Annotated in this window: 96 protein-coding genes (2 of these 96 running past the window's edge); 47 read left to right on the forward strand and 49 right to left on the reverse strand. The window is 70.1% G+C overall.

Annotated features, from left to right (window positions below; all coding sequences use genetic code 11):
- The 4 genes in view from JYK02_RS14820 to JYK02_RS14835 are tightly spaced (at most 17 nt apart) and all read left to right on the forward strand, a layout consistent with a single transcriptional unit that may run on beyond the window.
- Window positions 1-2,005, forward strand: the 3' portion of a protein-coding gene (locus JYK02_RS14820) for a DUF1611 domain-containing protein (RefSeq protein ID WP_207051570.1). 986 nt of this gene lie to the left of the window's left edge; the window shows 2,005 of its 2,991 coding nt (coding positions 987-2,991); the start codon falls outside the window, past its left edge; the stop codon is at window positions 2,003-2,005.
- The gene (locus JYK02_RS14825) at window positions 2,005-3,807 is read left to right on the forward strand and encodes an ABC transporter ATP-binding protein (RefSeq protein ID WP_242588961.1); all 1,803 of its coding nucleotides are present in this window, start codon (window positions 2,005-2,007) and stop codon (window positions 3,805-3,807) included. Before JYK02_RS14820 ends, JYK02_RS14825 begins: the two co-directional genes overlap by 1 nt.
- 17 nt (window positions 3,808-3,824) lie before the next feature.
- The gene (locus tag JYK02_RS14830; RefSeq protein WP_207051572.1) at window positions 3,825-4,115 is read left to right on the forward strand and encodes a hypothetical protein; all 291 of its coding nucleotides are present in this window, start codon (window positions 3,825-3,827) and stop codon (window positions 4,113-4,115) included.
- Complete coding sequence (locus JYK02_RS14835; RefSeq protein ID WP_207051573.1) at window positions 4,112-4,810, forward strand: S8 family serine peptidase; 699 nt, start codon at window positions 4,112-4,114, stop codon at window positions 4,808-4,810. The genes JYK02_RS14830 and JYK02_RS14835 overlap by 4 nt, the downstream gene beginning before the upstream one ends.
- 6 nt (window positions 4,811-4,816) lie before the next feature.
- Here JYK02_RS14835 and JYK02_RS14840 read toward each other — a convergent pair whose 3' ends face one another.
- Window positions 4,817-7,426 carry a carboxypeptidase regulatory-like domain-containing protein gene (locus JYK02_RS14840; protein ID WP_207051574.1) on the reverse strand — a complete coding sequence of 870 codons (2,610 nt, stop codon included), beginning with the start codon at window positions 7,424-7,426 and terminating at the stop codon, window positions 4,817-4,819.
- A 412-nt stretch (window positions 7,427-7,838) separates the two neighbouring features.
- On the opposite strand from JYK02_RS14840, the gene JYK02_RS14845 reads away from it, so the two are divergent.
- The 3 genes from JYK02_RS14845 to JYK02_RS14855 all read left to right on the forward strand — a co-directional run bounded on the left by JYK02_RS14845 (window position 7,839) and on the right by JYK02_RS14855 (window position 13,626).
- Window positions 7,839-10,664, forward strand: coding sequence for a YecA family protein (locus tag JYK02_RS14845; RefSeq protein WP_207051575.1), 2,826 nt, complete (start codon window positions 7,839-7,841; stop codon window positions 10,662-10,664).
- Between the two features lie 314 nt (window positions 10,665-10,978).
- Window positions 10,979-13,135, forward strand: coding sequence for a xanthine dehydrogenase family protein molybdopterin-binding subunit (locus tag JYK02_RS14850; RefSeq protein ID WP_207051576.1), 2,157 nt, complete (start codon window positions 10,979-10,981; stop codon window positions 13,133-13,135).
- Between the two features lie 2 nt (window positions 13,136-13,137).
- Complete coding sequence (locus JYK02_RS14855) at window positions 13,138-13,626, forward strand: (2Fe-2S)-binding protein (RefSeq protein ID WP_207051577.1); 489 nt, start codon at window positions 13,138-13,140, stop codon at window positions 13,624-13,626.
- A gap of 5 nt (window positions 13,627-13,631) precedes the next feature.
- On the opposite strand, the gene JYK02_RS14860 is transcribed toward JYK02_RS14855, so the two are convergent.
- Window positions 13,632-14,747, reverse strand: coding sequence for an aldo/keto reductase (locus JYK02_RS14860; protein ID WP_207051578.1), 1,116 nt, complete (start codon window positions 14,745-14,747; stop codon window positions 13,632-13,634).
- A 97-nt stretch (window positions 14,748-14,844) separates the two neighbouring features.
- Between JYK02_RS14860 and JYK02_RS14865 the strand changes: the two genes are divergently transcribed.
- Together JYK02_RS14865 and JYK02_RS14870 are read left to right on the forward strand one after the other, a co-directional pair.
- Complete coding sequence (locus tag JYK02_RS14865) at window positions 14,845-15,750, forward strand: LysR family transcriptional regulator (protein WP_207051579.1); 906 nt, start codon at window positions 14,845-14,847, stop codon at window positions 15,748-15,750.
- A 56-nt stretch (window positions 15,751-15,806) separates the two neighbouring features.
- Window positions 15,807-17,054 carry a hypothetical protein gene (locus JYK02_RS14870; protein WP_207051580.1) on the forward strand — a complete coding sequence of 416 codons (1,248 nt, stop codon included), beginning with the start codon at window positions 15,807-15,809 and terminating at the stop codon, window positions 17,052-17,054.
- 10 nt (window positions 17,055-17,064) lie between these two features.
- Here JYK02_RS14870 and JYK02_RS14875 read toward each other — a convergent pair whose 3' ends face one another.
- Genes JYK02_RS14875 through JYK02_RS14885 form a run of 3 tightly spaced genes read right to left on the reverse strand, consistent with a single transcriptional unit; the run spans window position 17,065 to window position 22,385 of the window.
- Window positions 17,065-19,296 (reverse strand): YfhO family protein, encoded by a 2,232-nt coding sequence (locus JYK02_RS14875; protein WP_207051581.1) that lies wholly within the window; start codon window positions 19,294-19,296, stop codon window positions 17,065-17,067.
- A gap of 33 nt (window positions 19,297-19,329) precedes the next feature.
- Window positions 19,330-21,603, reverse strand: a complete 2,274-nt coding sequence (locus tag JYK02_RS14880) for a hypothetical protein (protein ID WP_207051582.1) — start codon at window positions 21,601-21,603, stop codon at window positions 19,330-19,332.
- On the reverse strand, window positions 21,600-22,385 hold the full coding sequence (locus JYK02_RS14885; protein WP_207051583.1) for a DUF3142 domain-containing protein: 786 nt from the start codon (window positions 22,383-22,385) through the stop codon (window positions 21,600-21,602). The genes JYK02_RS14880 and JYK02_RS14885 overlap by 4 nt, the downstream gene beginning before the upstream one ends.
- Before the next feature lie 152 nt (window positions 22,386-22,537).
- On the opposite strand from JYK02_RS14885, the gene JYK02_RS14890 reads away from it, so the two are divergent.
- The 4 genes from JYK02_RS14890 (at window position 22,538) to queD (ending at window position 24,379) form a co-directional block, all read left to right on the forward strand.
- Window positions 22,538-23,125 carry a hypothetical protein gene (locus tag JYK02_RS14890; RefSeq protein WP_207051584.1) on the forward strand — a complete coding sequence of 196 codons (588 nt, stop codon included), beginning with the start codon at window positions 22,538-22,540 and terminating at the stop codon, window positions 23,123-23,125.
- 75 nt (window positions 23,126-23,200) lie between these two features.
- Window positions 23,201-23,518: an ArsR/SmtB family transcription factor gene (locus JYK02_RS14895; RefSeq protein ID WP_207051585.1), complete on the forward strand. Its 318-nt coding sequence runs from the start codon at window positions 23,201-23,203 to the stop codon at window positions 23,516-23,518.
- Window positions 23,515-23,919: an SRPBCC family protein gene (locus JYK02_RS14900; protein ID WP_207051586.1), complete on the forward strand. Its 405-nt coding sequence runs from the start codon at window positions 23,515-23,517 to the stop codon at window positions 23,917-23,919. The genes JYK02_RS14895 and JYK02_RS14900 overlap by 4 nt, the downstream gene beginning before the upstream one ends.
- A 61-nt stretch (window positions 23,920-23,980) precedes the next feature.
- Complete coding sequence (queD, locus tag JYK02_RS14905; protein ID WP_207051587.1) at window positions 23,981-24,379, forward strand: 6-carboxytetrahydropterin synthase QueD; 399 nt, start codon at window positions 23,981-23,983, stop codon at window positions 24,377-24,379.
- Between the two features lie 10 nt (window positions 24,380-24,389).
- Here queD and JYK02_RS14910 read toward each other — a convergent pair whose 3' ends face one another.
- The 3 genes from JYK02_RS14910 to JYK02_RS14920 are packed head-to-tail and all read right to left on the reverse strand — an operon-like array spanning window position 24,390 to window position 27,246.
- Window positions 24,390-25,097 (reverse strand): SDR family NAD(P)-dependent oxidoreductase, encoded by a 708-nt coding sequence (locus JYK02_RS14910; protein ID WP_207051588.1) that lies wholly within the window; start codon window positions 25,095-25,097, stop codon window positions 24,390-24,392.
- On the reverse strand, window positions 25,090-25,590 hold the full coding sequence (locus JYK02_RS14915; protein WP_207051589.1) for a 6-pyruvoyl trahydropterin synthase family protein: 501 nt from the start codon (window positions 25,588-25,590) through the stop codon (window positions 25,090-25,092). The genes JYK02_RS14910 and JYK02_RS14915 overlap by 8 nt, the downstream gene beginning before the upstream one ends.
- Window positions 25,591-25,629: 39 nt before the next feature.
- Window positions 25,630-27,246 carry an NADP-dependent glyceraldehyde-3-phosphate dehydrogenase gene (locus tag JYK02_RS14920; RefSeq protein ID WP_207051590.1) on the reverse strand — a complete coding sequence of 539 codons (1,617 nt, stop codon included), beginning with the start codon at window positions 27,244-27,246 and terminating at the stop codon, window positions 25,630-25,632.
- Between the two features lie 143 nt (window positions 27,247-27,389).
- Between JYK02_RS14920 and JYK02_RS14925 the strand changes: the two genes are divergently transcribed.
- The 6 genes from JYK02_RS14925 (at window position 27,390) to JYK02_RS14950 (ending at window position 34,047) form a co-directional block, all read left to right on the forward strand.
- A complete protein-coding gene (locus tag JYK02_RS14925; protein WP_242588753.1) occupies window positions 27,390-29,597 on the forward strand; it encodes a YfbK domain-containing protein in 2,208 nt (735 codons plus the stop codon).
- 11 nt (window positions 29,598-29,608) lie between these two features.
- Complete coding sequence (locus tag JYK02_RS14930; protein ID WP_207051591.1) at window positions 29,609-31,453, forward strand: sensor histidine kinase; 1,845 nt, start codon at window positions 29,609-29,611, stop codon at window positions 31,451-31,453.
- Window positions 31,450-32,151 carry a response regulator transcription factor gene (locus JYK02_RS14935; protein ID WP_207051592.1) on the forward strand — a complete coding sequence of 234 codons (702 nt, stop codon included), beginning with the start codon at window positions 31,450-31,452 and terminating at the stop codon, window positions 32,149-32,151. The genes JYK02_RS14930 and JYK02_RS14935 overlap by 4 nt, the downstream gene beginning before the upstream one ends.
- A complete protein-coding gene (locus tag JYK02_RS14940; RefSeq protein ID WP_207051593.1) occupies window positions 32,148-32,513 on the forward strand; it encodes a carboxypeptidase-like regulatory domain-containing protein in 366 nt (121 codons plus the stop codon). The genes JYK02_RS14935 and JYK02_RS14940 overlap by 4 nt, the downstream gene beginning before the upstream one ends.
- Window positions 32,514-32,531: 18 nt before the next feature.
- Window positions 32,532-32,666, forward strand: coding sequence for a hypothetical protein (locus JYK02_RS40400; RefSeq protein WP_277991391.1), 135 nt, complete (start codon window positions 32,532-32,534; stop codon window positions 32,664-32,666).
- A gap of 169 nt (window positions 32,667-32,835) precedes the next feature.
- Window positions 32,836-34,047: an RICIN domain-containing protein gene (locus JYK02_RS14950; RefSeq protein WP_207051594.1), complete on the forward strand. Its 1,212-nt coding sequence runs from the start codon at window positions 32,836-32,838 to the stop codon at window positions 34,045-34,047.
- A 13-nt stretch (window positions 34,048-34,060) separates the two neighbouring features.
- Here JYK02_RS14950 and JYK02_RS14955 read toward each other — a convergent pair whose 3' ends face one another.
- From JYK02_RS14955 to JYK02_RS14975, 5 genes are all read right to left on the reverse strand, one after another.
- Entirely contained in the window at window positions 34,061-35,143 is a 1,083-nt protein-coding gene (locus JYK02_RS14955; protein ID WP_207051595.1) for a hypothetical protein, read from the reverse strand.
- A 44-nt stretch (window positions 35,144-35,187) separates the two neighbouring features.
- Complete coding sequence (locus tag JYK02_RS14960; protein ID WP_207051596.1) at window positions 35,188-35,598, reverse strand: hypothetical protein; 411 nt, start codon at window positions 35,596-35,598, stop codon at window positions 35,188-35,190.
- A 3-nt stretch (window positions 35,599-35,601) separates the two neighbouring features.
- Window positions 35,602-37,215: a hypothetical protein gene (locus tag JYK02_RS14965; RefSeq protein ID WP_207051597.1), complete on the reverse strand. Its 1,614-nt coding sequence runs from the start codon at window positions 37,213-37,215 to the stop codon at window positions 35,602-35,604.
- A 99-nt stretch (window positions 37,216-37,314) separates the two neighbouring features.
- A complete protein-coding gene (locus JYK02_RS14970; RefSeq protein ID WP_207051598.1) occupies window positions 37,315-37,701 on the reverse strand; it encodes a VOC family protein in 387 nt (128 codons plus the stop codon).
- A gap of 57 nt (window positions 37,702-37,758) precedes the next feature.
- Window positions 37,759-39,219, reverse strand: coding sequence for an alpha/beta fold hydrolase (locus tag JYK02_RS14975; protein ID WP_207051599.1), 1,461 nt, complete (start codon window positions 39,217-39,219; stop codon window positions 37,759-37,761).
- A 148-nt stretch (window positions 39,220-39,367) separates the two neighbouring features.
- On the opposite strand from JYK02_RS14975, the gene JYK02_RS14980 reads away from it, so the two are divergent.
- Together JYK02_RS14980 and JYK02_RS14985 are read left to right on the forward strand one after the other, a co-directional pair.
- Window positions 39,368-39,757, forward strand: coding sequence for an SAF domain-containing protein (locus JYK02_RS14980; protein ID WP_207051600.1), 390 nt, complete (start codon window positions 39,368-39,370; stop codon window positions 39,755-39,757).
- Window positions 39,754-40,092, forward strand: a complete 339-nt coding sequence (locus JYK02_RS14985) for an SAF domain-containing protein (protein WP_207051601.1) — start codon at window positions 39,754-39,756, stop codon at window positions 40,090-40,092. The genes JYK02_RS14980 and JYK02_RS14985 overlap by 4 nt, the downstream gene beginning before the upstream one ends.
- A 15-nt stretch (window positions 40,093-40,107) precedes the next feature.
- Here the strand turns inward: JYK02_RS14985 and JYK02_RS14990 are convergent, their stop codons facing one another.
- Window positions 40,108-40,662: a DNA-3-methyladenine glycosylase I gene (locus tag JYK02_RS14990; RefSeq protein ID WP_207051602.1), complete on the reverse strand. Its 555-nt coding sequence runs from the start codon at window positions 40,660-40,662 to the stop codon at window positions 40,108-40,110.
- Window positions 40,663-40,835: 173 nt separating this feature from the next.
- Here JYK02_RS14990 and JYK02_RS14995 point away from each other — a divergent pair, with 173 nt between their 5' ends.
- Window positions 40,836-42,491 carry an FAD-binding dehydrogenase gene (locus JYK02_RS14995; protein WP_207051603.1) on the forward strand — a complete coding sequence of 552 codons (1,656 nt, stop codon included), beginning with the start codon at window positions 40,836-40,838 and terminating at the stop codon, window positions 42,489-42,491.
- A 3-nt stretch (window positions 42,492-42,494) separates the two neighbouring features.
- Here the strand turns inward: JYK02_RS14995 and JYK02_RS15000 are convergent, their stop codons facing one another.
- Entirely contained in the window at window positions 42,495-42,947 is a 453-nt protein-coding gene (locus JYK02_RS15000) for a GFA family protein (protein WP_207051604.1), read from the reverse strand.
- Window positions 42,948-43,093: 146 nt separating this feature from the next.
- Here JYK02_RS15000 and JYK02_RS15005 point away from each other — a divergent pair, with 146 nt between their 5' ends.
- Window positions 43,094-45,049, forward strand: a complete 1,956-nt coding sequence (locus tag JYK02_RS15005) for a S9 family peptidase (RefSeq protein ID WP_207051605.1) — start codon at window positions 43,094-43,096, stop codon at window positions 45,047-45,049.
- A 30-nt stretch (window positions 45,050-45,079) separates the two neighbouring features.
- Here JYK02_RS15005 and JYK02_RS15010 read toward each other — a convergent pair whose 3' ends face one another.
- Window positions 45,080-45,580: a MarR family winged helix-turn-helix transcriptional regulator gene (locus tag JYK02_RS15010; protein WP_207051606.1), complete on the reverse strand. Its 501-nt coding sequence runs from the start codon at window positions 45,578-45,580 to the stop codon at window positions 45,080-45,082.
- 55 nt (window positions 45,581-45,635) lie between these two features.
- Window positions 45,636-46,607, reverse strand: a complete 972-nt coding sequence (locus tag JYK02_RS15015; protein WP_207051607.1) for a quinone oxidoreductase family protein — start codon at window positions 46,605-46,607, stop codon at window positions 45,636-45,638.
- 83 nt (window positions 46,608-46,690) lie between these two features.
- Between JYK02_RS15015 and JYK02_RS15020 the strand changes: the two genes are divergently transcribed.
- From JYK02_RS15020 to JYK02_RS15030, 3 genes are all read left to right on the forward strand, one after another.
- Window positions 46,691-46,849, forward strand: a complete 159-nt coding sequence (locus tag JYK02_RS15020) for a hypothetical protein (RefSeq protein ID WP_207051608.1) — start codon at window positions 46,691-46,693, stop codon at window positions 46,847-46,849.
- 205 nt (window positions 46,850-47,054) lie between these two features.
- Complete coding sequence (locus JYK02_RS15025; protein WP_207051609.1) at window positions 47,055-47,597, forward strand: HNH endonuclease; 543 nt, start codon at window positions 47,055-47,057, stop codon at window positions 47,595-47,597.
- Between the two features lie 90 nt (window positions 47,598-47,687).
- Window positions 47,688-50,510 (forward strand): AAA family ATPase, encoded by a 2,823-nt coding sequence (locus JYK02_RS15030; protein ID WP_207051610.1) that lies wholly within the window; start codon window positions 47,688-47,690, stop codon window positions 50,508-50,510.
- Between the two features lie 4 nt (window positions 50,511-50,514).
- Here JYK02_RS15030 and JYK02_RS15035 read toward each other — a convergent pair whose 3' ends face one another.
- From JYK02_RS15035 to JYK02_RS15045, 3 genes are all read right to left on the reverse strand, one after another.
- Window positions 50,515-51,315, reverse strand: a complete 801-nt coding sequence (locus JYK02_RS15035) for a hypothetical protein (protein WP_207051611.1) — start codon at window positions 51,313-51,315, stop codon at window positions 50,515-50,517.
- A gap of 558 nt (window positions 51,316-51,873) precedes the next feature.
- The gene (locus JYK02_RS15040) at window positions 51,874-53,466 is read right to left on the reverse strand and encodes a M56 and MltD domain-containing protein (protein ID WP_207051612.1); all 1,593 of its coding nucleotides are present in this window, start codon (window positions 53,464-53,466) and stop codon (window positions 51,874-51,876) included.
- The gene (locus tag JYK02_RS15045) at window positions 53,463-53,861 is read right to left on the reverse strand and encodes a BlaI/MecI/CopY family transcriptional regulator (protein WP_120524487.1); all 399 of its coding nucleotides are present in this window, start codon (window positions 53,859-53,861) and stop codon (window positions 53,463-53,465) included. The genes JYK02_RS15040 and JYK02_RS15045 overlap by 4 nt, the downstream gene beginning before the upstream one ends.
- 153 nt (window positions 53,862-54,014) lie before the next feature.
- Between JYK02_RS15045 and JYK02_RS15050 the strand changes: the two genes are divergently transcribed.
- The 4 genes from JYK02_RS15050 to rimO are packed head-to-tail and all read left to right on the forward strand — an operon-like array spanning window position 54,015 to window position 58,743.
- Window positions 54,015-55,655 carry a ribonuclease J gene (locus JYK02_RS15050; protein ID WP_207051613.1) on the forward strand — a complete coding sequence of 547 codons (1,641 nt, stop codon included), beginning with the start codon at window positions 54,015-54,017 and terminating at the stop codon, window positions 55,653-55,655.
- Between the two features lie 28 nt (window positions 55,656-55,683).
- Window positions 55,684-56,181 carry a YajQ family cyclic di-GMP-binding protein gene (locus tag JYK02_RS15055; protein WP_120524455.1) on the forward strand — a complete coding sequence of 166 codons (498 nt, stop codon included), beginning with the start codon at window positions 55,684-55,686 and terminating at the stop codon, window positions 56,179-56,181.
- A 12-nt stretch (window positions 56,182-56,193) separates the two neighbouring features.
- Window positions 56,194-57,309 (forward strand): hypothetical protein, encoded by a 1,116-nt coding sequence (locus JYK02_RS15060; RefSeq protein ID WP_207051614.1) that lies wholly within the window; start codon window positions 56,194-56,196, stop codon window positions 57,307-57,309.
- A gap of 33 nt (window positions 57,310-57,342) precedes the next feature.
- Window positions 57,343-58,743 (forward strand): 30S ribosomal protein S12 methylthiotransferase RimO, encoded by a 1,401-nt coding sequence (rimO, locus tag JYK02_RS15065; RefSeq protein WP_242588964.1) that lies wholly within the window; start codon window positions 57,343-57,345, stop codon window positions 58,741-58,743.
- A 227-nt stretch (window positions 58,744-58,970) separates the two neighbouring features.
- Here rimO and JYK02_RS15070 read toward each other — a convergent pair whose 3' ends face one another.
- From JYK02_RS15070 to rplU, 6 genes are all read right to left on the reverse strand, one after another.
- Window positions 58,971-60,389 (reverse strand): hypothetical protein, encoded by a 1,419-nt coding sequence (locus tag JYK02_RS15070; RefSeq protein ID WP_207051620.1) that lies wholly within the window; start codon window positions 60,387-60,389, stop codon window positions 58,971-58,973.
- Window positions 60,390-60,404: 15 nt separating this feature from the next.
- The gene (locus tag JYK02_RS15075) at window positions 60,405-61,208 is read right to left on the reverse strand and encodes a LolA family protein (protein ID WP_207051621.1); all 804 of its coding nucleotides are present in this window, start codon (window positions 61,206-61,208) and stop codon (window positions 60,405-60,407) included.
- A gap of 82 nt (window positions 61,209-61,290) precedes the next feature.
- A complete protein-coding gene (locus JYK02_RS15080; RefSeq protein ID WP_207051622.1) occupies window positions 61,291-61,974 on the reverse strand; it encodes a TrmH family RNA methyltransferase in 684 nt (227 codons plus the stop codon).
- A gap of 4 nt (window positions 61,975-61,978) precedes the next feature.
- Window positions 61,979-63,298 carry a GTPase ObgE gene (gene obgE, locus JYK02_RS15085; protein WP_207051623.1) on the reverse strand — a complete coding sequence of 440 codons (1,320 nt, stop codon included), beginning with the start codon at window positions 63,296-63,298 and terminating at the stop codon, window positions 61,979-61,981.
- Window positions 63,299-63,426: 128 nt separating this feature from the next.
- A complete protein-coding gene (rpmA, locus tag JYK02_RS15090) occupies window positions 63,427-63,702 on the reverse strand; it encodes a 50S ribosomal protein L27 (protein WP_014394223.1) in 276 nt (91 codons plus the stop codon).
- Window positions 63,703-63,749: 47 nt separating this feature from the next.
- A complete protein-coding gene (rplU, locus tag JYK02_RS15095; RefSeq protein ID WP_014394222.1) occupies window positions 63,750-64,058 on the reverse strand; it encodes a 50S ribosomal protein L21 in 309 nt (102 codons plus the stop codon).
- Between the two features lie 273 nt (window positions 64,059-64,331).
- Between rplU and JYK02_RS15100 the strand changes: the two genes are divergently transcribed.
- The gene (locus JYK02_RS15100; protein WP_207051624.1) at window positions 64,332-64,706 is read left to right on the forward strand and encodes a hypothetical protein; all 375 of its coding nucleotides are present in this window, start codon (window positions 64,332-64,334) and stop codon (window positions 64,704-64,706) included.
- A gap of 26 nt (window positions 64,707-64,732) precedes the next feature.
- Here the strand turns inward: JYK02_RS15100 and JYK02_RS15105 are convergent, their stop codons facing one another.
- On the reverse strand, window positions 64,733-66,772 hold the full coding sequence (locus tag JYK02_RS15105) for a serine/threonine-protein kinase (RefSeq protein ID WP_207051630.1): 2,040 nt from the start codon (window positions 66,770-66,772) through the stop codon (window positions 64,733-64,735).
- A gap of 176 nt (window positions 66,773-66,948) precedes the next feature.
- Between JYK02_RS15105 and JYK02_RS15110 the strand changes: the two genes are divergently transcribed.
- Entirely contained in the window at window positions 66,949-67,911 is a 963-nt protein-coding gene (locus JYK02_RS15110; protein WP_207051632.1) for an isopenicillin N synthase family dioxygenase, read from the forward strand.
- Here JYK02_RS15110 and JYK02_RS15115 read toward each other — a convergent pair.
- The gene (locus JYK02_RS15115) at window positions 67,904-68,830 is read right to left on the reverse strand and encodes a hypothetical protein (protein WP_207051634.1); all 927 of its coding nucleotides are present in this window, start codon (window positions 68,828-68,830) and stop codon (window positions 67,904-67,906) included. The two genes, JYK02_RS15110 and JYK02_RS15115, sit on opposite strands and share 8 nt — an antisense overlap.
- 111 nt (window positions 68,831-68,941) lie before the next feature.
- Here JYK02_RS15115 and JYK02_RS15120 point away from each other — a divergent pair, with 111 nt between their 5' ends.
- Entirely contained in the window at window positions 68,942-69,979 is a 1,038-nt protein-coding gene (locus tag JYK02_RS15120) for a nitrilase-related carbon-nitrogen hydrolase (protein ID WP_207051636.1), read from the forward strand.
- Here JYK02_RS15120 and gatB read toward each other — a convergent pair.
- The 4 genes from gatB to JYK02_RS15140 are packed head-to-tail and all read right to left on the reverse strand — an operon-like array spanning window position 69,976 to window position 73,586.
- A complete protein-coding gene (gatB, locus tag JYK02_RS15125; protein WP_207051638.1) occupies window positions 69,976-71,421 on the reverse strand; it encodes an Asp-tRNA(Asn)/Glu-tRNA(Gln) amidotransferase subunit GatB in 1,446 nt (481 codons plus the stop codon). The two genes, JYK02_RS15120 and gatB, sit on opposite strands and share 4 nt — an antisense overlap.
- A 27-nt stretch (window positions 71,422-71,448) precedes the next feature.
- Window positions 71,449-72,912 carry an Asp-tRNA(Asn)/Glu-tRNA(Gln) amidotransferase subunit GatA gene (gatA, locus tag JYK02_RS15130; protein WP_207051640.1) on the reverse strand — a complete coding sequence of 488 codons (1,464 nt, stop codon included), beginning with the start codon at window positions 72,910-72,912 and terminating at the stop codon, window positions 71,449-71,451.
- 6 nt (window positions 72,913-72,918) lie between these two features.
- Window positions 72,919-73,206, reverse strand: coding sequence for an Asp-tRNA(Asn)/Glu-tRNA(Gln) amidotransferase subunit GatC (gene gatC, locus JYK02_RS15135; RefSeq protein WP_207051642.1), 288 nt, complete (start codon window positions 73,204-73,206; stop codon window positions 72,919-72,921).
- Window positions 73,207-73,232: 26 nt separating this feature from the next.
- Window positions 73,233-73,586, reverse strand: a complete 354-nt coding sequence (locus JYK02_RS15140; protein ID WP_207051645.1) for a zf-TFIIB domain-containing protein — start codon at window positions 73,584-73,586, stop codon at window positions 73,233-73,235.
- 201 nt (window positions 73,587-73,787) lie between these two features.
- Between JYK02_RS15140 and JYK02_RS15145 the strand changes: the two genes are divergently transcribed.
- From JYK02_RS15145 to JYK02_RS15155, 3 genes are all read left to right on the forward strand, one after another.
- Complete coding sequence (locus JYK02_RS15145) at window positions 73,788-76,874, forward strand: DNA translocase FtsK 4TM domain-containing protein (RefSeq protein WP_207051654.1); 3,087 nt, start codon at window positions 73,788-73,790, stop codon at window positions 76,872-76,874.
- Between the two features lie 63 nt (window positions 76,875-76,937).
- Window positions 76,938-77,222, forward strand: a complete 285-nt coding sequence (locus tag JYK02_RS15150) for an antibiotic biosynthesis monooxygenase family protein (RefSeq protein ID WP_207051656.1) — start codon at window positions 76,938-76,940, stop codon at window positions 77,220-77,222.
- A 42-nt stretch (window positions 77,223-77,264) separates the two neighbouring features.
- Window positions 77,265-78,494, forward strand: coding sequence for a THUMP domain-containing class I SAM-dependent RNA methyltransferase (locus JYK02_RS15155; RefSeq protein WP_207051658.1), 1,230 nt, complete (start codon window positions 77,265-77,267; stop codon window positions 78,492-78,494).
- Here the strand turns inward: JYK02_RS15155 and plsY are convergent.
- Window positions 78,420-78,998: a glycerol-3-phosphate 1-O-acyltransferase PlsY gene (gene plsY, locus JYK02_RS15160; protein ID WP_207051660.1), complete on the reverse strand. Its 579-nt coding sequence runs from the start codon at window positions 78,996-78,998 to the stop codon at window positions 78,420-78,422. The genes JYK02_RS15155 and plsY overlap by 75 nt on opposite strands.
- 23 nt (window positions 78,999-79,021) lie before the next feature.
- Window positions 79,022-79,453, reverse strand: a complete 432-nt coding sequence (locus JYK02_RS15165; protein WP_207051662.1) for a DUF2752 domain-containing protein — start codon at window positions 79,451-79,453, stop codon at window positions 79,022-79,024.
- Window positions 79,454-79,542: 89 nt separating this feature from the next.
- Between JYK02_RS15165 and JYK02_RS15170 the strand changes: the two genes are divergently transcribed.
- Together JYK02_RS15170 and JYK02_RS15175 are read left to right on the forward strand one after the other, a co-directional pair.
- Window positions 79,543-80,103 (forward strand): DUF4920 domain-containing protein, encoded by a 561-nt coding sequence (locus tag JYK02_RS15170; protein ID WP_207051663.1) that lies wholly within the window; start codon window positions 79,543-79,545, stop codon window positions 80,101-80,103.
- Between the two features lie 26 nt (window positions 80,104-80,129).
- A complete protein-coding gene (locus JYK02_RS15175; protein ID WP_242588755.1) occupies window positions 80,130-80,666 on the forward strand; it encodes a hypothetical protein in 537 nt (178 codons plus the stop codon).
- Between the two features lie 13 nt (window positions 80,667-80,679).
- Here the strand turns inward: JYK02_RS15175 and JYK02_RS15180 are convergent, their stop codons facing one another.
- From JYK02_RS15180 to JYK02_RS15195, 4 genes are all read right to left on the reverse strand, one after another.
- Window positions 80,680-81,618 (reverse strand): hypothetical protein, encoded by a 939-nt coding sequence (locus JYK02_RS15180; RefSeq protein WP_207051667.1) that lies wholly within the window; start codon window positions 81,616-81,618, stop codon window positions 80,680-80,682.
- 98 nt (window positions 81,619-81,716) lie between these two features.
- On the reverse strand, window positions 81,717-83,264 hold the full coding sequence (locus JYK02_RS15185) for a radical SAM protein (RefSeq protein WP_207051677.1): 1,548 nt from the start codon (window positions 83,262-83,264) through the stop codon (window positions 81,717-81,719).
- A 115-nt stretch (window positions 83,265-83,379) separates the two neighbouring features.
- Window positions 83,380-84,120, reverse strand: coding sequence for a hypothetical protein (locus JYK02_RS15190; RefSeq protein ID WP_207051679.1), 741 nt, complete (start codon window positions 84,118-84,120; stop codon window positions 83,380-83,382).
- Between the two features lie 30 nt (window positions 84,121-84,150).
- Window positions 84,151-87,333 carry a TonB-dependent receptor gene (locus JYK02_RS15195; protein ID WP_207051685.1) on the reverse strand — a complete coding sequence of 1,061 codons (3,183 nt, stop codon included), beginning with the start codon at window positions 87,331-87,333 and terminating at the stop codon, window positions 84,151-84,153.
- A gap of 230 nt (window positions 87,334-87,563) precedes the next feature.
- Between JYK02_RS15195 and JYK02_RS15200 the strand changes: the two genes are divergently transcribed.
- The 5 genes from JYK02_RS15200 to JYK02_RS15220 all read left to right on the forward strand — a co-directional run bounded on the left by JYK02_RS15200 (window position 87,564) and on the right by JYK02_RS15220 (window position 91,926).
- Window positions 87,564-88,307 (forward strand): energy transducer TonB, encoded by a 744-nt coding sequence (locus JYK02_RS15200; RefSeq protein WP_207051686.1) that lies wholly within the window; start codon window positions 87,564-87,566, stop codon window positions 88,305-88,307.
- 76 nt (window positions 88,308-88,383) lie between these two features.
- Window positions 88,384-89,058, forward strand: a complete 675-nt coding sequence (locus JYK02_RS15205; protein WP_207051687.1) for a MotA/TolQ/ExbB proton channel family protein — start codon at window positions 88,384-88,386, stop codon at window positions 89,056-89,058.
- A gap of 102 nt (window positions 89,059-89,160) precedes the next feature.
- Window positions 89,161-89,571 carry an ExbD/TolR family protein gene (locus JYK02_RS15210; protein ID WP_120523783.1) on the forward strand — a complete coding sequence of 137 codons (411 nt, stop codon included), beginning with the start codon at window positions 89,161-89,163 and terminating at the stop codon, window positions 89,569-89,571.
- The gene (locus JYK02_RS15215; RefSeq protein WP_207051688.1) at window positions 89,571-90,086 is read left to right on the forward strand and encodes an ExbD/TolR family protein; all 516 of its coding nucleotides are present in this window, start codon (window positions 89,571-89,573) and stop codon (window positions 90,084-90,086) included. Before JYK02_RS15210 ends, JYK02_RS15215 begins: the two co-directional genes overlap by 1 nt.
- A gap of 205 nt (window positions 90,087-90,291) precedes the next feature.
- Window positions 90,292-91,926: a YifB family Mg chelatase-like AAA ATPase gene (locus JYK02_RS15220; RefSeq protein ID WP_207055136.1), complete on the forward strand. Its 1,635-nt coding sequence runs from the start codon at window positions 90,292-90,294 to the stop codon at window positions 91,924-91,926.
- On the opposite strand, the gene JYK02_RS15225 is transcribed toward JYK02_RS15220, so the two are convergent.
- A complete protein-coding gene (locus JYK02_RS15225; RefSeq protein ID WP_207051689.1) occupies window positions 91,849-93,228 on the reverse strand; it encodes an FAD-dependent oxidoreductase in 1,380 nt (459 codons plus the stop codon). The genes JYK02_RS15220 and JYK02_RS15225 overlap by 78 nt on opposite strands.
- Window positions 93,229-93,509: 281 nt before the next feature.
- Between JYK02_RS15225 and recA the strand changes: the two genes are divergently transcribed.
- Window positions 93,510-94,535: a recombinase RecA gene (gene recA / locus JYK02_RS15230; protein WP_207051690.1), complete on the forward strand. Its 1,026-nt coding sequence runs from the start codon at window positions 93,510-93,512 to the stop codon at window positions 94,533-94,535.
- Here recA and JYK02_RS15235 read toward each other — a convergent pair.
- The 4 genes from JYK02_RS15235 to pssA form a co-directional block, all read right to left on the reverse strand.
- Complete coding sequence (locus tag JYK02_RS15235; RefSeq protein ID WP_207051698.1) at window positions 94,532-95,041, reverse strand: DUF1285 domain-containing protein; 510 nt, start codon at window positions 95,039-95,041, stop codon at window positions 94,532-94,534. The two genes, recA and JYK02_RS15235, sit on opposite strands and share 4 nt — an antisense overlap.
- Window positions 95,042-95,098: 57 nt before the next feature.
- Entirely contained in the window at window positions 95,099-96,595 is a 1,497-nt protein-coding gene (locus JYK02_RS15240) for a hypothetical protein (RefSeq protein WP_207051700.1), read from the reverse strand.
- Complete coding sequence (locus JYK02_RS15245) at window positions 96,592-97,860, reverse strand: CinA family nicotinamide mononucleotide deamidase-related protein (RefSeq protein ID WP_207051703.1); 1,269 nt, start codon at window positions 97,858-97,860, stop codon at window positions 96,592-96,594. Before JYK02_RS15245 ends, JYK02_RS15240 begins: the two co-directional genes overlap by 4 nt.
- Before the next feature lie 69 nt (window positions 97,861-97,929).
- Complete coding sequence (gene pssA / locus JYK02_RS15250; protein WP_207051704.1) at window positions 97,930-98,787, reverse strand: CDP-diacylglycerol--serine O-phosphatidyltransferase; 858 nt, start codon at window positions 98,785-98,787, stop codon at window positions 97,930-97,932.
- 116 nt (window positions 98,788-98,903) lie between these two features.
- Here pssA and JYK02_RS15255 point away from each other — a divergent pair, with 116 nt between their 5' ends.
- The gene (locus tag JYK02_RS15255; protein ID WP_207055137.1) at window positions 98,904-100,022 is read left to right on the forward strand and encodes an alpha/beta fold hydrolase; all 1,119 of its coding nucleotides are present in this window, start codon (window positions 98,904-98,906) and stop codon (window positions 100,020-100,022) included.
- Here JYK02_RS15255 and JYK02_RS15260 read toward each other — a convergent pair.
- A complete protein-coding gene (locus JYK02_RS15260; RefSeq protein WP_207051706.1) occupies window positions 100,013-101,482 on the reverse strand; it encodes a hypothetical protein in 1,470 nt (489 codons plus the stop codon). The two genes, JYK02_RS15255 and JYK02_RS15260, sit on opposite strands and share 10 nt — an antisense overlap.
- A 322-nt stretch (window positions 101,483-101,804) precedes the next feature.
- Here JYK02_RS15260 and JYK02_RS15265 point away from each other — a divergent pair, with 322 nt between their 5' ends.
- The gene (locus JYK02_RS15265) at window positions 101,805-102,074 is read left to right on the forward strand and encodes an HU family DNA-binding protein (RefSeq protein WP_014394187.1); all 270 of its coding nucleotides are present in this window, start codon (window positions 101,805-101,807) and stop codon (window positions 102,072-102,074) included.
- Window positions 102,075-102,101: 27 nt separating this feature from the next.
- Here the strand turns inward: JYK02_RS15265 and JYK02_RS15270 are convergent, their stop codons facing one another.
- Together JYK02_RS15270 and ltaE are read right to left on the reverse strand one after the other, a co-directional pair.
- Window positions 102,102-103,118, reverse strand: coding sequence for a peptidoglycan DD-metalloendopeptidase family protein (locus JYK02_RS15270; RefSeq protein WP_207051708.1), 1,017 nt, complete (start codon window positions 103,116-103,118; stop codon window positions 102,102-102,104).
- Window positions 103,119-103,369: 251 nt separating this feature from the next.
- Window positions 103,370-104,395, reverse strand: coding sequence for a low-specificity L-threonine aldolase (gene ltaE, locus JYK02_RS15275; protein ID WP_207051710.1), 1,026 nt, complete (start codon window positions 104,393-104,395; stop codon window positions 103,370-103,372).
- A gap of 36 nt (window positions 104,396-104,431) precedes the next feature.
- Here ltaE and nth point away from each other — a divergent pair, with 36 nt between their 5' ends.
- A complete protein-coding gene (nth, locus tag JYK02_RS15280; RefSeq protein WP_207051712.1) occupies window positions 104,432-105,163 on the forward strand; it encodes an endonuclease III in 732 nt (243 codons plus the stop codon).
- On the opposite strand, the gene def is transcribed toward nth, so the two are convergent.
- The 3 genes in view from def to priA are tightly spaced (at most 53 nt apart) and all read right to left on the reverse strand, a layout consistent with a single transcriptional unit that may run on beyond the window.
- A complete protein-coding gene (def, locus tag JYK02_RS15285) occupies window positions 105,139-105,666 on the reverse strand; it encodes a peptide deformylase (RefSeq protein WP_207051714.1) in 528 nt (175 codons plus the stop codon). The two genes, nth and def, sit on opposite strands and share 25 nt — an antisense overlap.
- 53 nt (window positions 105,667-105,719) lie before the next feature.
- The gene (locus tag JYK02_RS15290) at window positions 105,720-111,914 is read right to left on the reverse strand and encodes a response regulator receiver protein (protein WP_207051716.1); all 6,195 of its coding nucleotides are present in this window, start codon (window positions 111,912-111,914) and stop codon (window positions 105,720-105,722) included.
- Window positions 111,915-111,930: 16 nt separating this feature from the next.
- On the reverse strand, window positions 111,931-112,909 hold the final stretch of the coding sequence (gene priA / locus JYK02_RS15295; protein ID WP_431603481.1) for a replication restart helicase PriA. The gene runs 1,280 nt beyond the window's last position; 979 of the gene's 2,259 nt are visible here — the last part of the coding sequence; its start codon lies off the right edge, out of view; its stop codon occupies window positions 111,931-111,933.

Here is a 112,909-nt window from a genome sequence, read left to right on the forward strand (position 1 = left end):
CGCCCGCGCGCAGGTGCCCCGGCACGTGCGCGAGTTCTGGAGCTTGCTCGACTCACGCCGCTCGCTCGCGCAGGACGGGCAGAACTTCGTGCTCGCGTTCGACACGGAGCTGTTCGGCCACTGGTGGCACGAGGGCATCGAGTGGCTCGACGGTGTCATGCAGCCCGCCGCGCCGCTGGAGGTCCCCGCCGCGGCGCCGGTGCCGCCGCCCGAGCCGCCGTCGCTGCCCCGGCTCTACTATTCGACGTGGGGGCGCGACTTCTACAGCGAGCACTGGCTGACGCCGGGCAACGCGTGGATGTACGCGCTCATCAAGCTGGTGGAAGCGCAGCTCCCGGAGCCGGTGGACGCGGAGACGCGGGAGACGTGGCGCCGCTTCGAGGTCTTCAGCGGCAGCGACCTGCTCTTCATGATGCCGGACCCGTCACAGCGGGAGCGGGCGCGCGCGCTGTTCCTCGCGCGCTACGCGGACGTCGTGTCGCGGCTGAAGGACTTCTCCCCGGAGCTGCTGACGTCCTTCCCGGTGGACCCCTTCAAGTGCGTGCTCATCCACGTGAGCAAGGCGGGCGGGCAGGAACAGCCGCCGTTCCTCCTGCGCCGCCTGTCACTGGAGGGCGTGAGCACGGAGGCGCGCCGGGAGCTCACCCTGGACGCGGAGGTGCTGGAGGTCGCGGGCCTGCGCGTCGCGTTCCAGTACTTCCTGCTGCACCCGCAGGGCCGCTACGCGCTGCGCGTGGAGGGCTCCGCGCGCGAGCACGTGTTCCAGATGCCGGACTACGGCGTGCCGCTGCTCATCGCGCCGGACACGCACACGTATCCCAAGTACGACCCGGAGGTGCTCTACCGGAAGCTGGGGGAGATCTGGGAGGGCGACCAGCGGCTGCCGCTCAAGCAGAACCCCACGCTGCGCAGCCGCCACATGTACACGCGCGCGCAGGTGATGGAGGTGCTCGCGGGGAAGCGCACCGCCGTCTTCAAGTACAACAAGGAAGGCTACGCGCTCCTGCGCTTCCGCGACCGGGGCCCGGCCCCGGCGTCCGTCGTCTTCGACGACGCGGTGACGCTCAGCGACGCGGGCGCGTACATCCAGGCCGGTGAGCTGTCCGTGCCCGTGGTGAACGACCCGGCGGCCATCGCGCGCCACGACTTCGACGCGGTGGTCTTCACCTGCTCGCTCAACTTCGAGACGGAGGTCCCGCACGTCCGGGCGCTCCTGGAAGTGGCCACGCGCAGGCGGCTGCCGGTGGTGTCGCTGTACGACGACATCCTCTATTACGACCTGTTCGACGGGCTGGAGCCGGACCCGGAGCTCTTCTGGCGCGTGGCCGTGCCGGAGCAGGACGCGCTGGCGAAGCCGGGCCCGGCGGAGTACGGCCCGCGCAACCTGCTGGGCGTCTTCGGCACGGACACGGTGCAGGGCAAGTTCACCACGCAGGTGTACCTGCGCGAGGCGCTGGCGAAGCACGTGCGCGTGCGCCACCACGCCACGGAGCCCACGGGCATCCTGCTGGGCTCGGACACGGGCTACTCGCGCGTGCTGCGCGTGGAGGGTCCGCAGCGGCAGGCGTTCGAGCGGCGGCTCATGGCGGACCTGGCGCGCGACTGCGACGTGGTCATCACCGGCGGACAGAACGGCCTGCTCTACACACCCGCGGGCCAGGACCGCCGCAACAACGCCTCCACGCTCATCTACGAAACGTTCCTGCCGCGCCTGGTGGTGCTCACCGTGTCGGTGGACACGAAGCCGGAAGACGTCGTCGCGACGCGCGAGTACCTGGAGCTGCTCGCCCGCGAGCACGGCGTGCCCTGCACGGTGGTGGGCCTGGCGATGATGGGTGGGCGCAAGCTGCTGGGCAGCCGGTGGACGGAGACGTGGTTCCTGGGCGTCCGGGATGAGGTCCTGGAGGAGGCGCGGCGGCGGATGGAGCAGCACACCGGCCTGCGCGTGCACGCCATTCCCGAGGAAGTGGACGCGCTGGCGCGGAGCGTCCTCACGCACCTGTGATGGAAGCCGGCGGCGCGATGGGGGCGGAAGGCCCTCCCAGCCTGAAGCAGTCGGTGCGCTACCTGGGCGCGCTGCTGCGGCTGCTCAAGCCCGCGTGGGGCGCGCTCGTGCGCAGCGCGCTCCTGGGCCCGGTCATCACGGGGCTGTGCCTCATCCCGCCCTTCCTCACGCGGCTGCTGTTCGACCACGTGTCGGCCCCGCAGGACCTGGACCTGCTGCACGTGCTGGTGCTGAGCATCCTGGCCGCGTCGGTGGCCGCGGCGCTCGCGGAGACGCTGCTGGGCTACTACTCCGCGTACCTGACGGTGAAGCTGGAGAGTTCCGCCGCGCTCTACCTCTTCAACCACCTGCAGCACCTGCCGGACCGCTTCTTCTCGCGGCGGCAGGTGGGTGAGCTCACCAGCCGCTTCGATGACGCGAAGGCGGGCATGTCCCTGGTGCTGGGGCTGCTCCGGCTGGTGTTCTCGCAGCTCACGTTCCTGCTCGTCATCCCGTTCACGCTGGCGTCGCTCCACTGGGAGCTGGCGCTGGCGGCGCTGGCCACGCTGCCCTTCGTGGTGGCGGTGCCGCTGGTCATGGGACGCGCCATGGGCAGCGCGTGGCAGGAGGTGATGGGCGTGCACGGCGCGCTCAGCGCGCTCCAGGTGGAGACGCTGCGGCAGAGCCGGACGACGAAGGTGCTGGCGCTGGAGCCCTTCGTCTATCAGCGCGCGTCCGGGCTCATGCGCTCCGTGCTGCGGGCGCACCTGCGGGCCCATGGAGTGGAGGGGCTGCTGCGGCTCTTCGAGCGCTCGGTGGAAGCCGCGCAGACGGCGCTGTTCACCTGGCTGGGCTGGCGGCTCATCCTCCAGGGCAAGCTGACGCTGGGCGGCTTCGTGGCCTTCGTGGCGTATGCCGCGTACCTGCGCGGGCCGGTCATCGAGGCCATCAGCTTCGTCACCAGCCTCCAGCAGCGCGGCGTCCACCTGCGCCGCTTCTTCGAGTACCTGCACGAGACGCCCGAGCAGGACCCGGCCCGCTCGCTGACGGCCCCGGCCCCGGTGGGACAGCGGCTGTCCGGTGGGGTGGAGCTGGAGGCCGTGTCCTTCGGCTACCTGCCGGGACAGGACGTGCTGCGCGAGGTGAGCGTGAGCGTCCCGCCCGGCGCGGTGGTGACCATCGTGGGCTCCAGCGGCTCCGGCAAGACGACGCTCGCGCGGCTGCTGACGCGGCTGGAGGAGCCGGGCCAGGGGCGCGTGCTGTACGACGGGCAGGACGCGCGCACGCTGGAGCTGTCCGACGTGCGCCGGCAGCTCGCGGTGGTGTGGCAGGACGTGGAGCTGTACCACGGCACCGTGCGCGACAACCTCACCCTGGGCCTGTCCGACGTGAGCGAGGAGGACCTGCGGCAGGCGGTGCGGCTGTGCGCGCTGGAGCCCGTCCTGTCCGCGCTGCCCCAGGGCTTCGACACGCCGGTGGCGGAGGCGGGCGCCAGCCTCTCCGGCGGACAGCGGCAGCGACTGGCATTGGCCCGCGCGGTGCTCCGCGACGCGCCCGTGCTGCTGCTGGACGAGGCCACCTCGCAGCTCGACGTGGAGACGGAGTCCGCCGTCGTGCGGGCACTGCTCGCGCGGGCCAGGGAGCGCGGTCAGACGGTGCTGTTCATCACGCACCGGCTGGCCAACGCGCCCCTGGCCGACGAGGTGTGGATGCTCGCGGGCGGACGGCTGGTGGGCCGGGGTCCGCATACGGAGCTGCTCGCGCGCTGCGCGCCGTACCAGCGGCTGTTCCGCGCGGGCATGGGCGAGGCGGACGCCGCCTAGCGCGGACGCAAGGAACCATGGCGAACGAGCCTCCACGCCCCACCCTGCCGCCGCTGCCCTCCCACCTGCCCCTGCTGGAGGATCCCGACCACGCGGGCCTCTTCGTCGTGCGGCGCATCGGCACCCTCACGTTCCTGTTGGTCGGGGTGCTCTGCGCGGGGATGGCGCTCGCGGGCTCGCTCGTGCGGCTCACCGTGAGCGTTCCGGAGTCCGTCCCGCCGCGCACGGAGTCCGTGTCCCTGGGCACCTACGTGCTGCGGCAGCTCCAGCACTGGAAGCCTTCGGGGACGGGAGGCAGTGCCCGGTGAAGAAGGTGGGAATCATCGACAGCGGCGTGGAGGTGGCCTTCCTGCGCGAGCACTCGCTGCGGCTCGCGGGGGCGGCCACGTTCACGCTCGATCTGGACGCGCAGGTGCTGGAGGCGCGCGCCTACGAACGCGAGGAGCTGGAGGCGTGGCGGGCCGGTGCGAGCACGCTGGACCTGGAGGACACGCACGGGCACGGCACGGCGGTGCTGAGCATCCTCTACGACCAGGTCCGTCCCTGGCCGGACGTGGAGCTCTACGTGGCGCGCGTGCTCGACCGGAACGTGCGCGGGCACTCGCTGTGCCTCGTGGAGGCGATGGGGTGGATGCTCGATGAAGTCGGCGTGGACGTGCTCAACCTGAGCCTGGGCACGCCCCACCGCGCGCTGGAGGCGCCCATGCGTGAGGTCGTCGACCGCGCGGCGGCTCGGGGCGCGCTCATCGCGAGCGCCGCGGGCGGGATGCCCACACTGCCCTCGCTGCTGGAGTCGGTGGTGTCCGTGGGCGACCCCGCCCTCATGGAGCGCGTGGGCGCGGACGTGAAGGTGGACCACGTCGTGAAGGAGCGGGAGGTGAAGCTCTACATGGGCGGCCAGTGGAGACAGGTGCCCATGACGACCAGCTTCGCCTGTCCGGTGGCGGTGGCCGAGGTGCTGCGCGACGGCCCTCCTCCCCGCTGGCGGCGCCAGCAGGGCTGAAGCAGCTCACGGCGGGGGCGGCGTCACTTCCGGGGAGACGTCGCCCAGGTCCAGCACCTCGCCGTCCTTCACCTTCAGCGGCTTGCGCAGGCGCCCCTGGGAAGGGCCGCCCTGGATGACGAGGACGCGCTCGCCCGCGCGAACGCCCTTGAGCGTGAAGCGGCCCTCCGCGTCCGGGGCGTGCTCCGGAGAGGGAGGCTCGCCCTCGATGAAGATGAACGCGTCCGGGAGGGGCGCCTTCGTGGCCGCGCTCACCACGCGGCCCTTCACGGTGGCGGGCTCCGTCAGGGGGATGTCCACCTCGAGCACCGCGCCCGTGCCAGGAGAGGCCAGGGCCTCGCCCACGGAGCCGTCCACCGTGCGCGCCGTCAGCTTCACGGGCTCGGGCGGGACGTCGCGCAGCTCGAAGCGGTCGCCGGAGAACTCGAAGGGGCCTCCACGCTGGGGGAGGTAGCCCTTCTGGAGCTGGAGCGACACGGAGAAGCCCCGGACGGGCTCGCCCTTGCGCAACACGCGTCCGCGAAGGAACGCCGAGGGCCGCAGCCGCACCACGACCTCCTGGCCGGCGGTGGCGAGCATGGGCTCGCTGGAGCGTCCTCCGTTGCGTGCCCCCAGCAGCACACGGCGGGGGCCAGGCGCTCCCGCGCGCGAGAGCGGGATGGCGAAGCGGCCCTCTTCATCCGTGGGTGTCATCGACAGGGGGATGCCTTGCCCCTCCGCCAGCGAGAGGGTGATGACGGCGCGGGGCGACGGCGAGCCATCTGGCTCCAGGACGACGCCCCGGTATTCGCTGACGTCGCCCTTCTCCTCCCAGGTGAACTCGACCTGGGCCGTCCGCCCTGCCTCCACGCGCACCGGCTCGCGCTGGCTCTGGGTGAAGCGGCCGCGCTCGGTGAGCATGAGCGTGTAGCTGCCTGCGGGCAGCCTCATCTGGAAGGAGCCCTCCGCGCCCACGCTGACGTTCCCCAGGGTCATCGCCGAGGCGACGGACGGATCCTCCGCCAGGGCCGTCACCTCCAGCGGAACGTCCCCGAGGGCGCCCCGGGCCGCGCGCACCCGGCCCTCGACGTTCCCCGTGCCCTCCAGCGTGAAGTCCGCCCGGGCCGTGCGGTTCGGCTCCACGGTGACGGTCTGGCGGGCGCCCGACGTCGCCCCCTCATGGCGCGCGGAGAGGGACAGGAGGCCCGAGGGGAGCCCCTCAATCCGGTAGCGGCCATCCGAGTCCGTGCGGGCCTCGGTGGAGCGCAACTCCATTCCCCGGCTCAAGCCACTGACGCCGGAGATCTGGACCGCGGCCACGGGCACTCCGTTCCGGTCGCGAACCTGCCCCTCCACCGCGCCGGTGCCCGAGAGCTTGAGCTCCACGGGGAAGCGTTCGCCCTGGGTGACCGTCAGGCCCCGGCGGAGGGTGGGTGAGTAGCCGGGGGCCGTGACCTTCGCGTCGTAGCCGCCGGGGGCCAGCCCGCGCACGAGGAAGCGCCCCTCCGCGTCCGACATCGCGACGCCGGGGTCTTCGTCCCCGCCGGAGAGGCTGACCTCGACGCGCGCGCCCTCCACGGGCCCACCGGAAGCCTCCTCCACGACGCGGCCCTCCAGCACCGCGCCCGGTCCCAGTTGGATGCGCACGTCGCGCACGGTGCCGCCCGCGACGCAGAGCACCGGCAGGTCGAGCGCCCCGGACTCCTCGCCGCGCCGCGCGGACAGGGGATGGGGGCCGGGATCCACCTCCACGGAGAAGCCCCCCTGCGCGCCCGTCGTCACCACCTGGGAGGGGCTGCCGCCCACCCGCACCTCGGCGCCCGCGGCTGGCAGGCCCTTCGAGTCCACGACGAAGCCCTCGATGACGCTCGCCCGCCGGAGCGCCAGCGTCAGGGGGCCGTCAGTGGGGATGCGCAGGCGGCTCATGACCACGCGCGCGTAGCCGGGGGCATGGGCCTCCAGCAGGTAGGCACCGGGGGAGAGCCCATCGACGCGGAAGTTCCCGCGCTCATCGCTCGTCGCATAGACGCGCTCGTCGTCAGGGGCCTCCGCGCGCTGCCAGACCTCCAGGTCGCGGGCATGTGCCGTGAGGATGATCTCCACGAGTGGAAGCGGTTCATTCGTTCCGCGAACCACCGTGCGGCCCGTGAGGGATTGCGCGGGCTCCAGGGAGATCCGCAGCGCCGTGCGCGACTCCCCTAGCGGGCGGGCCACGTCGTGCAGCAGCGGGGTCCGGCCCGGGGCACGGACCGCCACGAGGTAGTGCCCGGGCCCGGAAGCAATCCGGACATGGCCTTGAGGATCCGTCATCCCCGAGCCCGTCAGCGTCCAAGCGGAGGACTGCATTCCCTTCGCGTAGAGCCGAACGGTGGTTTCGAGCGAAGGCTTCCCATTCGCGAGGACCTCCACGTCCAGGACACCATCCGCCTCGCGAGGGGACTGGGACGCAGGGAGCGTGCCGTCCTCCGTGGGAAGAGGACGCTCAGCCGTGGATGCAGGGCGAGCAGAGCGCTCGTGAGCGAGCGAGGCATCCGCGTTGCCCTCTGGAGCATCGGGTCCACTGGAGCGCAGGGCCCAGAACAGCACGAGGCCGCAAGCGACCAGGACCGCCACTCCACCGATGAGCCACCTGCGCATGCCCGCCAGTATCACCCGAAGCCGCGTGCACGTCCCGCACAGCGAGGTCCCCTGTGACCCTAACCAAAGCATACGAACGTCAAACTGGCGAAGCCCATCGAAGTGACCTCGCGCAGACGAACGAACTGAGCCGGAAGTAGCTTCATGCCGAGCGTCCCAAGACAATGCACGCCGACTTCAAAAGCCTCATGGCTTTAACACCCCACAATGGCGGTAGTAGCCACACCTCACTCAGCCACATTCACCACATGCTATCGTATACTTACATCCGAAAAGACTCTACTTACCCCAAACGAAGCACCATCCACATGGCAATAGCGCAAGAACTATAAATCTCCACACACTGACACATTGACTACCATAAACCACCCGCCCCACTAGGCGCCGATTTTTTACAAAGAGGAGGGACAACATGAATGAAGGCCGTCCAGCAGTGGTAGACACAGCTCAGTTAATTCGGATCGAAGCGGTCCACCGCGGCTTCCTTTTCCAGCATTTATACGCCGTCAAGGCTCTACTGCGCACACCAGGCACAGATGTAATATCTGTGATTATCGAAAGCGACGAAGATGTCGAAATTGTTCGGCCGCATAGCCGAACTTACGTACAAGTGAAGTACCGCGCAGGACCGCTCGGCAACACTGACATTGCGGGAGCGCTCAGGCGCTTCGACACGTATAGACGCCTGCATCAATCCGGAGAGCGGTCGGGGAATGCTGTCTTCGTTATTGCAACGAATTCCCATCTTACGCCGTCTCTCGCAGCCCACACGGCTCACCCAAGCTGGCCAAGCGATACTTTCATTGACTATCCTGGAGGTACAGCATCTACAGATCCTGTAATTTCGACTTCGCCCACTAGCTTAGCGGACGCGTTCCAGTTGTGTTGTGAGCTTGCAGCCCGCCTACCATACGCGCTGCTGTCGCCTGAAACGCTCGTCTGGAAGCTCGCGGGAACGGTGATGGCGGCAGCGAGTGGAGCGGCGCCGCGCACTGATCATGCATTCCACCCAACTGAACTGACAGGGCTCTTCGAGCAGCTCGTCGTTCAGCTGCAAGACTTTCCCGCGCCACCAACCGTATACCGCACGCAAGCGGATGAGCCACCTTTACTTACAGATGCGCCACTTCGGCTAATTATCGGTTATTCGGGTGCCGGCAAAACGGCGTGGGTATCACAGGCTGCGTTGCATGCGCCAAGCGACCTCGCCTATTACGACGTTCGAGAAATGCCTGGCCCAAGTTTGGCATCTGGCTTAGCGCGAGATCTAGCAGCGCGCTTCTATGGTGGTTCCGGTGGCAGACTCGGCGAAGTGCTATTACCGGGCGCCTCTGGTTTGGAAGTTCTGAAGGGGCTCGCGCGTCGCTTCGTCTCTGAGGGTCGAAAACTGACAATTGTGCTCGACAATGCACATGTCCCCCGACCGTCCGATGTTGAAGCCGCCGTGCGCGCCGCGCCTGGGTTGAATTTTGCCCTACTAGGGCAGCCTGGAGCGCACATACTCGAACTAACCCAGCGACTCGGGGTTAAGCCAGAGACCCTCCAAGGCTGGTCACCCGACACCGTAGCGGCTGAAGCGGCCGATATGGGTTGCCAAGCCAGTCTGACTGATTGCCAAGCGCTGATTGCCCTCACCGGTGGGCTGCCGCTTTACGTGCAGAATGCCTTAGCCATTGCTCGCGCGGAGCATCGCGGCAGCGTGAATGCCTTATCCACTCAACTATCCACCCTGACTCATTCTACCCAGACCGTTCAGGAACTAATTCTGTCCCGCACTGTCGACACATTGCCTGGACCTACTCGGCACGCATTAGGGGTGCTCAGTCTGAGTGACGTCCCTCTATCCAACGATGAGATTGTCGCTATTGTAACCAAGTCACTGGGCATTGATGTGCGAGCGGTCGCGGGAACGTTGCGTGAATTGCGCACGGTGGCCGCACTTGAGGTATTTGGAGGCGACCACCTCAAAATTCATGACGCTTTCCGTCTATTAGGGCGAGCGCAACTAGCGGCTTTGGGTGCCGACAACGAAGCTTTGGCATACCGCAACCTCCGAAACACTCTACTAAGTTCGCTGAAAGGGGATTGGAGCTACCCCAAGCTAAAGCTTCTGTTGCGAGTCTTGGCGGAAACTGAGGACGTCAAAACGCTTGTCCAATTTGGAACCGACGAACTCTTTCACGAGATGGGCTTATGGCCAGAGATAGACGTTCATCTGCGTGCGGCAGCGGCATCTGACACCGTTGCTCCAGAGTCGCGATTCTGGGCCTTGGACGGAATCGTCTTTAATGCCATGCGAGAAGGCGGCAATGCTAGATCACACATTGATCACATGAAGCGACTGGTCGCCGATCATGCACTCGGGCAGGAAGAACGACTTGCGGTTAATCTAAAGGAAATGAACCTGCTTGCCCTGGAAGGTCGAGCAGACGCGGCGATGCGTGTAAGGGCGGAGGTCCAAAGCGAACTCAATGCGACCCCAACTTCCCAGCGTATTTTCCGCTACAACGCTGCGGTCGCGCTCTATCATACCGGGAAGCACCGCAAGGCCGCGTCTGAAGCCCTCGCAATTGCGCAGGAGTACTACGGCCTACTCGGACTTACCCCGCAAGTCGTGATGGGACGTAATGCGTCTGATCTTCGCCCGTTACTAAAGCAGAGTGACGATGTTCTCGATCATTGTAAGCATCTCGCCGACTGCCTAGACCTGTATGCCAAAGCGATGAACGCTACCGGCGAAGATGTTGCGTTCGCACGCATTCACGCGATGAAGTTCTACGACCTTGCGCAGGCGCCAGAGTCGCTGATCCGCCTTGGACAGGACCTCGTGGACGAATTCATTGGCCGCTACGATTACGTCGGAGCGCGACAGGTCTTCGACGCTATTCTCCTGCCCACTCTGCAACAACTCAAGCTTGCGTCTTATGTCATTCCTGTAAGGTCTCAGTATGCCGTCACTCTCGCATATGGAGGAGACTTCGACGGGGCCGCTGCAGAAATGGCACGACTTGCACCTTACGAATCAGGACTCTCGCCTAGCGGCCGCTTCGAACTGCAACGGCAAAGGCAGCTCATTGCGAAGCTGAGACATAGCCCCCCTCCGCCTCAGGTGCAGTTTTCCCCAGGGCTCCCTCTGCCAAGCGCCGCGCCGCGCCGCAACGAAGAACTGCGAAAGCTCGGTCGCAACGAACTTTGCTTTTGCGGTTCAGGCAAGAAATACAAGAAATGCCATGGATAAAAGCTGACCATTCACGACAGTTTCTTGGGCCTTTTGAATACCCTGACCTTGGATGTTCATGCAGAATTCCAGCATCCTGCGCAGGTTCACCGCAGTACCGGCACACCAGTAAGCCCTGACATCCCCCGCTTCACATGGAAGCACTCCAAGCAGCGCGCTGAACATGTGCAGTGTCGTGCTCAAACGGAAACAGGACTGGGCTTCGGGTCCGTTCAGGGTCCTGTCCAGGATGCTTCCTTGCTCCAGGTGACAGGTGCCTCACAGGGCTTGCCGGGTCGTTGGGCCCTCCCCTGGCCGCGTGAGAGACTTTCTCCATGGCTGACACGCTGCCCACGGATTCAGCTCCTCCCGGCGGTCTGGACCGCCGCCGGTTCCTGACGTGGCTGGTGGCTTCACCCACGTTGATGATCGCGGCGCGGTGCGGGCTCGACCTTCCCTCGGCCCAGGCCTCGGAGGCTCCTGCGCTGGCGGAGACTCCCCTCAACCTCTACGTCGCCGTCCGGACCGATGGGCGCGTCGTCGCCACCCTGCCCCGCACGGAGATGGGCCAGGGCATCACCACCGCCGTGGCCATGCTCGTCGCGGAAGAGCTCGACACGGGCCTGGAGGCCGTGGACGTGTCCACCGCCGACGCGGATCCCCGCTGGCTCATCCAGCTGACCGGGCTGTCCTCCACGATGCGCTACCTGGCCGGCCCACTCCGCGCCGCCGCCGCGGAAGCCCGGGCCCGGCTGGTCACCGCCGCCGCGCACCGCTGGCGAGTCCTCGCCCTCAGCCTCACCACCTCGCAAGGCGAGGTCCGTGCGCCCGACGGCCGCCGGCTCGGCTACGGCGAGCTGGCCGAGGACGCCGCGCGCGTGCTGCTGCCGGAAGTCTCCCCGCTGCCGAAATCTCCGAGCGAGTACACCGTCGTCGGTCAGCCCACGGGACGTGTCGACGCACGCGCCATCGTCACCGGCGAGGCACGGTACACCCTGGACCTCGACATCCCGGGCGCGGTGCCGACGGTCGTGGCGCGGCCTCCCACGCTGCGCGGCACGGTCCAGTCCCTCAATGCCTCCACCGCCCGCGCGATGCCCGGCGTCGTGGGCGTGGTGCGGATCCCGTCAGGCGTGGCGGTGGCGGCCGGGACGTTCGCGCAGGCCTTCGCGGCGCGCGACGCGTTGCAGATCACCTGGGCACCGGGACCGGCCAGCCACCTCTCCGACGCCAACATCCGGACCCGGCTGCGTGACGCCATCGGGCCCCGGCCGCTGCCCCCGCTGCTCACGACGCGAGTCGTGGAGGGCCGCTTCGACTTCCCCTACCTCGCGCACGCGCCCATGGAGACGCAGAGCTGCGTGGCCCGCGTGACGGCGGACACCGCTGAAATCTGGTCCGGCGTCCAGGATCCGAAGTTCGCGCGGAGCCAGGTGGCCGCGGCGCTCGGCTGGGCGCTCACCCCGCAGCGGGTCACCGTGCATCCCATCCGCGCTGGCGGCGGCTTCGGCCGACGCTTCTTCACCGAGTCCGCCGTCGAGGCCGCGCTCATCTCGCGAGCGCTCGGGCAGCCGGTGAAGCTGATGTGGAGCCGCAACGACGACATGCGCCATGGCCACTACCGGCCCGCCAGCCACCACCGCATCCTCGCCTCGCTGGGCCCCGGCGGATCCATCCTCGGCTGGCATCACCGCGCGGCCATCCCCACCGTGGAGTTCCCCCACGGCTTCGGAGACCTGCTCACGTCGCTGCTCGGACAGGCGCTGCCGGACGTCACCAGCGCGGTGTTCTTCGCGCTCACCCAGCACGTCCCCTACCAGTTCGGCTGGGTCGCCCAGAAGCTGGCCGAAGTGCCGCTCCCCATCCCCACCGCCTCCTTCCGCTCCGTCTTCACCAGCCAGGTCGGCGTGGCCAACGAGGTCTTCGTCGACCAGCTGGCCCGTGAGCTCCAGCGCGACCCCGTGGAGCTGCGCCGCTCCCGCCTCACGTCCCGCAGGCTCAAGGCCGTGCTGGACCGGGTGGTGCTCGAAGGGGCCTGGGGCCGCGCGCTGCCACCGGGCGTCGCCCAGGGCGTGGCCGTGCTGGAGGAGTGGGACAGCGCCATCGCCCACCTCATCGAGGTGGACGTCACGTCCGGGACGCCGCGCGTGCTGCGCGTGGTCATCGCCGCGGACGTGGGCCTGCCCATCAACCCGAAGGGCATCGAGGCCCAGCTCCAGGGCGCCGCGCTGGACGCGATGTCCACCACGCTGAGCGCCGGGCTCCACATCGACGCGGGCGCCGTGCGCGAGGGCAGCTTCGCGGACTACCGGTGGCTGCGGATGAAGCACGCGCCCGCCTCCATCCAGGTGCACCTCGTGCGCTCCGACGACCGCGTGGGCGGCGTGGGAGAGCTGGGCTACCCCAGCGCGGCGGCGGCCCTGACCAACGCCATCGCCCGGGCGACGGGCACCATGCCCACCCGCTTCCCCATCCTCGACGAGGGACCCTGACCATGCCGGCCCATCACTTCCTGCTCAACGGTCAGCCGGTGTCGGTGGAGTCGCCCGCGGACCTGCCCCTCCTGTGGGTGCTCCGCGACGTGCTGGGCGTCACGGGTCCCAAGTACGGCTGCGGCGTCGGAGTCTGCGGCGCGTGCACCAGCCACCTGGACGGCGAGGCCTTCCGTCCCTGCCTCCACCCCGTGGGCGAGGTCGCGGGCCGCGAGGTGAAGACCATCGAGGGCCTGGCGGACGCGACGGGCCTGCACCCCGTGCAGCAGGCGTGGATCGCCGAGGACGTGGCCCAGTGCGGCTTCTGCCAGCCAGGGCAGATCATGGCCGCCGTCGCGCTGCTGCGGAAGAACCCCCAGCCGACGGACGCGGACATCGACGCGGCCATGAGCGACAACGTCTGCCGCTGCGGCACCTACGTCCGCATCCGCTCCGCCATCCACCGCGCCGCGCTGCTCTTGCGAAGCGGCGCGGTGCCCCGGGAGGGCTGAGCCGGCTACCTCGGCGCGGGCCGGAACCACGTGGGCTCGGCGCGGACCGTCGTGCCGCCGGTGAACATGCCTCCGGTGAAGAAGGCGTCCTCGAAGAAGTGGTACGGGTGGACCCGCTCCGGGCGGCTGACGGCCTCCAGCTTCGCGGCGAGCGCATCGGGAATCCGCACGTCGAGCGCGTGCAGGTTCGCCTCCAGCTGCTCCAGCCGCGTCGCGCCGATGATGGTGGACGCCACGCCCGGCCGGCGCGTCACCCACGCGAGCGCCACCTGCGCCGGGGGCCGGTCCAGCTCCTTCGCCACCTCGCGCAGCGTGTCCACGATGGCCCAGTTGCGCTCGGTGAAGAGCTTCTCGAAGCCCGGGTTGCCGCCGCCCTGGATGGAGGGCAGCCGCCCCTCGCCCTTCGCCTGCGTGCCCTCCCGCGTGTACTTGCCGGACAGCAGCCCCGACGCCAGCGGGCTCCACGGCGTGATGGACGCGCCCAGGGCCAGCGCCGCCGGGATGTGCTCGCGCTCGATGTTCCGCTCCACCAGCGAGTACTCCAGCTGCAACGCGGCGACGCGCTCCCAGCCCTCCGCCTCCGCCAGCGACTGCGCGCGGGTGAAGTACCAGGCCGGCACGTCCGACAGGCCGATGTAGCGGACCTTGCCCTCGCGCACGAGCGCGTCGAGCGTGCGCATCACCTCGTCCACCGGCGTCACGCCGTCCCACGCGTGCAGCCAGTACAGGTCCACGTAGTCCGTCTTCAGCCGCCGCAGCGACCCCTCCAGCGCGCGGCGGATGTTCTTGCGGCCGTTGCCGCCCGCGTTCGGGTCGCCGGGCGACGTGTTGATGGTGAACTTCGTCGCGATGACCGCGCGGTCGCGGCCGCCGGCCTGCGCGAACCAGTCTCCGATGATGGCCTCGCTGGAGCCGCCGGTGTACCCGTCCGCCGTGTCCAGGAAGTTGCCGCCGGCCTCCAGGTAGCGCGCGAGGATGCGGTGCGCGGTGTCCCGGGGGCTGCCCCAGCCCCACTCGGTGCCGAAGGTCATGGTGCCCAGGCACAGCGGGCTCACGCGCAGGCCACTGCGGCCCAGCAGGTGGTACTGCGCCAGCGAATCGATGCGAGCGGTCGTCGTCATGGAAGGCTCCCTGCGAGTTGGATGCCCTCAAGGTGCCCTCCGGACGCTGCCGGATGAAGACGCGGAAGTTGCACGGACTGTTTAGACTTTCTTCGAAATGGCCCTGACACCCCTCAACGCCCTGACCGTGTTCGTCACCGTCGCCCGCCGGCGCAGCTTCAGCCAGGCCGCGAAGGAGCTGGGCGTGTCCTCGTCCGCGGTGAGCCAGGCGGTGCGCCAGTTGGAGACGAAGCTGGGACAGGCGCTGCTCGCCCGCACCACGCGCAGCGTGTCCGTCACCGACGCCGGACAGCGGCTGCTGGACGAAGCCGCTCCGGGGCTCCAGTCCGCGCTGGCGGCGCTCGAGCACCTGGCCGCCGGGGACACCCAGCACATGACGGGTTCCCTCAACCTGTCCGTGCCCGCGTTCTCCGTGGCGCCCGTGGTGGAGCCGGTGCTGCCGCGCTTCCTCGCGGCCCACCCGCACGTGCGCGTGAACGTGTCCGTGCAGGACCGGTTCGTGGACATCGTGAAGGAGGGCTACGACGCGGGCGTCCGGCTGACGGAGTCCGTGCAGCGCGACATGGTCCAGGTGCGCCTCACGCCCGCCTTCCGCTTCCTCGTCGTGGGCGCCCCCGCGTACTTCGAGCGGCACGGGACACCGCGGCATCCCCGCGACCTGGTGAACCACGCGTGCCTGGGCTACCGCGCGCCTTCCACGGGGCTGCCCTACCACTGGGAGTTCGAACAGGGGACGAAGGAGCTCACCGTACCGGTGAAGGGGCCGCTCACGTCGGACAACTCGGCGCTGCTCCTGACCATGGCCAGCGCGGGCCTGGGGCTCGCCTACCTCTCGGAGCTCCAGTCCGCGCCCGCCTTGCGCTCCGGTGCACTGCGGCCCGTGCTGGAGGAGTGGGCACCGCTCGTCCCCGGCCTCTTCCTGTACTACCCCCACCGGGCGCGGGCCTCCCGCCCGCTGCGGGCCTTCATCGAGCTGGCGAGGGAGCTGCTCCCCCGCCGCTGAAACCCGGGCGGGAATGCCTCGCAGGCACTCTTCCCGTAGACTGGTGGGGGGCCTCCATGCCGAAGCGCGAATTCGACGAGGGTTACGACGTCTCGACGCTCGGCGGCGTCTCCATCCTGTTCATCCCCTTCGACGCCGCGAAGAAGTTCTACAAGGCCAACACCACCAAGGGCGTGAAGGGGCTGAGCGCGTCGTTCAACGACAGCGGGCAGCGGGTGGACGGGGCGAACCTGGCGAACCCGCTCGTGCCTGGCATGGCCGCCAGCGCCTTCCTGCAGGGGCCGGACATCGCCTCGAAGCTCGCGGACATCGTGCGGCAGGAGTGCGACCTCATCCGCAACCTGTACAACCCGGACGCCGACCATGACGACAACTACCAGTCCTGGCTGGAGAGCAACGGCCCCCAGGCGGCGGACACGTCCCAGTGGAGCGACCGGCGCAAGAACCGCATCGAGCGGAACCTGCGCGGCTACAAGCACTACCCCAGCCTGCTCTTCCTGTCGGAGAACCCCACGGGCTCCCCCTTCCCGGACCGCATCGACATCGCCGGGCTTGGAATGTCCTACGTGCGCAGGCACCTCATCGACGACTCGACGGTCAAGGGCATCAAGCACGTCAACGAGATCGCCCTCTACCTGCGCGAGGACCTCCACCAGCAGGTGGAGAACCCGAAGAACGACGGCTTCTACCTGGAGGCCACCACCCTCACGCGCAAGACGGCGTCCATCCAGGCGAAGCTGAAGTCCAAGGACGAGTACATCCTCAAGGTGACGCTGGGGAACCGGTATGGCCATTCGGTGACGGTGGCCGGCGTGCACCTGCGCGCGTCGCTGACCGGCTCCAACCCGCAGGAGCGGCAGGTGGAACGCAACGCGCTGCAGACCTTCTGCGTGTCCGAGGGCATCCAGGTGATGGTCGGCGACTTCAACATGGACCTGCAGGAGACGACCCAGGGCAGCCGGGGCGTCTTCTTCGACGGCCGTCCGGAGAGCCGGCCCACGTACCTGCTGCCCCACAAGAGCCCCGAGGCCATCCCGCTCTTCCAGCAGCAGTACTCGAACTCCGCCGGCAACGCCCACTACATGGGCTACTACCAGGCGGACGCGGAGCACCTGGAGCTGTCCGGGCCCGGCATGTACGGACTGATGGGCGCCAGCGGCTCGCGGCACCTGCATTCCGAGGGCAAGTACTACTCGGACCACCCGTCCATCTACCTGCAGGTGAAGTCCACGCGCCTGACGGGCGAGGCGCGCGACAAGATCCTCGCGAGGAAGATCCTCCGCGTCATCCGGCCCATGAAGTGAAACCGAAGCGTCAGGGCGCCCGCGGACGCCGGAGCACCACGGCCGCGAGCCCCAGTGCGCTGAGCACGGACAGGGCCAGCCCCACGCGGAAGCTCAGCGGGCGGTAGTCGAAGCGGACCATGTGGAGTCCTCGCGGAACGCGCACGGCGCGCAGCGCCAGGTCCGCCCGGTGGATGGGCGCGTCCTGCCCGTCCACGGTCGCGGTCCAGCCCGGGTAGTGGCTGTCGGACACGACGAGGTAGCTCTCGTCGCAGGCCTCCACCTTCAGCTCCAGGTGCTGGGCGCCCTGCCGCACCCACTCGACGGAGCCCGTGCACGCGGGCCGCTCCAGCGGCGCTCCCGAGGCCAGGAAGGCCGTGTGCCGGAAGGGCTGGGAGTCATCCTCCACCGCCGCGAGCGCCTGGGCATCCGTCACCACGCGGGCGCGCTGCACCAGGAAGGCGCGCGGCATCGCGGTGCGCGAGCGGGACAGCGTGGTGCCGTCGTCCGCCGTGTGGAGCAGCTCCAGGTCGTCGTAGGGCGGCGGTCCGTTGCGCAGGTAGTGGGTGACGCCCGCCAGGTCGAAGACGGTGCGCCGGCCCGCGTCGTGGAAGACCTCCGAGTACACGGGCTCGGGCGCACCCGAGCCCTCCAGCGCGGGCAGGCGCGCCTCGACGAAGCGGTTGGGGATGAGCTGTTCGAGGCTGCGCTCGATGGTGTTTCCCGCGCCCTCGCGCGAGGGGTCCTCGGGGGCCTGGATGTCCACGCTGATGCGCCCCGGGTAGGGCTGGGGCAGGAAGACGCGCAGGGAGAAGGGCCGCAGCAGCGACTCCAGCGGCGCGTATCCCGGCCGGCCCAGCAGCGCGTGGGAGGCCGCCACCTCCAGCACCGCGAGCACCGCGACGCCCTGCCGCACCTGGCGGGCGCGGGCGAAACCGCCGCGAGGCCAGAGCACCACGAGCGTGGCCAATCCCAGCCACAGGGGCACCCACGGGGCACCCGCCTCGGCGGAGGCGCGCATGGACAGCGCGCGGGCCACGGGCCCCAGGGCGGCCATGGCGCCCACCATGCCCACGAGGGCCACGGCCGCGCGAAGGCGCGAAGGACGCAGGCGGCGCGCGAGCCGGCCCAGGGCATCCACCCCGAACGCGGAAAGCACGGACACGCAGAACGCGGCCCCCACGAAGTACTTCACCGGGTAGCGGAAGAGGGAGAACGGGGGCACGTGCAGCAGCACCCAGGACGCGGGCGCGAAGTGGCGCCCCAGGCTCAGCGCCACGAGCACCAGCGCGCCCACCGCGAAGGGCCGGACGCGCCGGGGCCCGCGCAGGGCGCCCAGCAATGCGAGCGCGCAGGGGAGCGTCCCCAGGAAGACGCTGAGGATGAACCACTGGTCCTCGCCCCAGTAGCGGTCCCGGGGCCAGTCCGCGAGCGGCCACAGCGCGGACAGCACCTGCGGCCACGACATGGACCAGACGAGCGGCCAGCGCCAGGAGCCCTGCATGCGGAGGGAGTTTCGCGCGAACTCGGCGGCGGGCAGCAGCGCCACCGCGGCGAGCATCGCCGCCAGCGCGAAGCCCCCCGTCACGCGAGCCACCGAACGCACGCGAGCCACGGAAGCGCACCGGGGCGCGCCCCCCGCGACCAGCACCGCGACCATCCCCTGCCACAGCGTGGTCTCCGGCGAGCCGGCGAAGAGGGACAGCGCGCCGTACACGGCCAGCCGTGCCATGGGCCCCAAAGCACCGCGCCCCGGACGGTGGTGCACGTCGAGCGCGGCGCCCACGAGGAAGCCGCTCCACGCGGCGGCGTCGACGACGTTCTGCTGGGTGCCCAGCCGCGTCATCAGCACCGACAGCCCGAACGTGACGCCCGCGACGGCGGCCGCGGCCCAGGAGGCCCGCAGCCTCCGGCACAGCCGGAACACGCCCGCCGCCGCGAGCACGACGTGCCCCACCTGCATCACCGTCATGGACACGATGGGGCCCGTGAGCAGCACGGCGGCCCAGCGAGGCGGGTAGTACACCTGCGAATAGAGCGTCGCCGCGAACGGCTGCCCCAGGCGCAGGTAGGGGTTCCACAGCGGCACTTCGCCCGCGTGCAGCGACTCCAGCAGGAAGGCCGAGTCCGGGAAGAACATGCGGAACAGGTCGCGTCCCGCGAACAGATTTCCCTCCAGCACCGGCGCGTAGACGAACGCGAGCAGCACCAGCAGCCCCACGAGGAGAAGTCCTGCCGGTCCTCGCGTCCGTGGCGCCGTCATGCTGGCGTCATCGTAGGACGGATGTCCTTTGCATCAGTAGACGTATGGCGTCTTGCGCGCCCACTCCGTCTTGCCGTAGCGCTTGTGGAGCCAGGAGAAGGCCTTCTTCGCCTCCGGGGTGTTCTGGCCGCAGCCCCGCTTGCTGGAGCGGACCGCGCGGAACAGCGCGATGGGCGAGCGCGGATCCTCCGGGTGCGCCTTCGCCCAGTCCAGCGCCACACGGGAGAAGAAGGCCACGGAGTTGCCCGCGGCGTTGAGGGCCTTCCACTCCGCCGCGGCGTCCGCGCGCTCCTCCGGGCTCGAGAACGGCAGCGGCCCCGGGGTCCCCGGCGGATCCTGGAGGTACTCCATTCCCGGCACGCACCACCCGTTGCGGAACCAGCTCAGGTCCTCGGTCAAATCGAGCTGCGGCGAGGTGTCCGCCAGCCGGTCCCTGCCGGGCTGAAGCCGCGCGGAGACGACCGGCAGTCCCATGATCAGCAGCCGCGCGTCGAAGAGGCGCTCCTCCAGCGTGGGCCGCCCCACGATGGCCAGCAGCTCCGCGCGCGCCTTGGGCTCGGATTCCGCGAGCGCGACGGCCTGGGCCTTCAGGGTCGCGTCGTCCCCCACCACGGCGGCGCGAGCGAACACCGCCCACGACACCTGACGGCGCAGCGCGGGGCTCAGGCCGGGGAGCGCGGTCCACTCGCGCAGCCGGCGCGTGGGGACATGGGACTCCAGGTAGAGCGCCCGCCAGGGGCTGAGCCCCATGAGCGCGGTCTCCGGAGCCTGGGAGTTCCAGTCCTGATGGGGCCCCTGCTCCTCGTCCGCCACGAGCTGGGCCGCGTTGCGCAGCGCTTCGTCCCAGTCTTTCGCCAGGTGCAGCCGCTCCTCGCGCAGGAGGTTGTCCGTGGAGGCCTGGTCGCGCACCAGGGCCAGGGGGATGGTGTCCAGCAGTGCCCGGGCCTCCGCCAGCTGGCCCCGCTCCCGCAGCAACTGCACGGAGCGCCAAGCGAGCGTCATGCCCGCGGGAGACTCCACCGGCACCTTCGCCGCGTCCGCGAGCAGCGCGGGCACCTGCGGCGCATCCTTGGGGGCCGCCAGCATCGCGAGCACGAGCCAGGGTTGGTGCGCGGTCTTCTTCCAGCGGGCCACGGCGGTCTCGAAGGCCTTCGCCGGCCCCGGCCCCATCGGCGTGCCGTCATCCCCGTTGGGGGGAATGGACATGAGCTGGAGCCACTCGGAGAGCTCCGCCGCGCGAGGCTTCAGCCCCGGGCAGGTGACGGGGTTGCCCTCCGCGTCCCGCTCCATCCGGAGGCCGCCCAGCTCCGCCTGCAGCGCGGAGCCCGTCCCCTTCTCCAGCACCCGCGAGAACAGCTCACACCGCCACGTCTCCGGCGACAGGTGCTCGCGCACGATGGAGAGCAGGCGCCGCGTGGGACCGTGGACCTCCCGCAGCTTCGGATCCGCGAGCACCTTCTGGATGGCCGCTTCCGCCTGCGTCAAGCGCGCCGGCGTGTCGTCCTTCTCCGTGCGTACGGTCGCTTCGTCCCCTCGCGGAGAGAACAGCGCCTGCCGCACGCGGGTGCGCACCACGAGGTACGCCGCGAGGACGCGGTGCGGTGACGCCGCGTTGTCCGCGATGGCCTGGAAGGCCTGCGCCGCGTCATCGAACCTTCCGCAGTACAGGTGCATGGCCGCGGCCTGGTAGTCGCGCTCGGCCTGACGGCGGGCCTGCTCGCGGGGCGTCAGCGCCTCCACGAAGCCGGGCTCCGGTTCGGACAGGAAACAGCCGTCGCCGAAGACGCCGTCCTGGTGGCCCACCCACTCCCGCAGCAACGCCGGGCGCTGCTTCCACTCGCGCGCCAGCGTGCGCGCCGTGGCCGCGGCGTGCAGGAAGGCATCGCCGTGGATGCGGGAGTACCGGGCGTAACCGTCCTCCCCCATGAACATCAGCTCGCGCGGCTCGAGGGAGGGCATCACCTCCTTGCGCACGGCGATCCATTGCTGACTGGCCCACTCCGCGTCGGCGCCGTACCCGTAGCGGGACTCCGCCTCGCGCCAGCCCGACACCAGGTGCTTCTGCTCGTCCGCCGTGGTGGGAATGCCCATCATCGTGCGCCAGGCGAACGCGAGGTAGGGCAGGTCATACGTGCGGCGGATCACCCCCAGGCGTCCGGCGGCGAAGCTGTCGAAGGGCCGGTCGGGATTGTCGCTGACCTGGTAGCGGGGGTCGGGTTCGAACTCCGGCCCGCAGGCATCGGCGATGACGGGAGGCAGCAGGACCGCGAGGCCCACGAGCCCCAGGACTGTTCTTGCGTTCTTCATGACTGGGTCTCCGCCACGGCGGAGGCGAACGCGTCGGGCGTCCACGGCCGGGGGTTGAAGAGATAGAGGGTCGAGACGCCGGGAGGCACGGGCTGCCACTCGTCCATCGCCAGCCCCATGCTGCCGGAGCACGGGCGGGGCAGCCCGCGTGCGAACCGCGCACGCCAGACCGGGGCATCGCGCCCCATGCGGAAGAGCTGCGGCACCACTTCGTCCACGGGCGCCCGCGCAATCCAACCGCCGGGAACGCACCACGACGCGAGCCCCGTGATGGACAGCGACATCCCCGGAGGCAGGCGCGCGCGCAGCCGCTGGAGCAGGCCGACGTACGCCTCGGTCTCCGACCCGCGCGCATCGAAGTCCAGTTGCAGCGCCGTCACGGCATGGCGGCGCGCGAGCACGTCCAGGCGTTGCGCCAGGTCCTCCAGGCGCTCGGAGTCGAAGCGCGCGAGCGAGCTGCCCGGAAGCATCTGCAACCGCACCGTGGCCTTCAACGCGATGCCGGGGGGAACCCGCAGCGGCTGCCGGCGGTGCACCACGTGGACGTCTTCATCCGTGAGGTCGAGCGTCGCGAGCAGGAAGGCGACGTCCACCGCGCGGCCCTCCAGGAAGCGCAGGTCCTCCGGCCGCTCCCAGGCCCAGAGGACCAGGCGGGGCGGCGGCCCGGGCACCACCGGCGCGGAGACGGACAGCGGCAGGCACAGCGCCGTGAGGACGAGGGTGGCCCGCAGGCCGCGCCGTGGGCCGGGTGCCGCATGCGGGAGGGAGGCGTCGGGGAGCATCGCGGCCAGGGAGCCACGGCCGGGCACCCTGCCCGGCCGGCGTGGCGACATTTAGCAACCCCCGCGCCAGCCGCCCATGTCCCCCCTGGCATCTCCAGGACTACCCGGGAAGCCATGGACAGTACGTCCACGGCCATGGTGAGTTTCGCGCCATGTCCTTCTTCGAAGTGCTCTCACCGATTCCACGGAAGATGGACATGGGAGGCGACCTCCCCCTGCGCTTCGAAACCCGTCCGCTTGTCGGACAGGTGGTGTGGCCGCTGCTCGGGTTCGTGCTGCTCGTCGTGCTTCCCGCCGCCTACGCGCTGGACCAGGGCCTGTCCCTGGCCCTGCTGCGCGAGCAGTGGATGCTGCCGCTGGTGGGCGTCCTGGGCCTGTTCGTGACCGGGACGCGCATCGTGCGGTGCCTGACGACGCGGCTGGAGGTGGTGGTGACGGCCTCGGAGGTGTCGCTGCGCGGCGCCGGAGCCCTGAGCGCCTTCACCTGGAACGAGCCCCTGGCCCATTACGTCAGCCTCGACTGCGAGCGGCGCCACCACCCGGACTGGATTGGCGCACAGGACGAGTACGGCATCGCGCTGACGCACCACAGGGACCCCGAGCGCAACGTCGTCGTGCACTGGAGCCGCGACGCCCGGCGCTTCGAGGACCGGCTCGCGCGCTATGCCCAGCTGCTCCGGCTCCCCGTCCGCCAGGAGCAGCGCGCCCCCGTCGCGCAGCCGCGCCTCGCCCGCCAGTAGCCAGCGCCGCCAACGCGTCGGAAATATCCGACGCCTCTTGACGCGTCGGATATTTCCGACGTATCAATCCCAGCCATGCCCGAAGCGGATGTCTTTTCGGCGCTGGCCAATCCGGTGCGCCGCGAAATCCTGATGCAGCTGCGCAAGGGGCCGCGCGCGGTGAACGACCTGGCCAGCGGCTTCAACCTGGGGCGCCCCGCCGTCTCCGAACATCTCCAGGTCCTGCGCAAGGCCCAGCTCGTCCGCGAGGAGCCGCGCGGACGGGAGCGCTACTACCACCTGGATCCACGTCCGCTGTCGGAGGTGGACGACTGGCTCAAGGCCTTCACGCACTACTGGAAGCAGCGGCTTGCCGCGCTCGAGGACGTGCTCGACGAGGAGTCACGCAAATGAATCCCCCCGCCGTCATCCAGTTGGACCACGTGTATGCCCATCCGCCCGCCGCCGTGTGGAAGGCGCTGACGGACCCGGCGCTCCACGCGAAGTGGTGGGCCGCGGGCGACGTGCGCCCCGTCGTGGGCCACCGCTTCACGCTCGACATGGGCCCCTGGGGCCAGCAGCCGTGTGAAGTCCTCGCGGTGGAGCCGGAGCGGCTGCTCAAATACAGCTTCGCGACGGGCACGCTCGACACGACCCTCACCTGGCGCCTGGCGCCGGAGGGCACCGGGACGCGCCTCACCCTCACGCACGAAGGCTTCAACCTGGACTCGCCCATGGGCCGCCGCGCCTTCGAGGGCATGAAGCCGGGCTGGCCGGGGGTGCTCGCACGCCTGGGAACCACACTCGGCGTCTGACTGCCCGCCCCCTGAGACGACCCGTGGACGCAGGGGGGGAACGCGGATACAAGGCCGCCGAATGGAGGCCGTTCCCGTGAAGAACCCCACCCTCGTCACCGAAATCTCGAAGGAGTTCACCTTCGAGGCCGCGCACCGCCTGCCCAACGTTCCCGAGGGGCACAAGTGCTCGCGGGTTCACGGCCACAGCTACCGCATCGAAATCACCCTGCGCGGCCCGGTGCATCCGCACTTCGGCTGGATCGTCGACTTCGCGGAGCTGAACGCCGCCTGGCAGCCGCTGCACGCCCAGCTGGACCACCGGCTGCTCAACGACGTCCCCGGCCTGGAGAACCCCACGAGCGAGCTGCTGGCCGCGTGGCTCTTCGAGCGCGTGAACGTGCCGGGCACCACCGTCGCGCGCATCCGCGTCGCGGAGACCTGCACGTCCTCGTGCACCGTCTACGCCGCGGAGGGCTGAAGCAGCGCCTTCAGCGCTCCACCTGTCCCAGGTTGGCGTGGATGACCGCGCCATTGAGGACGGGGGTGGTGGCGCAGGTGTAGAGCACGCCGGCAATCTCCTCCGGCGTGATGAGCCGCCCGAACGTCGTCATCCCCGCCACGCTCGCGCGCACGGCGGGGTCCGTGCCCAGGTGCTCCCGGAGCATCTCCGTGTCGGTGAAGCCCGGGCAGACGGCGGCGGTGTGGACCTGGGTTCCCGCCAGGTCCTGGCAGGTGGCCCGCATCATCCCGATGAGCGCGTGCTTCGTCGTCACGTAGGACGCCACGCCCTTCACGGCCTTCTCCCCCAGCGTGGACGCCACGTAGAGCAGCGACGAGCCGTCCGTGAGCAGCGGCCGCGCCAGCCGGTTGAGCACCAGCGGCGCCACGATGTTGACCTCCAGCACGCGGCGCAGGTGGTCCGCGTCCATGCTCAGCGCGTCGTCGTGCTCGTAGAGGGCGGCGTTGTGCACGACGCACAGGCGCCCCGGTCCCCGGGCCGCGCCGTCGCGCAGCGCCGCTTCGACGGCGGGCTCCCAGCCCGGCACGGCCAGGTCCACGCGCACGTTGACGACGTCCGGCACGGGGCACGGGCCGCGCGCGACGTTGATGACGCGCCAGCCCTCCTTGCGGAAGCGCTCCGCCGCCGCCTGCCCGATGCCCCGGCTGGCGCCGGTGATGAGGACCTGGTCAGGCATCCCGCTTCCACTCCCAGCAGGCCCACTGTCCCGGGCCCGAGGCGCACTTCACCACCAGCCCGGTGATGTGGTCGCGGGCCATGGCGCTGCCGTCCCCCACCAGCTCCTCGCCGAAGACGCGCGCCAGCTCCTCCAGCGACACGTTGGCCACCGGCAGCACCGTCACGTCGCGCGCCAGGAAGCGCAGCTCCTCGCCGTTGAAGTGCGCGACGTGGTTGCCCTGGTCGTCCCGCTCCAGCCGCAGGTGCTTGGAGTGGGCGGGCAGGAAGAACGTCTCGTTCCACGCCTTGCAGCGGGCGATGATGGCCTGCTTGAGCGGACCGTAGTCCGACAGCAGGCCGTCCTCGGCCACCTCCCCCGTCAGCGCGACGTAGACGGAGAAGTTGTGCCCATGCAGGTTCTCGCGGTGCGTGGCGGAGAAGATGGTGAAGTGCCCCGCGGAGAACTTCATCTCTTCCTTGTGCAATTCGAGGGTCGTCGTGCGCGGCGCCATGGGATGGCCCCAGGCTTAGCACCCCGGGCCAAGCGCGGACTAGAAGAGGAAGTCCGTGGTGAGGAAATCCGACTCTCTGCGGGTCAGGATGGATTGGACGAGCGACGTGTTGTCCGGGGTCGTCTTCGTGGCCACCAGCGTGCGGATGGAGAACACCCGCAGCGCGTCCGCCACCGACAGCGTCCCTTCCGCGGAGTCCTTGCGGCCGTTGAAGGGGAACGTGTCCGGGCCGCGCTGGCACTGGCAGTTGAGGTTGATGCGGCCCACCTGGTTGGAGAACGCGTCGATGAACCGCCCGATGCGCGCCGAGTCCTTCCCGAACAGGCTGAGCTGCTGGCCGAAGTGCGACTCCACCACCAGCCGCACGGCCTCCGCGTCGTCGTCGAAGACCATCACCGGCACCACCGGGCCGAACTGCTCTTCCGTGGCCAGCCGCATGTCCTTCGTCACCGGGTACACCACGGTGGGTGAGTAGAACGACCGCGACGCCTGCCCGCCCGTCTGGTTCACCACGCGGGCGCCCTTGGACACGGCGTCGTCCACCAGCCCCTGGAGGTACGTCCCCTTGCCCGGCTCCGGCAGCGGCGTGACGGCGACGCCCGGGTCCCACGGCATGCCGGGCTTGAGCCTGTCCACGGCGGCGGTGAACTTCGCGAGGAACGCGTCCACGACGTTGCGGTGCACCACCAGCAGCTTGAGCGCCGTGCAGCGCTGGCCGTTGAAGGACAGCGTGCCGGTGATGCACTCCTTCACGGCGTTATCCAGGTCCGCGTCCTCCAGGATGATGGCCGGGTTCTTCGCGTCCAGGCCCAGCACGGACTTGAGGCGGTGCGGGCGCGGGTGCATGCGCTTCAATTCGCTGGCGCCCTTGTTGGTGCCGATGAAGGCGAACAGGTCCACCTGCCCGCTCTCCATCAGCGCGCCCACCGTCTCCCGGCCGCGGCCGTAGATGATGTTGATGACACCGGGCGGGAAGCAGTCGCGGAAGGCCTCCAGCAGCGGGCGCACCAGCAGCACGCCGAACTTGGCGGGCTTGAACACCACGGTGTTGCCCATGAGCAGCGCGGGGAAGAGCGTGCTGAAGGTCTCGTTGAGGGGGTAGTTGTACGGCCCCATGCACAGGGCCACGCCCATGGGCGCGCGGCGGATCTGCGCCATGATGCCCTGGTCCTGCACGAAGCGGGACGACGTGCGGTCCAGCTCCTTCAGCGCGCGGATGGTCTCCACGATGAGGTCCACCGTGCGGTCGAACTCCTTCTCCGAGTCCGGCTGCGTCTTGCCAATCTCCCACATGAGCAGGTTCACCACGGCGGTGCGCTGGGCGCGCATGGCGGTGAGGAAGCGCTCCACGTGCTCGATGCGCTCGGCGACCTTGAGCGAGGGCCAGACGCCCCGGCCGGAGTCGTACGCCTTCACCGCCGCCGCCAGCGCGTCCAGGGACTCGCGCGAGGTGAGCAGCGGCGTCGCGCCAATGACCTTCTGCTTCAGCCCTTCGGGGGTCCGGACGAACACGGGGCTGGCCACGGGGTTGAGCTCACCCGTCCAGGTGCGCAGCTCACCGCCCACCAGGTACTCGCGCTGCTCCAGGTACGCGGGGAGGCGCACTCCCGGGGGAATCTGCTCTTCGGAGGGAAAGAGGGTGTCGAGTGCCGTCATGGACGGCCTTTCTAATGGGACACCCCGCCCCCGGCACGATTTCCCGTCATGATGAAACCATGATGAGCAGACGAGCCCCCCGTGCGGTTCGATGCGGGGCGCATCTGGATGATGGCTCCACCCTGATGCGCGAGAGGTGGTCCATGCTGAAGTCCCTCCTGAGAAGTGCCCTGCCCCTGCTCCTGCTGACGTCCGCCGGGCCCGTGCTGGCCCAGCCGGCCGTGGGCAGCGTCGGCAAGGGCGTCATCATCGGCACGGTGATTGACGTCGTCAGCCGGAAGCCCGTGCCGGACGTGGTCGTCACCGCCACCAGCCCCCGCATGCAGGGCGAACAGACGGTGGTCGCGGACGCCCAGGGGAACTACCGCATCCCCCAGCTTCCCGCGGGCACGTACACCGTGCGGTTCGAGAGGGAGGGGTTCAAGGTCTACGCCCGCGCGGACATCCAGTTGCTCGCCAATCGCACCATCCGCCTGAACGTGGAGATGCTGCCCGACCCCGACTCAAGGACCGTGGAGATCATCGGCGGCCCGCCAGCGATCAGCGTGGGCTCCACGAACCAAGGCGTCAACGTGGACCCGGAGTTCATCAAGCGCATCGCGGTGGCGCGCCCGGTGGGCCAGGGTGGAGCGACGCGTTCCACGGAGCAGGCCAACCCGCCCGGTGTGTCCATCAGCGGCACGACCTCGCCTGAGAACGGCTACGTGGTGGACGGCCTGAGCACGAACGATCCGGCCTTCGGCATCAACGGCAACCCGAACAGCACGAACGACCGCGAGCGCGCCCCGTCCTGGGCCCTGCCGTACATGCACGTCGTCGTCCCGGACGGCACGCCACAGACGGTGTACCGCGCTCCCCAGGCCTCGGCGGTCCCCACGCCGCAGCCCGCGCCGGAGCGCACCGTGGCCCCGAAGGGCCAGCGCTTCTTCGACATGTACTTCAAGGGCTACGGCGTGAACCCCACCGTGGACACCGAGGAGGAGCGCTTCTCCACCTTCTCCGTGGACACGGACACGGCGTCGTACTCGCTGACGCGCGCCTACCTGGAGCGCGGCGCGCTGCCGGACGAGCAGGCCGTGCGCGTGGAGGAGTTCGTCAACACCTTCGACTACGGCTACGCCAACGCCCCGGACGCCCCCTTCAGCGTGAACGTGGAGGGCTTCCCCTCCCCCGCGCGCAAGGGCTACCAGGTGGTGCACATCGGCGTGAAGGCGCGCGACGTGAGCGCCGCCCAGCGCAAGCCCGGCCACCTCGTCTTCGTCATCGACGTGTCCGGCTCCATGGACATGGAGAACCGGCTGGGGCTGGTGAAGCGCTCGCTGCGCCTGCTGGTGGACGCGCTGGATGAGCGGGACTGGGTGTCCATCGTCGTCTACGGCAGCGAGGCCCGTCAGGTGCTCGCGCCCACCAACGCCACGCAGAGGGCCAGCATCCTGGGCGCCATCGACAGCCTCCACACGGACGGTTCCACCAACGCGCAGGCCGGCATGGAGCTGGGCTACGCGCTGGCCGCGAGCCACCTGGTGAAGGGCGGCATCAACCGCGTCATCCTCTGCTCGGACGGCGTCGCGAACAACGGCATCACCGAGGCGGATGGCATCTGGGCGCGCGTGAAGGAGCAGGCGGCGGCGGGCATCACGCTGTCCACCGTGGGCTTCGGCATGGGCAACTACAACGACGTGCTGATGGAGCGGCTGGCCCAGGTGGGCGAGGGCAACTACTCCTATGTGGACAAGCTGGAGGAGGCCCGCCGCATCTTCGTGCAGAACCTCACCGGCACGCTCCAGGTGGTGGCCAAGGACGTGAAGCTCCAGGTGGAGTTCGACCGCAAGACGGTGTCCCGCTACCGCCTCATCGGCTACGAGAACCGCCTGCTCACCCAGCAGCAGTTCAACGACGACCGCGTGGACGCGGGCGAGGTGGGCGCGGGCCACGCCGTCACCGCCCTCTACGAGGTGAAGCTGCGCGACCCGGCCCAGACGAACTTCGGCACGCTGCGCATCCGCTACAAGGCGCCGGAGGGTGGCAGCTCGAAGCTCATCGAAAAGGCGATGCCCGTGACGCTGCTGCGTCCGGCCTATGAGAAGGCCGCGTCTCCCACCCGCCTGTCCTACGTGGCCGCCGCCTTCGCGGAGAAGCTGCGCGGCTCCTACTGGGCGCGCCCGCTCACCTACGACGCGCTCGTGTCGCTGTGGGAGGAGCTGGGCACGCCGATGAAGACGCGGCAGGACGTGGTGGAGCTGGGTGAGCTCATCCGGCTGGCGAAGAAGCTGGACCGCCGCGAGGACCGCTTCGAGACCATCGCGCCGGTGCGCACCATGGACGCCGACCGCGTCCCCACCCTCAAGTAAGGCCCCTCCGGATGCCGCGCAGGTTGCTGCCCACCCTCGTCGCCCTCGTGCTCGGCCTCGCCGGGCTCGCGGTCGGCCTGGGCTATCTCCACCGCATCTTCGCCGCGGAACGCGAGGATGCGCGGGCCTCGCTCCGCTCCCGGCGCGAGGCCCTGGAGCAGTACGCCCGCGCGTCGCTGGGACAGGCCCTGCGCGAAGGCCTGGAGGCGGCGCGCGGCACGCTGGCGGCGGCGAAGGAGGATCCGTTGGTGGCCACGCCGGGGCTGTACCTGCGGGAACAGGGGGAGCAGGTGCTGCCCCGGCTGGCGCGGTTCGACACGGCCGGGGATGCCATCGCGAAGGACCGCTACGCGCGGCTGCGCGCGGGCACGGAGGTCGCGGACGAGGACGAAGGTCCGTGGAAGGAGCGGCTGGAGCGCATGGCGCTGGTGGAGCAGGCGCTGAAGGCGAAGGACCGGCGGGCCACGCTGCTGTCGCTGATGGCGCTGCTCGAACACCGCGCCCGCTTCGTGCTCGCGTCCACGCGGGATGTGCCCTCGCTGCTGGTGGTGCTGGAGGACGTGGCGGCGCGGGGCGACGTGGTGCCGGACCTGATGCGGGGCCTGGTGCGCGACGGGCTCCTGGATGGCCAGGGCGGTGGACGGCTGGAGGGCCTGCAACGGCTGCTGCTCCTCAAGCGCTCGCGCTTCACGCCGGAGGACTTCGGCTTCCTGCGCGCGAAGGTGGTGGCGCTCTCCCAGCGCGTGGGCGTGCCGGTGGCGGACTTCGAGGCGCGGGCGAACGAGCTGGCCGCGACGCCGCTGTCGCTTCCGGAGGCCGTGCTGGAGCCGGTGCTCACGCGCTCCGGCTGGTACCTGGAGCCGCTCCAGGGAGGCGACGTGCGCGGGCTGGCGGTGGACCTGCCCGGGCTCCTGACGGGGCTCACCCGCGAGATGCGCGAGCGCGGCCTGCTGGAGGCGGACGGACGCGTGGCGCTGCCAGGGGACGCGCCGGTGCTGACGCTCGCGTCGCTGCCGGTGGCGGTGGTGTCGTCCGCGTGGGCGCGAGGCGAGGACGCGCTGGAGAGCCGCTACCGGCTCAAGACGTGGATGCTGGCCCTGTGCGCGGCGCTGGCGCTCGTCATCGCGGCGCTGTCCTTCGTGGCGCAGCACCGCAAGTACCGCTTCCTGGAGCTCAAGAGCGACTTCGTGGCCACGGTGTCGCACGAGCTGCGCACGCCGCTGGCCTCCATCCGGCTGCTCGCGGAGACGCTGGAGTGGCGGGTGGCGGAGGGCGCGGACGCGAAGGACTACCCCGCGCGCATCATCCGCGAGGCGGACGGGCTGGGCTTCCTGGTGGAGAACCTGCTGTCGTTCAACCGCATCGACAAGGGCCGCTGGGTGCCGAAGCTCGCGCCGGTGCGGCTGGACGAGCTGGTCTCCCACCTGCGCCGCGACCTGGAGTCCGGCGCGCCGGTGCCGGTGGAGCTGACCGCGGACGTGGACGCGCGCGAGCTGAACGCGGACGCGCAGTTGCTGCGGCTCCTCTTGGCGAACCTGGCGCGCAACGCGTGCGCGTACAACACCCGCAGCCCCGTGAGGCTGCACGTCCAGACGCTGTCCGGAGGACGCGTGCACTTCACGGACAACGGCACCGGCATCCCGACGGCCGAGTGGGAGCGCGTCTTCGGTGAGTTCTACCGGCTGTCCGGGCGCGACGGCCGCGAGGTGCCCGGCAGTGGGCTGGGGCTCGCGCTGTGCCGGAAAATCGCGAGGCTGCACGGAGGCACGCTGCGCGTCGCGTCCTCCAGCCCCGAAGGCACGACGTTCGAATTGACCCTTCCCGAGTACCGGCCCGAGGCCCGGAGCATCGCATGACCATCGCCGCCCCCACCGTCCTCGTCGTCGAGGACGACCCGAACCTGCGGCTCGCGCTGCGCGACAACCTGGAGCACCAGGGAGGCTACGCCGTGGAGGAGGCCGCCACGGTGAAGGAGGCGCGCGAGCACCTGTCCCGCCGCGACTTCCAGCTCATCCTCCTGGACGTGATGCTGCCGGACGGCGACGGCTACTCGCTCTGCCGCGCGCTGCGCGAGGAGGGCATGGGCGTGCCGGTGCTGATGCTCACCGCGCGCACGCTGGAGGAGGACGTGGTGCGAGGCTTCGAGTCCGGCGCGCAGGACTACCTGGGCAAGCCCTACCGGCTGCGCGAGCTGTTGGCGCGAGTGGGCGCGCACCTGAAGCGCAGCGGCGCCGTCGCCCCCACGAAGCTGCTGCGCTTCGCGGGCTACAGCGTGGACCTGGACCGGCGGCGCGTGGAGACGCCCGAGGGCGCGGAGGTGGAATTGACGCGCAAGGAGTTCGACCTGCTGGCCTTCTTCGTGCGCGAGCGCGAGCGGGCGCTCAAGCGCGATGAGATTCTGGACGCGGTGTGGGGCACGGACGTGGTGGTGGATCCGCACACGGTGGACAACTTCGTCTCCAGCCTGAAGCGGAAGCTCAAGTGGACCAGCGCCTCCCGCTTCTCCATCCAGACCGTGCGAGGCGTAGGCTACCGGATGGAGGTCGAGCGATGAGATTCCTGCTCCACGTCGTGCCAGTCCTCGCGTTGCTGCTGACGTCCGCGCCCACGAGCGCCAGGTCCGACAGCGCCATCTTCGGCACCGTCATCGACGTCGTCACCCGGGAGCCCATCGGGGACGTGGTCATCAGCGCGACCTCGCCCTCCCTCCAGAAACCCGAGGAGGTCACGGTCACGGATGCCCAGGGGAACTTCCGCATCCCGCGGCTACCGCCAGGGGTCTATGCGCTGCGCTTCGAGCACGAGCACCAGTACCCGTACAAGCTCGAAGACCTTCAGCTTCGAGAGGGGCGCTCGCTCCGGACCCACGTCGAGCTGGCTCCAGCGGACTCCAGGGCCGTCATGATCTGCTATTGAGTCCCCCGCCCGCATGGCGTGCTGGTGCTGGCGCGCGCGAAGGCCCCCGCCACCGGCCACAGCGTGCTCCACGGCACGCGCACCACATGCCTGCCCAAGTACATGGAGCGCTCCGCGTACCCCTTCACGGAGCGCTTCCTGAAGCACCCGTGACGCAACCCGTCTCTCCGTGCTCTTTCGGATTACCCGGATTGACTGGATATCACGACCAGTGGCATGAGGCATGGTGACTTTGTTCTTCAGAAGAACAAAGTCTCCCTGCGAGGTGCGGATGGCCTCCCAGGAGTTCCTTCACCTGCCGGAAGTACCCACTGGAGATGTCATGGGCCACAAGGGAATGATTCGCGGTCTGTCATTGCTGGGAGTCGTGGGCGTGCTGGGCGGCTGTTCGGGGCCGGAGGCGGAGTCCACGCCTCCAGAGGCCACCGGCCAGGTGGAGAGCGCCGCCGTCGTGTCCACCATCACCGAGGGCGACTACGTCATCCGCTCCGTGCGCACGAACAAGTGCATCGACGTGGCGTCGTCCAGCACGGCGGACGGGGCGAAGGTGCAGCAGTGGGACTGCAACGGCACCAACGCGCAGAAGTTCCGCATCTCGCCCACGTCGGGCGGGTTCTGGAAGATCATCAACGTCAACAGCGGCAAGGCCCTGGACATCGCGGGGGTCAGCACCGCGGAGAACGCCGTCCTCCACCAGTGGACCTACGTGGACGGCGCGAACCAGCAGTTCCAGTTCATCAACCGGGGCGGCACGCAGTTCAGCTTCCACGTGCGCCACACCGGCATGGCCATGGACCTGTCGTGGGGCTCGTTCGACAACGGCACGCAGATCGTCCAGTACCCGTTCTACGCGGACCGCGACAACCAGCGCTGGACGTTCGACAAGGTCTCCGGCGGCGGAACCGGCGGCTCGGGCTTCGGGGCCATCCTCAGCCGCGACCTGTTCAACAGCATGTTTCCCGGCCGCAACGGCTTCTACACCTACGACGCGCTCATCGCCGCCGCGAACACCTTCCCCGGCCTGGCGACGACGGGTGACACGGACACGCGCAAGCGCGAGGTGGCCGCCTTCCTGGCCAACGTGTCGCACGAGACGGGCGGGCTCGTGTACATCGAGGAGATCAACCGGGGCCTCTACTGCGACACGTCGTGGGGTCCCCCGGGCTGCAGCTGCGCGCCGGGCAAGCAGTACTACGGACGTGGCCCCATGCAGTTGTCGTGGAACGGCAACTACTGCGCGGCGGGCAACGCGCTGGGCCTGCCGCTCCAGGCGAACCCGGACCTGCTGGCCCAGGACGCGAACGCCGCGTGGCGCACGGGCTTCTGGTTCTGGACCACGCAGACGGGCGCGGGCTCCATGACGGCGCACAACGCCATCGTCAACGGCGCCGGCTTCGGTGAGACCATCCGCACCATCAACGGCTCCGTGGAGTGCTACGGCCGCAACCCCGGCCAGGTGCAGAGCCGCATCGACAAGTACCTGCAGTTCTGCTCGATGCTCGGCGTGGCCCCTGGCGGCAACCTGGGCTGCTAGCGGCGCCCCACGCTCAGGGAAGCTGCCCCAGCAGCTCGAAGAGGGCCTCGCGCGTCAGCCCCGCCGCGTCGCGAGCCACCGTCTCCAGCATCCCCTTCGCCCGGCCCAGCTGGGCCGGGTCCGCCTCCTCCAGCGCCGCCACCGCGGCCTCCTGGAGCTCACGCGAGGCGGCCGGGCCCAGCTGGCCCTTCAGCAGGAAGAGGGCCTCCGCCGCCGGAGCCCCGGAGCGCACCAGCGCCACCGCGGAGCGGGCCGCGACATGCGGGCTCTCATCCCGCAGGTGCTCGCGCAGGGCCGCGAGCGCCTCGGGCGACAGCGGGCCGGACACGCCCAATAGAGCCGCCGCCTCCTGCCGGATGGGCGCCTCCGGCGCGCTCAGCGTGCGCAGCAGCGCGGGCTCCAGGTCCGGCAGCGAGGGCGCGGGCCGCCCTTCCCCATGCAGCTCCTCCAGCAGGCCTCGCAGGGACACCAGGGCCAGGTAGAGGCGCGCTCCGTCCGTCGCGCGCACCTCCTTCAGCAGCCGGGGCGCGGTGATTTCCGGCGCCAGCGGGGCGAGCGCGGCCAGGGACTCCAGCGCGGACAGGGCCACGGGCTCCTCGTCCTCCAGCAGCTCCAGCAGCCGGGGCAGCTCGGACGCCGCGGCGGTGCCCAGCCGCCCCACGACGCGCGCCATGGCGCCGCGGACCGCGGCCTTCGGGTGCCGGAACATCCCGTCCAGCGCGTCGAGCCGCGAGGCATCCACGCGGAACACCCCGGCGAGCACCCCCGCCGCGTTCTCCAGCGCCGGGCTCTCCGCCTCCATGCGCGCCAGCACCGCCAGCACGCTCTGGACGGCGAGCCCGGTGAGGCCCTCCTGCGGAGGCCACCAGCCGCGCTGCAACAGGAACAGCAGGGGCTCCGCGGCCGTCGTCCCGGGCCGCCCCAGCTCTTCCAGGAGCGCCCGCGCCGTCCGCTCGCGCGACTCCGGCGCCCCGGACACCAGCAACTCCTCCAACGCCGACATCGCCTCCTCGCGCGCTCCTGCATCGCGCGAGGAGAGCCGGCCCAGCCACTCCTCCGCCGTGCGCACACGGCCCCTGTTGCGCTCCGAAGACATGCCCCCAGGCTAGCGCAACGCCCCGGGGGTCCAGGGACCTCGCGCTACGGGTCGGCCTCGGTGATGTGGCCTTCCGGGTCCACGTCGAAGTGGAGCGTGCCCCGGTTCTTGCCCACCACGTACAACGCGTATCGGCCCCCGGGCTGGAGCGCCCGGGGCCCGTCCAGGACGGTGAAGCCAGCCGGTGCCTCGCCGTACGTCAGCGAGGCCACGCTGGCGAGGTCGCCGAACGGCTCGGCCCGCAGCTGCCAGTACATCTCCCCTGCCCGGTCCAACACCTGGACGGTGTTGTAGCGCGGGCGGTCCCCGTGCTCCGGGTCCTCCACCAGGAAGCGGGGGGCGGGCAGCTGCCGCGCACCCTCCACCAGGGACACCTGGAGGACGGGACGGCACGCGGTGAGGAGGAGGAGCAGGACCCAGGCCCACCCCAGGCTGACGACGCGCGGCGACCTCATGGCCTACGGAGCCCCTTCGCCGGCCCGCACCTGGACCATGGCCGCGTTGATCTGCGCCGTGTAGTCCTTGCCGTTGTAGTGGAAGCCACCAGCGGGGTTGGCGAAGTAGCCGGCGAGCTGGGCCTGCTGGAGGAACTCCGCCTGCTGCTCGGGGTTGAGCTCCTTCCAGGACTTGCCCGCGTCCAGGCCCTTCTCGAAGTCGTAGCCATCCCCGATGTGCTGGGCCACCAGCGCCTCGCTCATGTAGTCCGTGCCGCCGTTCTGGTGCTGCCAGACGTGCGCCGACTCGTGCACCAGCAGGTCCGGCGTCAGGGGCAGGTTCTCCTTCGGGATGTAGATGGTGTTGCCGTGGGTGAACGCGCGCCCGGTGGTGCTGAACAGGCCGGAGTTGCCCTCCTTGATGCGCATCTGCGAGTAGTCGATGGAGTCCCCGTAGACACTCTTCAGCGTGGCGATCTCACTGCCGGACAGCTGGCGCCCGGGCGGCTCCACGCCAATCAGCGTCTGGATGGCGCTCAGCGCCCGGCCGCCCATCATCAGGATGGCGTCCGCGGGCGTCTGCACGAAGGTCTTCAGGAGCCCCACGCCCATCTGCTTGAAGCCTTCGCCGAACTTGCCCTGGAACAGCTTGCCGATGCCGCCGAAGAAGGTGCCCACCCCCTCTCCGATGTTGCGGACCGCGCCCACGACGGTGCTGATGGCGCCGGTGAACAGGCTGCGCACGCCGTCGCCCGCGCGGGTGGCCACCGTTTTCACGCCGCTCCAGACGGTCTTCGCCGCGCCGCCCACCCACTTCGCCGCGGTGGCGACCGCGCCGCCCACTGCCTTGGCCGCCGTGGTGACCGCGCCGCCCACCGCCTTGGCCGCCGTGGTGACCGCGCTACCGACGGCGTTCACCGCGGAGCCGACCGCATTGCCCACGGCCTTGACCGCGCCGCCCACCGCGTTGCCAATGGCCTTGAAGGGGTTCCAGAACTCGACCTCCTTCTTCTTGCCATCCACGACGATGGTGCCCTTGTCGTTCTCCGCGCGGATGTCCGCCACCTGCTTCGAGGAGAGCTTCTCCCCGGACATGATGCGGCGGAACAGCTCGCCCTCGTCGCCCTGGGTGTCCTCGGTGTTGAGCTTCGTGTCCAGGTGGTGGCCCGCCTCCTCCACGTAGGTGGAGGCCGCCAGCGACGGGTCCAGCGACTCATTGATGAGCACCGTGCCGGATTCCGCGTCATAGGCGCCGTTGGCCCCGTTCAGCGTCTCCGCGGACACGGTGCGCACCGGCGGCAGCCAGCCGAAGTCGCCCTTCAGGGCCTGCTGCCGGTACTGCTCGGCCTTGCCGGCGTCGTAGCCCTCGCCGTAGACCGTCCGCATCGTCTCGTGGAACTTCTGCTTGTCCGACGCCATCGCGCCGAACTCGCGCTTGAACGTGGACGTCACGTCCGGCTGCTTGGAGACGAACGCGCTCTGCTCGGAGAAGCCCGCCCGGCGCGCCGCCACTTCCGGCGCGCGCGGAGGCGTCCCCTGCGCCGCGCTGTTTCGTGCCGTTCCCGCCGTCTGCCCACCCACCGCGAGCCCCTTGCGAGGCTCCTGCGGCGGAACCCTGGACTGGATCCGCATCGTCATCACATCCCCCTCTGTGAAGCGTGAACTGTCAGGACACAGGGTATAACCGGTGTCTGACATCGGGTGACATACGACGACCGGCCGATACACCGGGGCGGGCTACACCTGGGCCATCTGGATGAGGTTGCCGCAGGTGTCCTCGAACATGGCGATGGTGACGGGGCCCATCACCGTGGGCTGCGTGCGGAACACGACACCGTGTTTCACAAGGCGCTCATATTCCGCCTTGCAGTCGTCCACGCCGAACGACGCCGCCGGGATGCCCGCGTCGAACAGCGCCTTCTGGTAGACGCGCGCGGGAGGAAAGCCCAGGGGCTCCAGCAGCAGCTGCGTGCCCTCCTGCGCGTCCGGCGAGACGACGGTCAGCCACCGGTGCTCCCCGCCCATCGGGACGTCCACCTTGAGCACGAAGCCCAGGACCTCCGTGTAGAACTTCAGGGCCTTGGACTGGTCCTCCACCATCACGCTCGTCACAGTGATTCGCATTGCCGTGTCTCCTGGGTGTTTCGCCGGTTCCGTCCGCCGCGCGGAGCGTGCCCGAGGTCAGGGCCGCACGCTCAGGGAAAAGTCCGCGCCGCGCCGCTTGAGCGCGCAGTCGACAGCGGGCGGATGCGAGGGGTCCTGGAGGAAGGCCTTCACGATGCTCGCGCCGCACGAGTTGAAGGAGGCCGCATGGCTGCGGCCGCGCATGTCGACGGGGTACGCGTTGGGCATCGAGTCGAGCAGCCGGTGGCCCCACTCCGGGGGCGTGTCCGGGTCGAACTCGCCCGCGAAGACGAGCGCCGGCACGTCGCTCTTCACCGGCTCGTTCTCCACGGCGGGCGCGGCGGTGACGTTCCACGCGCGGCACTCCTGCGGTGAAGCATTGCCCGCACTCACTCCGCCCAGGCCCATGGCGGGCGATTGCTGCGCGGCGATGCGCTCCGCGTCCTCGAACGGCAGCTCCTCGGCGCACCAGACGGAATAGCGCAGGCCCCAGGCCATGGCCGAAGGCGCCTGGTTGTCGCTGATCAATCCGCGCAGGGCCTCAAGGCGCCCCTCGGAGGCGTCCACGATGAGCCTGGGGATGCGGGGAATCTGGATGGGTTCGTGCATCGCGGAGTAGATGGCCTCCACCACCTGCGCGCCTCTTATCTCCGCCGGTGCTCCGGCCGCCCGGAGGGCCAGCTTCAAGGGGCGGCGGTCCGCGTCCGCCACCAGCTTCGCGAAGCGGGCGCGCAGGTCGGGATACCGGGCGCCGCACGCGCGGTCCACCGCGCACCCGTCGAACACCTGGTTCAGGACCCGCAGCACGTTCGTCGCGGAGACCTCGTCGAAGTTCACCTCCGGCGGCAGCACCGAATCCAGCACGACGCTCCGGACGCCCTCGGGATGCCGCCGCAGCACGGTCAACATCAGCCGCGTGCTGTACGACACGCCGTAGAGGTTCCACCGCGCCACGCCGAGCACCTTGCGGAGGTCTTCGATGTCATCCGCGGTGGCCTCGCTGGTGTAGCCGTCCAGGTCCACGCCCGACGCGGTCAGCGTTGTCCGGCACCGGCCCGCTGCCTGGGTCAGCGCGGTGATCGCCGCCGGACCGCGCAGCCGGCCCGCGGCCACCTCGCTCTTGAGGCGGGTGGTCTCCGGACACTGGAGCGACGGCTGCGCGAACTTCGCGCCGCGCTGCTCCAGGACGATGTAGTCGCGCTCGTCCAGGAGCGTGTTGTTCTTGCCGGAGGTCATGTGCTCGACCGCGCTAAGGCCCGGGCCGCCGGGCATGAACAGCACCGGATCCGCCAGGGGCTTCGCGGCACGGCTGCGGAAGATCGTCACCGGAAGGCGGATGGGGCGGCTGTCCGCCTTGTGCCGGTTCTCCGGCACCACCAGCAGGCCGCAGTCGATGCGCTCCGTCGCGACGACCTCCACGGCGCAGGCGCCCGGCTCGAAGCGGGGGACCGCAAGAGCCGGTTCAGCCCCGGCCTTCCACGAGAGCAACAGCACCGCGACGAAGAGGGGGAGGCGCATGCGCTCCGTTAAACCAGTCCTTGGATGCCCGGGTCCACCGCCACGACGGAAGCAGTTCCGCCAGCGCGGGATGCAATGAATTGGGCGGATGCGTTAGCATGGCGCCATGAAATTCCTTGGCGGAGTGGCCGTGGGATTTGGAATCGGAGTGCCTGTCTTTGGAGTGCTCGCGGGAATCCTCGCGTACGCCAAGGTCAAACACGACGAGGATCAGGCTCGCGCCGGCTTGGACCTGGTGAAGATCCTCGTCGTGAGCCGGGACCTGCGTCCCGGAGACGTGCTGGACACCCAGAACCTCTCGCTCCGCTCCGTTCCCCGCCAGATGGCCACGGCCTCGGTCTTGCGGCCGGAGTTCGCGAGCGCCGTGCTCAACCATCCCGTGGTGGTGCCCCTCAAGGCCGGGGATCCGCTTCGCATGACGTCGATGCCCGAGACCACCGAGTGCGACAAGCACATCAAGGAGCACTCCGTCTCCGCCCGGGCCGACGCGTCCGTGGAAGCGATTCGCGAGCGGCTGTCCGGAGCCCAGACGCCATGAGCCCCTTCATTCGAGGCATCGGCGTGGGCCTCTTCATCAGCCTCCTGGGCGCCGGGCTGTTCGGCATGGCCATGACGCGCAAGTACCTGTCGAGGGTTGACGCGGCCTGGGGGCGACAGCCCGTGCTCGTGATCACGCACGACATCCCGCCAGGCCATGTGCTGACGGCCGTGGACCTCACGGAGGCACGCTTTCCCAGGCAGTTCCTCACGGACACCTGGGTCCTGGACGCGGACCGGGCGGAAGTGCTCGGCAAGGCCGTCACCGTCGCGGTGGAGAAGGACGCCCCCCTGCTCTGGAGCAGCTTCGCCGCGCCTTCCTGCCCGGCGCCGTGACAGCGGGGCGGACGCTCAGCGGTGCCGGAAGCAGTCCACCGTGTGGTCGTCCACGATACCCGTGGCCTGCATCCACGCGTAGACGATGACCGGTCCCACGAACTTGAAGCCGCGCTGCTTGAAGGCGTTGGAGTAGGCCTCCGACAGCGCCGTCTTCGCCGGCACGTCGCCCCGGCCCTTCCACGCGTTGCGGAGGGGCTTTCCACCCGCCATGCCCCAGACGAACGTGGAGAAGTCCTCGCCCGCCTCCTGCATCTTCAGGTAGGCGCGCGCGTTGCCGATGGTCGCTTCAATCTTCGCGCGAGCGCGGACGATGCCCTCGTCCGCCATCAGGCGCGTGACGTCCTTCTCCGTAAAGCGCGCGACCACCTTGGGGTCGAAGCCCTTGAACGCCTTCCGGAAGGCCTCGCGCTTGCGCAGGATGACGATCCACGCGAGCCCCGCCTGGAAGCCCTCCAGCATCAGCATCTCCCAGAGCGCGCGGCTGTCGCGCACCGGCACGCCCCACTCTTCATCGTGGTAGGTCTGGTACAGCGGATCCGTCCCCACCCACGCGCAACGCTGCTGCATCCGCGCCCTCCGGCTCATGGCCCGTGGCAGGGCTACCACGGCGCCTGAACAGGCGGCCAGTCCCAGCGTGTGCCTTCTTCATCGAGGCCGGGGCCGCCGCGCGGGCGAACAGCCCCGTGCAATGGGTTCAAACCGCTATCATCCGCGCGCCAGGTGCGACCGGGAGGCACGGCATGGGACAGGAAGTGGATGTCATCGTCGTCGGCGGAGGGCTCGCCGGACTCGTGGCGGCAACCGAGCTCGCGGACGCGGGCAAGCGCGTCGCCGTGGTGGACCAGGAGGGGCCGCAGAACCTGGGCGGCCAGGCGTTCTGGTCGTTCGGCGGGCTGTTCCTCGTGGACTCGCCCGAGCAGCGGCGCATGGGCATCAAGGACTCCCACGAACTGGCGCTGGAGGACTGGATGGGCACCGCCGGCTTCGACCGCGAGGAGGACCGGTGGCCGCGTCAGTGGGCGGAGGCCTTCGTCGCCTTCGCCGCGGGCGAGATGCGCCCCTGGCTGGTCCAGCAGGGCATGAGCTGGTTCCCCGTCGTGGGCTGGGCGGAGCGCGGTGGCTACGGCGGCGTGGGCCACGGCAACTCCGTCCCCCGCTTCCACGTCACCTGGGGCACCGGCCCCGGCGTGCTGGAGCCCTTCGTGCGCCGCGCCAAGGCCGCGGAGGCCAAGGGCACCCTCACCTTCCACTTCCGCTGCCGCGTGGACGAGCTGCTCACCCAGAACGGCGCCGTGGTGGGCGTGCGCGGCATGCGGCTGGAGCCCACGGACGTCCCGCGCGGCGCCAGCAGCTCGCGCGTGACGGTGGGCGACTTCGAGCTGCGCGCGAGCGCCGTCATCGTCACGTCCGGCGGCATCGGCGGCAACCACGAGCTGGTCCGCAAGGCGTGGCCCCAGCGCATGGGCCCCGCGCCGAAGTTCATGATTCAAGGCGTCCCCGACCACGTGGACGGCCGGATGATCGCCATCACGGAGGCCGTGGGCGGGCGCCTCATCAACCGCGACCGCATGTGGCACTACACGGAAGGGCTGCGGAACTGGAACCCCATCTGGCCCCGCCACGGCATCCGCATCCTGCCGGGCCCCAGCTCGCTGTGGCTGGACGCCACCGGCAAGCGCCTGCCGCCGCCGCTGTTCCCCGGCTTCGACACGCTGGGCACGCTGGAGCACATCGCGAAGACGGGCCACGAGCACACCTGGTTCATCCTCAACCAGTGGATCATCAAGAAGGAGTTCGCGCTCTCCGGCTCGGAGCAGAACCCGGACCTCACCGGCAAGGACTGGCTGGGCGTGCTCAACCGCGCCGTGGGCAAGAAGGCCATGGGCCCGGTGGAGGCCTTCAAGGAGAAGGGCGAGGACTTCGTCATCTCCAACAACCTGCGCGACCTGGTCGCCGGGATGAACGCGAAGACGGAAACCCCGCTGCTGGACTTCGCCACGGTGGAGCGCGAGGTGAAGGCGCGCGACATGCAGCTGGACAACCCCTTCAGCAAGGACCTGCAGCTCGCCGCCATCCGCCAGGCGCGCAACTACCGGGGCGACAAGCTGGTGCGCACCGCGAAGCTGCACCGCATCCTGGACCCCAAGGCGGGGCCCCTCATCGGCGTGAAGCTGAACATCCTCACGCGCAAGACGCTGGGCGGCTTCGAGACCGACCTCCAGGGCCGCGTCTTCAACGCCCAGGGGCAGACCATCCCAGGGCTCTATGCGGCAGGCGAGGTGGCCGGCTTCGGAGGCGGTGGCGTCCACGGCTACCGCGCCCTGGAAGGCACGTTCCTGGGCGGCTGCATCTTCTCCGGCCGCGCCGCGGGCCGGGCCGCGGCGGGGAGTGTGTAGGCCTCAAGCCGCGGCCACGAAGGGCCACGGCGTGGGGCGCGGCCCGGCCGCCCAGTTGTCGTGCCGGCCGTCCCAGTACCCGAAGGTGAGCAGCGACGGGTCCACGTCATCCAGCGTGTTGACGTAGATGGAGACGAACTTCCCGCCCAGCTCCGGGACGTCGCCGTCGCCGAAGCACACGACGCCGCAGCGCCCGCAGAAGCTGCGGGTGTTGGGGCTGCCGTCGCGCCCGTACTTCTTGAGGGCATCCTGGCCCTTCAGCAGCCGGAACGCGTCCGGCTTCATCCCCATGCCGCCGCCGTAGCCGTACTTCATGCAGATGGTGCAGTTGCAGCGCGTCACCCCCGCCAGGTCCACGGTGGCCTCGTAACGCACGGCGCCACACAGGCAGCCGCCCGCGTAGGTGTGGAGGCCGCGCTGGGCAGGGGTCTTCAGCTGGGTGTCGGTCTGGGTCATGGCGATTTCTCCGGTGCCGCGTTGTGGGAACGCAATCAATGTCGCCCCGGGCCGTGACAGCCTTATGTCAGGTTTGTCGCCACCTCCCTGTTGAACCCGGCGGGACCTGGCCCAGAGTTCCCCCGTCCCCCGTTCCTGGAGGCCGCATGCCCGTCTGGAAGTCCCTGTCCCGCCTTGTCGCGCCCACGTTGCTCCTGCCCCTGCTGGGGGCCGCCCCGCCCGCCGCCCCACCGCCTCCGAAGCCCGCCCCGGCGGTGAAGGCAGCCCGGACGCCGAAGCAGTACTCGGTGGAGCAGTTCATGGGGTCCACGGAGGTGCAGTCCCCGGTCTTCACCTCGGACGGCAAGCAGCTGCTCTTCTCGTCGAACGCGTCCGGCATCTTCAACGTCCACAGCGTGCCGGTGGGCGGGGGCAAGCCCACCGCGCTGACGCGCTCGAAGACGGACGCCATCCGGGTGGTGGGGGCCTTCCCGCGCGACAACCGCATCCTCTTCATGCACGACAAGGGCGGCGATGAGCAGACGCACATCTTCGTGCGCACGCCGGACGGCAAGGAGAAGGACCTCACGCCCATGAAGAAGGGCGCCGCCGGCTTCCTGGGCTTCAGCCAGGACGACAGCGCGTTCTACATCACCACCAACGAGCGCGACCCGGGCGCCATGGACGTGTATCGCTATGACGCGAAGACGTACGCGCGCACGCTCCTGGCCCAGAACGACAAGGGGTTCAACGTCGCGGGCGTGGCCCCGGACGAGAGCTGGGTGGCGCTGGAGGAGGCGATCACCACCTCGGACGGCAACGTGTGGCGCTACGACGTCGCGACGAAGACGCTGAAGAACCTCACGCCCCACACGGGCACGGCCAGCTACCGCGTGGGGGACATCCACCCCGTCACCGGGGAGCTGTACGTCCTCACGGACGATGGCTCGGAGTTCGCCCGCGTGGTGCGCCCGGCGAAGGAGGCCGGCAAGTGGGAGGACGTGGAGAAGGCGGACTGGGACATCATCGCCACGGAGTTCTCGCGCTCGGGGGCGTTCCGCGTCTCCCTCATCAACGTGGACGCCGGCATCGAGGTGCGCCTGCACGACGAGAAGGCCGGGACGCAGGTCCCGCTGACGCAGCTGCCCGCCGGGATGATCTCCGAAGCCATCTTCTCCCGTGACGAGAAGCAGCTGGCGGTCGTCCTGGAGACGGACCGCTCCTCCGCGAACCTCTACGTCCAGGACCTGGCCACGAAGAAGACCACGCGCGTGACGGACACGATGAGCCGCGAGCTCGACTCCGAGGACCTGGTGGACGCGCAGGTGGTGCACTTCAAGTCCTTTGACGGAATGGACATCCCCAACCTGCTCTTCAAGCCGCACCAGGCCACGGCGCAGAACAAGGCGCCCGCCATCGTCTATGTGCACGGCGGCCCGGGCGGAGAGACGACGCGGGGCTACAACAACTTCGTCCAGTACCTGGTGAACCACGGCTACGTGGTGCTGGGCATCAACAACCGGGGCAGCGCGGGCTACGGCAAGTCGTTCTTCAAGGCGGACGACCAGAAGCACGGCAAGGACCCGCTGCGCGACTGCGTGGAGGCGCGCAAGTACCTGGCCAGCCTGCCGTACGTGGACGGCTCGCGCGTGGGCATCCTCGGCGGCAGCTACGGCGGCTACATGGTGCTGGCGGCGCTCGCCTTCCACCCGGACGCCTTCGACGTGGGCGTGGACGTCTTCGGCGTGTCCAACTGGCTGCGCACGCTCAAGAGCATGCCGCCCGAGTGGGGCGCCTTCCGTCAGGCGATGATGCAGGAGATTGGCGACCCGGAGAAGCAGGAGGCGATGCTCAGGGAGATCTCCCCCCTCTTCCACGCGGACAAGATCAAGAAGCCGCTGTTCGTGGTCCAGGGCGCCAACGACCCGCGCGTCCTCCAGGCGGAGTCGGACGACATCGTCGCGGCGGTGAAGAAGAACGGCGTCCCGGTGGAGTACCTGCTGCTCCCCGACGAGGGCCACGGCTTCAAGAAGAAGAAGAACGAGGCGGAGGTGGACCGGCGCACCCTGCGGTTCCTCGACCGCTACCTCAAGACGGCCTCCGCCACGGCCCCCAAGCCCTGAGGAGCGCTTCAGGCACTCCCGCCGATGCGCTCAGCGGCGTCGGCGGGAGGCAGGGGCCTTCCGGGCGGCAGGGGCGTCTGTCTTCGCCTCGGCTTCACCCAGCCCTGTGCGGGCGACGGCGGCCAGCAGGTCGCGCAGCGCGGAGGCCTGGGTGTCGCCCACGGCGCGCTCGAAGTCCGCCTGGGCGCGCAGCCAGAGTGGCCGGGCCTTGCGGTAGACGCCCTGCCCTTCCGGGGTGATGGCGATGGCGCGCTGGCGCCGGTCCGTGCGGCCCACCTCCAGCACCACGAAGCCGTCCTTCAACAGGGGCCTCAGGTTGTGGGTGAGCGTGGAGGGGTCCATGACGAGCTGATCCGCCAGCGCGTTCACGGTCAGCGGGCCCCGCGTCTGGACGTAGTGGAGGATGGAGTACTGCGTCGTCCGGAGGCCGCTGGGGGCGAGCACCTGATCATAGAACTGCGTGACGTGGCGGCTGGCCTGCCGCAGCGCCAGGCAGTTGCAGGGGGTGCGCTGAGGATCGTCTTGGGACATCGCGGTTGGGAACTATACGTGGGCCTGGACGTGCCCGCAGCGCACGGACGGGCCTTCACTCCGCGCCGACCAGCACGACCTTGCCCACCGTGTTCCGCCCTTCCAGTTGGCGGTGGGCCTCCTCGGCGCGGGACAAGGGCAGCGTCAGGCCCACCACGATGCGCAGGCGCTTCGCCACGACCTCCGCGAGCAGCGCTTCACGCGCGCGGCGCTGCACCTCCGGGGGCGTGGGCGTGTGCAGCCAGTAGGCGCTCACCGTGAGCGACTTCGCGTAGAGCGACTCCACCTCCACGTGCGGCGGGTGGCCGCTGGCGTTGCCGTAGCTCACCAGGTGGCCGAAGGGCGCCAGCGCATCCAGGCTGGCCTGCCAGGTGCTCGCGCCCACCGAGTCCAGCACGCGCTCCACGCCGCGCCCTCCCGTCAGCTCGCGCACGCTCGCCGCGACGTCCTCCCGGTCGTAGCGGATGACGGCGTCCGCGCCCATCTCCCGCGCGAGCTTCGCCTTCGCTTCACCCGACACCGTACCGATGACCCGCGCGCCCGCCGCCTTCGCGAGCTGCACCGCGAGCACCCCCACGCCTCCGGCCGCCGCGTGGACGAGCACCGTCTGTCCCGCCTCCACGCGCCCCACGGTGTGCACCACATGGTACGCCGTCAGCCCCTGCACCAGCAGCGCCGCGGCCTCCGCGAAGGACACCTCCGGCGGGAGCACCAGCAACCCCTCCACCGGCGCGAGCGCGGCCTCCGCGTAGGCCTCCTTCGTCAGGGCGACGACCCGGCGGCCCACCCAGGCCGCGTCCACGCCCGGTCCCACCGCGCGCACCACGCCCGCGGCCTCGCTGCCCAGGATGCGCGGCAGGGGCACCTGGGCGTCGTACAGCCCCCGGCGGCGCTCGGTGTCCGCGAAGTTCACGCCCGCGGCATGGACCCGGAGGAGGACCTGGCCCGGCCCGGGCACGGGCTCCGGCGCGTCCTCCCAACGGAGGACCTCGGGCCCTCCCAGCTGGTGGTAGCGGATGGCTTTCATGCGCGGAGTCCTAACGTCCCGCCTGCCTGCTTGTCAGGACTGAATTTCCGTCGGCGTCGCTGGATGCGAAAGGAGCGGTCCCGATGCGCCAGGAGACGTTGCAGGCCCCGATGAACCTCAAGCACCTGAACCCTTCCGGTCACGGCATCGCCGCGTCCTCGCGTCCCAGCCTGGTGACCGCTCCTTCCATGTGCCGCTGGCGGGACTTCGCGTCCTATCGCCTCGCCTCGCCCGGCTCCTGAAGGCGCCACGCCCCGTCCCTGACGCGGCATGGCCCTGGAGGCCGGGCTCCCGACACGGGAACCCGGCCTTCTTCACGTCCGGGCTCCCGCGCTCCTCTTCCGCTTCCCACCCATAGGCCGCGCACCGGGTGCAGTCCGAACTCCAAATCCGGACGAGCAGGGTTCGACTCCCTGGCGGCCTGTTCCGCCCGAAAGGCCCCGTGTCATGGAAACGCTGGTGCTGAGCCAGTCCTACGAACCTGTCGCCCGCATCCCGTGGCAACGCGCCGTCATGCTGCTCGTGCAGGGCAAGGTGGAGGTCGTCGAAGAGTACGAGGACCGCGTCATCCGCTCCGTGACGGTGGAGCTGCGCATGCCGTCCGTCATCCGCTTCGTGCGCGCCCTGTGGAAGGGCCCGCGCGGCGTGCGCTTCAGCCGCGAGAACGTCTACCAGCGCGACCTGTGCCGCTGCCAGTACTGCGGCCGCAAGGTGACCCGTCCGGAGGCGACGTATGATCACGTCGTGCCGCGCGCCCAGGGCGGCCGCACGAGCTGGGAGAACATCGTCATCGCCTGCGTGCCCTGCAATCAACACAAGGGCAACCGCACCCCGGCGCAGGCGCGGATGACGCTGCGCACCGTGCCCGCGAAGCCGAAGCGGCTGCCGGACGCGCTGGTCGTGTCGTTCCTCGTGGAGAAGGGCCTGCCGCTGTCCTGGCGCAAGTTCCTGAGGGACGTGGCCTACTGGCACACGGAGCTGGAAGCGTAAGGTCCTGGCCCCCGCGGATGGGCCGGGACTTCGCTTCCGCGCCGCAACGGTTAGAGTGCCGCCCGTCGAGGGGGCGTTCCGGACCACACCATGGCGACGAGGAAGAGCGAAGACCAGGAGCGGCTCATCGACCGCGACCTCACCGCGATGGCGCGTGAGGGCAAGCTGCCAGCCGCCCACGGCGTGGACACCGCCGTGACGGAGGTGCTGGGGCTCTTGGCGCGCGGAGGCAAGCACCCGCTGCTGGCGGGCGAGCCCGGCGTGGGCAAGAGCGCGCTCGTGCAGGAGGTGGCCCGCCGCATCGCCGAGGGGCGCGTGGACGGCGAGCTGGCCGGGGCGCGGCTCGTGGAGGTGTCCGTCGCGAACATCCTGGCGCGCAGCACCCAGCGCCAGGCCGCGGAGTCCTTCGAGGAGCTGCTCATCCACCTGGGCCGCCACCCCTGCCCCATCGTCTACATCCGAGACCTGCCGGTGGCCCTGGGCGGCCCCCTGGCCCCGGTGGCCGTGCGCGCGCTGCGCACCGGCGGCCTGCGCTTCATCTTCGAGACCGAGCCCAAGCGCGTGCAGGAGCTGCTGCGCGCCGACGAGGCCCTGGCTGAACGGCTCCACCTCTTGCCCCTCCAGGAGCCGCCGCTGGACAAGGCGCGCTGGATCGTCGGCCGCGTGGCGGAGGAGCTGGAGCGCGAGCTGCGCCTGCCCATCGACCCGGCCGCGTGCGACCTGGCGCTGCGCCTGTCCGCGAAGTTCCTCCTGGCGCAGCGCATGCCGCGCAAGGCGATCGAGCTGCTCAAGGAGACGGCGGCGGAGGCCGCGGGCGTGGCGCGTGACCACGTGGGGCCGGAGGACGTGCTCACGCGCTTCTGCGCCGCCACGCGCCTGCCCCGCTTCGTCGTGGACGACGCGATGCCGCTGGACCTGGAGGAGACGGAGCGCTTCTTCGGGGAGCGGCTGCTCGGCCAGACGGACGCGGTGGCCGCGGTGCTGCGCTCGGTGGCGCTGCTCAAGGCGGGGCTCAACGACCCGCGCCGCCCGCTGGGCGTGTTCCTCTTCGCCGGGCCCACGGGCGTGGGCAAGACGCAGCTGGCGAAGCTGCTGGCGGAGTACCTCTTCGGCTCCGCCGACAGGTTGGTGCGCCTGAACATGGCGGACTACCCCAACGACGGCGACGAGAGCGTCCCCTTCGGCGCGTCATGGGCGCCCGCGCTGGAGACGCGGCGCGGAGAGCTGTCCGCGCTGCTCGACGGCAAGGTGTTCACCGTGCTGCTGCTGGACGAGTTCGAGAAGGCCGCGCGCAGCGTGCACGACCGCTTCCTCCAGCTCTTCGACGAGGGCACCTTCGTCAACGGCGCGGGTGAAGCGGTGTCTTGCAACAACACGCTCATCGTGGCCACGTCCAACGTGGGCTCGGAGGTGTACCGCGAGGCGGGCCTGGGCTTCGCCGCGCACAAGCGCGCGGAGGAGCAGGTGTCGGAGGTGGACCGCCGCATCGCGGAGGCCTTCCGTCCGGAGTTCCTCAACCGCTTCGACGCCATCTGCCACTTCCGGCCGCTGTCGCGCGTGGACATCCGCAAGATTGCCCAGCGCGAGGTGGGCCGCGTGCTGGAGCGCGAGGGCATCCGCGCCCGCGCGCTGGACGTGGAAGTGACACCGGAGGTGGTGGACCGGCTGGTGGAGCGCGGCTATTCGCCGCAGTTCGGCGCGCGCTACCTGCAGCGTGAAATCGAGAAGACGCTCACCGCGGCGCTCGCGGTGGAGATTGCCCGCAGGCCGCTGCCGCCGGGCACGCCCGTGCGCGTGGAGGCCCGGCCCGGAGGCCGCGTGGTCGCGGTCGCGGAGCCCGTGCCGCCTCCGCGTGAGGTGACGGCGCAGCTGCTCTTGCCCACGCCGAAGGCCGCGGCGGTGAAGCGGCGGCTGGACCGCAAGTCGCTGCTGATTGAGATGGACCGGCTGGTGGGCCGCGCCCGCGCGCTCGCGGTGTCCACGGGACGCCCGGAGCTGGAGGAGCGCCGCGCGGCGCTGCTCGCGGAGACGCAGGCGCCCAACCTGTGGGACGACCCGCTGCACGCGGCGGACGTCATCCGCGCGTTCCGCACGGTGGAGGCGCAGCTGGGGGAGCTGGACCGCCTGGAGGCCGCGTGCCAGTTCGGGCGGCGGCTGGTGCGCGAGGCGAAGAACGAGGTGCAGCTCGGCTCCGCCGCGAAGCAGGTGGAGGAGGTCGCGCGCGAGGTGCAGATGGCGGAGGCGCTGCGGGCCTCCGGATCCACGCCGCTGGACAACGAGGCGCTGGTGGACATCTGCGCCAGCGACACGTCGGAGCTGCAGAACGTGTGGGTGCAGGAGCTGGCCACCATGTACCTGGGCTGGGCGCAGCGCCGGGGCTACGAGGCCACCGCCGTCGCGGAAGCGGATGCCCCCGCGCGAGTGGTGGTCCGCATCGCCGGGCCGGGCGCGTACGGATTCCTCGCGGGAGAGACGGGACTGCACCGCCGCCTGGAGGACGAGAAGCGCCAGCGCGCGTACGTGCGCGTGCACCGGGGTGGACCGCTGGAGGAGCTGGAGCGGGAGCTGCTGGTGCTGGAGGGCCGTCCGGTGAAGAGCCGCGAAGGCGAGTACCTCCAGCGCGTGCGCAACGAAGTCACCGCGAAGGACGAAGCCACGGGCCGGGTGCTCACGCTCATCGGAGCCGGAGAGCTGGACGAGCTCAAGGGCATCGCCGCGAGAGTCGTCGCCGGCCAGGGCGCCAGCACTGACGAGGCCCGCCGCTACTTCCTGGGCCGCGGCGCAAGAGTGGAAGACCCACGCACGGGCGCCGGCACGCCGCGAGTGAAGGACGTGATGCGCGGAGAGCTGGACGTGTTCATCGCCGCGTGGATCTCCCGTGCGCCCCCGGAGTCCTCGACGCCGCTGTCTTGAGTGGTCAGGGCAGGTAGCCCCGGGCCACGCCCAGGCGCATGGCCTCCGCGAGCACGTCCAGGCCCTGCGCGGTGTTGATGCGCGAGTGGGACGTGGCGCCGCTCACCACCTGCACCGCGCCGCCCAGCACGAAGGGCAGCGGCCGGCGACCCAGCCGCAACAACCGCTCGTCGTAGAAGGCGGCCGGGGCGCGCTCGCGCACCAGGCGCGCCAGGGTGACCATGTTCGCGGTTCGCGACGCCTGCATCGCGGGCCCCAGGCATGAGAAGTCGAAGCCCACTTCCGGCAGCACGGCGCCCCGGCCGTCGCGGTCGAAGACGAAGACGACCTGCGACGTCTCCTCCTGCGAGCCGCGCACGCTCTTCTCCGTCGTCTTCGTCATCTTCAGGCCGCCGGTGACGATGGCCGCGCCCAACGCCACCTTCGTTGTCTTCTCCATGTGCTCGCTCTGCGTGCGCAGGGATGAAGCGCCCCGGAGGATGACCGTCACGTCCTCCCAGGCCATCGTGAGCGGAGCCCCCGCGCGAGGCGTGAACGTCGCCTGCGCGGAGCCGAACGTCACGGTGCGTGCCGTGACACGTTCAGCGGTCTCTGACTCATCGATGGTGAGCGCCGCGAGTCCAGCGTCCTGAAGGGTCTTCACCAGGGCATCCGCCGCATCGGGAGCCAGACGTGCGAGCAGGGCGGGCGGCTCCGGCGCCAACCGCATGCGAGCCTCCGCCGGAGCCATCCCCGCCGCGGCGGCGAGCACCTGGGCTGCTTCCGGAACTTCACCAGCCGGACGAACGAGCGCGACGATCTTCATGGCGTTTCCCACCCCTGGCACCGAGCGCGCCATCCTCGCGCGAAAGCAGGGTGACGCGCATCCGAACCCCGGTGCGACAGGGACATTCCCAGAACCCCCGTGGCGAGAGTGTCGTGCAGCCGCGCCACGGTTCCGGTTCGCTAGGGCGTGATCGAAGCCGGCCCTCATGCGCGTTTGCGGTCGCAGCGAAGCTGCGGTTCCACCGAGCAATCACGGTGCACGCGGGCACAAGCATGAATGTTCCGGCTCGCGCATTCGCTCCAGGTCTTCAAGCCTGAAGCTGCCCCCAAGCAGAGGGGGCTCCCCGTCCGCGGCGCACCGCACGAACTGGTCCGACTGTCGGACCCGTTGGGACGCCCGTGGCCCGGGGGACCCGTGACAGCCGGCCAGAGAAAACCTGTCCGACTGTCGGACCAGTTGGGATGCCCGTAGCCCGGGGGACTGCCGCGACAGCCGGCCAACGGAAACCTGTCCGACTGTCGGACAGGTTGGGACAGCATCGAGGGCGGTGTCCGGCAGGAAGGTCCGTAGGGCTGGCGGTCGCCTCGAATCCCCGGCTCAGTCCAGCAGGTGCGGGTTGCGCAGCAGCAGCACTCCGGCCTGCACCGTCGCGGTGTAGCCATTGAGCTTGCCGGTGCGCACCAACTCGCTCACGTCGCGCACGCCCGTCTCCGCGAGGACGCGGTCCACCACGCCCTCGCCCTGGTTGTACGCCGCGAGCGCCAGGCGCCAGTCGCCGTAGCGCGCATGCAGCGCCTGGAAGAGGGCCGCGGCGGCCTCCGTCTCCTTCGCCACGTCCAGCCGCTCGTCGCGCCCCGCCTCCACCTTCAAGCCGTAGCGACGCGCCGTCTCCGGAATGAACATCCACACACCCGCGCCCCGCTGTCCCGGCGCCATCGACGGCTCGCGGGACGTCTCCGGCAGGTTGCTCACCGCCGACTCCACCATCGCCACCGCGACCAGTTCCTCCGGCAGGGAGCGCGAACGCAGCGTGCCCGTCATCGCCTCACGGTGCGTCTTGAGGTTCGCCAGCGCCTTGCGCATGAAGTCGCGCCCCTTCGGCGTGGTGACGAATTTGTTGAGCTGCTCCACCACCGCGGCATCCACCACCACGGGCAGGTCTCCTTCCTTCCGCCCCGCATCCGCCAGGGTACGCGCCTCCGTGAGCGACACCGCGCGCCCCTTCACCGCCCCCTGGGCCCACAGCGCCAGGGGAGCAAGCACCAACGCCAGCGACAACGACAGACCCAAGGTGCGCACGGAGCTACGGGGACGGGGCTGGAACAACATGTGGATCCTCCTGACAGTGGGGTGGGACATGCCGGTGACGCCGGCGGGAAGAGAGAAGGCAACAGGGACACGCAGCGACGCCTGCAACAGGCACCGCGCATACGACTCCGCGGACACGCGCCTCACGGTGACGAGCGCCTCGTCACAGGCGAACTCCTGACGCTCCGCCAACCACCGCGAGAACGCCCGAGCGAACGGATTCCAGAAGAAGGCGCTGTCGAACCCCAGCCGCGCATACGCGAGCACCGTGTCCCGCTGCCGGTGGTGTTGCAGCTCGTGCCGCACCGTGAGCCGGAGCGCCTCCGCGTCCTCCAGAACACCAGACGGCACCACCGCCCACGCGCCGCCACCGGGGAACCACACGGAGAACGCGCCCTCCGCCGCGTCTCCCAGCACCACGCGCACCCGGCCCACGCGGCGAAGCACGGGCAGCGCTTCCAACTTCCGCCGCAAGCGCGCGTATCGCCGCAGCTCCCACGCCAGGAACGCCACCGCCCCCACGCCCACCAGCCCCAATCCAAGCGATGCCCACGGCAGGCCCGTGTCCGACGACGGCGCCTCCGGCACGCCGCCACGCACGGGACGCGCTTCAACTGGCGTCAGCGGCGCGGCATAGCGCACCAGCGAACGCTCGAACGTGAAGAGCGGCGCCGACGGCATCCACTCCCGCGCCGCGAGCGCCGCGAACGGCAACACCACCGCCAGCCCCAGCGTCACCCGCCCCACGCGCAGGGTCTGCCGCGCATCCAGCCTCCGCTCCATCCCCATCGCCAGCGCCGCGCGCAGCAGCCCGAAGCCCACCGCCACCAGCACCGCCGACGTGAGGTACGCAGCCAGCACGTCCCGGACGAAGGCGCTCATCCCCGGCCCCCCTTCTTGCCCAGCAGCTTGCGGATCTGCTCCACCTCCTCCGCCGACAGCGGCACCGCCTCCACCAGCCGCGCCACCAGCGACGAAGGCGTCCCGTCGAACACCGTCGCCACCAGGTGGCGCACGCTCTGGGCCTCGTAGGCCTCGCGCGACAGCCGCGCCGAGTACAGGTGCCCCCGTCCCTCCTTGCGGCTGTGCACCACGCCCTTCTGCTCCAGGATGCGCAGCACCGTGGACACGGACGTGTAGGCCAGCTTGCGCTCCGGAGGCAGCGCCGCGAGCACGTCCGCCACGCTCACCTCCCCCAACCTCCACACGAGCTGCATCAACTCCAGCTCCACCGGCGTGAGCGGCTTGGACTCCTCGGCGGACGGCGGCTTCGTCACGGGCAGGACCTCCCGGCTTGGAACTAAAACCTTAGTTCCAATACAACTAAGCCTTTAGTTTGATTCCGTCAAGCAGGCGGGCGGAGGCTCGTGCTGGCGGGGTGTGCGGATTCCCACGCACCGGAGGGGCCGGGCCCTTAGACTTCGGGGCACATGCTCCACGTCATACCTCTGGGCGGCCTGGGCGAAATCGGCCTCAACGCCATGGTGCTCGCCTGTCGTGGGGAGATGCTGCTCATCGACGCCGGCCTGATGTTCCCCACGTCGGGAATGCCCGGCGTGGACATCATCGTCCCGGACTTCACGCACCTGAAGCGCAACGCGGCCCAGCTCAAGGGCGTGCTGCTCACGCACGGCCATGAAGACCACATCGGCGCGCTCCCCTACCTGCTGGGCGACATCCCCGTCCCCATCTACGGCACGCGCTTCACGCTCGCGCTCGCGCGCAACCGCCTGGAGGAGCTGGGCGTGAAGGCGGACCTGCGCGAAATCGAGCCGCGCACGCCCTTCCCCGTGGGCGAGGTCTTCAAGGTGGAGGCGACGCGCGTGACGCACACCGTGCCGGACGCGGTGGGCTTCATCGTCCGCTCGCCCGAAGGCACCGTCATCCACACCGGCGACTTCAAGCTCGACCCGGACCCCATCGACGGGCTCAAGACGGACCTGGAGCGCTGGGGCGAGGCCGGCGACGAAGGCGTGCTGTGCCTGCTGTCGGACTCCACCAACTCCGAGCACGTGGACGAGACGGGCAGCGAGCGCGTGGTGCAGACCACCTTCGAGCGCCTCTTCCACGAGACGAAGGGCCGCATCGTCGTGGCCCAGTTCTCCTCCAACCTCCACCGCGTGCGCCACCTGCTGGAGCTGTGCGAGCGCACCGGCCGGCTCGTCGCGCTCCAGGGCCGCAGCATGGTGCGCAACGTGGAGCTGGCGCGGGAGATGGGCTACCTGGACGTGCCCGACTCGCTCTTCGTGCACCTGGACAGCGTGCCAAAGCTCGCGCCCCACCGCGTGGCCGTGCTCACCACCGGCGCGCAGGGAGAGCCGCGCGCGGGCCTCACCCAGTTGGCGAATGGTGATGGGCCCGTGCGCCTGGAGCCCGGCGACACCGTCATCGTCAGCGCCCGCCCCATCCCCGGCAACGAGCGCTCCGTGGGCGCGCTGCTCGACCAACTCCACTGGAGAGGCGCCCGCATCGTCTACGCCCAGGTGGAGCCCGGCGTGCACGTCTCCGGGCACGCCAGCCGCCCCCAGCAGCGCCGGGTGCTGGAGCTGGTGCGCCCCCGCAACTTCGTCCCCGTGCATGGGGAAGTCCGGCACCTGCACCGACACCTGACCACCGCGCGCGAGGCTGGCATGGCGCCGGAGGGGCTGCTGCTGGCGCACGACGGGGACGTGGTGACGTTCGAGGAGGGGCGGGGCCGCTTCACTGGCAGCGTGCCCACGGGGCGCGTCATGATGGAGCGCTCCGGGGACGGGGTGGTGACGCCGGAGACGCTGGTGGAGCGCAACCGGCTGGCGGAGACGGGCGTGGTGGCCGCGGCGGTGGTGCTCCGGCGCGACACCCAGGCCCTGGTGGCGGGGCCCCAGCTGTCCGGCCAGGGCCTCAGCCCGGACGAGCAGGGCGTCCTGTCCCGGGTGGCCCAGGAGGCCCGGGCCTTCTTCGAGGAGCTCAACCCCCAGCTCCGCGGGGACGACGCCCTGGTGCGCGAGGAGCTGGTCAAGGCCGTGAAACGGGCCTTCAAGCAGCACACCTCCCGGCGGACCCTGGTGGTGCCCTTGGTCGTCCGGGTGTAGGTATGTTAAGGGCGCGAAAGGTCCCCCCATGCCCTCCTTCGACGTCATCTCCAAGATCGATCTGGCTGAGCTCGACAACGCGGTGAATCAGACCCGCAAGGAGCTCAGCACCCGCTACGACTTCCAGGGCGTGAAGGCCGAAATCGACATCGCCCCGGACCATTCCGCGCTCACGCTCAAGACGAACAGCGAGGAGAAGCTCCAGGCCGCCAAGGAGGTCCTGCTCGGCAAGCTGGCCAAGCGCGGCATCAGCCTGCGCGTGCTGGAGTTCGGCGACATCGAGAAGACGGGCCTGTCCAACGTCAAGCAGCCCATCAAGCTCCAGCAGGGCATCCCGGTGGAGAAGTCCAAGGAGCTGATCAAGGTCCTCAAGGAGTCGAAGATCAAGGTGCAGGGCTCCATCCAGGCGGATCAGCTCCGCGTCACGGGCAAGAACCGCGACGACCTGCAGGAGGCCATGGCGCTGTTCCGCAAGGAGCAGGACCGGCTGAGCCTGGACATGCAGTTCACCAACTTCCGCGACTAGGGCCCCCTCGTCATGCACGCCGCCCGTCTGGCCCCCCTGCCCCTCTGCCTGCTCCTCGCCACCGCCTCGCTCGCGCAGGACGCGGCGCCGCGGACTGGCAAGCCGGTGCCCGTGCTCAAGAAGGCGCCCCGGCCGGAGAAGGGGCTCAAGGACTTCGGCTCGCCGCTGGTCCTCAAGCCGCTGTCCGTCGAAGGGGCCACCGCGAACTTCTCCGCCCGGGTGGGCTGGCGCAAGGACACGCTCTTCGTGGGCGTGGAGGCCACGGACAACCAGTTGCTCGCGGGCGACGTCGTCACGATGACGCTCCATTTCCCGGACTCAGGCCCCACCGCCCCGGGCTACACCTACCGCTTCGCCTTCGACGGCCAGCGCACCTCCGGGGCCGACAGCGGCACGCCCCAGTTCGCGCAGGGCCTGGTGAACGCCGCGGTGCACCGCCAGGGCGACACGCTGTCCGTGGTGGCCATGGTGCCCGTGCGCGCCCTGCCCCGCTTCCCCGCGGTGGATCCGCTCGTCATGGACCTCTGCATCACCTACGAGGACCAGGACCAGGTGGGCGCCAAGGCGGTGCCGGTGTCCAACTGCAAGGGCGGCACGATGGCGGACGGTGAGGCGCTGCGCCTGCCGGACGAGGCGCGCAAGAACCTCAAGCTGAAGCCCCCCGCCAGCGTCACCGCGCTGGAGGCGGCGCCCACCGGCTGGCTGGGCTGGGGCATGCTCAGCTACCCGGACTGGGCCCAGGGCGAAGCCGCCCTCACGCCGGCCTCGCTGCGCGCGCTCGTCGCGCCCACGGCCGTGGATGCGTCCAAGATGGGCGTGAACCTGCCGGAGGCGTTAAGCCTGCCGGACGGGCGACCGGTCGTTACGGTGCTCACTGGGAAGAATCCCTATGCCGTCGAGGGTCAATGCGATTCCGACGACGAGCTCCGCATGGGGCTCTATGTGGTGTCGGGGAAGACAGCCCAACGGGTGCTCGACTGGCCGGCCGCCACCTGTGCGCTGGGTCGCGCCACCTCGGTGGAGCTGGAAGAAGACGGGGCGCTGAACATCGGTTACTCGAACGGCGCCATCATCAACTTCGTTTGGAGTGCGGACCACTTCGAGCGGACGCAACTGGGAAAGCGGTAGACGCGCGTGGAAGAGACCAAGAGCCTGTACATGATGACCCTCGGCTGCCCGAAGAACCGGGTGGACTCCGAGGTGATGCTGGGCACCCTGCGCACGCGTGGCTATTCGCTCGTGCAGGAGGCCGCGGACGCCGAGGTCATCGTGGTCAACACGTGCGCCTTCATCGGCCCGGCGAAGCAGGAGTCGGTGGACTCCATCTTGGAGATGGCGGAGCTGAAGAAGTCGGGCTCCTGCAAGACGCTCGTCGTCACGGGCTGCCTGTCCCAGCGCTACGGCCAGGAGCTGTCGCAGGAGATGCCGGAGGTGGACCACTTCCTGGGCACCAGCGCGTACGCCCAGATTGGTGACCTCTTGGCGGCGGAGGCCACGCCGCGCCAGGTGATTCCGGATCCGGAATACATCCACAACGCGGAGACGCCGCGCATCAACTCGATGCCGAAGTACACGGCGTACCTGAAGATTTCGGAAGGGTGCGACAACGCCTGCGCGTTCTGCATCATCCCCAAGCTGCGCGGTGCCCAGCGCTCGCGCGCGGTGGCGGACATCGTGGCGGAGGCTCGGAAGCTGGCGGACAGCGGCGTGCAGGAGCTGAACCTCGTCGCGCAGGACCTGACGGCGTACGGGCATGACCTGCCTGGAAAGCCGAAGCTCCACGAGCTGCTCAAGGAGCTGGTGAAGGTGGACGTGAAGTGGATCCGCCTGCACTACGCCTACCCGCGCGTGTTCCCGGACGAGCTCATCGACGTCATCGCGACCGAGCCGAAGATCGCCAAGTACCTGGACATGCCGGTGCAGCACGCCAGCGACAAGCTGCTCCTGTCCATGAAGCGCGGCCGCAACGCGGAGTTCCTCAAGAAGCTGCTGGGCAAGCTGCGCGAGCGCGTCCCGAACCTGGTGATGCGCACCTCGCTCATCGTCGGCCTGCCGGGTGAGACGGAGGAGGACTTCGAGCTCTTGAAGGAGTTCGTGAAGGAGCAGCGCTTCCAGCGCCTGGGCGTGTTCCAGTACTCGGACGAGGAGAACACCGCCGCGTTCGACCTGCCCAACAAGGTTCCGGCGAAGACCATCGAGCGCCGCTGGCGCGAGGTGATGGCCATCCAGAAGCGAATCAACCGCGAGCAGAACAAGAAGCTCGTGGGCCAGAAGCTCACCGTGCTGGTGGAGGGCCCCAGCGAGGAGTCCGAGCACCTGCTGGTGGGCCGCCACGAGGGCCAGGCGCCGGAGATCGACGGGCAGGTCTACATCAACGACGGCCTGGCGTACCCGGGCGAGTTCGTCACCGTGGAGGTGACGGAGGCGCACGACTACGACCTCATCGCCCGCGTGGTGGAGCGTCCGGATCCGAAGCAGCGCGCGCACACCCCGCGCGAGGCCCACCCCGCGCCCGTGCCGCTGAAGGCGATGGTGCGTCCGCCGGAGCCCCGTCCGGAGTAGCCGTCACCGCGAACGCCGTACCACGGGCCCGCGCCCCGTCCTCCCTCAAGGAGGCGGTCGCGGGCCCGAGCCGTTCATGGAGACCGATACGTCGGCGACCGGCCAGCGCGCTCCGAGCCCCTTTCAGGCGTCGGTGCTCGCACCGCGTGCGTGAGCGCGCCCTCGGCCTCTCGGGCCTCCCCACTCCTCGACAGGTGGCGGGCCGTGAGATGAAACCTGCGACGGCCCTACTTCGGATCCTCCGGCTCCAGCTCGCGCTCCTCGACGGGCGGCGGCTGGGGACCGGAGCCCTTCGTCGGGACGGCCACACCTTCGCCCAGCGGCGTGGGCTGGCACTCGCAGACGGTGCGCCGCGACGCGGACTCGGTGACGAAGGCGCACGTCGTGGGGCACTCGGGCTGGCGCCCTTCCTCCACCAGCGACACGGCGTAGCCCTTCGCGCCCTGCAGCGCGGCGTGGCACGCGGGCAGCGTCTTCGCCAGGGACGCCCATGGCAGCCGGTGCTGCGTGTTGGCGCCGCGCGTGGCCGTGGGGAAGCTCAGGCCCACCTGACAGCCCGTCTCCAGGCGCTGACCGTCCGCGCCCCGGGGCTCCACGTACAGGCGCACTCCCTCGGGCACGTCCCGGAACACCTCGCCGGACAGGGCCACCGCGCCGTCGGGCTCCGCGCGCACGAAGACGCCGTAGCAGGACTCCTCGCTAAACGCGCCGCCCTCGCCCGCGCACTGCTGCCGGCCTCCGCCCTCGGGCGTGCGCACGTGCGGCCTGCGCAGCACCAGCGCCCCACCCTGCGCGTCCAAGGTGGCGGTGAAGCGGCCCCACACGTCCGGCCCCAGACGGCCCAGGCTGCTCTGCGACGGCCAGCGGCCCGCGGCCTCCATCACCAGCGGCTTCACGCCCAGGCCCTCCGCCACCTCCACCGCGTCCACCGCGAAGGTGCGCGGCGGCAGGCCCGCGGCCGTCTCCAGCGGCTGGAGCCCCTGCGCCAGCGCGGGATCCACCGCCAGGCGGGAGAAGGGCTCACGCGTGCCCAGCACGAAGGGGCCGGTGATGCTCGCCCCGTTCTGCGTCACCTGCACCGCGAGCAGCGGCCAGTCCCCCAGCGGCTCGCGGCTCAGCTCCACCACCTGCGCCTCGCGCACCGCGTCCGTCGCGCGCAGCTCCGCCTCGTAGGCCTCGCGGGGACGCGACGCGGTGAAGGTCACCTCGCGGCGCAGCGGATCCACCGTGAGGGCATACGGGGCCAGCACGTCCTGCCCCAGCGTCACCGAGCAGCCCGTCTCACCGGAGAGCAGCAGCGTGCGCAGGGGCGGCGCCACCGGGCCCACCGTCAGCGGCGGGGCCGGCACCTCCGGCCAGGAGCGATGGCCCCCCGAGGGCTCCGGCACGCGCGCCGTCCCCGCGGGGGCGGGCGGCTCACCGTCGAAGCAGTTCGTGGACACGAGCGACAGCGGCCGCGTCACGTCCAGCACCACCGGCACGGCCCGGTTCCCCAACCGCCCCGCCACCGTCAGCCGCAGCGCGGGCGACGACAGGAGGGGCAGCGTCTGTCCCACGAGGCTCGTGGGACGTGAAGGGCCCGCGGGCGCGGCGGAGTGACACCCCGCGCCCAAGAGCACGCATCCCGCCAGCAGCACGCCGCGCATGGAGGGCGGGCGCTCCTACTGCGCCTTCTTGGTGAAGTCGTCCACGCGGGTGCCCTCGGGCGGGTTCAGCTTGAAGCTGTCCGCCGCGATGCCAACGTTCGTCTTCAGGTCCAGGAAGGCGATGGTGTTCTCACTGCCGTCCGGATCCACCACGGTGCTCTTGAGCACCTGCGCCGTCGCGGGGTCCACCTCCAGGCGCACCTGGCGGAAGCGCGGCTCCTCCTTGAGCGGATCCAGCACCAGCAACGTGCCCTTGCAGTCCTTGCAGTCGCCCTTGGTGATGGCGAACTCGTCCGCCAGCTTTCCCTGGCCGAAGAGGAACGTCACCGACGCGGACAGCTTGCTGGTGTCCATGGCCGCCACCGACAGCGTCTGCGCCTCCGGGTCGTGCATGTAGACCTTGTTGCCCGCGAGCACGAACGTCCGCTTGGACGGGTTCTCGTACTCCCAGCGCATCAGGCCCGGCTTCTTGTAGGTCACCGTGCCGGTGGACGTCTGCGTGCGGCGGAAGGCCTTGTACTTGTAGTCCTGCCGGAAGCCCGCCTTGAAGTCGCCCGTCTTCTCGTAGAAGGCCTGCATCCGGTCCACGAGCGTCTTCACCTCGGGCGCCATCGGCTTCGGCGCGGGCTTCGAGGCGCTGGGGGCCACGCTGGCGTCGCCCTGCTTCGCGGCGGGGGGCATGGCGGCCGTGCCGGCGTCCTTGGGGGCGGCGGGCTTCGGCGTGGCGGCGGGGGCCTTGGCGGCGGCCGCGGGCTTCGGCGCGGGCGCGGTGGTGGGGGCCTGCGTGAGCAGCGCGAAGAGCAGGGATTCCAGCAACATGGCGTGCGCCTCCGGAGCAGGCGCCCAAAGGCGCCCGCAGGGTCCATCTACCGCATCCGGACGGACCCCGGGGGGCCAGCATTCACCGCTGTGTGGCTTTGACCAGACGCTTCCGCTGCTTCACGCCCAGCAGGTAGAAGCGCTCGCGCAGTTCCTGGGCCTCCTCGGGGGACAGGTCCCCGGAGCCCCCCGCCAGGTGCTCGTCCCGCCAGGCGACCGCCCGGGTGATGCTGGCGGACGCCGCCGCGGAGATGTTCAGGCTCTGGCTGAAGCCCTTCATGGGCACCCAGAAGGTGCCGTCCACGCCGTTGAGCACGTCGTCGCTCACGCCATAGCGCTCGTTGCCGAACACCATGGCGAACTTCGTGTCGAAGCGCAGGCTGTAGAGGTTGGTGGCCCCCTCGCGCAGCGCCGACGCGTAGAGGCTGAAGCCCCGCCCCTTCAGGTGCTCGCGGCACTCCGCGAACGTCTTGTAGAGGTGCACGTCCAACCACTTGTCGCAGCCCTGGGCCACCCGCAGGTTGGGGATGAAGGGCGCTTCCGGGTTGACGACGACGTGCACCTCCTGCACGCCCATGGACTCGCAGGTGCGCAGCACCGCGGCCATGTTGAAGTTGTCCTCCAGCCGGTCGAGTACCACCACGAAGTTGCGCGTGCGCTGGCTGACGACGCGGTCGATCTTCTCCTTCCGCACGTCGAGCAGGAACTGCTCCGGCTCGACGACGTCGCGCTCGAACTTCTCGTAGCGGGGGCCTCCACCAGCCATCGGCTCAGCGCCTCCCGCCGGACTTCTTCGCCGGGGCCTTCCGCGCGGCCTTCTTCGCCGGGGCCTTGCGCACCGACTTCTTCGCGGTGGCCTTCTTCGCCGGAGCCTTGCGCGCGGCCTTCTTCGCCACCGGCTTGCGCGAGGACTTCTTCGCGGCGGCCTTCTTCGCCGGAGCCTTCTTCGCGGCGGACTTCTTCTTCGCGGGCGCCTTCTTCGCCGGAGCCTTCTTCACAGCGGCCTTCTTCGCCGGAGCCTTCTTCACAGGCGCCTTGGTCGCGAGCCGCCGCGTCGTCGGCATCTCGACGTAGAGCTTGTCGGTGCGGCGGGTGAAGAGCACCTCCGCCACCGCGTCCATCAGGGGCTGCATGCCCTCGCCCGTGGCGCAGGACACCGGGTACACGCGGATGCCCTTGCGGCGCAGCGCCTCCGTGAAGGGGCCCAGGCGCTCGCGGGCCTCCGTCAGGTCCAGCTTGTTGGCGGCCACCACCTGCGGCTTGCCGGCCAGCTCCGCGCTGTACTTCTTCAACTCCGCGTTGAGGATGTTGAAGTCGTCCAGCGGCTTGCGGCCCTCGCCCTCGGCGCCCATGTCGATGAGGTGCACCAGCACCTTGCAGCGCTCCACGTGGCGCAGGAACTGGTGGCCCAGGCCCACGCCCTCGCTGGCGCCCTCGATGATGCCGGGGATGTCCGCCATGACGAAGGACAGGTTGTCCTTGTACTGGACCATGCCCAGGTTCGGCACCAGCGTGGTGAACGGGTAGTCCGCCACCTTCGGCCGCGCCCGGCTCACCCGCGAGATGAACGTGCTCTTGCCCGCGTTGGGGAAGCCCAGCAGGCCCACGTCCGCCAGCAGCTTCAGCTCCAGCCGCAGGGTGATCTCCTCGCCCTTCCCGCCGTCCTGCGCGAAGCGCGGGGTCTGGCGCGTGGAGGTGGCGAAGTTCATGTTGCCCAGGCCGCCCCGGCCGCCCTTGGCCGCCACGAACTGCTGGCCCGGGTCGCTCAGGTCCACCAGCAGCTCGCCCGTGTGCTCGTTGCGGATCAGCGTGCCCACCGGCACCTGGAGCACCAGGTCGTCCGCGCCGTGACCGTTGCAGTCACTGCCCATGCCGTGCTCGCCGTTCTTGGCGCGGTGGTGCTGCTGGTAGCGGTAGTCCAGGAGCGTGGTCAGTTGCGGGTTCGCAACGAACACCACGGAGCCGCCGTTGCCGCCGTCCCCGCCGTTGGGGCCGCCGCGCTCGATGAACTTCTCCCGCCGGAAGGCCACGGCCCCGTTCCCGCCGTCTCCCGCCTTCACGTAGATGCGTACTTCGTCGACGAACTTCATGGGGCCAGAGCCCTCCTGGAAAAACACAAAGCGGGCCGTCCTCGCATCCACCCGTTCCCAACGGGAACGGAAGGACCGGGAACGACCCGCTCGGTAAGCCGAGCCCCGGGTCGCCCCGGGGCCACTGACTAGGCGCTCGCCTGCTCGGCGGCGGCCGGGTACACGGACACCTTCTTCTTGTCGCGGCCGAGGCGCTCGTACTTCACCACGCCGTCCACCGTCGAGAAGAGGGTGAAGTCGCGACCGAGCTTCACGTTCGTGCCCGGGTGGATGACCGTGCCGACCTGACGGACGAGGATGCTGCCCGCCGTGATGGTCTCACCGCCGTACACCTTGACGCCACGGTACTGCGGGTTGGAATCACGCCCGTTGCGCGAAGAACCCTGACCTTTTTTATGGGCCATGACACCTGCTCCTTAAAAGTTCGTGTGGGGAATGACCGGAAAGGCGACTAGCCGGAGATCGAGGTGACCTTCACCTCGGTGTACGGCTGGCGGTGACCCCGACGGCGGGTCCAGCCTTCCTTCTCCTTGCGGAAGTGCAGGACGCGGCGGTGCTTGTCCTGCGCCAGCACCTTGCCCACGACCTTCGCGCCCGCGACCGTCGGCTGTCCCACCTTCGGGCTCTCAGAGCCGCCCAGCAGGAGGACCTCGGTGAACGAGACCTCGGCGCCGATGTCCCCGGCGATCTTCTCGATCCGGACAACGTCGCCCTCGGCGACGCGGTACTGCTTTCCGCCCGTGCGAATGACTGCGTACATCGTCGAACCCCTGTCAGCTTCGGGTTGGTTCAACCCATGGAATCCAACGCGCATTTCGGACGGAGGACCGGCCGGCGCGCTAAAAGACGGCGGGACTTACGGGAAACCCTGGGGGGAGTCAAGGCAGTTGGCGGATCAACCCGCCCCCAAGCTCCCTATTTGCTTTTGAATAGAAATCCCGGAATAAAGTCCACTGGACCGCAAGCGAGCGCTCGTTAGGATGCGCGCCGCTTGCTTTCCACCTGTACCTCATCCCTGAGGGGGAGAACCATCATGAAGAAGATCCTGTTCGGTCTGGCGGCCATGGCTTCGCTCACGCTCACTGCCTGCGGCGGCGGCAGCATCTGCGATCAGCTCGAGGACGTCGCCAACAAGACGGCGGACCAGGCCGAGGAGTGTGGCATCACGGTCGAGGGTGACGACGGTGAGATCACCGACGCCGAGCGCGACGCGTGTGAGAAGAGCACCGAGTCCTGCACCGACGACGACAAGAAGAAGTTCGAGGAGTTCGCCGACTGCGTGAACGACGTCAAGGGCTGCTCCGACAAGACCGAGGCCGAGCAGAGCGCCTACCAGCTGCGCGTGCTGTCCTGCTACGCCAAGCTGACGAGCATCAGCGCGTCCTGCAGCGCGTCCGCCGGCGAGTAATCGCCCCCAGGCTGTAGTCCTGGCCGTCAGGGCCCGGTTCCCTCCCCAGGGAATCGGGCCCTTTCATTTTTGACGCCGGACAGGCGGGCGCCCAGCGCCCGGCCCACCACCCGCCAGCGCTGCTGGTACTCCCACTCCAGGGGGTCCAGCTCCAGGCCCCGCTCGTAGGCCTCCAGGGCCCGCTGGAGCTGGCCGTCGCGCTCCAGCGCAGTGCCGGTGAGGAAGTGCACCCGCGCGGTGCCCACCGCCCGGGGCTGCTCGGCCAGGAACTCGCGGCGCAGGGCGTCCGTCTGGGCCGCGGTGAGCCCCGCCTCCAGGCAGCGCGCCACGCCCCGGGCGTTGCCCAGCCGGGCGTCATAGCGCGCCCGGCGCAGCGGCATGCCCAGGGCGTCGCCCGCGTCCCGCACGCGGATCAGCATGGACTCCAGGCGCGAGCGCTGCCCGCGCGACAGGGGCCGCTGCCGGAGCGCGGACAGGGCGGTCCACAGCTCGCGCGCCCGCTCCCGCGCGGGCTCCAGCTCCACGTCCGGGGACAGCCCCAGCACCGCGTAGTGGGTGCCCTCCCCGGCCAGCTGCCCGTGCCACATCGTCAGCACGCGCTCGGCCTCGGCGTCGTCGGGCAGCTCCCGGGGCGCGGGGGGCGGCGAGGCCGGGGTGCCAGCCAGGTGCTGCTCCACGCGGGCCTTCAGCGCGGTGGACGGCGCGACGAACTGCACGCCGAAGCCCGGGCGCATGCTCCAGGCCTGGGCCTGCTCCGGGGAGACGTGGCGCACCACCTCGCACGTGACGGACTGCGGCCCCGAGGCCAGCGGCAGCACCACCTGGACCTGGGCGAACAGCGGGGGCAGCTCCCCCGTCGCGTGCAGGAACACGCCGCCCCGCGACAGGTCGGACCCCGTGAAGGCCCGGGGCTGCGCGCCCGGCTGCAGCACCACCTGCACGGGCAGCGGGAGCGTCTTGCCCCCCGACGCGCCCGGCGGGGCCAGCGGCGGTGTGCGCCGGGGCCCCGTGGGGGGAGTTCTTGGAGCCGGGCCTCCTGGCGCGGGACGGGGAGCCCCCACGGCCGCGCGCGGCGGCGGGGTCCGCATGGCGAGGGCCTGCTCCAGCGCGGCGCGCAGGGCGAGCGCGTTCGGGAAGCGCTCCTCCGGAGTCTTGGCCAGCGCGCGCAGCACCACCGCCTCCAGCGCGGACGGCACCGTGGGACAGATGGAGCGCGGGGCGGGCGGCTGCCGCGTCTGGTGCGCCACGAGCTGGGCGGTGAGCCCCTCGTCGGGAAAGGGCAGCCGCCCGGTGAGCAACTGGTAGGCGATGACGCCCACCGCGTACAGGTCCGCGCGGCCGTCCAGGCGCCGGCTCAGAGACTGCTCCGGGGCCATGTACTCCGGCGTCCCCACGATGATGCCCGCCACCGTCTCCGGCATGCTCGCGTCCACCAGCTTCGCGATGCCGAAGTCGAGCACCTTCACGAACGGCATCCCCCGCCCGCGCTTCACCAGGAAGATGTTGTCCGGCTTCAGGTCGCGGTGGACGATGCCCCGCGCGTGCGCCGCATGCAGCGCGTCACACACCTGGGTGAGCATGGGCACCACCGCCCCGGCGGACAGCGGCGTCCCCACCCAGGCCGACAGCGGCGCGCCCTCCAGGAACTCCATGATGAGGTACGGCCGCGGCGCCGAGGCGTTGAGGTCGAAGATGCTGACGATGTTCTCGTGCCCGATGAGGTTCACTGCCCGGGCCTCGGCATGGAAGCGCTGCACCAGCTCCGGGTAGCGCGTCAGGTGTTCATGCAGCACCTTCACCGCCACGCGGCTGCCAATGGACACGTGCTCCGCCAGGTAGACGGACCCCATCCCGCCCCGGCCCACGCGGCGCACCAGCCGGAAGCTCCCCATCTGGGTGCCCACCAGCGGATCCACCTCCTCCACCGCGTTCAGGGGGACCGGTGCCTCCACGGCCCTGGCCGCGCCGCCTCCCGCCTCCCGGACGAGCGTGTCGCACGACGTCCCCTCGCCATGTCCCCGCCCGCACGCTGTGCACGTGCGCTCGTTCCTCGCGACTTCGGCCATACCGCGCCCCCCTGGCCAATTCCCCGCCCAATCTGCACATCCCGGAAGCCCGGCATCCACTGCCGCCAAGGGTGGGTGTCGCAAAGTGAGGAGGGTCCCCAGCCCCTGGGCCGGGGTGACGGTTGGGCGGCGGACTGCGGCGTGTCAGGAAGGTGTCACGCGGATAGGATGCGCGCATGTCCCGCTCGGCCCGACGCATCCCCACCGTGAACCTGTCCCACTACCGCTCCGGCACTCCTGACGAGCGGGCCCGCTTCGTCCAGGTGTTTGGCGACGCACTGAAGGAGTTCGGCTTCGTGACCGTGGAAGGTCACGGGGTCGACGACGCGCTCATCCGCCGCACGTACACGGACGTGGAGCGCTTCTTCCAACTGCCGGAGTCCACCAAGACGCGCTACGCGGTGCCGGAGCGTCCGGGCCAGCGCGGCTTCATGGCGTTCGGCCAGGAGCACGCGAAGAACCGCAAGGTGGGGGACATGAAGGAGTTCTGGCACGTGGGCCGTGAGCTGCCCGCGGGCCACCCCTACCTCGAGGACTACGGCGCCAACGTGTGGCCGGAGGAGGTCCCCACCTTCCGCACGAACACGCTGACGCTCTACCGGGAGCTGGACGACGCGGCGACGGTGATGCTCCAGGCGCTGGCGGACTACCTGGGCATCGCGCGCAACACGTTCAGCGACATGACGGTGGACGGGAACTCCGTGCTGCGGCTCATCCACTACCCGCCGCTGAAGGACCGCTTCATCCCCGGCGGCGTGCGCGCCGCGGAGCACGAGGACATCAACTTCATCACGCTCCTGTGCGAGGGCACGTCGGGCGGCCTGGAGCTGCTCACGCGCGACGGCGAGTGGATCCCCGTGGACACGCTGCGCGGGCAGATCGTCGTGGACTCGGGCGACATGCTGAGCCGGGTGATGAACGGCGTCATCCCGTCCACCACGCACCGGGTGGTGAACCCGCCCAGCACGGAGCAGGACACCGTGCGCTACTCGATGCCCTTCTTCGTGCACCCCTACTCCGACTGCGTGCTGAAGCCGCTGCCGCAGACGGAGACGCCGGACAACCCCGCGCGCCACCCGCCCATCACCGCGGACGCGTTCCTCAAGCAGCGCCTGCGCGAGCTGGGCTTCCTCAAGTAGCCGCCGCGGCAGCGAGCAGTTCCTCCATGGGCACGCGGAAGTGGCGAGTCCCTTCCGCGCCGTGGAGCCAGGGCCCCCGGCCCTTGAGCCACGAGGGCCGCCACGCGCGGCCCGCCTCGTCCGTGAGCTCAACGCGGGCCACGGGGCCCAGGCGCTGGTGGCCCCGGTCGTAGAGCGTGAAGAGCTGGAGCTGGCAGGCGTCGTCGTAGCCGCCCCCGAACAGCACGTGCGTGTCGCTGACGGTGATGGCGTGCGCGCCTCGCACCGGTGAGTCCCAGACCGTGGAGGGCTGACCCGGACGCATGCGCACGAGCGGGAAGTCCGTGTAGCTGTAGAACCAGGTCTCCTGCTCCGAAGCGACGTTGAGCGCGTAGCAGTCCAGGATGCCCAGCTCCCCGGGCAGCGCCATCCGCACGCCGCTCTCCTGCCGCTGTCCCTGCGCATCGAAGCGCACCAGGCCGTCCGCACCGATGGGCGTCCGTGATCCATCACCGCCCCAGCCCCGGTTGCCGATGACGCCCTCGTCGAAGTAGCTGACCCAGACCTGTCCATCGGACGTGGTCTGCACGTCCGCGATGCCGTCCCCCAGGGTCAGCTCGCGCAGCAACGTGCCTTCTGGCGAATAGACGTGGGCGTTGCGCTCGTGCCCAGCCTCCGAGAGGTAGCGGCACCGCGCGTTCACGAGCAGCACCTCGCCCCCCGGAAGCGGTTGGACGTAGTCGAAGTCCGGTGCGCCGCAAGGCAGCGTGAATCGCTCCCAGGTGTCCCAGCCGTCCGCGAAGTGGAGGACTTCGTCGTCTTCCGCGAGCCACCACACGGTGTTGTCGTGCGCCACGCCCCGGGCCTTCACCTTGCGACCAGCGAGTACCTCCGCCGTGTCGACGAATGGGTGCACCTCGACGTGGAGTGTCCTCTTCATGCGCGTCACGGGGCCTCCGGGCACGGCCCCGACGGTGGCACTCCCGGAAGCTGACGGTCCATCACCGGGAGGCTCGCGTGGCCCGAAGGCCAGTGCCATCCTCGCGGCACCGTGGCCACCTCCCTCGACCTGTTCGCCATCCAGCCGCGCGTCACGCTCGACGATTACGCCTCACCGGAGACGTTCGCCGCGCACCACCGGGCGCTCGCCGCCCGCGTGGACGCACTGCGCCCCCGGGATGCCTCGGGCCAGCCGCTGAACCCCGCGCTCGCGGTCTGGCCGGAGATGGTGGGCGCGGCGCTGGGGCTGATGGGGCACCTGCCGCGCGTGCGCAATCGCAAGACGACGAACGGCGCCATGACGCGCGTGGCGCTAGCGGAGTGGCTCGGCATGTTCCGCACATGGAGCGCCTTCCATCCGCCGACGCTGGAGGAATGCCTCTACGCCACGGTGGCGCCCCGCGTGCACCGGGCCATGTACGAGACCTTCTCCGGCATCGCGCGCGACTTCGGATTGTGGGTGGTGGCCGGAAGCGCGCTGCTGCCCACGAACCGCCTGGGCCCGGACACACCCGAGTACCAGCCCGCGGGCGCGCGCACGTTCAACACCAGCTACACGTTCTCACCGGACGGGCGCTGCGTGGGCGTCACGCGAAAGGTGAATCTGGTGCCCACGCAGGAGGACGTGCTGCACCTGAGCCCGGGCCGCCCGGAGGACCTGCCCGTGCTCGACACGCCGTTCGGGAAGCTGGGCACGCTCGTCTGCTACGACGGCTTCCGCGAACCCCACACGTCCGGCGAGCCATACTTCGTGCCCTGCGCGCAGTACCTGGATGCCCTGGGCGTGGAGGTGCTCGCGCAGCCCTCCGCCAACGCGTGGAGCTGGGACGCGCCCTGGGCCTTCAACGCGCCGGGCGAGACGCAGCTGCGCCGCGAGCAGTGGTTCAACGAGGGCCTCTTCACGCAGCTGCGCACCCTGAAGCGCGTGCGCTACGCGGTGAACCCACAGCTCACCGGAGGCTTCTTCGACAACGCCTTCGAGGCCCCCTCGCTCATCCTGGAGCGCCGGGGCCCGGACGACGTGCACGTGCTCGCCCAGTCCGCCGACCCACGCGGCGAGGACGTGCTCCACGTCACGGTGCCCCGTTAGTCTCCCAGCTTCTTCTTGAGCAGCTCGTTGACGAGGCCGGGGTTGCCCTTGCCCTTCATGGCCTTCATCACCTGGCCCACGAAGAAGCCGTACACGCTCTTCTTGCCGGCCTTGTACTTCTCCACCTCGCCCGCGTTCTTCGCGAGGATGTCGTCCACCACCGCCTCGACAGCGCCCACGTCGCTCACCTGCGCGAGGCCCTTCTCCGCGATGATGTCCGCCGGCGCGCGGCCCGTGCGGAACATCTCCCCGAGCACGTCCTTCGCCGCGTTCGCGGACACCGTGCCCTTCTCCACCGTGGCCAGCAGCTCACCCAACTGCGCCGGGGTGAAGCGCAGCGCGGACAGCGGCGTGCCCTCTTCCTTGAGCAGGCGGCTCAGCTCCCCCAGGAACCAGTTGGAGAGCTTCTTCGCGTCGGACACGTGCTTCGCGCAGGCCTCGAAGAAGTCCGCCAGCGGGCGCTCGGCGGTGAGGATGCGCGCGTCGTAGGCCGGCAGGCCGTACTCGCTCATGAAGCGCGTGCGCTTGGCGCGTGGCAGCTCCGGCAGCGACTGCCGCTGCGTGTCCCGCAGCGCGTCCGACACCCGCAGCGGCGGCAGGTCCGGCTCCGGGAAGTAGCGGTAGTCGTGCGCGTCCTCCTTGGAGCGCATGGACCGGGTGACGCCCTTGTTCACGTCCCAGAGGCGCGTCTCCTGGTCCACCTTGCCGCCGGACTCGATGACGTCCACCTGCCGCGCGGCCTCGTACTCGATGGCCTGCTTGAGGAAGCGGAACGAGTTGAGGTTCTTCAGCTCACAGCGCTGGCCGTACGTGGTGGAGCCCTTGGGCATCACCGACACGTTGGCGTCGCAGCGGAAGCTGCCCTCCTCCAGGTTGCCGTCGTTGACGCCCAGGTACACCAGCACGTCGCGCAGCGCCTTGAGGTACTCCACCGCCTCGTCCGCGTCGCGCAGGTCCGGCTCGCTGACGATCTCCATCAGCGGCACGCCGGCGCGGTTCAGGTCCACCAGGCTCTGGCCCGCGGACGCGGACGCGTCGTGCACGCTCTTGCCCGCGTCCTCCTCCAGGTGGATGCGCCGCACGCGCACCGTCTTCTCACCCAACGGCGTGTCGATGACCAGCTCGCCCCACTCGCAGATGGGCTGGTCGTACTGGGTGATCTGGTAGCCCTTGGGCAGGTCCGGGTAGAAGTAGTTCTTCCGGCTCCACACGCTCGTGGGCTTCACCGTGCACCGGAGCGCCAGGCCCGTGCGCACCGCGTACTCCACCACGCGCTGGTTGAGCACCGGCAGCACGCCGGGCATGCCCAGGCACACCGGGCAGGTGTGGTGGTTGGGCTCGGCGCCGAACGCGGTGGAGCAGCCGCAGAAGATCTTGGACTGCGTGAGCAGCTGCGCGTGGACCTCGAGGCCGATGACCGTCTGGAAGTCGCTCAGGGGCATGGCGGTGTCACCCTTGTGTCGCGCCCGCTAGACGGGGGCGGCGCGGCGGAAGAAGTCGTGCTCGCGCTCGAACGCGCGGGCGATTCTCAGCAGGCGGGCCTCATCGAAGGGGCGCCCCAGGAGCTGCATGCCGATGGGCAGCCCGCCTTGCGTGAAGCCGCACGGCACGGACAGGCCGGGCAGGCCCGCCAGGTTGCACGGCAGCGTGTAGACGTCCATGAGGTACATGGACAGCGGGTCGTCCACCTTCGCGCCCAGCTTGAACGCCGGCACCGGCGACGTGGGCGACACGATGGCGTCCACCTGCTGGAACACCTTCGTGAAGTCCTCGCGGATGAGCGTGCGGACCTTCTGCGCGCGCAGGTAGTAGGCGTCGTAGTAGCCGGCGGACAGCGCGTAGGTGCCCAGCATGATGCGGCGCTTCACCTCCGCGCCGAAGCCCTGGCCCCGCGTCTGCGTGTACAGCTCCTTGAGCCCGCGCGCGTCCTTCGCCCGCTGCCCGTAGCGGATGCCGTCGTAGCGCGCCAGGTTGCTGGAGGCCTCCGACGAGGCCAGCAGGTAGTACGTCGCCAGCGCGTACTTCGTGTGCGGCAGCGACACGTCCACCAGCGTCGCGCCCAGCTTCTCCAGCTCCTCCAGCGACGCGCGCAGCGTGCCCGCGACCTCCGGGTCCATGCCCTCCGCGAAGTACTCGCGCGGCACGCCCAGCTTGAGGCCGCGCACGCCGTCCTCCAGGCCCGTGAGGCAGTCCGGCGTCTCCACGTCCGCGGAGGTGGAGTCGAGCGGATCATGCCGCGCGATGAGCTGGAACAGCGCCGCGGTGTCCCCCACCGTGCGCGCCATGGGGCCCGGCTGGTCCAACGACGATGCGAACGCGATGACGCCGTAGCGCGACACGCGGCCGTACGTGGGCTTGAGCCCCACGGTGTTGGTGAGCGCCGCGGGCTGGCGGATGGAGCCGCCCGTGTCGGTGCCCAGCGCGCCGAACACCTCGCGCGCCGCCACCGCCGCCGCCGAGCCACCGGACGAACCGCCCGGCGTGCGCGTCAGGTCCCACGGGTTGTGGGTGGGGAAGTACGCGCTCGACTCGTTGGACGAGCCCATGGCGAACTCGTCCATGTTCAGCTTGCCCACCATCGGCAGGCCCGCTTCCTTCAGCAGGCGCACCACGGTGGCGTCGTAGGGCGGGACGAAGCCCTCCAGGATGCGCGAGCCACAGGTGGTCTCCACGCCCTCCGTGAGGAAGATGTCCTTGAGCCCCACCGGCACGCCGTCGAGCGCGCTCAACGGGCTGCCCGCCTTGCGGCGCGCGTCGCTGGCCTCGGCGGCCTTGAGCGCCCCGGCCTCGTCCACGCGCAGGAAGGCGCGCACCTTCGGGTCCACCTGGGCGATGCGCTGGAGGCTCGCGCGGGTGGCCTCCACGGAGGACACCTCACGCGAAGCCAGCTTCGCCGCCAGCTCCAGCATCGACAGGTCGGTGAGCGACGACATGGCGGGCTACTCCAGAATCTTCGGGACCGCGAAGGCGGTGCCCACCTTCGCCGGCGCGTTGGCGAGCCCTGCTTCCGGGGGCAGCGACGGACGCAGCACGTCCTCGCGCGACAGCGAGGACGCGAGCGTCGCGTGGGAGGTGGGCTCCACCTGGCTCACGTCGAGCGCTTCCAGCTCCGCCACCGCGTCCAGGACCGCGGACAGCTGGGTGGCGTAGCGCTCCTCCTCCTGCGGCGTCAGCGACAGCCGCGCCAGGGTGGCCACGTGCCGGACCTGCTCGAGCGTGAGGGCCATGGGAAGCCTCCTCCGGACTGCTGGGGCTACGTGGACGACGCGGACGGCGTGCGCTTGAACAGGTTGAGGATGGCGCCCATCACCTTGCCGCTGCCCTCGTGGCCGTGCTGCTTGATGACCTGCTCCAGCTCGCCCGCGTCCAGCCAGACGCCGTGGCAGTTGAAGCAGCTCTCCAGCTCCACGTTGCCGTCCTTGAGCGTCTGCAGGTCCATGCCGCACTTGGGGCACTTCATGTAGTGCAGCTGCTTGAGCGACTCGCGCTGCTGGGCGGCCATCTCCTTGGACTGCTGGAGGGCCAGCTTGCGCTTGGCTTCAATCTCCTCGCGCGCGAAGTAGTCGTCTTCGTTGTGGGAGGGCTTGTCGGGGCTCAGGTCGGACATGTTCTTGGGTTCTCCTTGACGGGAGGCACCATACCCTCTCGCCACGCGGACGCGCCCGAAATGTAGGCCCTGCCCCGCCCCCTCGGGGCTCCCTTGGATGCCTGCCGGAAAATTGACCCCGCCCCCTCCCTCCCTATTCTCGCCGGGCGGATTGCTACAGCTCGCTACGCGGCTGGAATCGGGCAGAGGGAACAGGGGTCCATGACAGCGGCAAAGAAGGGTGGCCGGGGCGAGAAGGCGGTGCTCTCCCGGCAGGAGATCGCGACGCGCCGCAAGGCGCTCAACAACAAGAAGATGAAGGCGCCCGGCGCGGCCAGTCCCGCCAAGCGGGCGCTCGTGGGCGTCTTCATCCTGGCCGCCTCGTTGCTGGCCTTGCTGGCGGTCGCCACGTTCGACGCGCATGACCGGGTGGGACCCGGCTTCCACAACGCGGTGGGCCCCACGGGCCACCTCATCGCGGAAGGCCTGCGCGGGGCGCTGGGCGTGTGCGCCTACCTCATCCCCGTGGGTGGCATCTACACCGCCGTGGTGCTCTTCGTGGGCAACCGCGAGCGGCGCCGCCTGCCGCAGATCATCTCCCTGGCGCTGCTCACCTGCAGCGTGTCCGTGCTCGCGCAGCTCATGTTCGCCAAGGACAAGGGCTGGGCCCACCCGCCCGGCGGCGCGCTGGGCGCGAGCCTGGGCGGCCTGATGGAGGGGATGTTCTCCACCGTCGGCACCATCATCCTCGTCACCGCCATCAGCGCGGCCGCGCTCATCGTGGGCACCCAGTACACGTTCTTCAAGCTGTGCTCGCTGGTGTGGGCCGGCCTCACCGTGCTGGGCCGCCGCGTCTCCGAGTCCGCGCACGTCTTCTGGGAGCAGCAGAAGGTCAACTACGCGGCCCGCCAGGAGCGGCTCGCGCAGGAGAAGGAGGAGGAGGCCGCGTTCCTCGCGGAGCTGGAGGCCGAGGAGGAGGAGCTGTCCGAGGCCGAGCGTCTGGCCGAGGAGGCCGAGGCCGCCGAGGCGGAGGCCCTGGCCGAGGAGGCCGTGCGCCTGGCCCGCCAGAACGAGAAGGAGCAGGCCGCCAACGCGAAGAAGGCGCTCAAGGAGCAGAAGGAGCGCGAGAAGCTGGAGAAGAAGCTCACCCGCGACGAGGCGCCGGAAGAGGACGAGCCCGCCTCCGACGAGCAGCCCTCGCTGCCCCCGGAGCGCGCCGAGCGCCGTCCCCCGGGCGCCGACCCCGCCTGGGCCGCGTCCTTCCTCGCGCCCCAGCCGCAGCTGCCCGCCAACGTGGACGGGGCCGAGCCCCCGCGCCGCCCGCGCAAGACGCCCCAGATCGTCACCCCGCCCGCCGCGCCGTCCTCGCCGCCGGTGCCCGCCGCGGCGCTCGCGCCCGTGGTGGCCGAGCCCGCCGCGAAGCCCGTGGCCATGGAGAAGCCGGCCGCCGCCGCTGGGCCGGGCAACGCGCTGGTGCCCGCGCCGCCCTCCGCGCTGGCGCGCATGCCGCTCATCGTGGAGCCCAAGGCGCCGCCCAAGCCCACCGCCGTGTCGAAGCGCCCGCAGGACCAGTTCGAGTTCGTGGGTGACCGCAAGAGCTTCTCGCTGCCCCCGCTGGACGTGCTGGAGGCGGACAAGAAGGAGCGCTCCGCGCTGGACAAGGACGCGTTCCTCGTCACGGCGGAGAAGCTGCGCGCGAAGCTGGCGGACTTCGGCATCGTGGGCGAGGTCGTGGAGATCCGCCCCGGCCCCGTCGTTACCATGTACGAGTTCCTGCCCGGGCCCGGCATCAAGGTCAGCAAGATCGCCGCGCTCCAGGACGACCTGGCCATGGCCATGGAGGCCATGCGCGTGCGCATCGTGGCCCCCATCCCCGGCAAGGGCGTGGTGGGCATCGAGGTCCCCAACCGCGACCGCGAGACGGTGTTCCTCAAGGAGATCGCGGAGCAGGACACGTTCCAGAAGAGCAGCAGCAAGCTCACCATGTGCGTGGGCAAGGACATCGAAGGCATGCCGTACGTCTTCGACCTGGTGAAGGCTCCCCACCTGCTCATCGCGGGCACCACCGGCTCCGGCAAGTCCGTGGCGGTGAACTCGATGATCATGAGCATCCTCCTCAAGGCCACGCCCGAGGAGGTCCGCTTCATCATGGTGGACCCGAAGATGCTGGAGCTCTCCGTGTACGAGGGCATCCCGCACCTGCTGCTCCCCGTCGTCACCGACCCGAAGAAGGCCGCGCTCGCGCTGCGCTGGGCGGTGGAGGAGATGGAGCGCCGCTACCAGATGCTGTCCGAGGCGGGCGTGCGCAACATCGCCGGCTTCAACAAGCTGGTGGAGACGCAGGCGTCGGAGGAGAAGCCCGCCCCCGCGCCCGCCGCGAAGAAGAAGGCCAAGCCCAAGAAGATGTTCGTCGTGGACGTGGAGGGCAGCACCGTGCCCGCCCCCGCTTCCGCCAGCGACGGGCTGGGCGTGGCGGCGCCGCGCGAGGACGACGAGGACCTGCGTGAGGCCATCGTCTCCGAGCCCGCCCCGAACATGGAGGCCGACGGCGAGGAGGACGCGGAGTTCGAGGAGGACGGCGAGGAGTCCACTCCGGCGGAGGCCGCGTCCCCGGAGAAGAAGGAGCTCAAGAAGCTGCCCTACATCGTCGTCATCATCGACGAGCTCGCGGACCTCATGATGGTCGCGAGCCGCGAGGTGGAGACCTACGTCGCGCGCCTGGCGCAGATGGCGCGCGCCGCCGGCATCCACCTGATGGTCGCGACGCAGCGCCCGTCCACGGACGTCGTCACCGGCATCATCAAGGCCAACTTCCCCACGCGCATCAGCTTCATGCTGCGCTCGAAGCCGGACTCGATGACGATTCTCGGTACGGTCGGCGCGGAGGCCCTGCTGGGCATGGGCGACATGCTCATCATGCCGCCCACGAGCGCGCACCTGCAGCGCGTGCACGGCGCCTACGTCTCCGAGCACGAAATCAAGAAGGCGGTGGACCACCTCAAGGCCCAGGGCAAGCCCGTCTTCGACGAGTCCATCCTCAAGCCGCGCGACGAGGAGGGCGAGGGCGGCGGTGGCGAGGAGGACGAGCTGTCCGACGAGCTCTACGACCAGGCGCTCGCGGCGGTCAGCGAGATGCGCTCCGTCTCCATCTCCATGCTCCAGCGCAAGATGCGCATCGGCTACAACCGCGCGGCGCGCATGATTGAGCGCATGGAGCGCGACGGCGTGGTGGGCCCCGCGGACGGCGCCAAGCCTCGCGAGGTCCTGCTGCGCGGCCTGGGCGACATGCCCGGCGCCGGGGCGATGTAGGCCCGCCACCACCGCTTCAAGGCCTCCGGGAACGGACACCCGTCTCCCGGAGGTTCTTTCCGAATGATTGTCGCCATCTCCCGCTTCCGCGCGTCCCCCGAAGAGGCCGACGGCTGGGTCCAGCGGCTCCAGGAGCGCTCGCGGCGCGTGGATGGCTACGCGGGCTTCCTGGGCCTGGAGGTGCTGCGCTCGTTCGAGCGCTCGCCTGAAATCCTGCTCGTCACCCGCTGGAGGGACCGGGACGCCATGAAGGCCTACTTCCAGTCGGAGGACTTCCAGCGGGCGAAGGGGGCCAGCGCGTCCCAGGAGGACGCCACCTTCACGATGTACGAGGTCGTGGCCACCTGAGCAGTTCCCAATCGCCCCCGGGTCGTCTAAGGGCGGTGCACCATGGCTGAACGTCTTGCCCTATTCGCCACCGCCGCGCGTGGCACCGAGGACCTGCTCGCCGAGGAGCTGAAGGAGCTTGGCGCGAAGCGCATCCGCCAGGACCGCGGCGGCGTGCGCTTCATGGCCGCGCTCGACGAGGCCCTCAACGTCTGCCTCTGGTCCCGCATCGCCATGCGCGTGCTCTACCCGCTGGGCGAGTTCGACGCCCACGGCGCCCAGGGTCTCTACGACGCGGTGGCCAGCGTCCCGTGGGAGGAGCACCTCACCACGAACGTGACGTTCGCCGTGGACGCGAACCTGAAGGACACCGAGCACGCGCACTCCGGCTTCGTGGCCCTGAAGGTGAAAGACGCCATCGTGGACCGCCTGCGCGACAAGCTGGGCTCGCGGCCGGACGTGGACACGCGCAACCCGGACGTGTCCGTGGTGGCGCACCTGGTGAAGGAGAAGCTGTCGCTCTCCCTGGACCTCGTCGGAGAGCCGCTGCACCGGCGCGGCTACCGCGTGCGCCCCACCCCCGCGCCCCTGAAGGAGAACCTGGCCGCGGCCCTGCTGCGCGCGGCGGGCTACACCGGCACGGAGGCGCTGGTGGACCCCATGTGCGGCTCGGGCACCCTCGTCATCGAGGGCGGCCTCATCGCGCGCAAGCGCGCCCCCGGCATCAACCGGAGCTTCGCGGTGGAGCGCTGGCCGCACCTGGGCACGCGCGCGAAGGAGCTGCTCGCGGACCTGCGCGCGGATGCACGGCGCAACGAGCGCAAGGTGGAGGTCCCCATCCTCGGCTTCGACAAGAGCGACGAGGCGCTGGAGGCCGCGGACCGCAACGTGAAGGCGGCCCGGCTGGGCGAGGAGATCACGCTCGCGGAAGGTGACGCGACGAAGCTGCCGCCCCTTCCCGAGGGCGGAGGGCTCATCCTCACCAACCCGCCCTACGGTGACCGGCTCGGCTCCGGTGGCCAGAAGGGCATGAAGACCTTCTACTTCAAGCTGGGTGACAGCCTGCGCGCGCTGCCGGGCTGGCGCGTCTGGGTGCTGTCCGGCAACCCCGCCTTCGAGAGCGCCTTCCACGCGCGCCCCATGGCCCGGCGCGACGTGTGGAACGGCCCCATCCCCTGCACGCTCCTGGGCTACCGCGCCCCGCCGCTGCCCCCCGGCTCAAAGCCGGTTCTCGGAACGCCGGGCGAGTCGCTGGAGGTTGCTCCGGTGCGTCCAGAGCATCAGGACGAATAGCCCCGCGGTGAGCAGCACGTACTCGCGGGAGCGCGCGGTGAGGAACGCGGTGGCGATGGCGACCACCGCCGCGGACAGAGAGCCCACGGAGCTCACGCGCCACCGGGCCACCACCAGCCCGTAGATGATGGCCCCCGCGAGCGCCGCCTTGGGCACCAGCACCACCAGCACGCCCAGCGCGGTCGCCACGCCCTTGCCGCCCTGGAGCTTGAGCCACACCGGGTACACGTGCCCCAGCACCGCGGCCAGGCCCACCAGCGCGTGCGCCCGCGCGTCCCCGGGCATGAAGTGCACGGCCAGCCCCACCGGCAGCACGGCCTTGAGCGCGTCCAGCAGCAGCACCACCGCGCCCAGCTTCTTGCCGGCGACGCGCGTGACGTTGGTGGCGCCGATGTTGCCGCTGCCGCTGGCGCGCACGTCCACTCCGCGAAACCACCGCGTCAGCAGCACGCCGAAGGGGACGGAGCCGCAGAGGTAGCCCAGCAGGAGGAACGCGGAGAGCACGGAAGAGGACAGGGTCCCGCCCTTCAGGACAGCAGGTGCGGGAAACGGGTGTGCACCACGACGTAGGCGTAATTCACCAGCAACACCAGCGGGAACGCGATGCGCACCCACAGCCACTCGCGCTCGTCCAGCTCCACCTCCGGGATGGGCAGCGCGAAGAGGAAGTGCAGCACCGTCACCAGCGCGGCCAGCGCGAACAGCAGCGCGCACACGGTGCCCAGGGGGTTGGCCTCCCACGCGCCCGGGATGTTGAAGTGCGCGACGCGGTCCGCCACGCGGGTGAGCCCACAGCCCAGGCAGGGCCAGCCCGTGTGCTCGCGCAGCACACAGCCCCAGAACGGGATGATGCGGGCCACGGGGACGTAGCGCCCCACGAGCAGCCCACCCAGCCCGACGAGCCCGAGCCATTCGAATGTCCCCAACCGTCGGTTGGGAGCGGGGATGGTGACCTTCATGCGCACCTCACGCCGAGTGTGCGGGATAGGTCGCGAGGATGGAAGGGGCGCCTTGCCGGGCCCGGGAAACCTGGGCTAAGCGAACGGGCATGCACATGCTCCGCACCGCCCTCGTGATGCTGGTCGCCGCTCCCCTCGTGGCCCTCGCGGCGGACAAGACGCCCGCGCCCGCCAAGGCCAAGTCCGAAGCGGCCGCGAGCGACTGCCACCACCCCGCCGACGCCAAGACGCCCGAGGCCGCCAAGGCCGCCAGCTCCGGCGCCTGGACGCTCACCCGCGGCGAGCCCCTCAAGGGCGAACCCACGGTGAAGCTCGCGGAGCTGCTCGCGAAGCCCCAGGCCCACGACGGCAAGGTCGTCCGCGTGGAGGGCCAGGTGCGCAAGGCGTGTGAGAAGAAGGGCTGCTGGCTGGAGCTGGCCCAGGACGCCAAGAGCCCCGGCGTGCGCGTGACGTTCAAGGACTACGGCTTCTTCGTCCCGCTGGACTCCGCGGGCTCGCAGGCGCGCGTGGAGGGCGTGGTGAAGGTCGCGGAGCTGAGCGACGCCCACGCGAAGCACTACGAGGCGGAAGGCGCCATCGTCCCGCGCGGCGCCGACGGCAAGCCCCGCGAGGTTCAGCTCGTGGCCTCCGGCGTCGAGCTGCGCCGCTAACCGCGATGGGTGGACGCAGCTTCAGCATGCGGGGCGTGCAGGGCGCGGCCGACCGGGCCGTGCAGCACGCCCGCGCGTGGCTCCTGGAGACGGAGCCCGGCTCGCGCGTGCACGACGTGCAGCTGGATCCGCGCTTCCAGCACCGGGGCGTGGACCTGCTCTGGGAGCTGCCCACCGGAGAGGTGCGAGGCATCGAGGTGAAGGGCGACCGGCAGGCCACCCGCCGCCGCTACTTCTTCGAGCTCATCTCCAACCTGGAGAAGGACACCCCGGGCTGCTTCCTCTACAGCGGCGCGGACCTGATGCTGTACGTGTTCCTCACGCAGGGCGAGCTGCACGCGCTGCCCCTGCCCCGGGTGCGCGAGTGGTTCCTCCCCCGCGCGAAGGAGTACGACCTCAAGCACGCCTTCACCCAGACGGGCGCCATCCGCTACACCACCGTGGGCGCCGTGGTGCCCGTGCGGGACGTGGCGGAAGGCGTGCCCGGCGTCGTCACGGTGAAGCTCAAGCGCGCGGCGCCAGAGGCCCCGGAGTCCCAGGGCCCCCGGCGCACGGGGACTTGAGCAGCCCGGTCGCCTAGCGGCGGCGCTGGGGCTGCGCGTGCTGGTGACGGTGCGCCCGGTGGCCCGGGTGCATCTTGTCGTGCAGGGCCTCCAGCCGCTCCTGCGTGCCCATCAGCTCCAGCAGCGCGGACCGGTCGTTCTGCTGCTTGAAGACGTGCTCCAGGCGGGGCACCAGGTCGAGCGCCAGGTGGATGTCGTTGGACTTCTCCGCCTCCGCCAGCAGGCCCCGGCCCTCGACGTTCGCGTCGATCCACGCCTGCAGGTGGATGAGGCCGTCCACCGCCAGCAGGCGGGAGATGGGCGCGCGCGCCGTGTCGTGGATGAGGTTCTTGAGGTCCTGGATGGCGGGCTCGCGCTCGCCCTTCGCGGCGCGGACCACCGCCTGGGAGATGCCGCGCCGGTCGGGCAGCAGGAACTCCTCCACGTCGGCGAAGGCCGACGCGTCGTCCAGGTGCCCCTGGGCCGCCAGCGACTCCGCCAGGCTGTCGAACAGCTCCGCGTCCTTCTCCGAGAAGGGCGCCAGCGCCTCCTGGAGGAACGGCTGGGGCAGCGCGCCCTTGTCATCCACCGTCAGCTTCGAGCGCAGCGCCTTCACGTGCTCGAAGGCGGAAGCCACGGGGGCCTCCTTCGCGCCGTTGAGCTTGTGCACCAGCACCTGCATCAGCGTCGCCAGCGCCTGCGTGAAGTCCTGCGGGGACACGCGGTCCGGCATCCACCGGCGCCACAGCTCCACGGCCGCGGCCACGACGTAGTCCTTGAAGGGGCCGGTGCCCTTCCACTTCGCCGCCCACTGCTGGGCGATGCCGAGCGGATAGGCGGACTCCGCCAGCTTGCGGTAGTCCTCTTCGCCCACGGGGACGCCGTAGTGCCCCAGCGTGCCCAGCAGGGCCTCCGTCGAGTAGTCCTTGAGGCCCGTCTTCTGCCACGACTTTTCCACGCGCTGCGTGCTCACCAGATGCTCTCCGAGGCCATGCGAGTGCCGGCCATCGGCCCCGCTGGCCGTCTTCTAGCGAAAGCGGAGCCCGGCGAATACGGCCTTTGCGGGCCCCGTCAGGCGGCGGACGGCTGGGGCGGTGGGCGACCCGGCACGATGGGCCACACCGTGGGCTGGCGCCGCCCGTCCTCCACGCGGCGGGCCAGGTACGGCTCGCACCCGCGCTCCTGGAATGCCCGCTTCCACGCGGCGAAGCTGCCTCCCGCGCGCCAGGCGTCCATGGCGGCCAGCCCGGCCTCCGGGCCGCACTGGGCCAGCATGTACTCCACCCAGGCCCAGCGCGCGGACGTGGGCCGCACCTCCGCCCGCCCGCGCAGGCCCTTGCGCAGCCGCTCCAGCTTGTTCTCCACCTCACGCAGCCCCGCGAAGGGCGCCCCGTCCAGCGGCGTGTTGCGCTTGGCCACGAAGGGCGCCACCCCCAGCGCCACGGGCAGGATGCGCGACAGCTCCGTGGTGAAGCGGATCAACTCGTCGATGTCCGCGTCCTCCTCATGCGGGAGGCCCACCACGTTGTAGACCTTGAGCTGCTTCATGCCCGCGGTGCGAGCGAACTGCGCGGCCCGGACGATCTGCTCTTCGGAGTGCTTGCGGTCCACCAGGTCCCGCATCTTCTGCGAGGCCCCGTCCGCGGCCACCGTGAGGTTCGTCGCCCCGCCCCGCCGCAGCTGATCCACCAGCTCCTGCGTGAGCCGGTCCGCGCGCAGCGAGGACACGCCCACCTCGCGCCCTGAATCCACGAGGGTGCGCAGGAGCTCCACGATGCGCGGGTGGTCCGTCACCGCCGCGCCCACCAGCCCCACGCGCTTCGCATGGTCCGGGATGAGCGACAGGATGCGCTCCGGGGGCACCGTGCGCATGCCGCCATTCGTCGTGCGGCGCATGACGCAGTAGTGGCAGCCGCGCGAGCAGCCCCGCTCCGGCTCGATGAGGAACATCGAGCGCAGCTCCGTGTGCGGCGTGATGATCTGCGTGCGAGCCGGCAGCCGGGCGTCCGTCGCCTTCGCCACGTGGTAGCGCGCCCCGCCGCCCCGCCCGGGCACCCGGAAGCCCGGGACCTTCGCCAGGTGATCCAGCAGCGCCTCGCGCTCCATGGAGGCCGCGGCCTCCAGCAGCACGTGGATCAGATCCTCCGCCTCCCCCTGGACGAGCACGTCCACGAAGGGCTCCAGCGGATCCGGGTTGGAGAACGTCAGCGGGCCGCCCGCCACCACCAGCGGATGCCTTGCATCCCGCTCCGAGGCAAGAACCGGCAAACCAGACAACTCCAACATCGTGAACAAACCCGTGAGTTCCAATTCGTAAGCCACGGAGAATGCAAGCATTTCAAAGCCAGACACCGGTGCCTGGGATTCCCAGGTAAACAATGGCGTCCTTATTCTCTTGTATGTCTCGACATCATCCGGAAGAAAGACACGCTCCGCGGTCGCGCCCGCGTGCGCATGCACCTCCCGGTAGATGGCCTGGTAGCCCAGCGAGCTCATGCCCACGTGGTAGGGGCTCGGGTAGCAGAGCGCGACCCGGTAGGGCGCCTCCTTGCGGAGCGTCCCCACTTCGTCCGCGAGAAGCGAGCAGACGTGCTCGATGAGTTCGTATCGGCCCTCCATGGTCCTCCTGACAGTGGATTCCAGACACTAACAACAGCGCGGCCCCGGACCGCCACTCCCACGTGGGGGAGGGGCTGCCGGGGCCGCGTTGGCCTTCAGGGTCGGTCAGTACCGACTACTTGAAGGACGGGATGGCGTTCGTCGGGACGCAGAACCCGAGCTCGGGATCGCACGTCACCGCGAAGTCCGGGTTGATACCGGAGCCGAGGCCGCACGTGGAGACGAAGTTCTCCTCCACGTTCGGATCCAGCTCGGGGTCGCAACCCGTCACCGGCCAGACCGCGCGCATGACGTACTGCGCGGTGCAGCCGTTGCTCGTGTAGGTCAGCTCGCCGGTCATCTGCGTGCCCGGCGCGCCAGGGTTCGAGTAAACCCGGACGTTGGCGAACTGGTAGGTCTTCGCACTCGGGTTCACCGAGTAGTCGATCTCGTTCGGCTTGCCCTCGTTGGCCTTGCCCGTGTTCGCGTTGACGCCCGCCGAGTTGAAGTCCGTGGCCGAGCAGAAGTCGTCCGCGTCCGTCGTCGTGGACAGGTTGCCCGTCGCCTGCAGCCCGTCGAACGTGTTGGTCGCGTCGAACTGACCCAGGCCGGCGAGCGTCAGGGGACGGATCACCAGCTTGGCCGTGTTCAGCTTCGGGTCCGCGAACTTCCACACACCCAGCTGCTCACCCGTGAGCGGCTCGAACCGGCTGCAGTCCGCGCCCGTGGGAGCGCCGACCGCGTCGTACTTGGCGTACCAGTTCGCGAAGGACGCGTCCTGGACGATGCACCCGGGGTTCGGCTGCTCGAAGTCGCAGGCGGTCAGGCTGCCCGCGGCTCCCAGCATCACCACCGTCGAAAGAATGCTCTTGCGCATGTTGCTGATCTTCCTCACGTGGTCGGGTGGTTAGAACGTGTACCGGACACCGAAGCGGATCTGCCGCGGGGCCTGGTAACGGTCCGGGTTCTTGTAGTTCTTGTTCACTTCGTCGGCCGGCAGGAACTCGCCGGAGCCGTCCGCGCGCAGAACCTTGCCCTCGTTGCCGTCAGACGGCAGGTCGGCCACGGTGCCCGAGGTCTTGGTCTTCGCGTCGTAGACCGGGAGGACCTGCGAGAACGTGTAGGACTCGTCCACGCTGTCCACGCCCTGGAAGTTGAAGAGGTTGAACACGTCCAGGGTGAAGGACACCACGCTGTCCTTGCTCACGCGGTAGTTCACGCCCACGTTGGAGTCGATGCTGTTGATCCACGGGGTGCGACCGCCGCTGCCGCGCGGCAGGATGAACGTCTCATCCTGGCCGTAGCCCGGGTACGCGCCGAGGTAGCTGATCGGCGTGCCGGAGTTGCCGCGGTAGGACAGACCGATGCTCGCGGACAGCGCGTTGGAGATGTTGATCTCCTTGGCGCCGAACACCTTGATGGCGTGCGTGCGGTCGAAGGGCAGCAGACCCGAGCGGTTGTTCAGGAGGGCAATCAGGTCGAAGTCCGCGAGGATGTTCGGGTCGAGCTGGTTGTTCTCCGGACGGAACAGACCGGGGTAGTTGCCGTACAGGCGGGACCACGTGTAGCTCGCCTGCGCCAGCCAGCCGTCCGTGAACGTGCGGTTCAGGTAGACGGTGACCGCGTCGTAGTCACGCTGCGGGGTCGGGAATTCCTTGGCGAAGCCGCTGCCGGGGTTGCCGAGGAAGTACGTGTTGCCGTCATCGCGGCTCATGTCCTCGATGACCTTGTTCATGTCGCGGTGCGTGTACGTCGCGCCCAGGCGGGTGTTCGCCAGGAGCTCGTACTCGCCGCCGACCACGAACTCGTCGGAGGACTGGGGCTCGATGTCCGGATCGACCGGCTCGCTCTGCACCAGACCGCCAGAGTAGAGCTGGTTCGCGTTCGCGGTGTTCTCCGCGCGCGGCGCGATGAACGCGTCGGACGCGCAGTTGCCGCGCTGGCCTTCCAGGGTGGAAGGATCGCAGCCGCCCGCGGCGCCCGGCTCCGCCAGGTAGCGACGCGCGCTGAAGCGGCGCTCACCCGGGAAGGCGCGGTCCATCATGTTGAGCGGAACCTGCTCGTAGTACCGGGCGAAGTTGACGAACAGCTTCGCGCGGCCGTTGGCGAACGGATCCACCACGGCGCCGATGCGGGGCGACCACTGGTTGCCGAGCTTCAGCGCCAGGTTGCCGTCGCCGCCGTACATGGACTGCACGTCGTAGCGCACGCCCAGGTTCAGGGTGACGCGGTTCGCGATGGACCAGCTGTCCTGGAGGAAGCCACCGATGGTGGTGCCGCTCGTGGAGGACTGCTGCAGGGTCTCGAACACCGGGGTGTCCGGGGCCGTCTGGTAGCCGTAGCGACGGTTGTCCACCCAGATGCGGCGGCCGTTCACCGTGCCGCTGCTCTCCTGGAGGAACACGCTACCGGAGTAGGCCTTCTTCTGATCGAAGGTCAGGAACTCCGTGTCCACGCCCGCCTTGAAGACGTGCGTGCCGGCCGCGTTCAGCAGGTACGTGGCCTTCGCGTTGATCTGGTAGCGATCCAGGGTGGCCTCGGACATGAAGCCAGGGCCGCCGACGTAGTAGTTCGTCGCCGGGCAGCGCAGGGCCTGCTCGGCCGCGGACGTGCCGCAGTACTCTTCCGCGTTCGGGACGTTCTCGAACTGCGTCAGGGGACGCGTGCGGGTGTACTGCGCCAGGGCGTAGCCCGCCAGGCCGTTGGTCGCGCCGATGGCGCTGCCGTCCGCCGGAGGCGTGGACGCGGTCTGGTGGAACCAACCGAGGTTGGCGTCGACCAGGACCTTCTTGTCCATGAACGCGCCCGCGTACTTGAGGGCGAGCGCCGTGGTGTTCGCGCGGTTCTCCGTCTGGCCGATGTCCTCCGGACGCGAGTTCTGCGCGGCCGGCAGACCGCCCGAGCGGGGGCTGATCTGCAGCTTGCCCAGACCACCCGACACGGTCGGGGTGCCGTTCAGGGCGAACGACACGTTGTGGTCCTGGTTGATGAGGTACGTCAGCTTGCCCATGAACTGGATCGTGCGGGAGTCCGCGAAGTACGTCCGCTCGGAACCCGGGATCTGCTGGACGACGCTGAAGCCGTTCGCATCCTTCGCCACCGCGCCGTCGTCATCCAGCGTGAAGGCGTTGAGGGCGCGGGTGTGCTCGTAGCGCTGGAACGACGGCGCGAAGCCGGCGAAGAACCAGAGCTTGTCCTTGAGGATGGGGCCGCCGAGGGTCGCGCCGAAGTCGCCCAGGTTGCTCAGGGCGTTCAGGCCGGTGACCGTGGTGCCGTCCTCGATGACCAGCTTGCGGTTGCCTTCCAGCGCGCCCGGCGTCCAGTTGGCGAACACGGAGCCGTGGAACTCGTTGGAGCCCGACCGGGTCACCGCGTTGATCACACCGCCCGTGGAGCGACCGAACTCCGGCATGTAGCCGCCGGTGATGATGTTCACGTCCTGCACGAACTCGATGCTCAGCGGGCTGGCGTTCACGCCGAAGGCCGGGTCGTTCGTGGACAGACCGTCCACCACGTAGCCGTTCTCAGGCGAGGTCGTGCCGTTGATGGACACGCCGTACTGGTCGGACTGGGCGCCCGGGGCGAGCTCGGCCAGGGACTCGAACGAGCGCGTCGCGCCGCCCTTGCCGACCGGACGGGCCACCGCGATGCGCTTGATGAACTCCTGATCGACGTTGACGCCCTGGTTCGTCGAACCGACGTCGATCGTCGGCGGGGCGCCAACGATGGTCTCCGTCGACGAGAAGCTCTCAGGGAGCAGCTCCACGTTCACGCGGATGGTGCGGTTGAGCAGCAGCTGGATTTCAGGGCGGGCGAAAGGCTTGAACGACTCCTTTTCGAACCGCAGCGTATACGTGCCCGGCGGGAGCTGGGGAATACGGTAGTTACCCTGTGCGTCGGTAACCACGGTCTGCTCGCCCTGCAGGTTGGGCGAGGTGGCGGTCACAACGACATCGGCTGCCGGCTTCTTGTCCTCAGTATTGATGACAGTGCCGATGATGACGCTGGACTGCGCGAAAGCCGCGGATCCGTACAACAGACCCGCAGCAAGGACGACTCCGGTTTCCCGAAGTACTTGTTTCACTTGCATACCAAACCCCTCCAAGGTGGGCTGCAACCGAAAATGACTCCGGAAAATATCCGAGGTCAAGCAGTTGTCAATAGACCGTTGCTTTTTGGTGACCAGTGGGGCATTGCGCGATCACGTTTGCGGCGCCAAACACGGTTGCTTGAACCCGGAACCCTTTTCTGTATGGTGGCCGCCCTTCAATCCGGGCATGGCGGGGACGGGTAGTCCACTGGTGAAGAGGAGTTACGTGCATGTTCGATTCAGTCCTTGACCGCGGGCAAGGACCCAGGTCGCGCTTCGGCGTGGGTGCTGGCGTTTCCACGGTGCTCCACGTCGGCCTGCTGGGTCTTGTGGCCTATCTCTCCACGCGCCCGCCTCCCGTGGAGGAGAAGGAGGTCGAGGTCACGCTGAAGGCCACCATGGCGCCGCCTCCGCCGCCTCCGCCTCCGCCTCCTCCGGCGTCGAAGCCGAAGACGGAGAAGAAGGTCACGCCCAAGAAGCCCAAGGACATGATCGTCCAGCCGAAGGAGATCCCGCAGCAGAAGCCGCAGGAGACCGAGGAGGCGCCGGAGCCTGAAGAAGAGGCGAGCGAGTCCGAGGTCGAGGGTGGCGTCGAAGGCGGCGTCGCTGGCGGTGTGGTGGGTGGCGTGGTCGGCGGTGTGATCGGCGGCGTGGTGGGCGGCCAGCTGGGTGGAACGGGCACGGACGTGCTGGCGTTCGGCCAGGGCATGACGCGTCCCGAGAAGATCGCGGGTCCCGAAGTCTCCTATACGCGTGAGGCGCTCGAGGCGCGCGTGCAGGGTCTGATGATCGTGAAGTGCGTGATCACGACCGAGGGAAAGGTCGAGCGCTGCCGCACGATCAAGCCGCTCCCGCACATGGAGCAGGCCGTGATGGACGTGCTCACCGCCTCACGTTACAAGCCGGTCACGTTCCAGGGCAGGCCGGTGGAAGTTCAGTACACGTTCAACTTCAACCTGAAGCTGCCGCGCTGATCATCCAGCCAGGCAGCCCCGCTTAGCAGTCCGCCGAACATCACCTCGCGCTCGTGAGGAGGAGCGCTCCACAGCCATGCAATTTACCCTGCTCGATATCTGGCACCACACGGGCCTCTTCGCCCGCATGATCATCTTCACCCTCGCCATCATGTCGGTGGCGTCGCTGGTCGTCATGGCGGAGCGGATCATCGTCTTCCGCAAGACCCGTTCGGACAGCCGCAACTTCGCCGCCAAGATGGGCGCGATCCTCGCGAAGGGCGACCTGACCACGGCAGCGAACACCAACCTGGGCAAGGACGTGGGCCACCTGGGCCGCGTGATCAACTCCGGCCTGACGGCGTACCGGATCAGCCCCGGAAACAAGGACCTGGCGGTGGAGTCCGTGGCCCGCGCGCTGGAGCGCCAGGCGCAGCGTGAGGTGCAGAGCCTCAAGCGTGGCCTGGGCCTGCTGGCCACCGTCGGTTCGACGGCCCCGTTCGTCGGTCTGCTCGGCACCACGATGGGTATCGTGAACGCCTTCCAGCTCATGGCGGCCGCGGGTTCGGGTGGTCTGGCGACCATCTCCGCCGGTATCTCCGAGGCGCTCATCACCACGGCGTTCGGTCTGCTCGTGGCGATCCCCGCGGTTATGGCCTACAACTTCCTGCAGGGCTGGGTGGATGCCCGCTCCGTGGACATCTCCGAGTCCTCCAACGAGTTCCTGGACGTGGTGGCGCGGCACGTGGGCGGCGGTTCGCACGCGGCCTGAGTCGTAGCTCCACACCCTGGGACCCCCCACCCATGAGGGTGGCCCGGCTGAGAAGCCGCGCCGCCCCGGGGTGGGAATCCCTTCCCGGACACAGGTGCACGCATGGGAATGTCAGCAGGCCCCAAAGGGGGCATCAAGAGCGAGATCAACGTCACGCCCCTGGTGGACGTGGTGTTGGTGCTCCTCATCATCTTCATGGTCGTGACGCCCATGCTCCAGCGCGGCAAGTCCGTGGAGCTGCCCAAGGCCACGGAGATCGAAAAGGAAGGCAAGGAAGCCGACCCGCTGATCCTCTCCATCACCCCGGACAAGAAGATGTTCGTGGAGAACGATGAGGTCGACGAGAAGGGGCTCCAGGAGAAGATCGCCGCCGAGCTGGTGAAGGATCCAGGCAAGAAGATCCTCCTGAAGGGCGACAACGCCCTGAACGTGGGCGATGTGCGCAAGGTTCTGGACACGGCCCGCAAGGCGAAGGCGAAGCAGATCGCCCTGGGTGTCGAGGAGAAGAAGTAATGTCCCGAGGACACAAGCAGCGTCAGTGGGTCAAGCCCGCGTCCGCGCCGAACTCGGAGATCAACGTCACGCCCCTGGTGGACGTGGTGCTGGTGCTCCTCATCATCTTCATGGTGGTGACGCCCCTCCTGGAGAAGGACATCCTCGTCCGGGTCCCGGAGACGGAGGTGGAGGAGAACCAGCCGCCGCCGGAGCCCGATGATCAGCAGATCGTCGTGCAGGTGGACAAGGCCGGTGCCTACTCCATCAACACGGAGCAGATCCCCGCGTCGGACTACATCCCTCGCCTCAAGCGGATGCTGAACGCCAAGAAGCCGGACGAGAAGGTCGTCTTCTTCATGGCGGATGACGCGGCGAACTACGGCAAGCTGGTGGTGGCGCTCGACGGCGCCCGCGCCGCGGGAGCGAAGATCCTGGGCATGGCCACCGAGCTTCCGCAGAACGCGGTCATCCAGGGCACGCAGACCACGCCGGACGGTGCGGCGCCCGCGCCCGCCCCCGCGCCGACTCCCTGATCCACGCATCAGGCTGCGCTTGATTCCATCCGAAGCCCGCTGGCGTTCCGACGCCAGCGGGCTTCTTCTTTTCGCGGCTCCGTGTCCCTGACCGGGACCCGACGTCTGACGCGATGGATGGCCATGAAGCGCCTTCCCAGGGGACGGGGCCTCGGTATGTCCATTGCTCTTCCCTGCCCCGGTTCGTGGATGGGAGGGGATGACGATGCTGGCGAGGGTGCGGTCAGGGGCGTTGATGGGCATCGACGCGGTGGTGGTGGAGTGCGAGGTCGACATGGCGCTCGGCCTCCCCTACTTCAACGTCGTGGGGTTGCCGGAAGGCGCGGCGCGTGAGTCGAAGGTACGGGTGGTCTCCGCGCTGAAGAACGCCGGGTTCGACCTTCCGCAGAAGCGGATCACCGTCAACCTGGCTCCCGCGGAGATCCGCAAGGAGGGGGCGGCGTTCGAGCTGCCCATCGCCCTGGGTGTCCTTGCCGCGGCGAAGTTGATGGAGGAGGAGCCGCTCGGGCACTACCTCTTTGGCGGAGAGCTGTCGTTGGACGGCTCCATCAAGCCCATCAAGGGCGTGCTGCCCCTGGCCGTGGCGGCCCGGAACGGCGGCTATCGAGGAATCATGGTGCCGGCCGCGAACGCAGCGGAGGGGGCACTGGTGGAGGGGATCCAGGTGCTGCCGGTGGCCCACCTGCGAGAGGCGGTGGGGCACCTCACGGGCGAAGCGCCCCTGACGCCGCTGGCACGCACGGGGACAACGCAGGGGGGTCGTCGCCTGGAAACCGCGGACATGGCCGACGTGCGCGGACAGCCGGAGCTGAAGCTGGCGTTGGAGCTGGCGGCGGCCGGTGGCCACAACCTCTTGATGGCCGGGCCTCCGGGCTCAGGCAAGACGATGCTGGCGCGGCGGCTGCCAGGCATCCTGCCGGAGATGACGTTCGATGAGGCCCTGGAGGTGACGAAGGTCTACTCCATCCAGGGATTGCTGGGAGACGAGCAGGCGCTGGTGCGGGAGCGGCCGTTCCGCTCGCCTCACCACACGCTGTCCGACGCGGGCCTCGTGGGGGGAGGCCCCATGGCGCGGCCGGGCGAGTTGTCCCTGGCGCATCACGGGGTGCTGTTCCTCGACGAGCTTCCGGAGTTCCGGAAGAACGTCCTGGAGGTGCTGCGACAGCCGCTGGAGGAAGGAGTCATCCACCTGGCGCGGGCGACGCAGCACATCACCTATCCGTGCCGCGTCATGCTGGTCGCGGCGATGAACCCCTGCCCCTGTGGCTACTTCAACGTCCCGGGGCACAAGTGCACCTGCCGCGAGCACCGCGTCTTTGACTATCACACGCGCATCAGCGGGCCGTTGCTGGACCGCATCGACATCACCGTGCAGACGCGGCCGGTGGAGTACCACCACCTCGCGGCGAAGACGCCGGAGCAGCCGAGCCAGTACTACCGGGAGCGCGTCCAGGCCGCGCGCGAGCGGCAGCGCGTCCGCTTCCAGGACATGCCGGGCGTACATTGCAACGCACAGATGCCGTCACATCTGCTGCGCCGCTTCTGCGCGCTGTCTCCCAAGGCTGAGAAGGAATTGAAGAAAGCGGTTCAGCAACATGGCCTGTCCGCTCGGGCGCACGACCGCATCCTCAAGCTGGCGCGGACCCGCGCGGACCTGGAGGACCACGCACGTATCGAGGACGTGGACCTGCTGCTCGCCGTCGACTGCCGGATGCTGGACCGCCGGGGCTGGCTGCAGACCAATACCCAGGGCGCGGCGAGTTCACCCCTCCCCTCGCCTGTCAGGCACCAGCCTTCCGAGAACGGCGGGAGCCACGACTTCCCGCCCTACCCGAGCTGACCCGTCCCCGGCGGGCAGGGGATGCACGCCCCGCTCATCCAGGCGGGGCGCGGGGCCCGTGATGATGCGCGCCGACCTGCCGAACGTCAGGTACGAGTACGCCCAGTTGAGCAGCACGGCCAGCTTGCTGCGGAAGCCGATGAGGAAGGTGATGTGGATGAAGAGCCAGGCCAGCCAGGCGATGAAGCCGGACTGCTTGACGCGGCGGAAGGCCACGCCCACGGCATGGCCTCTGCCAATGACGGCGTAGGTTCCCCGGTCCCAGTAGCGGAAGGGCTGCATGGGCTGACCCGCGAGCTGGCGGCGGAGGTTGAGCACCGCGTGCTTGCCCTCCTGCATCGCCGCGGGCGCCACGCCCGGGACCGCGCTGCCGTCGTCCTGCTTCACGAGCGCGAGGTCGCCCACGACGAAGATGTCGGGATGCCCGGGCACGGTGAGCTCGGGCGTCACCGGGACGCGACCTGCCCTGTCCAGCGTCACGCCGAGCGAACGGGCCACGGGCGAGGCCTCCACGCCCGCGGCCCAGAGCACCGTGCGGGCCGCCAGATGCTCGGTGCCCATGTCCACGCCGGCCGCGTCGATGTTCGTCACCCGGGTGCCCGTGCGGACCTCGACGCCGAGTTTTTCCAGCACCCCGCGGGCCTCGCCCGAGAGGTTCTCGGGATAGGTGGGAAGCACGCGGTCCATGCCCTCGATGAGGATGACGCGCGCATCCCGGGGGTCGATGTTCTGGAAGTCCCCCGACAATGAATTGCGGCTGATCTCCGCCAGGGCTCCCGCCAGCTCCACGCCCGTGGGGCCCGCGCCGATGATGGCGAAGGTGAGCAACGCGCGGCGGCGCTCGGGATCCGGTTCGCGCTCGGCCTGCTCGAAGGCGAGCAGCACGCGGCGGCGGATCTCCAGGGCGTCCTCGACGGTCTTCAACCCCATCGAGTGCCGCGACCAGGCGTCGTTGCCGAAGTACGAGTGCGTCGCACCGGTGGCCACGATGAGGAAGTCATACGCCAGCTCGCCGTCCGCCAGGAGGACGCGCTTGTGCTCGGTGTCCACGCCCGTCACTTCCGCGAGCAGCACCTGGACGTGATTGCGTCCGAGCATTGCCCGCAGCGGCGCGGCGATGTCGCTGGGGCTGAGCGTCGCCGTGGCCACCTGATACAGCAGGGGCTGGAAGAGGTGGTGGTTGTGACGGTCCACCATCGTGACGCGAACCCCTGCCTTTCGCAGGTACCGAGCCGCGTAGAGGCCGCCGAAGCCGCCTCCCAGGATGACCACATGGGGAAGGTTCTCACGGGTCGTATTCACGAGCGGAGATGTCACGCCGACGTGCCGGGGATTCAATGCAAAGCCATTCATCCCACCAAGCTGGGCTGTCACGTCCCCCCGTGTCTGCTTATGCGCGGACGCACGCGCCTTGCGTCTTCTCAGCACCCGGGAGACAGCCATGTCGCTCCGCCACTTTGGACGGACCGGACGCACCTGGACGCCCTTGCAGGTCCTTCTCCCCGGAGGCCCGCGCGGCATGACCGTTGCTCTGCCCGCCGCCGAGGCATCCAGCCCGCAGGGCGGCGAGGGAGTCAGACGAGATGAGCAAGCTGACGGAGAAGTTGAAGGCAGTGGCGGCGGCGGTGGCGTCCATCGAGAAGCAGTTCGGCCGGGGGGCGGTGATGACGCTCGGCGCGGACGCACCGGAGCAGAAGGTGGCGGTCATCCCCACGGGCTCGGTGGGGTTGGACCGGGCGTTGGGCGTGGGGGGCTATCCGCGAGGCCGCGTGGTGGAGCTGTTCGGCAACGAATCCTCCGGCAAGACGACGCTCACCCTGCATGCCATTGCCCAGGTGCAGGCCGTCGGAGGCGTGGCGGCCTTCATCGACGCGGAGCACGCGCTGGATCTGTCCTACGCGCGCAAGCTGGGGGTGCGCACGGAGGAACTGCTCGTGGCGCAGCCGGACACCGGGGAGCAGGCGCTTGAAATCACCGAGCAGCTCGTGCGCTCCGGCGCCGTGGACCTCATCGTGGTGGACTCGGTGGCGGCGCTGGTGCCCCGCGCGGAAATCGAAGGGGAGATGGGGGACGCGCACATGGGCGTCCAGGCGCGGCTGATGAGCCAGGCGCTGCGGAAGCTCACTGGCGCCGTGAGCCGTTCGGGCACCTGCATCATCTTCATCAACCAGGTCCGCATGAAGATTGGCGTGATGTTCGGCAACCCGGAGACGACGACGGGTGGCAACGCGCTGAAGTTCTACGCGTCGGTGCGGATGGAGATCCGCCGCACGGGCAACCTCAAGGAGGGCGACGCGGTGGTGGGCTCGCGGGCCCGCGTGAAGGTGGTGAAGAACAAGCTGGCGCCCCCGTTCCAGGAGGCGGAGTTCGACGTGCTCTACGGCACGGGCATCCACCGCGCCGCCGAGGTGCTGGACCTGGCGGTGGGCGCGGGCGTGGTGGAGAAGTCGGGCAGCCACTTCAGCCTGCGGGGTGAGCGCATCGGCCAGGGCCGCGAGCGGGCGTGCGAGTGGCTGCGGGAGCACCCGGACGTCCTGGAGGCCCTCGCCCGGGACCTGGTGGGAACCACGGCGCCGTCCGTGCCGTCCGCGTCCGCCGAGGCGGCCTAGAGCGCGGCCTGGAGTGCATCCAGCGAGAGGGGGACCTCCCATTGGCGTTGGCCCGCGCGCAGCACCAGGTGCCCTTCCGGGCCCTCTTCCAGCAGCTCACCGAACTGGTACTGCGCATCACGAGAGAAGCGGGCCTTCGCCCTGCCCTGCTTCACGCGGCAGGTGAGGACTCCGTCCGGCGTGAGCTGGAGCGTTCCCAGGTCCAGGGCCTCCGCCGTCCGGTCGCTCAGGCGCAGGGACACGCGCTCGTCCGGCGTGACGTCCACGGTGCGCACTTCATACGCCGCGTCCTCCACCTGGACGTAGCACCAGTCCGGGGCGATGCGGAGCTGGTAGCGCCCATCGTCGTCCAGGACCAGCGAGGCGTTGAAGAGCTCGATGATCTTCGGATGCTCGATGGGCTCGTCGTCGTGCCACCAGCGCAACGTCGCATCCAGCCGGATGCCGCTGTCCTCACGGGTGTGCCAACGCTTGCCTGGAGGGGGCTGACCGGTAGGAGGTTGCATGTCGCCCTTGATGTGCGAGTGGGGCCCGGCGGATTCAAGCCTCCGGGCCCTGGAGGCCTACCAGTTCCGCACGAACTCCGTGTAGCCACGAAAGGCCACGGCTCCCCAGAAGTTCACCAGCACGCCAAGCGCCAGCACGGCAATCACCGCGCGGTTGCGCAGGGACCATCCGCCAATGGCGAAGAGCAGCAACAGGTAGGGCGTGTAGTCCAGGCTGAACCGGAAGCCGAACTGCATGTAACCGGTGTTCTGGTAGAAGAGGCCCGGCAGCGCGCACACCGCCACGGTCAGCCACAGGGGCCAGTGCAGCCGGGGACGCGTGCGGGGGAACAGCAGGAACACCAGCAGGGGCAGCGTGAGCAGCAGCGACAGCCCATGCGGGTCGTACGACAGCCTCGGCGGAGACAACGACACCTGGGGCAGCTTGAGGAACGCGGCCTGGATGTTGCGCGACAGGTACTCGAGGTTGAAGAGCCCGAAGCGGTCGATGTCCGCGTTCACCCGGTTGTTGTAGAAGTACGAGTGGCCGAACTCCCCCGGCTTGCCGAAGCGGTAGACGTTGTAGGCGGCGGCGAGCAGCGCAAGGGGTGCGGCTCCCGCGCCGAAGAGCACGAGCTTGCGCAGGGCGGGCTTCCACGCGGTCGGAAGGGCCTTGAGTTGGGCCAGCCGGTCCGGGCCCGGACAGAGGGCTTCCAGGACGAAGAAGAGGCCCGCGAACACCAGCGGCGTGCGGGTGAGCACGGCCATGGAGAAGAAGACGCCCGCGAGCACGGGACGCCGGGCCTTGACGGCGTTGCGCACGTACAGACACGTGAGCGCCACGCCCATCACCTGCGCGCCGAACCAGACCTCGCCGCGGATGGCGCAGTAGAAGAACAGCGTGCCGAAGGAGAGCACCAGCGACAGCGCCACGTTGTCGTTGCGGTTGCGCTCTGTCTCCCCTTCCTGCGCGAGGAAGCGCAGCAGCGAATAGAAGAGCGCCACCGCGAGCGCACCCACGAAGACGCCGAACGACGTGTCGTTGAACTGGTAGCCGTGCAGCGCGACGAACGGGAGCATCACGACCGCGGGGAAGGACGGGAAGCTGACGAACCAGCGGTCATCGCGGAGCAGGCGCCCCTCGCACCGCACCTTGTGCCCATCCACCACCCGCACGCAGGCCCAGTCCTCCAGGTTGGGCAATACCTGAGGATCCACGTCGAGCCGGCCCTCCAGCCAGGACTGGGCCTGGTAGATGAAGTGCGGCGCGGCGCTCTGCCGGAGGAAGCGCTGCGAGCTGAAGCTGGCCAGCACCGCGAACGCGACCAGGAACAGCATCACCTCCACCCGGTAGGCCGACAGCCACAGGCGCACCGCGCTCCGTACGGGATGCGCTCCTCCGGCCGGAGGGGTGGCTGGAGGGCTGGGCTCCACCGCGGCCGTGGGGCTGGCGAGCGGCGTGGAGGACTCGGGCGTGGGCGGGATGGGCTCGCTCGCGGTGGCGGGGACCGGGGGCACCGTGGACGGCGCCTCCACGGGGGAAGGACGGGGACGCTTTGATTTGGAGCGACTCATGGCGACACGGGGGCGGCGGCGAGCAGGTGCAACCTCAACATCTCCAGCACATGGGACGCGGCGAACAGACGGACCCGGTCGCGGTCACCCGCGAGCGAGATCCGCTCGCAGCGCGGCTCCATGTCCGGGCCGGCCAGACCGCAGTACACGGTGCCCACAGGGTCCTCGGGCGTGCCTCCGCCGGGTCCCGCGTAGCCCGTGACGGACAGGCCGAACGTGGCGCCGCAGGCGGCGCGGACTCCCTCCGCCATGGCGAGCGCCGTCTGCGACGACACGGCGCTGTGCTTCGCGAGGAGGTCCGGGGGGACGCCCACCCAGGCGGACTTCATCTTCTCCGAGTAGGCGACCGCGCCCCCGATGAAGACCTGGCTGGAGCCGGGAACGGCCGTGAGTTCCTGCGCGACGAGGCCTCCCGTGCAGCTCTCCGCCACCGCCAGCGTGTGGCCGGCGCGCGCGAGCAGATCCAGCAGGACGGGGGCGTATTCGCTGCCATCCGCGCCGTAGACGTGCGTGCCCAGCACCTTCCGGCAGGCGGCCTCCGCGGCGGCGAGCGCGGCGTCGGCCTCCGACTGCGTGGGGGCCTCCGCCATCAGCTTCAGGTGGTTCTCCGGCGCGTGCGTCCGGAAGCCGAACACCACCCGGGGATGGCTGGGGGCCAGCGGCATCACCCGCTCGTTCAACACGGACTCGGGGAGGCGCACCGTTCGCAGCAGGCGGAAGGCTCGGAACGTGCGGTCGGGTTCGGAGGCGAGCCAGGCCCGCACACGAGGCAGCACCTCGCCGTCCACCAGGGCGCGGTATTCGCGGGGAACTCCTGGCAGGAAGAACAGGTGGGCGCGGCCGAGCTGCTGGATGACCAGCGGCGCCGAGCCCTGGGGATTGCGCACCGGCTCCGTGCCCGCGGGGATGCGCGCCATGCGGAGGGCGCCCGGGTTCATGGGCATGCCTCGCGCGGCGTAGCGCTCCTTCAGCCAGCCGAGCACCCGTGCGTCCTCTCGCAGGGGTACGCCCGCCGCCGAGGCCGCGCACTCCAGCGTGAAGTCATCCGCCGTGGGGCCCAGGCCCCCGGAGACGATGACCACGTCCGCGCGCGCCGAGGCCTCCAGCAGCGCGCCCGTGATGTCCGGGCGGACGTCGCCCACCACCGTCACCCGTGCGACCTTCACACCCAGGTCGAAGAGGCGGGCTTCCAGGTAGGTGCTGTTGGTGTCCGTGATGAGGCCGGTGACGAGCTCGTCACCGGTGCACAGCAGCTCGACGCGCATGGGCCGGGCATCCTAGCGGCCCCGGGCCGGGAGGGCACGGTCCGCGTCCTGGCTCCCGCGCCCGACTGCTCAGAGGAACGCGGGACCGTCGTCCGTGGTGGCGTTGGGCTCGGAGTCCTCGTCGTCGTCCTCGTCGAGCCCGGCCGCCACCGCCACCGCGGCGACAGCGCCGACCTTGCGCGACGCCAGCCGGCTGCGCACCGAGACCGCGGACTCCACCAGCCCCATCAGCAGGTACGCGAAGAAGTACGTCACCAGCACCCAGGCCGGGTGGAACCGCTGGGCGATGAACGCGCCCGTGAGCGCCATGACCATGAAGACGAGCGCCAACTTCCGGCTGGGACGCGCGTCCTTGAAGGTGCGGTAGCGCACCGTGGACACCATCAGCAGCGACAGGGCGCCCACCGCGACCGCCACCGGCAGGCGCGCGCTGTCACTGAGCGCCTCGCCCTGGCTGGCCACGTGGTGGGAGATGATGAGGGAGACGAGCACGCCAGCCGCCAGCGGGATGGGGAGGCCCACGAAGAAGCCGCCACCACCGCCGTGCGGGTTGCGCATGGCGAGCACGTTGAAGCGCGCGAGCCGCATGGCACCGCAGGCCATGAACGCGAAGGAGATGAACAGGCCCCAGAAGCCCATGGGGGCCAACGCCCACTTGTAGACGAGCAGCGCCGGCGCCGCGCCAAAGGACATGACGTCCGCGAGGCTGTCGAGTTGCATGCCGAAGTCGCTCTGCGTCTTCGTCAGCCGGGCCACCCGTCCGTCGAACCCGTCGAAGAACATGGCGAAGAGGATGGCCAGGGCCGCCTGGTACAGCTGCACCGGTTCTGCCTCACCCGAGCACAGGGTGATGGCGTAGAAGCCACAGAAGATGGACGTGACGGTGAAGAGGTTCGGGAGCACGAACATCAGTTTCCGCAGCTTCATCGTTCCCTCGACTTCCCCAGGTGGTCGGCTGCCCATGTGGCAGAAACGGCGAGGGAACGAACCTTAGCAGGGTTTTATTCGCGCTGGAGTCGGTCCCGGGTCGCATGGGAGGAGAAATGCCGTACGGGCAGTGGGCCCTGTGGGGATTGATCGCGGCGGCGGTGCTGCTGCTGGTGAACGTCGGGTGGGTCCTGCTCGTGCGGCGGTGGTACCGCCTCAAGGGACCTCTTCCCGAGATGCTGCGCGTGCGCTGCGCGGATGGGTGGGAACTGACCGTCCACGCGCGGCGGGCCCCGGTGCGCCGCTTCGCCGAGCCTGTCCTGCTATGCCACGGGCTGGCGGCCAACCGCTTCACCTTCGACTTCGAGCCGCCCTACTCCGTGGCCCACTACCTCACCGAGGCGGGCTTCGACTGCTTCAGCGTGGAGTGGCGTGGCACCGGGCACTCGCAGCGTCCGCCTCGGGGCCGGCGGCCCACGGACTTCACCGTCGACGACCACATCAACCACGATGGACCGGCCCTGCTGGAGCTGGCGCTGAAGGAGACCGGCGCGAAGCAGGCGTTCTGGCTGGGCCACTCGCTGGGCGGCCTGGTGGGGTACGGCGTGGCCCAGGGCCCCGAGGGCGGCAAGCTGGCGGGCCTGCTCGAATTGGGGGCGCCGGTGTACCTCAAGTCAGAGCCGTTCCTGCGGACGCTCATCTCGCTGGGCGTGCGCGCCGCGTGGCCCGGGAGCATCCGGCAGTCATGGGTCAGCGCCAGCATGGCGCCTTTCCTGGGCTACCTCGCGCTGCCCCTGTCGGACATCGTCGTGAATCCCCGGCACGTCCCGCCGCGCGTCCTGCGGCAGCTGTCCGTCAACATGATGGCGGCGATGAGCCGCAAGGTGCTGCTCCAGTTCCAGGATTGGATCTCCCACGACGCGTTCCGCTCCTACGACCGCAAGACGGATTGGCGCGCGGGCATCGCGAAGCTCCAGCTGCCCGTGCTGGTCATGGGCGGCAGCGCGGACCGGCTCGCCACCGCGGCCAACGTGGAGGCGCAGTACGCGCTGCTCACGTCACCGGATCGCGCGCTGCACGTCTTTGGCCGGGACCGTGGGGACAAGATGGATTACGGCCACGGCGACCTCATCTTCGGCACCGGGGCGCCGATGGAGGTCTACCCCGTCATCCGCCAGTGGCTCGAACAGCGCGCCACGCCCCTGCCTCCCACGTCCGCGCCCACTCAGGGCTGAGGCGGGCTGGCGCGGGGGCTGGAGTCGAGCTGGACGCAGGAAGCTTGCAGTCCCTTCTTGTTGCTCGCGTCGACGTGGCGGAGGTGGACCCGCGTCTGGCCCTCGCAGTCGGTGGAGACCAGTTCGCCCTTCGCGTCCTTCGCGGTGAGGTCCTCCACGCGCAGTTGGCCGTCTTCGATGGCGAGCAGGACGGAGCCGGAGGTGTCGCGCACGGTGACGTTCCTGGACTCCAGGGTGGCCTGCGTATCCGCCGCCAACGCGGCGAGCCCGCACCCCGAGAGCCGGGCATCGCGGAGCACCGCGTGGGCTCGCTGTGTCGCCAGCACGCAGGTGCCCCTGGCTCGCTCGACGGTCACGGTGTCGACGTCCGCTTCCACCTGGCGCAGGTGGAGCCCGTCTCCCGCGATGCCATCCGCGGTGCTCACGTCGGTGATGACGCCCTGTCTCAGGCGCAAGCGTCCCTGCAAGGCCACCACGCCGTATTCCCGCGAGCCCTCCAGGCGGAAGCGCCGGACCTCCAGGTCCGAGGCCGTGAGCTGCAGGGCTCCGTAGTTGCCCGCGTCCTTCACGACCACGTCCTCCAGCAGGCCGTTCGTCGCCGTGAGCCCCAGCCCCGCGCGCGTGGCGTGCTCCGAGGTGAAGCCGCGCACCGACAGGCGGGCCCGATTCGTCGTGACGCCGTACTCGTGTCCCTGGACCCGCACGTCCACCAGCGTCAGCGTGCCCTCCACCGTGGAGAACGCCGTGCCCGCGCCGCCGGAGGCGCTCGCCCGTTCGACGTCCGCCACGCCGCCCTCCTGGCTCAGCGCCATCCGGGGGCCCTGGAAGGACACCCCTTCCAGACGGACCGTGGCCCCACCCCGAGCCCGGATCCCGCGCTCGTAGGCGCCCACGAACGCGCTGTCCTGGAGGATCAGGGAGGGCGTGGAGCGCTCCCCATTCGTGGCCTCCACGAGCACGCCGACCACGCCCTGCGCCTGGCTGGCTGCCCCCATCTCGAAGCGCAGGCCCTTGCCCTCGAGCGGCCCCGCGGTCAGCCGGATGGCCCCCCGGGCCTGACTCCGGAAGGTCACTCCGTGGATCCGCACCGGGCCCCGGGCTTCCAGCCCCCAGCCGCCTCCCTCCACCACCAGGGACTCCAGGGTGGTGTCCGCTCGGGCCTCCACCCCGGTGACGCCAGTGTCCGTTACCGCCAGGATCGTGGACGGGCCCTTCCCCTGGAGCCGGGTTCCTTCCGGCAGCCGGATGGGCCCCTCGTAGCGGCCGGCGGCCAGGTGCACGAACAGCGGGCCGGGACGGCTCAGGGCCTCGCTCAGGGAGCGCAGGGGCCGCTCCCGGGTGCCGTCGCCGCCTTCCGCCGCCCCGTCCACCCAGAGCTCGCCCGTTGCCTCGGGCCGAAGTGTCGGCCGCGAACAGGCGCACAGCAGGGCCAGGAGCCAGGGCAGGAGTCGGGTGAGCACGCAGGCAGGCACTCTAGCCCCTTGATGGCGCCCTGCTGGAGCTGGATCAGAAACGACTGCTAAGTGATCGATTTCCCAATGCCTTTCATGCGGAATCGATCACACGGCGATCACTTCCCCTGATGGGAAAAGTAGGAGTGTGGGGATGTATCAAAAGATGCGATCCTCCCTCTCTCTACAGGGTGTATTTTCAGAGGCCAGTTTTCATCCGGAGGCCGATTTTCCGGCCCGGGAGCAGGTGGCGCATTGACAGTCGAAACCTCGATTTGTTACCTCCGCCATCCGCTCGTTCAACGCCAGACAACGCAGAGGGAGGGGTGTCATGACCAAGGCAGAGCTCGTGGAGGTGGTGGCTGCGCAGTCGAAGCTGACGAAGAAGCAGGCCGCCCAGATCCTCGACAGCGTCTTCACCAACATCGGTAAGGCGGTGAAGAAGGACACGCGCTTCAGCTACCCCGGGTTCGGTACGTGGTCGCTGCGCTCGCGCAAGGCGCGGAAGATCCGCAACCCGCAGACCAACGAGATGATGAAGCTCAAGGCGTCGAAGACGGTCGGTTTCCGTCCCGCCAAGGAGCTGAAGAACTCGCTGTAGTCGCAGGGCCCTGAAGGCCCGTCCCCCTCAGGGGCGCGAACCCGTGGACGGGTGCCGCCCCTGGGACGTGAGGACGGGGGACTCCGCGGGCATGCGGGCCACGGGACGCTCCTCGGAGGTGTCCGGGGCCGCTTCTGGGGCGACGAGCGCCTCCAGCGGATCCAGTGAACTGCCGTCGTGCCAGAGCTCGAAGTGGACGTGGACGCCGGTCGCCAGGCCCGTGTCCCCCGCGAGCCCCACGACGTCGCCCCTCGCCACCACCTCGCCGGTCGTCACCAGGACCTCGGACAGGTGGCTGTAGCGCGTCACCCACTGGCCGTCGTGCTGGACCTCCACCATCTTGCCGTGGTCACCGTTCCAGCCGGCGCGCAGGACGACGCCCCGCTCCGCGACGCCCACGGGCTGTCCCCGGCGGGCCGCCAGGTCCACGCCGGAGTGGCGGCGGAGCCGGCCGGTGATGGGGTGCCAGCGCTCGCCGTAGAGGCTGGTGATGGTGACCGGCTCCACGGGCCAGGCGAGGCGCGGCGGCCCCGACGGCTCCGGTGGCAGCTCCCAACGGCGCAGCGTGGACGCGCGCACGATGAGGCGCCCCACGCGCACCACCACGGCCTCCGCGAGCGGGCCCGGCATGTCGCCGTAGAGGCGCGCGTCCTGCTCCAGCTCGGCCTCCATCACGCCCCGGGCGCGCGTCAGGTCGCGCGTGTCGGTGTGCTCCACCGGCCGGGCCAGGAAGGCGTCCAGGGCCGCGTTCATCGCCTCCCAGTTGCGCACCTGGTCGGCGGGCATGGCGCTGCCGCGCTGGACCTTCTCTCGGTAGGCCTGGGCCTGATGCGCGAACGCGGTGAGCGCGGCGTCGAGCTCCGCTGAGCGCTCGGGGGCCAGCGGTCCCCGGGCGCGCTCCGGTTCGTGCGGCAGGAAGGGGGCGCTGCTGCTGAAGCCGCTGTCGCCCGAGGTCGCGTACAGCTCCTCAAAGCTCATCTTGCCCGGGCGCTGGGTCGCGCAGGCGGAGAGGGCCAGCAGGGCGAGGACGGCGGGTCGGCGCACGGCGCGACGAGCCTACCACGCGCCGCCGCGTTCGCCCGTTCGGGCCGCGGATCATTCCCCCAGTGCCCAGGTGCGTGCCGTCCGCACCTGACTTGGACGGGCTCGTCCCCGGGTCCCGGTGGACCGTCAGCGCGCTGGCAGGGGCCCCGGCCGGGCGACCCACACGAACTGGTCCGACAGTCGGACCCGTTGGGCCGCATCGGGCCGGCGGTGGGCACCCTGGAGGCCAGGGGCCCTTGTGACGCGGGCGGTCAGCTCGCGATGGCCTGGCGGATGCGCGCGAGGGCGTCGTCGATGTCCGCCCTGGACACGTCCAGGTGGCACACGAGGCGGATGGAGTGCGGGCCGGTGGGGTTGGCCAGCACGCCCTGCTTCAGGAGCAGCGCGGAGGCCTCGGCGGCCGGGCGCACCAGGTCCGCGAACACCATGTTCGTCTCCACGCGCGACAGGTCCACCTTCACGCCCGGAATCTGGGCCAGGCCTTCCGCCAGCCGGCGCGCGTTGGCGTGGTCCTCGGCCAGGCGCTCCACGTGGTGCTCCAGCGCGTAGAGCGCCGCCGCCGCGAGGATGCCTGCCTGCCGCATGCCGCCGCCCAGCCGCTTGCGCAGCCGCCGCGCCTCGCGGATGACGTCCGCCTTGCCCGCGAGCGCCGAGCCCACCGGCGCGCCCAGCCCCTTGGAGAAGCACACCGCCGTCGAGTCCGTCAGCGACGCCCACGCGGACGCGGGCTTCCCCGCCGCCACCTGCGCGTTGAACAGCCGCGCGCCGTCCAGGTGCACCGCGAGCCCGGCCTTCCGCCCCGCCTCCACCACCGCGCGGAAACGGTCCACCGGCCACACCGTGCCGCCGCCTCGGTTGTGCGTGTTCTCCAGCGAGAGCAGCCGCGTGCGCGGGTTGTGGATGTTGTCCTCGCGCACCGCCGCCGCGACGGTCTCCGGCGTCAAGAGGCCGCGCTCGCCCGGAAGGGGCGCGGGCTGCACGCCCCACAGCGCCGGCACCGCGCCGCCTTCGTAGTGGAGGATGTGGCTGCCCTCCTCCGTCAGTACCTCGTCGCCCGAGCGGCAGTGCACGCCGATGGCAATCTGGTTCGCCTGCGTGCCGGAGGGGACGAAGACGGCGGCCTCCAGCCCGAGCCGCTCCGCCACGCGCTCCTCCAGCCGGCGCACCGTGGGGTCCTCGCCGTAGACGTCGTCGCCCACCTCCGCGTCGGCGATGAGCCGGCGCATGGCGGGCGTGGGCTTCGTCACGGTGTCGGAGCGGAAGTCGATGGGCTTCATGGTTCTCCTCGCGGCTTCGAAAAAGGGTGCCCCGCCATGGCGCTTGGGCGGGGCCGCCCCGTGACATACAACGCCCGCGTGGCCCGGCGAGAGACAGTGGGTGAGAAGCGGCAGCGCGCGGTGGCGGTCCTGGACGGTCTGGAAGCAGCCATGCCGGACGCCCGCATCGAGCTGGACTACCGCACGCCGCTGGAGCTGCTGGTCGCCGTCATCCTGTCCGCGCAGTGCACCGACAAGCGCGTCAACCTGGTGACCCCTGCCCTGTTCGCCCGCTTCCCGGACGCCCAGGCCTACGCGCGCGTCGAGCCCACCGACGTGGAGCCCTTCATCCGCACCTGCGGGCTGTACCGCGCGAAGGCGAAGAACATCGTCGCCACGGCGCGCGCGCTGGTCGCGGAGCATGGTGGGCAGGTGCCGCTGGTGCGCGACACGCTGGCGGAGCTGCCGGGCGTGGGGCTGAAGACGGCGGGCGTGGTGTGCATCCACCTGGGCGGCGACGCGGCCTTCCCGGTGGACACGCACGTGAAGCGGCTGGCGTACCGGCTGGGCTTCACCACGCACGAAGACCCGGACAAGGTGGAGAAGGACCTGCAGGCGCTGCTGCCTCGCGAGCGGTGGACGCTGGGGCACCAGTTGCTGGTGTGGCACGGGCGGCGCACGTGCTTCGCGCGCTCGCCCGCGTGTAGCGCCTGCGCGGTGGCGGACCGCTGCCCGAAGAAGGGCGTGCGCGCCACCGCGAAGGGTCAGGCGGACGCCGGAGCGCCCTGATCCTTCGAGGCCTTGAGCTTCTTCATGCGCTTGCGGATGAACTCACGCTTGAGCGTGGAGACGTGGTCCACGAAGACGGTGCCGTCCAGGTGGTCCGTCTCGTGCTGCACGGCGATGGCGAGGAGGCCGTCACAGCGCAGCGTCTGCTCGTTTCCGTCCTCGTCCAGGTAGCGCACGGTGGCGACGGCGGCGCGGTCCACGTCCTCGGCTTCACCGGGGATGGAGAGGCAGCCCTCCGTGTAGGTCGTCTCCCCTTCGAGGGCGACGAACTCCGGGTTGATCATCGCCAGGGGCTTGGAGTCCGGCTGCTGCGGCCGGGTGTCCAGGACGATGACGCGCTGGAGGATGCCCACCTGCGGCGCGGCGAGACCGACGCCCTCCGCGGCGTACATCGTCTCGAACATGTCCTTGATGAGCGCGCGGACCTTGTCGTCCACCTTCACCACGGGCTTGGCCTTCTGCTTCAGGATGGGGTCTGGCCAGATGAGAATCTCGCGAACCATGGGGCGGAGTCTTAACGCCTCCGGACCGCGACGGGCAACCGTTCCACCGGGCATCAGTCGAGCAGATTACGGGCGTACTCCCCCCGCAGCCGGTCGTCTCCCAAGGCCCGCGCGGCCTCCGTCAGTACCGCGCGGATCTGCTGTGCCCGGTGCTGGAGCGCGGGGTCCGGGTGGCCGGCGAAGCGCAGCGGGTGGAACTCGGCGGCGAGCAGCGCGTAGGCCCGCTTGACCTCCTCGCTGCCGGCCGAGCGCGCGAGCCCCAGCACGGTGAAGTAGTCCGCGTCCTGGATCTCCTCGAACTTGGCCTCCAGCCGGTGCACGTCCAGCTCCGGCGGCAGGTCGCCCTGCGCGTCCTCCGAGGGCGGGTGCAGGGCGATGAGGCCCAGCGCGCGCGCCACCGCGAGCGTCTTGAGCGCGCCGTCCTGCGGCAGCCCCGCGCCCAGGAGCAGCGACTCCAGCGTGCGTTCACCGTCCACGGCCTGCAGGAGCTGGAGCTCGCGGGCGGAGAGGCCGAAGTCCGTGGGGGCCATGTGCGCGTCGCCTCGGGAGACCTGGGCTCGCAGGGAGCCGGCGGCGTCGAGGAGCGATTCGGCGGTGAGTGTGTTGCGCAGCCCTTCCGCGAGCAGGTGCAGCGGCGGGCGCGTGGCGGCGGCGAGGGCCACCTCATGCGGCGCGGGCTCCGGCACCAGGCGGTAGAGCGTGGACGGTTCGGCGAGCGCGTCCAGGAAGACCTGTTCGGTGTAGCGCTGCACCAGCGGGACGGATTCGGCTTCGCGCACGTAGCCCCGGCCGCGCAGGGCCTCCAGGAGCGTGCCGGTGGTGGCGCTGCGCACGAGCCGCAGCTCGGCTTCCTGGCGCGCGTCGATGAGGCCGTCCGCGCGGGCGCGGTCGATGAGGGACTCGCCCTGCGCGGAGGACGCGGCGCCGACCAGGGCTCCGTCGCGCAGCCAGAGGACGCGCAAGGCGTTCATCACCTTGAGTTCCAGGCGGACTTCCATGCGCGCGTCACACAGCCGCAGCACGAGGCGCGCGAGGCCCTCTTGCGTGAGGCTGCCGCTGCGGGCCACCGCCATCTCCGGGCGGCCGGGCGATTCGAGCGGGATGAGGGTCGCGCGCGCCTGGGCCGCGGCTTCTTCCGCGTCCCGCTGCGCTCGGGCTTCGAGTTGTTCGCGCTCGCGCTCGGCCTGGAGGCGCTGCTCGACGGCTTCGGCTTCGAGCCGGACGCGGGCTTCGCGCTCGCGGGTGAGTTCTTCTCGGAGCTGGTCGAGCTGGGATTGCAGGGTGTCTCGGGCCTGCGTGAGGTTCGTGGACTCGGATTGGGCTCGGGCTTCGGCTTCGGCTCGGGCGTGGGTTTCGGCGGCGAGGCGGGCTTCGGCGGCGGTGCGGGCCTGGGATTCGGTTTCGATGCGGGCTTCGAGGTCCTGGCGGGCGCGGGCCTCGGAGTCGAGGCGGACTTCCAGCACGGTGCGCAGGCGTCCTTCGGACGTGGCCTTGGCGGTGGACTCGGCGGACTTCTGCTCCGCCTGGAGGGCGCGGGATTCCGCGGCGGTGCGGGCCTGGAGCTGCTGCTCGGCGGTTGCTTCCGCTTCGGTGCGGGCCTGTTCGGCCTGGGCCAGTGCTTGGGTGAGCTGCGCGATGCGTGCTTCGGCTTCGGTGCGTGCCTGGGCCAGGGCCTCGGCTTCGGCCTGGGCCAGCTTGAGCTGGCCGGCTGTCTTCGCGGCTTCGGCCTGAACCTGCGTGAATTGATCCGCTCGGTCGCCCGAGTCGGACTGGAGCCGCTGGAGCTGCTCCGCGCGGGCCTCTGCTTCGGCGCGGGCCTGCGTCAGCTGCTCGGCGGTCTGCTTCGCTTCGGACTGGAGCTGCGCCAGTTGTTCCGCGCGGGCGTCGGATTCGGCCTGGACCTGTTTGAGCTGTTCTTCGCGGGCCGCTGCTTCGGCTTGGGCTTGCTTGAGCTGTTCTTCGCGGGCCTCTGTCTCGGCCTCAAGCTGCTTGAGCTTCTCCGCGCGGGCCTCTGCCTCGGCCTCAAGCTGCTTGAGCCTCTCCTCGCGGGCCTCGGCCTCCGCCTGAGCCTGAGTGAGCGACTCCTCGCGGGCTTCTGCTCCCGACTGGGACTGCTTGAGCTGCTCCTCGCGAGCCTCTGCTTCGGCCTCAAGCTGCTTGAGCTTTTCCCCGCGGTTCTCTGCTTCGGCCTGCACCTGCTTCAGGTGTTCTTCGCGGGCTTCTGCTTCGGCCTGTGCCTGCCGCAGCTGTTCTTCGCGGGCCGTTGCCTCAGCCTCAAGCTGCTTGAGCTTTTCCTCGCGGGCCTGTGCTTCGGCCTGAGCCCGAGTGAGCAATTCCTCGCGGGCCTGTGCTTCGACCTGGGCCTGCGTCAGCTGCTCGGCGCGGGCCTCTGCTTCGGCCTGGGCCTGGGTGAGCAGTTGCTCACGGGCTTCTGCTTCGGCCTGGGCTTGCTTCAACTGCTCGGCTCGCGTCTCCGCTTCGGCCTGCGCCTTCTTCAGCTGCTCGGCGCGAGCGTCCGCTTCGGCCTGGGCCTGGGTGAGCAGGTCCTCGCTGGCTTCTGCTTCGGCCTGGAGCTGTCTGGCGTTGGCGTCTCGGGCTTGTTCGGCTTCGGCGGCTCGCGCTTCGGCGCGCTTCACGGCCTCCGACAGCTCCTTCACGCGGGCTTCGGTTCGCGCCAGGGCCTGCGTCAGCTGATCCACTCGCGCTTCTGCCTGGAGCAGGGCTTCGGCGGGCTGCGCGGCCTTGGCTTCGGCTCGCTGGCGGGCCTGCTTGAGCTGCTCCATCCTCGCGTTGGCCTGGCCCAGCGTCTCCGCGAATCGCGTCTCGTTCTGCTTCGCCGCGGCTTCGGCTTCTTCCGCTCGGGCCTGGGCTTCGGCCAGGGCTTCCTCGGCCTTCGCGGCCCGGGCTTCTGCTTCGGCCAGGCGCTCGGCGTTTCGTTCCGCGGTGACTTCGGCGGCGGCTCGGGCTTCCTCTGCTTGCGTGGCCCGGTCTTCGGCCTGGCTCACGGCCTGCGTGGACTGCTTTGCCTTGGCTTCGCCCTGCAGCAGCACCTGCGCCAGCTGCTGCGCCCGGGCCTCCACCTGCGCCAGGGCCTGGGCGGACTGCTTCGCCTTCGCCTCGGATTGCGCCAGCGCCTGCGTGGCTTGCTGAACCCGGGTCTCCGCCTGGGCCAGCGCCTGCGCGGACTGCTTCGCCCTTGCTTCGGACTCAGCCAGCGATTGGGCCAGCTGGTGCGCTCGCACCTCCACCAGGGACAGCGCCTGCGCGGAGTGCTTCACCTTCGCTTCGGCGGCGGTCCGGGCCTTCGCCTCCGCTTCGGCCCTTGCTTCCGCTTCGGCACGCCGGGCCTCCACCGCGGCGGTCTCATCGTCGCGGCGCTCCGTCCGCTCGGTGCCGGACTCCGCTCGGGCTTCGGCCGCGAGCCGGGCTTCGATCTCGGCTTCCAGCCGCGCTTCCACGTCCGTGCGCGCGGCCTGCTCCAGTTCGGCGCGGGCTTCGGCCTCTTCGCGCGTCTGGGCTTCCTGGCGGGCCCGGAGTTCGGCCTCCTCGCGTGCCTGGACCTCCGTGGCGATGCGCTTCTCGAGTTCGGCCAGTTCGAGCCTTGCCATCTCCGCGAGGGCTTCGGCTTCGCGGCGGGCGCGCTCCTCGGCGTCCGCTCGGGCTTCGGCTTCCACGCGGCTTCCGGCCTCGGAGGCGAGCCGGGCTTCGACCTCCGCGAGGGCCTGCGTCGCCGACACGGCCCGGACTTCCGAGTCCGCGCGGGCCTCCGACGCCTGCTTCAACAGCGACTCGGCGCGGGCTCGGGCGTGGACCTCTGCTTCGGCCCGCACTTCCACCGCGCTCCGGGCCTCGACCTCCGCGTTCGCTTCGAGAAGGGCGTCCTCTCGTGCTCGCGCTTCGCCTGCGACGCGCTCTTCCAGCTCGACGCGGAGCGACTGCTCCGATTCGGCCAGGGCTTCCGCGTCCGCGGCGCGGGCCTCCGCCTCCTCGATGGCGGCGTAGGCCATCGCGAGCTCTTCACGCAGCGATTCCAGCTCCGCGGCCAGGTCGGACGGTGGCTCGGCCGCGTCGTTGCTCGCTGGAGCGGGGGCCTGCTGCTCCTGGGTGCGCGTCTTGTTCGCCCGTTGCAGGCCTCCGGGCACCTGCATCGGCGACGACGGTGCCTGGACTTCCAGCCGGGCCGTGGGCTCCGAGGAGCCGTCTGGATTCGCGGCATCGCGCGCTCCAGCCGCGTCGCCCGTGTGTGCGGAGGTACCGGCGCCTGTGTCGCGTGACCGCGATGAAAAAGGATTGGATCCTGCTGCATCGCCGACGCCGGACGGACTTGCCGCGCGCGTGGCGGTGCCTCCGGCTCCGCTGATCAGGGCATGGGTGCCTGCTGCGGCACCGGCTCCGGACTCCACGGCGGTGCCACTCGTTACCGCCGCACTGCCTGCTCCGGACTTGTCGCTCAGGGCCGCTGGGCTGACCGCCGCATCGCTCGGGCCCGCGACAACTCCCACAGGGGCCTTGCCCGACGAACGCAGTGGGACTCGGGCCGCGACACGTAGTGGCCGCTCGGGGTTCACACGGTGCGCCGCGGTATCCGGGGCGCCGCCATCGCGCGACGCCTTGGCCTCCTCCGGGCGTGCCGCCGTTGCTTCGTCCGCACGCGAGACCTGCGCATCACCCGCACGTGAGGCATTTGCCTCGTCCGGACGCGATGCTTTGTCATCCTCCGGACGCGCTGACTTCGCATCACCGGAATGCAACGCTTTCGCTTCATCGGAACGCGCTGACTTCGCCTCGTCCGGACGTGCGCCTTCACGGCCTGCACGGGCCGCGTCACCGCCCGCGGGATCCGACCACTGGAGGGGCTTCGTGCCCTCCGTCTTCGTCTCCTCGACGGTCTCGGAATCGAACCAGTCCGAGCCCACCGGCTTCTCGGCGGCATCGGGCTCTTCGCCCCGCTCGCGCGCTTCGGCGGAGGCCTTGAGCTCCTGCTCCAGCACGTCCCAGTTCGACAGGCCCGCCGCCGCCAGCTCCTCCTCGGTCGGCTCCGAGGAAGAAGACTCGGCCTCTTCCGAGGACTCCGCTGCCGCCGCCCTGGCCCGCTCCTCCGCCGCCACGTCTTCCGCGACCGAACCGAAGTCCGCCTCGTCGGGGTCTCCCACTCCGCCCCGCGACGGACGCGACTCCAGCTCCGGATCCGGCTCCAGTTCCTTCCAGGCCAGCGGCGCCGCGCCCTCCGGCTCCGCCACCTTCGCGGCCCCAGCGCCCTCGTCCGAGTCGACGTCGAAGAACCCCTCGTCGCCCAGCTTCGGCGCGGCCTTCACCGGCTTGAGCCCCGGCGGCGTGAGCCGCTCCTCACGGAACGCGAGCTGCCCCTCCGGCGGCGCCCCTTCCTCCTCGGCCCCCTCCTCGTTCGGGAACGGGAAGCGCAGCGTGGTGCGCGCCTCCGGCGAACGGCCGTCCGCCGCGTCCGCGTTCGGCGGCTCCGCGTCCCACTCGTCGCCGATGTTCGCGTCCGGATCCTGCTCGCCCCACGCCTCCCCGGAGTCCCCCTCCCCCGCCGCCCACTCCGACTTCGTGCCCACGGAGAGCGCCGAGTCGATGGACGCCATCGCCTCCGACTCCACCTCCAGGTGCGCCTCTTCCAGCGCGGCGTTCATCGCCAGGTGCGTGCTGCGCTCGCGCTGCTGGTGCACGGCGTGCGCGCTGCGCTCCTCGCGCGTCATCGCCGCCACTTCCCAGTCCGTCTGGTTCAGCGGCGCCAGGTCCCCGAACAGCGCGTTGGCCAGCGCCGGGTCCCCGCCCACCGCGTGCGGCGCCGTCGCGTGCCACGCTTCGTCCGAACCCGGGCCGCTCCCCTTCGCCGGCTCCTGGAGCGCCCGGTTCTCCACCACGCGCCAGCCGTCCGCCTCCGCCGGGGCGCGGATCAACGTGTCCACCAGCGTCACGAAGCTGGGGCCGTCCAGGGGCAGCGGCGCCACCGGCGCGCTGAAGCCCTCGATGGCTTCGCTCAAGAGCAGCACCCGGGCCTTGTGGCCCTCCGGGTGCTGCACCAGCTCCTCCAGCACCACGCGCCCGCGGCCGCTCTCCACGCCCGGCGCCAGCACGATGAGCTCCGGCAGGTGATGCCCGAAGGCGATGAGCGCGTCCGCGGCGGAGGTGGCGAGGATGACCTCGTGCCCTTCGCGGGACAGCAGTCGCCGGACGGCGGCGATGGTGGCGATGTCGTCGTGTACGAGGAGGACCGAGGCGCCCATGGGGGAGCCGGGGAGTCTACAGCATGGCCCCGGGATCCACGTCGATGACGACCTTCACCCCGTTGGGCACATCCGGCAACGCCGCCTCCAGCCGGGCGAGCAATGGGGCGAGCGCAGAATGCGTCGGCGCCTTCAGGAGCAGCTGCCAGCGCGTCTTGCCCCGAATCCGGGCAATGGGCGCCAGGGCCGGCCCCAAGAGGCGCACCCCCGCCGAGGCCGGCGGCATGTGCCGCCCCACCAGGTTCCCCAGGAAGCGCGCCACCCCCGCCGTCTGCTCGGGGTGCTCGCCCTCCAGCCGGACGGCCGCCATGCGCGCGAAGGGCGGATAGGCCAGCGCCTTGCGCCACTCCAGTTCCTGCTTGGAGAACCCGTCGAAGTCGTGCGCCAGCACCCGCTTCACCGGCTCCGCGTCCGGGTTGTAGGTCTGCACCAGCACCCGGCCCGGGTCCTTGCCGCGTCCCGCCCGCCCCGCCACCTGGGTCAACAGGTGGAAGGTCCGCTCGGCGGCCCGGAAGTCCGGAATGGCCAGGGACGTGTCCGCCATCACCACGCACACCAGCGTCACGCCCGGAAAGTCGTGCCCCTTGGCCACCATCTGCGTGCCCACCAGCACGTCCAGCTCCCGCCGCGCGAAGGACGCCAGCAGCTCCGTCAGCTTCTCCGCGCTCGTCGCGGAGTCCCGGTCCAGCCGCGCCACGCGTGCGTGCGGCATCTTCTCCAGGACCTCCGCCTCCACGCGCTCCGTGCCGATGCCCAGCTTGAGCAGCGGGCCCGTGCACTCGCGGCAGGCGTTGGGCACCGGGAAGGCCACGCCGCAGTAGTGGCACACCACCCGGTTCTGCGAGCGGTGGTGCGTCATGCACACGTCGCAGTCGTGGCACTTGAGCGACAGGCCGCACACCTCGCACAGGAGGATGGTGCTGTGGCCGCGGCGGTTGAGGAACAGGATGACCTGCTGCCCCTTGGCCACCGTCTCCTCCATGGCCTGGAGCATC

The organism is Corallococcus macrosporus, from assembly GCF_017302985.1.
GTDB lineage: Bacteria > Myxococcota > Myxococcia > Myxococcales > Myxococcaceae > Corallococcus > Corallococcus macrosporus_A.

Coding starts and splice junctions, on each gene's coding strand:
- JYK02_RS14990 (WP_207051602.1), bottom strand. CDS start 40,662: ATGCAGCAGCGTTGCGCGTGGGTGGGGACGGATCCGCTGTACCAGACC.
- JYK02_RS14830 (WP_207051572.1), top strand. CDS start 3,825: ATGGCGAACGAGCCTCCACGCCCCACCCTGCCGCCGCTGCCCTCCCAC.
- JYK02_RS15145 (WP_207051654.1), top strand. CDS start 73,788: ATGACAGCGGCAAAGAAGGGTGGCCGGGGCGAGAAGGCGGTGCTCTCC.
- JYK02_RS15235 (WP_207051698.1), bottom strand. CDS start 95,041: ATGCAACCTCCTACCGGTCAGCCCCCTCCAGGCAAGCGTTGGCACACC.
- JYK02_RS14940 (WP_207051593.1), top strand. CDS start 32,148: ATGAGATTCCTGCTCCACGTCGTGCCAGTCCTCGCGTTGCTGCTGACG.
- JYK02_RS14855 (WP_207051577.1), top strand. CDS start 13,138: ATGCCGGCCCATCACTTCCTGCTCAACGGTCAGCCGGTGTCGGTGGAG.
- queD (WP_207051587.1), top strand. CDS start 23,981: ATGGAGGCCGTTCCCGTGAAGAACCCCACCCTCGTCACCGAAATCTCG.
- JYK02_RS14880 (WP_207051582.1), bottom strand. CDS start 21,603: ATGAAGAACGCAAGAACAGTCCTGGGGCTCGTGGGCCTCGCGGTCCTG.
- JYK02_RS14960 (WP_207051596.1), bottom strand. CDS start 35,598: ATGAGGTCGCCGCGCGTCGTCAGCCTGGGGTGGGCCTGGGTCCTGCTC.
- JYK02_RS14985 (WP_207051601.1), top strand. CDS start 39,754: ATGAGCCCCTTCATTCGAGGCATCGGCGTGGGCCTCTTCATCAGCCTC.
- JYK02_RS14845 (WP_207051575.1), top strand. CDS start 7,839: ATGAATGAAGGCCGTCCAGCAGTGGTAGACACAGCTCAGTTAATTCGG.
- JYK02_RS14915 (WP_207051589.1), bottom strand. CDS start 25,590: ATGGCGCCGCGCACGACGACCCTCGAATTGCACAAGGAAGAGATGAAG.
- rimO (WP_242588964.1), top strand. CDS start 57,343: ATGACCCTCGGCTGCCCGAAGAACCGGGTGGACTCCGAGGTGATGCTG.
- JYK02_RS15265 (WP_014394187.1), top strand. CDS start 101,805: ATGACCAAGGCAGAGCTCGTGGAGGTGGTGGCTGCGCAGTCGAAGCTG.
- JYK02_RS15210 (WP_120523783.1), top strand. CDS start 89,161: ATGGGAATGTCAGCAGGCCCCAAAGGGGGCATCAAGAGCGAGATCAAC.
- JYK02_RS14975 (WP_207051599.1), bottom strand. CDS start 39,219: ATGCGCCTCCCCCTCTTCGTCGCGGTGCTGTTGCTCTCGTGGAAGGCC.
- JYK02_RS15050 (WP_207051613.1), top strand. CDS start 54,015: ATGCTCCACGTCATACCTCTGGGCGGCCTGGGCGAAATCGGCCTCAAC.
- pssA (WP_207051704.1), bottom strand. CDS start 98,787: ATGAAGCTGCGGAAACTGATGTTCGTGCTCCCGAACCTCTTCACCGTC.
- JYK02_RS15170 (WP_207051663.1), top strand. CDS start 79,543: ATGCACATGCTCCGCACCGCCCTCGTGATGCTGGTCGCCGCTCCCCTC.
- JYK02_RS14920 (WP_207051590.1), bottom strand. CDS start 27,246: ATGACGGCACTCGACACCCTCTTTCCCTCCGAAGAGCAGATTCCCCCG.
- JYK02_RS14925 (WP_242588753.1), top strand. CDS start 27,390: ATGCTGAAGTCCCTCCTGAGAAGTGCCCTGCCCCTGCTCCTGCTGACG.
- JYK02_RS15155 (WP_207051658.1), top strand. CDS start 77,265: ATGGCTGAACGTCTTGCCCTATTCGCCACCGCCGCGCGTGGCACCGAG.
- JYK02_RS15000 (WP_207051604.1), bottom strand. CDS start 42,947: ATGACCCAGACCGACACCCAGCTGAAGACCCCTGCCCAGCGCGGCCTC.
- JYK02_RS15115 (WP_207051634.1), bottom strand. CDS start 68,830: ATGAAGAGGACACTCCACGTCGAGGTGCACCCATTCGTCGACACGGCG.
- gatA (WP_207051640.1), bottom strand. CDS start 72,912: ATGTCGTCGCTCACCGACCTGTCGATGCTGGAGCTGGCGGCGAAGCTG.
- rplU (WP_014394222.1), bottom strand. CDS start 64,058: ATGTACGCAGTCATTCGCACGGGCGGAAAGCAGTACCGCGTCGCCGAG.
- JYK02_RS15060 (WP_207051614.1), top strand. CDS start 56,194: ATGCACGCCGCCCGTCTGGCCCCCCTGCCCCTCTGCCTGCTCCTCGCC.
- JYK02_RS14995 (WP_207051603.1), top strand. CDS start 40,836: ATGGGACAGGAAGTGGATGTCATCGTCGTCGGCGGAGGGCTCGCCGGA.
- def (WP_207051714.1), bottom strand. CDS start 105,666: ATGGTTCGCGAGATTCTCATCTGGCCAGACCCCATCCTGAAGCAGAAG.
- JYK02_RS14955 (WP_207051595.1), bottom strand. CDS start 35,143: ATGTCTTCGGAGCGCAACAGGGGCCGTGTGCGCACGGCGGAGGAGTGG.
- JYK02_RS15110 (WP_207051632.1), top strand. CDS start 66,949: ATGTCCCGCTCGGCCCGACGCATCCCCACCGTGAACCTGTCCCACTAC.
- JYK02_RS15080 (WP_207051622.1), bottom strand. CDS start 61,974: ATGGCTGGTGGAGGCCCCCGCTACGAGAAGTTCGAGCGCGACGTCGTC.
- JYK02_RS14870 (WP_207051580.1), top strand. CDS start 15,807: ATGCCGAAGCGCGAATTCGACGAGGGTTACGACGTCTCGACGCTCGGC.
- JYK02_RS14865 (WP_207051579.1), top strand. CDS start 14,845: ATGGCCCTGACACCCCTCAACGCCCTGACCGTGTTCGTCACCGTCGCC.
- JYK02_RS14910 (WP_207051588.1), bottom strand. CDS start 25,097: ATGCCTGACCAGGTCCTCATCACCGGCGCCAGCCGGGGCATCGGGCAG.
- JYK02_RS15105 (WP_207051630.1), bottom strand. CDS start 66,772: ATGGCCGAAGTCGCGAGGAACGAGCGCACGTGCACAGCGTGCGGGCGG.
- JYK02_RS15035 (WP_207051611.1), bottom strand. CDS start 51,315: ATGAAGATCGTCGCGCTCGTTCGTCCGGCTGGTGAAGTTCCGGAAGCA.
- JYK02_RS14930 (WP_207051591.1), top strand. CDS start 29,609: ATGCCGCGCAGGTTGCTGCCCACCCTCGTCGCCCTCGTGCTCGGCCTC.
- JYK02_RS15075 (WP_207051621.1), bottom strand. CDS start 61,208: ATGTTGCTGGAATCCCTGCTCTTCGCGCTGCTCACGCAGGCCCCCACC.
- JYK02_RS15185 (WP_207051677.1), bottom strand. CDS start 83,264: ATGGAGGGCCGATACGAACTCATCGAGCACGTCTGCTCGCTTCTCGCG.
- JYK02_RS15240 (WP_207051700.1), bottom strand. CDS start 96,595: ATGAGTCGCTCCAAATCAAAGCGTCCCCGTCCTTCCCCCGTGGAGGCG.
- JYK02_RS15070 (WP_207051620.1), bottom strand. CDS start 60,389: ATGCGCGGCGTGCTGCTGGCGGGATGCGTGCTCTTGGGCGCGGGGTGT.
- JYK02_RS14965 (WP_207051597.1), bottom strand. CDS start 37,215: ATGACGATGCGGATCCAGTCCAGGGTTCCGCCGCAGGAGCCTCGCAAG.
- JYK02_RS15205 (WP_207051687.1), top strand. CDS start 88,384: ATGCAATTTACCCTGCTCGATATCTGGCACCACACGGGCCTCTTCGCC.
- JYK02_RS14900 (WP_207051586.1), top strand. CDS start 23,515: ATGAATCCCCCCGCCGTCATCCAGTTGGACCACGTGTATGCCCATCCG.
- JYK02_RS14825 (WP_242588961.1), top strand. CDS start 2,005: ATGGAAGCCGGCGGCGCGATGGGGGCGGAAGGCCCTCCCAGCCTGAAG.
- JYK02_RS14950 (WP_207051594.1), top strand. CDS start 32,836: ATGGGCCACAAGGGAATGATTCGCGGTCTGTCATTGCTGGGAGTCGTG.
- JYK02_RS15020 (WP_207051608.1), top strand. CDS start 46,691: ATGCGCCAGGAGACGTTGCAGGCCCCGATGAACCTCAAGCACCTGAAC.
- JYK02_RS14890 (WP_207051584.1), top strand. CDS start 22,538: ATGTCCTTCTTCGAAGTGCTCTCACCGATTCCACGGAAGATGGACATG.
- JYK02_RS15290 (WP_207051716.1), bottom strand. CDS start 111,914: ATGGGCGCCTCGGTCCTCCTCGTACACGACGACATCGCCACCATCGCC.
- ltaE (WP_207051710.1), bottom strand. CDS start 104,395: ATGAAGCCCATCGACTTCCGCTCCGACACCGTGACGAAGCCCACGCCC.
- JYK02_RS14970 (WP_207051598.1), bottom strand. CDS start 37,701: ATGCGAATCACTGTGACGAGCGTGATGGTGGAGGACCAGTCCAAGGCC.
- JYK02_RS15055 (WP_120524455.1), top strand. CDS start 55,684: ATGCCCTCCTTCGACGTCATCTCCAAGATCGATCTGGCTGAGCTCGAC.
- JYK02_RS15220 (WP_207055136.1), top strand. CDS start 90,292: ATGCTGGCGAGGGTGCGGTCAGGGGCGTTGATGGGCATCGACGCGGTG.
- rpmA (WP_014394223.1), bottom strand. CDS start 63,702: ATGGCCCATAAAAAAGGTCAGGGTTCTTCGCGCAACGGGCGTGATTCC.
- gatC (WP_207051642.1), bottom strand. CDS start 73,206: ATGGCCCTCACGCTCGAGCAGGTCCGGCACGTGGCCACCCTGGCGCGG.
- JYK02_RS14885 (WP_207051583.1), bottom strand. CDS start 22,385: ATGCTCCCCGACGCCTCCCTCCCGCATGCGGCACCCGGCCCACGGCGC.
- JYK02_RS14895 (WP_207051585.1), top strand. CDS start 23,201: ATGCCCGAAGCGGATGTCTTTTCGGCGCTGGCCAATCCGGTGCGCCGC.
- JYK02_RS15190 (WP_207051679.1), bottom strand. CDS start 84,120: ATGCGCAAGAGCATTCTTTCGACGGTGGTGATGCTGGGAGCCGCGGGC.
- JYK02_RS15010 (WP_207051606.1), bottom strand. CDS start 45,580: ATGTCCCAAGACGATCCTCAGCGCACCCCCTGCAACTGCCTGGCGCTG.
- JYK02_RS15195 (WP_207051685.1), bottom strand. CDS start 87,333: ATGCAAGTGAAACAAGTACTTCGGGAAACCGGAGTCGTCCTTGCTGCG.
- JYK02_RS15015 (WP_207051607.1), bottom strand. CDS start 46,607: ATGAAAGCCATCCGCTACCACCAGCTGGGAGGGCCCGAGGTCCTCCGT.
- JYK02_RS15165 (WP_207051662.1), bottom strand. CDS start 79,453: ATGAAGGTCACCATCCCCGCTCCCAACCGACGGTTGGGGACATTCGAA.
- JYK02_RS15200 (WP_207051686.1), top strand. CDS start 87,564: ATGTTCGATTCAGTCCTTGACCGCGGGCAAGGACCCAGGTCGCGCTTC.
- recA (WP_207051690.1), top strand. CDS start 93,510: ATGAGCAAGCTGACGGAGAAGTTGAAGGCAGTGGCGGCGGCGGTGGCG.
- JYK02_RS14935 (WP_207051592.1), top strand. CDS start 31,450: ATGACCATCGCCGCCCCCACCGTCCTCGTCGTCGAGGACGACCCGAAC.
- JYK02_RS15100 (WP_207051624.1), top strand. CDS start 64,332: ATGAAGAAGATCCTGTTCGGTCTGGCGGCCATGGCTTCGCTCACGCTC.
- nth (WP_207051712.1), top strand. CDS start 104,432: ATGGCGCTTGGGCGGGGCCGCCCCGTGACATACAACGCCCGCGTGGCC.
- JYK02_RS15245 (WP_207051703.1), bottom strand. CDS start 97,860: ATGCGCGTCGAGCTGCTGTGCACCGGTGACGAGCTCGTCACCGGCCTC.
- JYK02_RS15150 (WP_207051656.1), top strand. CDS start 76,938: ATGATTGTCGCCATCTCCCGCTTCCGCGCGTCCCCCGAAGAGGCCGAC.
- JYK02_RS15025 (WP_207051609.1), top strand. CDS start 47,055: ATGGAAACGCTGGTGCTGAGCCAGTCCTACGAACCTGTCGCCCGCATC.
- JYK02_RS15215 (WP_207051688.1), top strand. CDS start 89,571: ATGTCCCGAGGACACAAGCAGCGTCAGTGGGTCAAGCCCGCGTCCGCG.
- JYK02_RS15140 (WP_207051645.1), bottom strand. CDS start 73,586: ATGTCCGACCTGAGCCCCGACAAGCCCTCCCACAACGAAGACGACTAC.
- JYK02_RS15005 (WP_207051605.1), top strand. CDS start 43,094: ATGCCCGTCTGGAAGTCCCTGTCCCGCCTTGTCGCGCCCACGTTGCTC.
- JYK02_RS14860 (WP_207051578.1), bottom strand. CDS start 14,747: ATGACGACGACCGCTCGCATCGATTCGCTGGCGCAGTACCACCTGCTG.
- gatB (WP_207051638.1), bottom strand. CDS start 71,421: ATGCCCCTGAGCGACTTCCAGACGGTCATCGGCCTCGAGGTCCACGCG.
- JYK02_RS15030 (WP_207051610.1), top strand. CDS start 47,688: ATGGCGACGAGGAAGAGCGAAGACCAGGAGCGGCTCATCGACCGCGAC.
- obgE (WP_207051623.1), bottom strand. CDS start 63,298: ATGAAGTTCGTCGACGAAGTACGCATCTACGTGAAGGCGGGAGACGGC.
- JYK02_RS14850 (WP_207051576.1), top strand. CDS start 10,979: ATGGCTGACACGCTGCCCACGGATTCAGCTCCTCCCGGCGGTCTGGAC.
- JYK02_RS14875 (WP_207051581.1), bottom strand. CDS start 19,296: ATGACGGCGCCACGGACGCGAGGACCGGCAGGACTTCTCCTCGTGGGG.
- JYK02_RS15175 (WP_242588755.1), top strand. CDS start 80,130: ATGCGGGGCGTGCAGGGCGCGGCCGACCGGGCCGTGCAGCACGCCCGC.
- JYK02_RS15040 (WP_207051612.1), bottom strand. CDS start 53,466: ATGAGCGCCTTCGTCCGGGACGTGCTGGCTGCGTACCTCACGTCGGCG.
- JYK02_RS15255 (WP_207055137.1), top strand. CDS start 98,904: ATGCCGTACGGGCAGTGGGCCCTGTGGGGATTGATCGCGGCGGCGGTG.
- JYK02_RS14840 (WP_207051574.1), bottom strand. CDS start 7,426: ATGCGCAGGTGGCTCATCGGTGGAGTGGCGGTCCTGGTCGCTTGCGGC.